The sequence below is a fragment of the Brevibacillus agri genome (genome assembly GCF_004117055.1).
In the GTDB taxonomy this organism is placed as follows: Bacteria; Bacillota; Bacilli; order Brevibacillales; family Brevibacillaceae; genus Brevibacillus; species Brevibacillus agri.
Genome location: NZ_CP026363.1, coordinates 1,727,501 through 1,842,843, shown reverse-complemented (window position 1 = coordinate 1,842,843; position 115,343 = coordinate 1,727,501). Strand labels below are relative to the sequence as shown.

The window sequence follows — 115,343 nt, the reverse complement described above, 5'->3', positions numbered from 1 at the left end:
GCTTGGCCCGCGCCCGATACAAGTCCAGCCACTCTCTGGAGTACGGGCCGTTTTGGAGCCTTTGGGCAAGCCCTTTGACCAGTTCGTTGGCCCAGCCTCGGCTTTCGCTCTCCTCCTTTTCGTCCAAAAACGGCCGGAGCGCGCAAGCCTGCCCGACCAGCCAGTCCAGCGAGTATGGCCCTTCTTCCAGATGCACGTGAAAGTCGACCTTCATCCTATTCCTCCCGCGGTTTGTCCACCCGTTTTCTACTGTTTGTATGCGAAAGGCGGCTGCGATATGTCTTGGGGAGAGGGAAAGCTCGACACGCGCCGTCTTTTGTTTGTACAATAGGAATATACTGATTTTTCGCACGAAAAGTCTTGCCCCTTTTGAGAGTCCAGCCTGTTCGGCAAAAGGAGAATGCCCATGACGCTTTTGGCAGCGTGGACAAAAGAATGGGAACGTACAGATAGCCTGGCTCGCGATATTTGCAGCCTCTTTCGCTTGCACGGATGCACCGAAACAGCGCGGCACTCCGTACTGGTTGCCCAGGAGGCAGAACGGCTGGCGATCCGCTTCGGCGTGGATCGGCAAGCCGCCGTCACGGCAGGGCTTTTGCACGACAGCAGCGCGATTTTTCCGAACAGCCAGAGGATCGAGGTAGCGAGGCTGGCAGGGGTGGACGTGCTGCCAGAGGAAGAACAATTTCCGATGATCGTGCACCAAAAGCTGTCCGTCGTCATAGCCCGCGAGCTTTTTGCGGTTTCGGATGCAGACATTTTATCTGCTATCGGCTGCCACACGACATTGAAGGCCGGCGCGAAGCCGTTGGACCTCGTCCTTTTTGTGGCCGACAAAATCAAGTGGGATCAGCCGGGCACGCCCCCCTATCTCCAGCCGTTGCTCGCGGCGCTGGACGATTCGCTGGAGTGCGCCGCGCTCGTCTATCTGGCGTATTTGTGGGAGCGGCGCGACAAGCTCCGCGTCGTGCATCCGTGGCTGCGTGACGCCTATCTGGAGCTATCTGAACGCGCCGCCAAACCAAAAATGCCTCCTGACTGACAGGAGGCATTTTTTCTATATGATCGCCGATCATCTATTTTTTGCGCTCGTACACGTAAAATGTATGCGGATGCGCGTTTTTCTCGTCCACTACGCCCTCGCGCTTGTCCACCAGCACAAACGCGTCGCGGTCCCAGGCCGGAAAAAACGTGTCGCCTTCCGTCTCCAGATCAATTTCCGTAATGTACATCCGATCCACGACATCCAGAAACTGGCGGTAAATCTCGGCACCGCCAAAAATGATGACGTCGCCCAGCGCGAGCACCTCTTCTTTTGTGTGCACGACGTCGACGCCCTCCGGGTGAAAGGCCCGGCTGCGGGTCAACACGACGTTTCGCCTGTTCGGAAGCGGCTTGCCGATCGACTCAAACGTCTTCCTGCCCATGACAATCGTTTTGCCGGTCGTGATCTCCTTGACGTTTTTCAAGTCGGCTGGCAGGCTCCACGGCATGTCGCCGTCTTTGCCGATCACCTGATTTTTCGCGTAGGCCACAATCAGGCTAATCATACCGCCACCTCGCCCTTGATGTGCGGATGCGCCTCGTAATCGACAATTTCGATATCGTCATACGTGAAGTCAAAAATGGACGTGACCGTCGGATTGAGCTTCAGCTTGGGCAGCGGCTTCGGCTCGCGCGTGAGCTGGAGCTTCACCTGCTCGATATGGTTCACATACAGGTGCGCGTCGCCCAGCGTGTGGACAAAATCGCCGACCTTGAGCCCGGTGACGTGTGCCACCATGTGCGTCAACAGCGCGTAGGAAGCAATGTTGAACGGCACGCCCAAAAACGTGTCGGCACTGCGCTGATACAGTTGGCACGACAGCTTGCCGTCCGCCACGTAAAACTGGAACAGCAAATGGCACGGCGGCAGCGCCATCTCGTCCAAGTCCGCCGGATTCCACGCGCTCACGACCAGACGGCGGGAGTCCGGATTTTTTTTGATTTCCTCCACCACCCATTGAATTTGGTCCACGGTCTTGCCGTCGCGCCCGGTAAAGGAACGCCACTGCTTGCCGTACACCGGGCCTAAATCGCCGTTCTCGTCTGCCCACTCATTCCAGATTCGCACCCCGTTTTCCTGGAGGTAGCGAATGTTGGTGTCTCCAGACAAAAACCACAACAGCTCGTGAATGATTGATTTCATATGCAGCTTTTTCGTCGTGACCAACGGAAAGCCCTCGCTCAAATCAAAACGCATCTGATGCCCGAAAACGCTCATCGTACCTGTGCCTGTCCGGTCTTCTTTCGTGACGCCTTCAGCCAAAATGCGTCGGCACAAGTCTAAATATTGTTTCAACCCCATCAACTCCTTCGTCCTCTATACTAAACAAACCGTGTCAAAATTGAAAGCCAAGATTCGATCAATGGTATAATGAGCTGGATGATTTTAACTTCTGCCACGGAATTTGAACACGCACAGAAAGCAGGATGGACATGGACGACAAGACGACAGGGACAAAAACAAAGCCATTATACAAGCAAATTGCCGAGCAGATCGAGCAGCGCATCAGCAGCGGCGAGTTCGGCCCGGGCAGCAGCCTGCCCTCAGAGCGCTCGCTGGCAAAAGAGCTGGGCGTCAACCGTTCGACGATTGTCGCCGCCTACGACGAGCTGCAAGCGGCCGGGATCGTGGAGCGCAGGCAAGGGAGCGGAACGCTCGTCAGCCAGGACATTTGGGGCTTGGCTCGCACGCGGGTCCCGAACTGGCGGCATTTGACCGAGACCGGATCGTTTCGCCCCAATCTGCCGCTCATCCGGAAAATCCGCAGAGAAACGCAGGAAAACGAACTGATCGACCTGGCGAGCGGCGAGCTTTCGCCTGATCTCGTTCCCCGCGATACGCTGCGACAGTTGATAAGCCCGGATGACTTTCCCGCTCACCTCGGCTACGAGCATCCGCAAGGCAACTGGTCGCTGCGCGAGACGCTGGGCCGCCATATGCAAGAATGGCGCAGCATCGAAGCGCCCGCCACCTCGATCATGATTACTTCCGGGGCGCAGCAAGCCTTGCACCTCGTCGTGCAATGCCTGCTCAAACCAGGCGACGCCGTAGCGATCGAGACGCCTTCGTACTGCCATTCCTTGCCGCTGTTTCACTCGGCTGGCTTGCGCACCTTTTCGCTTCCCGTCGAGCGGCATGGCATCGACCCGAACCAGCTCGCCGAACTGCACCGCAAGCATCGGATCAAAATGGTGTTTCTCAACCCGAACTTCCAAAATCCGACCGGGACGCTCCTGTCGCTTGCCCGCCGGAAGCAACTGCTCGCTTTTTCCGCTGAAAACGGCATTCCGATCATCGAGGACGATCCTTACAGCCTGACCGCTTTTTCCAAAGAACCGATCCCTACGCTCAAATCATTGGACAAGCACGGCACAGTCCTGTACATCAGCTCGCTGACCAAAATCGTCGCGTCCGGCCTGCGCATCGGCTGGATTGTCGGCCCGCAGACCGTCATCGAGCGGCTGGCGGACGCGAAGCAGCAGTTTGACTTCGGGCACAGCATTTTCCCGCAATGGCTGGCCGACCGCTTTTTGGCTTCCGCCGAGTTTGCCCGGCACGTCGATCGGCTGCGCACGCAGCTTGCCCTCCGTCACGACCAGCTATTTTTTTCGCTGCAAGAAACATTCGGCGAACAGGTCGACATGGCGGGAGCACAAGGCGGCATCCATCTCTGGTGCCGCTTTGCCGGAACATGGAGCGAGCAGCAGCTCCTGACCGAAGCCGTCAAGCGGGGCGTCGTCTTCGTGCCCGGCCATTTGTTCGGAGCAGCGCCGGGGCATGTGCGCTTTACGTTCGGAAGAGCCTCTCTCGGACAAATTCCTGCCGCAGTCGAGCGTTTTGCAGAAGCATTTACCGCAAGTGGATGAGCAAAAAAACCGCAAAGTGGATGGCCACTTTTTGCATAGGACGGTATATGATCGAAGCAGATACCTTACCAACCATCTGCATCCTTGTGTGTGCCTCACAGGATGACTGTGTGATACAGAAAGGACGATTGGTCCGTCATGACTATTTTTCCCTTTATTGTTGCCGTCATCATCCTCGTTGTCTTTGCGTTCGTCGGGACGTTTCTCATCGGTCTGAAGCCTGTGGAAGCCAAGCAGCGCAGCTTCAAGCAGCGTTCGCGCAACCTGCTGCTCATATACGGGTGTATTACGTCGATGCTCGTCATCGCCTTGGCCGTCTTTCTCTACAACCTGTAGGACTTGCACTCCCTGCGGGGGAACCCCCCCTGGAAGAACGGTCTGCCAACAATAAGACGCCGTCTGCCCTTACGGGTGTGACGGCGTCTGGAATCAAAAGATGACGGATCGGTCATCTGCTGTTTTTACAGGCTACAGTATAAGCTCTGTTCTTGCCTAGACGATTTTGCGCGCGACATTTGCCGCTTGCAATCCCCGCTGTCCATTCACAATCTCAAACACGACCTGCTCGCCTTCCTCCAAATTCCGGTAGCCTGTGCCCGTGATCGCCGAATAGTGCACGAACACGTCAGGGCCTCCATCCCGCTCGATGAATCCATATCCTTTTTCCTTGCTGAACCATTTTACTTTCCCTTGAATCATTGCGCTTCCTCCCTGTAATCAGTGCAGCTCTTACGCTTACCTCATCATATGCGGATGCGCCGAAAGTGGATATACAGTAAAATAAATCAAGTACGATTCAAGAGTGCAAGGAAGGGGTGGAGCACGAACATGAAAAAAGCATGGATTCTCGGCTGCGCGCTGCTCTTGACAGCCTGCTCGGAAATTTCCGAAGGCGTACAGACAGCGCAACAGGCAGTAGAAACGGGCAAACAGGCCATCGAGGTAGGCAAGCAGGCGGTGGAAGCGGGCAAGCAGCTCGCAGAATCGGAAATCGCCCAGCAATTGAAGACTTATCTCCAGCAAAAATACGAATCCTCTGAGCCTCTGCGCAACGCCATGTTCAGCGGTGACGGACAGTTGCTCGTCGACCAGTTGCAGCAGACTGAGCTGGCCAACTTCAGTTTTTACAAGTCCGAACTGTTCGGAGTGGAATACACAGGCAAGCTCGCTGGCGACGGGTCTTTTCAAGTGCTGAAACACGATTTGAACAACCCGGGTGCAGAGCCTACTGTCGTGAAGGAGTTCAAGGTGACTCTTGACGGCAATGGACAGATTCAAGTGCAGTAAAAAAAGGATAAAATAGAAAATTGAACCTGCGATGGTAAAATCGCGGGTTTTTTTAATTCGATTAAAAACTTTTTATTGTTTTTCTACTAAATTTTCTGTGTTTTTTTTGTAGATTTTCATATCTGGGCATGATATTGTGTAAGACGTCACTATTACTTTTAACAATATTGAACTGAACAAGAGGTGCTATCCATGAATATGCTGCTCACGTCCATCATTGTGTACATGGTAGGCATGCTGCTCATCGGCTATTATGCCTACAAGCGTACCTCCAACTTGAGTGACTACATGCTCGGCGGCAGGTCACTCGGACCAACTGTAACCGCTCTCAGCGCTGGCGCATCCGACATGAGCGGCTGGCTGATGATGGGATTGCCCGGTGCGATATACGCCACAGGCCTTAGCGCCTCCTGGATCGCCATCGGTCTGACACTCGGTGCGTATGCCAACTGGCTGTACGTGGCTCCGCGTCTGCGCACGTACACGGAGGTAGCCAACAACTCCATTACGATCCCGGCTTACCTGGAAAACCGCTTCGGTGATGGCTCCCGGATGCTGCGCCTTGTCTCGGCACTCGTTATCATGATCTTCTTCACGTTTTACGTCTCGTCTGGCCTTGTATCCGGCGGTGTCCTGTTTGAAAACACGTTTGACATGGACTACCGTACAGGCTTGTGGGTAGTTGGCCTGGTTACCATCGCGTACACGCTGTTTGGCGGCTTCCTCGCCGTAAGCTGGACCGATGCCGTGCAAGGGCTGATTATGGTCATTGCCCTCATCATGGTGCCGCTCGTCACGATCTTGACCGTTGGCGGCGTGGGCGAAACGTTTACGACCATTCGCTCGGTCGATCCGTCCCTGCTCGATATTTTCAAAGATACAAGTCTGCTCGGAATTATTTCCTTGTTCGCCTGGGGGCTCGGCTACTTCGGACAGCCGCACATCATCGTCCGCTTTATGGCGATTACTTCAACAAAAGAAATTAAGAAAGCGCGTTCAATCGGAATGGGCTGGATGATTTTCTCCGTAGCTGGCGCCATGTTTACCGGACTGATCGGGATTGCGCTGTTCGCGAAGCAAGGCTGGACGATTGCCGACCCGGAAACGATCTTTATCCAGCTCGGTACTGTGTTGTTCCATCCGCTCATCACCGGCTTTTTGCTCGCTGCGATTTTGGCTGCGATCATGAGCACGATTTCTTCCCAGTTGCTCGTAACCTCCAGCTCGCTGACGGAAGACATTTTCAAAACGTTTCTCAAGCGCTCGGCTTCGGATAAAGAGCTGGTCGCCGTCGGCCGCCTCTCCGTCCTGATCGTCGCCGTCATCGCCTTTTTGCTGGCGCTGAACAAAAACGATACGATCCTCGACCTCGTCGGCTACGCCTGGGCCGGATTCGGCGCTTCGTTCGGTCCTGTCATCCTGCTGTCCCTCTACTGGAAGCGGATGAACAAATGGGGCGCGCTCGCTGGCATGATCGCCGGAGCCGTCACCGTCATCGTCTGGACGCGCTTCGATGTGCTGAAAGACTTCCTGTACGAAATGGTTCCGGGCTTCGCCGCAAGCTTGCTCGCCATCCTTATCGTCAGCAAGCTGACCAGCGAACCGTCCAAGGAAGTGGCTGCCCAGTTTGACCAGTACAAAAAAGCAAGCGAATAAAACTGGCCCAAGCAAAAAACGCCCACGCTTTGCCTCCCGTGCAAATGCTTGGGCGTTTTTTTCGTTGCGGTTAAAGCTTTGGCCGCTATTTGTCAGGCCCTCGCACGAGCAACCGTTGCTGTGCGCCAAGCTTGCTTACCCGCCCGCAGCGGTTCTTGTTCCGACAGATTCGGACCGCATGACAAAATTTGGCTGCGCCAAGCCGCTGGCGCCGTCTTAGCTGCACGTAAAAAAAGGCAGCCACGCCCGTCCCTTGCCTGACGAAAAGCGTGCGCTGCCTTCTTTTTTCTATCGCTTCACAAGCCGTTACTCCAGTTCCGCGGCCACGCGGTTTACCTTCGCTCCCAGCTCTTCGAGATCCACGGTCATATCCAGCGCGGCAAACAGCCCTGTGAAGTATTCGTTAATCTGCTCGACAACCCGGTTCCGCTCTGTCGCGACCATCTCGCTGAACAGCGCGCTGAACTGCTCGCCAAGCTGCTCGCTTCCGGTCGCGACGTAAGCCGCTACCGGCTCTTGCATGCGCTTTTCCAGCTCTTCGCGCAGCTTCAGCTTGCCGTCCTGCTCAAAAAAGTCTTTCGTGTTTTTGAACAGCCCAAGCGCTGGCTGGAATGCCTCAACAGACACCGGCAGCTCCTCGGCAAAGGCGAGCGTCTCGACCTGGCGCTGCTGGTACGGCGCCAGCGTCAAACCTGCTGCGTAGGCGTGCACGTCTTTTTGCCACGCGGAAACGAGCGCGGCTCCCTGCTTGCTCAGGAACTTTTCCAGGCGCAGTGTGGTGGCGCGCAGCTCCTGTGCCAGATCGTAGCTGATCGAGCGCAGCAGATCGGTCAGGCAGCCCTGGAGCGCCTGCTTCATGCTGCGCCCGTCTTCCTTGAGAACCGCCGGGTTAAAGGCGAAGTTGAACAGCTCGTTGAAGCGGAAAAACAGCCGCTGCTTGACGTAGTAGAGCAGTTCCTCGCGCTCTTTTGTCAGGTCGCGCTCGTACGAAGCGGTAGACAGAGCCGCTACGGCAGCCAACGCATCCGACTGGGCCTTGCTCGCCGCTTCCTTGCGGGCGAGCCGCTCGTCTTCACCCGACTGGGCCATGCGCATGAACTCGGTCAACGTGTCGTAAGCGCGGCGAATTTCGCCCATCGCTGCGTTCACGGCAATCTGTGTCAGCTCGTCGATCGTGAACCGGAGAAACGCTGTTTCAAAAGCGGCCATGCCTGACAGCTTGAACGCTTCCTCTGCCGGCATGAGCGGAGCGCCTTCTGCCGTTTGCGTGCGCTGACGGTATACTTTTTCCGCCGAAGCCGCCAGCTTGCCTTTTTCATGCATGCGCGCCAAAAGCGCCGTCTGGCTGGATACCGGATAAATGCGCGGCAGGCGGATGCCGCAGGTGAGCAAGTTTTTCTCTACGTGCGCAATGACACCCTGCAGCTCCTCTTCCGAAGCGGCGAGGTCAGCCGCATTGACGATGAAAAACATCTTGTCCATCTCGAACGTGTCCTTGACCCGGCCCATTTGCAGCAAAAACTCGCGGTCAGCCTGGGAAAACGCGTGATTGTAATACGTGACGAACAGGACAGCGTCCGCGTTTTTCATGTATTCAAACGCCACACCCGTATGGCGGGCATTGATGGAATCCGCCCCTGGCGTGTCGACCAGCACGATGCCCTGATCGGTGAGCGGGCAAGAGTAGAAAAGCTCGATGTATTCGGCAAAGCAAGCCTTTTCTTCTTTGGCGACGAAGCTTTTAAATGCTTGCATGTCCACGATCAGCTCTCCGCCCAGATGCGTGTCCATCTCGGGAAGACCTTTCGTGACGGCTTTCAAAAACGTGTAGTGCGGCTTCGCTGTCGGCGGAATTTGCGCCACGTCAATTTTGTTCAGTTCGGACAGCGCGCCTTCCAGGCTTGCGGCATGCAGTCCAAAAACGGCGAGCGAGCGCAGCACGTCCTGCTCCACCGCGTCTCTTTGTTTCAGCACCACGCGCACCGTGCCGTGCGGGTGCTCCGCGCTTGGCGGCATGATTTTGTTGATCGCCGCCGTCGTCGGGTTCGGCGATACAGGCAGGACGAGATCGCCCATCAACGCATTGGCAAAAGAAGATTTTCCGGCGCTGAATGCGCCGAACAAGGCGACCGTGAAGCGGTTGGCGGTCAGGCGCTCTGCCCGCTCCTGCATCGCCTGCGCCTGTTGTTGCATCCCTGGTACGGAAACGATTTCATGGCTTGCGCGGCGCAGCCGTTCTGCGGCCGCCACAAGTTTGTCTCGAAGCTGATTCATGATTCCTATTCTCCTTCACGCATGATTGCCTGCAATCTTTCTCTCGTGTTTTCTTCGCTCGCGGTGAGGCTTGCAAGCTGTTCATGCAGCGAAGCCATCTCGCGCAGGACGCCAAGGCGTTCGAGCTGTGCCGCGCTCTCCTGCTCGCTTTGGCTCTCCAGGCGTCCGACGACTTCCTCTATGAACAGAAGACCCGCGCGTCTGTACTCCAGCTTGATCGCGTTCGCGACGTCTGTACAGTAGTTCATCACATACTCGCGGGAAGCCGCCCCATCCTTGATGTGCTTGGCCAGGAACTCGCCCGTAATTGCGATCTCGGTCGCATGGACACGCGCGTGGTACTCCTCGTCGCGGATGTCATGCGCTTGAAGCTGCTTGCTCATCAGTTCCTTGAAATGGAAGTCGAGATTGCCCGCCACTTTTTCGCGGAACTCGGCCAACAGCGCTTCCTCGCGGCGCTGGCGCTCTTCCTCGGTCTTTTTCCCCGCAAACAAAAAGCCCACCTTGAAGCCAGGCTTGCGGCTCTCCAGGTAGCTTTGCGCCGCTTCGTTCGTGCTGTAGTACGTCAACCGGGCATTGTCGAGCAGCGAGCCCAAGTCTTTTTCCATCTGGGCGCGCGCTTCTGCTGTGCGGTTTTTCAGCGACGCCATGAGCGCCTCTGCCTGGGCAAGCGCGGCGGACACCCCTTGGGCATCGCGGCTATCTACGTCTGCCAGCTCCAGGCTGTCCAGCTTGCTTTCCAGCTCCTGACGCTTGGAGGCATGGCTGGCCTTTACCGCCTGGACGTGTTCCTCGATCAAATGCTCGGCAGCGCTGCGAACGCTTTTGCCTACCAGCTCCTCGCGTCCAGCGATCAGCGCCAGCAGCTTTTGCCGAAACTCCGCGTACTGGTTTTCCGGATGGTCCGGCTCCGCGAGCGAGGTGTAAAAAATGCCGTCGGGATGAATGTTCCAGGTCGCGAACGCTTCCTCCACACTTTCCTTGTAGCTCTCAAAATCAAGCTCAAAGTCAATGTGCTTGTCAATCATGTTCACAACCAGATAGACTGGCTTGCCGCGATCTTTCAAGGTTTTCGTAAAGTTGAAGTTTTCCTCTGCCTGGACGTGGTTGTAATCCATCATGTAAATGACGACGTCAGCCAGGTGCAGCGCGGATTCCGTCGCGATTTTGTGCGCGGCGTCGGTCGAGTCGATCCCTGGCGTGTCGAGCAGGCTGGAATGCTCGTCGAGAAGCGTTCCCGGATAGGAGACTTCTACAGACTCCACGGTATCTCCATCAACGGCAAACTGCTTGAGCTTCTCCATCTCCGTATCCGGATCAAACGTCACGACGTCGCCGTTCATTGTATAGACGCGAGCAGCTTTTTCGCCACCGCGGATCTTCACGACATTGGCGCTGGTCGGAATCGGATTGGAGGGCAGCAGGCTGACCCCCAGCAGCGTATTAATCATCGTGGACTTCCCTGCGGAAAAGTGTCCACAGAAAGCGATGTTCAGCTCGGCTTTCCGCGTTTTTTTTGCAAGCTGCTTCAGCTTGGCAGGAGTCGCTTGATCTCCCTGCCCGGCCATCGCTTGCGCCAGCTCTTCCCATGTATGCGCGAGTTTCGCAAAGTCTGTCTCCCGAACCAAAACTTGACTGTCAAGCACTACGATTCCACCCTTCTCCGTCTTTCCTACTCTCTCTACTACTCTCTATTCTACCATGCCGAATGTATCATACCTCATAGGGTTGTTCAATTCTTTGTGCGAAAGTTTGTCGTGGAACTTTCATCCGCATAAATTCCCTTTGTTCTGGAAAAAATCGCACTAACATGCTATTCGCATTTTGAACGGGAGGGACTTCCATGATGCGAAAATTTTTCGCCCAGCGACGCAAAAAGAAAACCTCTCCCCTCATGCAGCACATGCAGCAGTCACAGCCACAGCTTGCCGGCAAAAAGCTGTCCAGCAGCCTGCAGGAAAACATGGACCTGTTTCGCTCCTTGCTTGGCAACCCTCACGATCTGCTGATCCGCAGCTTTCTCATCGGCAACAGCAACCATCCGTGCGCCGTCATTGCGATTGATGGTCTGGCCAATGCGGATATGCTCCATGCGCAAGTGCTGGGCCATATCCAGTTGATGATCTCTACCGCGGAAAAAACCGTTCCTACTGAACCAGATGCGATCCTCAACCTGCTTTTTGATGAGGTCTTGTCCGTTGTCGAAATAAAAAAAGAAACGTCTCTCGCAGCCACCATCGACTGTATTTTGTCCGGAGATACCGCCATTTTTGTCGACGGCACGAGCGAGATCATCCTCATTGACAGCAAAGGCTGGAAGTCCCGGGCCATCGAGGAGCCCGTCTCCGAAGGGCTTGTGCGCGGTCCACGCGACGGCTTCACTGAAAGCATCCGGGACAACACGGTGCTGATCCGCAGAAGAGTAAAGGACCCGAGCCTGCGCTTTGATAGCACCCTGGTAGGAACGCGCAGCAAAACCGAGCTGATCGTCGCCTACATCGACAATATTGTGGATCACAATTTGGTCAAGGAAGTTCACCGCAGAATCGCCACCATCGACATTGATGAAGTAGAAGAGTCAGGGTTTATCGAGCAGTGGATCGAGGACGATTTTCTCTCGCCCTTCCCCCAGGTGCACAATACGGAGCGCCCGGACAAGGTGAGTGCCGCCCTGTTTCAAGGGCGGGTCGCGATCATGCTGGACGGCACGCCGATGGTACTGATTCTCCCCGTCACGCTCGGTCTGCTCATGCACTCTCCCGAGGACTACTACGAGCGTTGGATCGTCGGCACACTGACCCGGCTGTTGCGTTATTTGGCCGCTTTTTTCGCTGTATTTTCGCCGTCGCTCTACATCGCCCTGGTCACGTTTCACCCTGGCCTGATTCCGTCCGATCTCGCCTTCTCCATTGCCGCCACACGGGACGGCGTTCCATTTCCGGCTTTCGTGGAGTCGATCATGATGATTACGACGATGGAGCTGTTGCAGGAGGCGGGGCTGCGTCTGCCCAAACCGATTGGCCAGACGGTCGGCATCGTCGGCGGTCTCGTCATCGGCGACGCCGCGGTATCAGCCGGGATCGTCAGCCCGGTCATGGTCATCGTCGTAGCGCTGACAGCGATTTCGTCCTTTGCCATTCCGTCGTACCACCTGGCGATCGCGTTTCGCATGATCCGGTTTTTCGCCATGTTTGCCGCCGCCATCTTCGGGGTGTACGGCGTCGTGCTAAGCCTGATTACGATCATCATCCACCTGTCCAATCTGACGAGCATCGGCCATCCGTACCTGGCTCCGTTTGCCCCGCAAATGCCCAGAGACTGGAAAGACTTGATTTTGCGCGCGCCTGTCACCTTTTTAAAAGACCGTCCCGAAGTCCTGCACCCAGAAGATGAAATCCGAATGAGAACAGGGGACTCCAAATGAGTGCACAAACCTTGCCAGATAAAATGCTCACCAAAAATCATATGGGTATCAACATCGCCGCGGTTACGATCGGTGTCGGCATCCTGACCTTCCCGCGCGGGCTCGCCAAAGCGACCAGCGGATTCGACGGCTGGATTTCCGTCGTCATCAGCGGCCTGATCGCCTTTCTGATCGGCTGGCTGCTCGCCAAGCTCGCCGCCCGCTTCCCCAGGCAAACTTTTTTCGAGTACACCTCGATGATCGCAAGCAAGCCGGTCGGCTACGTCCTGACCTTGCTCGTCTGTCTGTACACGATGCTGTTCGTGTCCTTCGAGATTCGCGCGATCGGCAACATCGCCAAGCAGTATTTGTTTTACAACACCCCAGTCGAAATGATTACGTTGAGCTTTCTGTTGATCGTCCAGTATGCCGTGGCGGGATCGCGCATCTCCATGCTGCGGCTCAACCTGTTGTTTTTGCCAGTCGTCCTGGTCGTGATGTTTTTCGTCTTGCTGTTCACCTCGCAATTGATCGAAGTCGAAAACGTTCGCCCCTTTTTCTCATCCGACTGGCGCTCCTTGCTGGACGGCTCGCAAGCGGTGGGGCTTTCCTACTCCGGGTTCGAAATCATTCTCTTCTATACGATGCTGATGAAACGGCCAAAAGACGGAACAAAGGCCATGGCGCTCGGGCTGTTCATCCCGGTGGCCCTCTACTTGACGATCTACATTTTCGTCATCGGCGTCTTTTCGGCCGAGGTCGCCAAAAACTTGACGTACCCGACGATTGATCTTGCGAAAGAAGTGGAAATTCCCGGCGGTTTTTTCGAGCGGGTCGAATCGATCTTTTTTGCGATCTGGATCATGACGATTTTCGATACGTGCATGATATGGCTCGATATCACGATCCTCAATTTAGCGTCGATGTTCCGCAACGTAAAAAAAATGGTCTGGATCCTGCTCTTGTCGCCGATTATTTACTTCGTCGCGATGCTCCCGCAAAATCTGGTCGACTTCTTTACGTTTGCCGACTATGTGACGTATTTCGGAATGATTATCGTCTACCTGTGCCCCATCCTGCTACTGCTGCTCGCCATCATCCGCGGGGTGAGGGGCCATGAATAGGCGTCTTACTCTGGCCTGCATGGTCGTTCTCCTGTGCACGCTGGTCACGGGCTGCTGGGACCAGGTGCAGATCGAGGAACGCGGCTTTGTCGTCGGTGTCGCCATTGATGCCCCCCGCTCCAACGAGGCCGAAAAACGGGCTGCGAAAGAATCGCCGGGAAAACCACGGGTCAAGCAGCGCTTCCTCGTCACCCACCAGCTCGTCATCCCTGGCGGACTGATCGCAGGCAACCAGGGCGGCGGTGGCGGACAAAACACGACGAACGAAGCGTTTCTCAACCTCTCCTCGGAGGGGGATTCGCTTTTCGAGGTTTCCCGCGAGCTGGCTACCCGAACCAGTCGCGCTCCGTTTTACCAGCACCTCAAGATTCTCGTCATCTCGGAAGAAGTGGCCCGCTCCGAAAACGGCTTTGCCAACGCCATGGATTTTTTGCTGAGCGATCCCGATTCCAGGCGAAGCAGCAAAGTCTTTATCTCCAATGGCCCGGCCAAAAGCATTATCGAGGTCAAGCCGAAAACGGAAAAGCTGCCCGCGCTCTACATCAACTCGATTGGTGAAAACATCGATCGAAATGCGCGCATGCTTCCCGAGGTCAGAGTGGGAGATGTTCACGAGGAGCTGCTCAACCCGTTCAGCTTCGTCATTCCGAGAGTGCGGGCGGAAAAAAACGAAATCAAAATGGCGGGCAGCGCTGTGTTTTCCAATCGCAACCAAATGGTCGGCTTTCTTGGCGAAGAAGAAACCGAGGGCTTGAATTTCTTGACGGGGAATATTAACGGGGGACTGTTAAAAGCCAAGGTCAAAAACGATTTGGTCGTCCTGAACATCCAGGGGACGAAGCATTCTATCGTACAAGATTTGCGCGACAAGCAGCACTTTATTTTCACGATCCAAATCGAGTGCGAGGGCATTTTGGCAGAAGCCTACGCGCTGATGGATTTTCTCAGCAAGGAAGAGACGAAGAAGCTGGAGCAAGCGTTCGCAAAAGAAATCGAGCGGATGTGCCGGGATACGATCCAGAAAGTGCACAAGGAAATGAAAGCCGATGTCATCAAGCTGGGCAGCAATATCCGCCAAAAAGACTACTCGCTCTGGAAGCAGATCCAGCACGATTGGGAAAAAGGGCAGCGCCTGTACGAAAAGAGCGAAATCCACGTCGAAGCCAAGGTGTACTTGCGAAATGTCGGCTCCATCAACCGTTCGGAAAAAGTAGAAGGAAGGTGACCAGCATGATGAAATATTTGGGCTCGCTGCCCCCGTTTCTCACCTTTGGCGGCGCGCTGCTCGCTTTTTTGATCCCGTTTTTGTTTTACACGGCCAGCAACAAAATCCACGAGTGGGGGGACCCGCCCTGGAAGAACACCAAGAGGCCAAGCTCATAAAAAAAGGCACGCCTGGCGTTTTGTCAACGAGCGTGCCTTTTTTTGTTGCAACTGCGCTGCTTGTCCTTAGTTTTCAGCCAACAAATCCGCGAAAGCCTTCGCGTACGCCGGCAAATCAGGCGGACGGCGGGAACCGACGATGTGCCCATCGACGACCACCTCTTCGTCGACCCACACTGCCCCTGCGTTCTCCATGTCATCCTTGATGCCAGGCGTAGAGGTCGTCTTCACTCCGGCCAAAATTTTTGCCGAGGCGAGCACCCAGCCCGCGTGGCAAATGTGGCCGATCGGCTTTTTCGCCTCGTGCATGGCACGGACAAACGAAAGCACCTCCGGATAGCGGCGAAGCTTGTCCGGCGCCCAGCCACCCGGCACGAGCACGCCGTCGTACTGCGCCGGATCAAGCTCGCTCAATGCCTTGTCCACCTCGCACGGCACGCCGTATTTTCCGATGTAGGCGTGTCCCGCCTGCGGCCCCGCCAAATGGACAGTCGCCCCTTCCTCGCGCAGCCTCAGCACCGGGTACCACAGCTCCAAATCTTCAAATTCGCTTTCTACAAAGCAGACTACACGTTTTCCCGCAAGTCTCACGATATCCGCCTCCTTTTTCTCTTTGCATAGAAGAAGCTTGTCTCAAATTCATAATAAAGAACAGCAGTGACATTGTTAAGCAAAGACTATTTCAAGTGCGCAAAGTCGTACTTAGTCAGTCGCAATCCCCTTTTTCCTGCAAAAGAATGTCTATTACATTCCCGCCAACAGGTCCATTCCATATATTCACTCTCCGTCAAATATTATCCTCAAGCGCTTCGTGCGTCAAAGATGAAAACATGCGAAAGAGCGAGAAAAACGAAGAAAACATTAATGTATTGAGGAAGGGATGATATTGCTATATTTTTTTGCTTTTTTTACACTGTTGTTTTTTGTGGGGGCAATGAAAAGTTTTTTTAGTTCTATTGAGTCATTAAAGAACTCTAATATTGCTCGATTTAATAAAGCAGCAAACACCTCTATAGTGTTTGGGGTTTTGTTTGTCCTCTTCCTGCTGGTTACAATAGCTTTTATCTTTATGACACTTCAGTAGAAGATATATGGTTCCTAAAGTCAACTCTCATCGTTGACTTTTTCTTTGTCCATTTTCACTAATTTGTATCTCAAAGCGGCGCCCGAAAATGAAAAAAGTGAGAAACAGGATTTGCTCGCTGTTCCCCACCTTATAACAAAAACCATATGTATGGATTGCTGGTGCCGGTAGAGGGACTTGAACCCCCACGGTTTCCCTCACGATTTTGAGTCGCGCGCGTCTGCCAATTCCGCCATACCGGCCCGTTCGTGTGCATCATGGTCGGGAAGACAGGATTCGAACCTGCGACCCCTTGGTCCCAAGCCAAGTACTCTACCAAGCTGAGCTACTTCCCGATTTGCTCACACGACGTTGCTCCACTTTGTTCGACAAAATCTGCAAAGTGCCGCAACACTTACGTATTTTACAGGCAAGTCGTCCCAAAATCAAGACCGGATTTTAAAAAAATGTGGCTACCAGTTCCATACGGCAATCCTGCCCAACTGAAAGCGGTGCAGCTCAGGCTCGGCACGCAGCTTCTCCAACTCGCGAATCGGTCCTGTGACGACGGCGCCATAGACGGCGATTCCGTTTTCGCGCAAATAGGCGAGACGCTTGTCGTCATACACATCGAACTCATCAGGCGCATAGGACTGCATCCATTCCAAATCAGGAATGAGCTGATTGGTCGCCTCCTCCACCGATTCGGGCAAATCCATCGTCGTCTCGTAGCTCATGCTTCCTCCCTCGCTGTAGTGAACTGCCGGCCTCAGCACCAGGTGCGGGACGCGGATGGTACTGCCGCTTCGCGTATGCGTCGGCTGAAAGGTTTTCAGCTCGCCTCCGTACACGGCCATCTGCAGCACAGACAGATCGTACTTTTCCAGCAGCTTGAAGAGTTGCAGCGGCTCGTACGGCTGCAGCGTGGAAAACGCCATCTCCGCTACGTAGCCGTCCTCCATATGGGCGAGCTGCTCCCACAGCTCGTTCTGCTCCTCGCGCACTTCCAGAGGCTTTTTGCCGAGCAGCGACAGCGGCAGGGCAAAACGAAACGTTCCGTCCCGGTCGTCGAGCTGCTTTTGCTGATAGTGGATGTCGTACGCAAGCTTGCCCCAGAGCGGCTTTTTGACCGTCACCGTGCCGACGACCTCCTCCCACTTGCCAAGCTGCTTGTACAGGAGAAGCGTCGTCTCTTGCGTCAGCCAGGGAGACAGCGACACCGGCGTGTGCCCCGACTTGTTCACCTTCAAGCCCGGGTAATGCGTCTCGACCAAGGTCGCGGCGTAGCGGACCAGGTCGTCCTCCTTGCCCAGCTTCGCATAGCCGATCTGAATCACCAGCATGTAGAGCATGTACAAAAACCATATGGCGAGCAATACTTGCGCCATATTTCTCCACAGCGCAAACCGCGACCGCCAGATCAGGCGTCGCGCCCTTTTTTCGTCCCAGACTATCTCGGACACATCAAGCCTTTCGCGCAGCTTGTCATCCTCCATCGTCCATTCCTCCTTCCACTCGCTTCTCCCACTCGCGAAATTTTTTTCGCGCCCGGTGCAGCGTGACTTTTACCTGATCGAGGCTCATCGCAAGCGTCTCCGCCAGCTCCTGATAGGAAAATTCCTCGATCTCGCGCAGGTAGAGGATCGTCCTCATCCGCTCGGGCAGTTGCTGCAAAATCCACTCTGCCCGCTGCTTGTCCTCTTTTTGGCGATACATCGTTTCCGGCTCATACGTGCGCGAGGACGCGCTGAACAGACGGCGGATGTTTTCCAGCATGCTTTTTTCCGACGTTTGTTTGCGCAGCCAGTCGATGTACAAATGCCGCGCCACTTTGTAGAGCCACGCCCGCGCCTGTCGGGCATCCTGAATCGAGAGGGAGAGCATGGCACGGTAAAACGTCTCCTGCAACAGCTCCTCGGCCACCTCGCGCGAACCGCACATCCGGTACAAATAGCGGTACAGCGGCTGCTGGTATTCGGCGAACCATTCGCTCCATAGTTGTGCCTTCATCTCCCACCTCCCTTTCATACAAACGAAGTCAGGCGCAAAATGTTACCACTTCTCTCCAAAAATTTGTTTTCCCTCCCCCACGCTCACCTTCGCCGGACCCTCCTTCTCACCCGCTTGCATCCCCGCACACAAGGCTTGCAACAGCCAGGCACTATCCGGAAAAGCTGTCCAGGCCGATTGAACGGATAGTCCAGCGGATGGCGGCCTACCACGATCCAGCGCCCATCCGGCTGCTTTTTCAACTGGTAGACAAGAAAAAAGCGGTCGCTCGGGTCAAATTGAAACCAGACAGCGAGCGTCACGCACCTCTCGCTTTTCTTCAAAATTTGTGATTTGACAATCGGCGCCGCACCGATTCCATCTCCTACCGGAACGGCCAGCCGTCCCTTGATCCGTCTCAGATCGAGGTTGCCGATCACGCGATTCGCGAGGCAAGGCGTCATGAACCGGGTCAAAAACCGACGAATTTTGTTTTTCGAATTAAACCGCTTGGGCAAAATTCTGCCCCGTTCCCCGACTCGCCGCTGTGCCGAAAACACAATGGTCCAAAAAGCCTGCTCCGCCTGCCGGACAACCCCTACCCACTTTTTCTTCATCACCCATTCCTCCCCTCCTACAAAGGTATGCAGCCTGCGCTGCAAACGGTTGGGCACGTGCCTTTTCATACATAATCGCGGCCAAACGGGAGAAATTATAACGGTGTGCCAAACCAATCTTCTGCCCAAGGAGGAACTGACATGCCAACGCAAATCAACACTGATTCGCTGAAAAAAGCCGAAGTGGCGACCACTCTCGCGAAAAATATGATTACGCAAGCCATCGAGCAATCCGCTGCCAATCCGCAGCTCGCCGAGGAAGCGCTGAAACAGGCTTCGCAGGAAATTGCCCAGGCGCAAACAATGGTGTCGCAGGTTCAGTCCACGCTGCAAACACAGGGGCAAGCGCAGCAAGGCCAATCCCAGTCGTAAGCATACTGCTTCGCAAAAAGGCAAAACAGGCAGACCGGATGCTATCGGGCTGCCTGTTTTGCTGCCAATCAAGGGCAGCCTATTGCTCGTCGGCCCTGCTGTTCTGCCATGGCAAACAGTCGTCTCGCTGACGTACAATGATCTCATCACGATCAAGAAGGTACATTCAAAAAAGCGAAAGAGGCGATGTCATGCAGCCATTGACCGGAATCAACCATTTCCTGTTTTCTGTTTCCGACCTGGAGCGTTCTTTTTGTTTTTACCGCGATGTACTCGGCGCCAAGCCGCTCGTTCGCGGCAGAAAACTGGCCTACTTCGACTGGAACGGCTATTGGCTGGCGTTGAACGAAGAGCGCGACATCCCCCGCAACGAAATTGCCCTGTCCTACACCCATATCGCCTTCTCCGTTGCCGAAGAAGCCTTTGCAGACTGGAAGCGCCATCTGGAGCAGCACGGTGTCCACATTCTCCCCGGCAGAGAGCGCGATGAGCGGGACAAGCGCTCCCTCTATTTCACAGACCCCGACGGGCACAAGTTCGAGCTGCACACAGGCAACTTGCAGGATCGTCTCGCCTATTACCGGGAAGCAAAGCCGCATATGACGTTTTTCGATTGATAACGCTTTCGATCTTTTTCATAACTTACATAAACATTTCACAAATTCCCAGTAGTTCCACAGGTTCAATTCTTCCTTAAATGGTATAATCAGGTAGGCAGTTTGACCTATTTCCATTACAGCAACTGGCCTCTTCTGCGTCAAGAATCGGTCAGTTTTTCATAAAAAAGCGGAGGGATTCTATGTTTGGGAAGCGTTGGGCGCGATCACAGACTGCCCCGATTCAGGAAAGCGATATTCAGATGACCGAGCAGTTGCGAGCAAAGGTGAACTTTTTGCAAATGAACAGCGAGGATCTCAAACGACTCGCACAAATCGAACCGCTCATTACCGAGCATCTCGATGCCATTACTGAGCGTCATTACCAGATGCTCGGCCACTATGCGAATTTGATGAAAATCATTGAAGCGAATACGACAGTGGGCCGTCTTGCAGGTTCTTTTCGCCATTACCTGCAATCGCTTCCCGACGCCCAACTGAACGAAGCCTATGTAGCAGGACGGGAAAAAATCGGGGAAGTCCACAGCAAAATCGGACTTGCCCCGGAATGGTACACCGGCTCTTACATGCGGCTGTACGAATTTTTGATTCCCGCCATCGTAGACACGTATGCCAGAAAGCCGGACGAGTTGTCCTCGACTTTGCTGGCTTTAATCAAGCTGCTCACTCTCGATTCCCAGATCGTTCTGGAAGCGTACCAGGAGGATAACGATTATAAAATCATTGACCGGCTGGGGAATGTCCTGGAGCTGGTCATGCAAATCGACAAAATCAAGCATGTGCTGGATACTCTCGACACAACCACGATGGAGGCGGGTAATGTCAGACAGGCGGCCGAGCAATTGTCAGAATCGGTGCAAAAAGTGGCCCAATCCGCTGTCCAGGTAGCAGAAAATGCCTCTACGACCATGGAGCAGGCTACTGCGGGCCAACAAATCATTCAGACGTCGCTGACAAGCTTCCTGTCCATGGCGGAGGAATTTGCGGAGATGCAGACAAAAATCTCCTCCCTGATGAGTTCCATCGAAGCCGTCTCCCAGGTGGTGCAGGTGATCCGCAGCGTCGCCGATCAGACGAATCTGCTCGCCTTAAACGCGTCGATTGAAGCCGCTCGGGCAGGCGAGCACGGGCGAGGTTTTTCCATCGTCGCAGAAGAAGTGCGCAAGCTCGCCGAACAAACCAAGCAATCCGTGCAAAGCATCTCCGGCACGATGGAAGCCGTCCGGCAAGATGCCAATCAGGTGAAGGAAACAGCCGCGCTGCTCGGCGTCCACTTCACCGACAAAGCGACGCAAACACGCGAAGCTATCGAGCTGTTGGGAGAGATTGTGCAAAATGTCGAGCAAGTGGGGCATGCGACCGGACATATCGCTTCTTTGACAGAAGAACAGTCGGCCTCTACCGAAGATATTTACATGCGCATATCCCAGGTTGAGAGCAATATGGAGCAGATTTTCAACCACGTCTCCCACGCCGGAAAAAACATCTACGAAATCGGGGCAGGCATCAACAGCCTGCACAAAGGCAGCATCAGCCAGGTGGCCCGTCTAAAAACGAAGCACAGCCTGCGCATCGTCAAGACCGATCATCTCCTGTGGAAATGGTGGGTGTACAACTTCCTGCTCGGCTATCATACGATCGAGGAAAAGGATCTCGTCGACCATCACCGCTGCCGCCTGGGCGTCTGGTACGACGAAGCGAAACAAAACCAGGCGATCAGCTCGCTTGCTTCCTTCCGCCGACTGGCAGAGCCACACAAACGGTTTCACGAAGCTATCCGCCACATTTACACGCTCGCTTCCTCCGGCAAGCAAAAGGAAGCGGAGATGGCCTTTGCCGTCCTCGAAGCGCGTTCGGACGAAGTGCTCGCCTGTCTGGATGATCTCGCTTCCGAGCTGCAGGTCACTTCCTGACGTTTCGCCGTCTGCGGCGCTTGCCCCGTTTTCTGGACGGAGCCGTCGTTGGCTGCGCTACACGCACCCCAAAGGCGCGCATCGCCCTGTGGATCGGAAACGTGATCGACAGTCTGCCATCGGCGGAGCCTGCGAAGTTGACCGCGGCCGCGTAATTGTTTGCCGTCAGCCAGACCGAACCGGAGTCTCCCGGCAACGAAATCGGCGCCGCGCTTCTGATGACCGTCTGGTTGCGGAAGCGGATCGTTCCCAGACCGCCGTAGTCGCCGTAATCGACGTTGATGTCCGTGTGGGTGGATTCCACGATGCCACTGACAAAGCCTGTCGAGCGGCCGACCTTTTTCAAGCGGCTCCCTATAGCGTAAGAGTGGACGTAGCCCGGAACGGTGCCGATTTTCGCATAGCGCGGAGCGAGCAGGTCGTTCGAAGTGGGAATGCTCAGTGCCGCATCCATCTCATTCACTGCATTTTTCCGCAGCCGGACGAAGCGGTACAGTTGTCCAATCCGATCGCGCCCGGAACGCCCGCCATCCGCCCCTCCCGGCTGGATCGTCTCGGAATAGCCGCCCGAGTTGTTCCGGTTCAAAACGTGGTTGTTGCTCAGCAAAAAACGCTGGGCGCGGCGGATCGCTCCTGTCACGATCAAGCCCGCAGTCCCCGAAGCCCCGGGATATCCGACGCTTGCGCCCGCTATCACCGGACGGATTCTCCGGCGATAGTTGGCAGTCGAGCGCAGCTTTTGATGGCTAGTGCATCTGCCGGAGGTAACCGTCCGCACGGGAACCGCGACGTGCGACGTAATTCTCGGACTTTTCCCGCCCTTTTTCCGTTTGACGGCGACACAGCTCGGGCAGCCTTTTTTCACCGCCGCGCTCGCGTCCAGCGTGTACAGTACGACGCAAGCTCCTTTTTTGCTGTTCTTGCCGTTTACATATCCGACGCCGATCCCCATGACACCAGGCATCCGCTTCCACCTCTTCACCAGGTGATTCTTGGCTCTCAACGCTTCTCGAAAGGTAGCCATACACTCATCTGTCCTTCCCAAGTGATTTCGTACATAGCCATCCTATGTCCGACTTGGCCAAGACCGTTGGACGCTTGCCAACCTCGCGAGAGCCTTTTTTATGAGCTGGCTAGTGGATGCGTTGCTGCGTTGCTGCCTTGCTACTGCCTTGCTACTGTCTTGCTACTGCCTTGCTACTGCCTTGCTACTGCCTTGCTACTGCCTTGCTACTGCCTTGCTACTGCCTTGCTACTGCCTTGCTACTGCCTTGCTACTGCCTTGCTACTGCCTTGCTATCCTGCTTTCCCCGCCTCCCATTTCCACAAAACCTCACTTCCCCGACAAACATGTCCCATGCGACCTGCCCCTTATCGTTCGGTTGCAATTTTTCGGATGCCATCGTCACTTTGTAGAAGCGAAAAAACCGCCATCCTCTGCACGCAAGCGAGAGAATGGCGGTTCATGTATGAGTGAAGCTGTCGAAGCTTTGGTTAAGCCGATCAGGACGCTTCCGAGATCGTGCTTGGCACGGCAGCCTGGTTGACTTTTTTATTCGTATGCACCAGCAAAATGTTCAACACAACCGCTGTCAGCGAGCCTGTCACGATACCGTTTTGCAGCATCATTTTCACCATGGTCGGCAGTTGGTCAAACATGCTCGGCACAGCGGCGGAGCCGAGGCCGACCGCGATACTGCAAGCGGCGATCAGCAGATTTTCATTTTGGCGAAGATCTACGTGCGACAAAATGTTGATTCCGGATGCGACTACCATCCCGAACATCGCGATCATCGCGCCGCCCAATACGGCATTGGGGACGACCGTCGTCAGCGCAGCCAGCTTTGGCAAAAGCCCCAGCACAACCAGCAATCCGCCAGCCCCGATCATGACGTCGCGGGTTTTGATCCCCGTCAAGGAAACGAGCCCTACGTTTTGCGAGAAGGCAGTGTATGGGAACGCGTTGAAAATGCCGCCCAGAACAATCGCGATTCCTTCGCCGCGCAAGCCTTTGACGACGTCCTTGTCCGTTACTTTCGTCTCGGTTACTTTTCCGAGCGCAAAATAAACGCCAGTCGACTCTGCCATACTAATGATGTTGACCAAGATCATCGTCACAATCGCCACAATCGAAAATTGCGGCGCGCCGAAGTAAAACGGCTCGACTACGCTGAACCAGGACGCTTCCGCCACGCTGGCGAAGCTGACCATGCCCATCATGTACGCGACGACTGTCCCGACGACAAGGCCGAGCAAGACGGAAATCGCGCGAATAAATCCGGTAAAGAAGCGATTAATAAACAAAATAATAGCCAATGTTCCGAGCGCGAGCAGCAGGTTGCGCGGAGAGCCGAAGTCCGGCATGCCTTGTCCACCGGCGGCGTTGTTCATCGCCACAGGAATGAGCGACAGACCGATAATGGTCACGACAGAGCCTTGCACCACGGTCGGGAAAAACCGCAGCAGCTTGCCAAATAACGGAGCAGCCAAGACGACGAACAGACCGGAGACGATTATCGCTCCATAAGCCGTGGCCAGATTGCTCGTAGAGGCAATCGCGATAATCGGACCTACGGCAGTAAACGTACAGCCAAGCACAACCGGGAGACGAATCCCTGTGTAGCGCGTCCCGATGACTTGCAGCAACGTAGCGATCCCGCACGTGAACAAATCGGCGGCGATCAAGTAAGCAATCTGCGCAGGAGTCAGGTTCAGGGCCCCGCCAATGATAAGCGGTACGACGACAGCACCCGCATACATCGCAAGTACGTGCTGCAGACCTAAAGTAACTATCTTCTGTTTGGATAGCATGAGGTATTCTACTCTCCTCTAGTAATAGGATTTAGACACGGACAGTTTCCGCTTGAATGAACTGAATGCCCTCTGGAGACATGGACGCGATGCGCGCCAAAGACTCAATGCGGACACCCGCTTGCTCCAGCAATCTACGGCCTTCCTGGAAGCTTTTCTCGATCACGGCTCCGATGCCGACCAGGTGAGCGTTGGCGTCTTTAATAATCTGGGTCAACCCGATCAGCGCAGCCCCGGTCGCGAGAAAATCGTCCACGATCAGCACGCGGTCATCCGGCGACAAATACTGCTTGGACACGCTGATCTGATACGTTTCCTGGCGGGTAAAGGAGTGGACAGGAGCCGAGTACACCTCTTCTGTCAGCGTCACTGCCTTTTTCTTTTTCGCGTACACAAAAGGCACACCCAAAGCGAACGACGTCGCCAGCGCAAAATGAATGCCGCTCGCCTCGATCGTCAAGACTTTCGTAATTTTCTCGTCGGCAAAAAGCTGGGCGAAACGCTCGCCGATCTTCATCGTCAATTGGGGGTCTACCTGATGGTTCAAAAACGCATCCACCTTCAACACGGATGCGGACAGCACCTTGCCGTCTTGTACGATGCGTTCTTGCAATTCTTTCATGTTTTCTTCCTCCTCCATCAACTCTAGCGTGCCAGCAAACGACGCTAGTCCAACCAAATGAGAACACTTCGCTTCGCCGAGTTGTTCGGGCGAACGGCGCTTGTCCTTTTTGTCGATATCCACTTTTCTGGATTCCATCGACGAAAAAAAAATAAAGCCCCGAACGGACAGGTCACAGGCAGGCTCAGGTGATAAAACCAACGCCAAGTGAAACTGTCCCTCGGGGCTTTTCTCCCTCAGGTATAACACGCCACAAAAAAGCGTGTCAGCGTCCTTTCGACCAGACGACCCACTTTCTCCTGTCACATGGAACAGGAAACAGCGATAAGCGCAGTCGATGGAACGCGATTTCACTCGTAGTCAGGTGATTTACGGTCACCCGGTAGAAACTGTTGGGCCTTATTCCCAAAATTATACGAGCACTTCGTATGCGGTTTATCCAGCACGATTGCTGGGTCTTGCCCCAATCTATCACAACTGGCTTGCTGGAATCAAGCGTAAATTTCTGAAAGTCGAGCCGCGCGCTTGCCCTGTCTCCAAACGAAAAGAGCCCCCGGTTGTCCGAGGACTCTTGCGTTTTATCGCTTCGGCTTTTTGCTTCGCGCTTGCATGGTGATTTTTTTCCACTTGTCCTTCTCTGCTGCTGCCAGCCTTGCATCTTCCTTGCGAGCCAGATGGGCCAGTTCGCGCTGAAGCTTCAAATAGCTGTCGAAGCGAGCTTTTTCCAGCGAACCGTCCTCAATCGCCGCCCGAACGGCGCACCCTGGCTCCCGCCCGTGCTGGCAATCGTTGAATCGGCACGCTTCCGCCAGTTGCTCGATATCGTCAAATGCTCCGCGGAACCCCTCATCCGCTTCCCATAGCTGCAGCTCGCGCATGCCCGGTGTGTCGATCATGAGAGCGCCGTCCGGAAGCTGGAACAGCTCGCGGTGAGTAGTCGTATGGCGGCCGCGATCGTCTCCCTCGCGCACTTTGTTTACTTTTTGCTGCTCTGCTCCGCTCAGCTTGTTGATTAAGGTAGACTTGCCGACACCAGAGGACCCCATGAGCGCCACTGTCTGGCCACACCCCAGGTACGGGGCAAGCTGTTCCAGCCCTTCTCCCCGCTCTGCGCTGACTACGTGCACAGGCACGCCAATCGCGACGCTTTCTACGTCCGCGATGCGCTGCTCCAGATCGTCGCACAAGTCGGCTTTTGAAAGCACGATCACCGGATTGGCTCCGCTTTCCCAGGCGAGGATGAGATAGCGCTCCATCCTGCGTATATTAAAATCGTTGTTTAAGGCATTCACTAAAAATACGGTATCGACGTTGGCAGCCACGATCTGCTCTTCGACGCTGTCTCCCGCAGCTTTGCGGGAAAACTTGCTCTTGCGCGGCAGCACTGCATGAATCGAGGCTTTCTTTTCCTCGGGACGCGCCGTGATGACGACCCAGTCTCCTACCGCCGGATAATCCTCGCGGCCAGTCGCCTCATAGCGCAACTTGCCCGTGACTTCGCCCAAAAGCTCGCCGTGCTCGCTCAACAGACGATAAATGCGTTTATGTTCCAGCGTGATTCTGCCCACGCTGTAGCCTTGCTCGGCATAAGGGGCGAACAGATTGGCAAAATGCTCATTCCAGCCCAAAGTTTGCAAAACAGATTGATTGGTTGTGTGATTCAAAACGGATTCCCCCTGCAAATGGTTGTATGATTGGCCCTACGCCAAAACCAGTCGCAGTCGAATCCTCATTTTTTTGAACGGTGCTACTGTTCGCTTGAAAGGAGGATTCCTGCGACGGACGTTCCTACACTCTGTACGAATTTGATGTTTGCCATAATACATCTCTCCTTTTTCAAGCCCGCACCATTCATGGTTTGGAATCAACTTTTTCCCAATCATTGTAACACATCAGGAGGCATGGAAAAAGCCTCAGTCTCCACCTCCACCGCCGCCTCCGCCTCCGCTGTCTCCACCGCCACTGTCGTGGCTGCATCCATATCCATCCGAGTCGTGGTGGCGATGATGGTGATGATGGCCGCTGTCCACATAAAAGGCTCCGCCACTGTCTGAGGACGACGAATACGAGCGTCTCCTTCCGCTCTTTGCGACGGCTCTGATCGAAAAGAGAGTCACTGCGATTACGAGAAAAACGACGATGAGAATAACGTACTCCATCAGCGTCCACGCCCTCTCCGCCCCTAAGGGGAATACTGTGTTCACTTTCATTATACCACAAGCTGGCTAACACTTTTGGAACAGGATGGGTGAAAAGGATGGCGTTGGTGGGGAGGGGAGCTGACTGCCTCGGGGTCGGGGTGTCAGAGGGGCAGCTTTTCTGGCTGTCTGGCTGTTCGGTTGCACGGCTTTCCGGCTTTCCGGCTTCACGGCTTTCCAACTGTCCGGCTGCACGACTTTCCGACTGTCCAACTGCACGGCTTTCCGACTCCCCGGCCGTTATGACTTCCGCTTCCGGCCGCCCGACTTTCCGACTTCCTGACTGTCCAGCCATCTAACCATTTGGCTGACTTCCCTGCCCTTCCTGACCCTCGCGACCTCCCGTGACCTGCCACCTCACCCCACAAACTGCCCGGCAACTGGCGCGAGCGCCAAAATGCCGGCAATCGCGAACACCCGACAAGCCTTTCTCGTATAGCAATACGCCTTGAGCTGCCCCTTATCCTCATCCAGCAAAAGAATCCGGATGATTCGCCTGCTCGTCTGGCCCCGCTTGTTCAAATAAATGATCTCAACCGCTTGCTGTCTGTCTCTGTACTTTTTCAAATCCGCCAACACCAAAGCTGTCACCGCCTCATGAAAAGACATGATTGATTGGACGCGCAGCCGTCGCCCCATGCCTAGCTGCTGTTGAAAACATCCTAACACAAGAGAACGCATGTTCGCAAATTGATTTTTTTCCCTGCTTGCTACCGGGATCGTTATGGCTGCGTCCTCTTCGGCTCGCGACAATTGGATGAGCCTCTTTTCAAAAGAGACGGTGCGGTATTGCACAAAAAAGCCCGGCCACCTTTAGTGGCCAGGCTGCTATTTCACTTTTTCCTTCGAATTTAGAACCAACTTTTTTAACAACGCATCGCTTTCTTTACGTTCAGCCTCGGTTACAGACGGTATGGCAAGGATACCTTTTGCGACATCTTCAAGCTTCTCCATTCGAAGATCGATTAAAAACTTGTTTCCCATATTGCCATCCTCCTATCCAAAGCCTGAACCAATTCAAAAGCTGACGGCGGCGGTATTACAATTCTGTGACCGATACTCTGTGCACGTAAAGATTGAACTTGAGACTCCCACGGCTAAAGCCGCAAGCCTTCCACCTTGCGGTGTACGGGTGGGATTCTTGAATGACTAAGCGTTCGCAGTCCATTTCTGTTTTGAACAGCCTTCAAGATGAGGACATCTCATTGCCCCTCCTAAGACAGTGCATATAGCATCTTAGGCTGATTGACTGTTACCATCAATCACAGGTGCATATCGAATGTTCATAGCACCGACTAAATCACGATGTTTTTCGAATCCACATTTGCATTTATACTTACGGTCTCGTGCCTTATTCTTCTCAGAGCATTTAGGGCATGTCTGACTTGTGTATGCAGGATTCACATGCTCAACTCTAATACCAACTAAATTCGCTTTATATTCAATGAACTGAGACAGGCGATAAAATGACCAAGTATGCAGATTCTTTTCGTTTTTACGGCTTGTTCTTGCCGTCTGTCTAATATTCGCCAGTTGTTCCAAGCGAATGACAGAAATTTTATTGTCTTTTGCAAAATTTACGATAGCACGACTAACCTTATGGTCTTGGTCTTTCATCCAACGTTGTTCTTTATCTTTTGAACTACGAATCGCATTTACCTTTTTCTTTTTGCCTAATGCTTTGCGTTCAGAACGAAACTTACGCTTCATGTACTTATTTTGTCTGCCATTCCCAAAGAAACGTACCTTTTCATCATCTGTTACAGCAACGGCAGGAACTTTTAAACCCAAATCAACCCCCATGACTTTTACTCCTGTTCCTTCCATAGTAGGTATGGTGACAGAAATTTGGGCAATCCATTTATTTGCTTTCTGTGTGATTCGAAGCGTACCTAATTTGTGTTTTAGCAAAGCAAAGTTACGGTTGTCTTTATCAACTAACAAAGCACGGATAGGTGTTTTAGTTACCTTGCCGTCAATCATAATCGGCATGGAAATGTGCGTGAAATCAAACGAATAGTTTTGATTGTTCCAAATGCAGACAGGTTTCTTCAAAACAGGAACAGTAGTGAATTTGCTTTTCTTCGCTTTCTTAAACACACTTTTCGCGTCCTTGATAGCTTGATTTTTAACGGCACTTGGCAAAGAAGCAGAAATATCCTTACTCGACTTCTTTGTGCTTTTCTTTTCAGCAACCATTTCGGAAACGAGAGTATTGATAGTGGAGAGGTACGTTTGACTCATCTCACGCAAAATAGAAGCCTGTTCTTTTGTTGGAAGCAATTTCACTTTGACTGTGATGGTCTGCGACATGATTTTCACCCCCTTGTTTTCTGTTGTTCGACATATCGCTTTATCGTTTCACTTGCGGTAGAAACGAAGTATGAGCGTGTCCACAAACTCGGCAAATGCCGAAGATGTGGAAACCACTCCTTTCATTTTTGCCATCATATCCGCAGGGCTTAATGATGGGAGTGCGTTGAGAAACATATGCGTATGGTCTTTGTCGCATTCAAGAGCAACAATCACAATTTGCAGTTCCTCACACCCTTCATGTACCAACTCTTTGAAGCGTTGTTCTACATCTGCTTGCAGAAAAATCTTTCTTCTGTACCGAGGGCAGAACACAAAATGGTAGTTTAATAATGAAAGGGTTGTGCTTGTTCTTCTGTATTCGTTCATACACCTATCGTATCAGTTCATTTTATATACTACAACAGATGAACAACAAAAAAGAGTGGAATTTTCAAATACTTGAAGTACCACAAACCTTCGATTTATTCGTGGTACTCCGTATTTGACCTCACTCTCATCCCGCCCCTAAAGGGGGTGCTATCGCACCGTAGCGGGCTTTCTTGTTCGGAAAATCTGTAATGTTCAATGAGATTCGTCTTTGCAAAAAATGCTACCCAGCCACCGAATCCTAAATCAAAACTTTTTTTGCACGCAATGGCAAAAAGATGAGGGCCAACACCAACAAACTCTTTTTTTGCGCTACCTATGTTCCATAGGGCGCTTTCTGCCACATATACATCTACCCACAGTTCGTTTGGCTCCAAGGATATTAAACCTTGAACCGTAAGCTTATATACATCGCGCGAACTACTCTGAAACTCTTTGCGCCAGTTAACGCCTGCGCAGCACCCGCCCGAACACCGCCAGGATCGGCAGCAGTAGCAGCGCCGCCGTCAGCAAGGATGCGCGGATCGACAGGCGGTTTCCGATCCAGCCGACTGCTGGTCCTCCTGCCGTCTGTCCAAACGCGTTGGACTGGCTCATCATCGACAGGACGGTCGCCCGCACGCTGCTTTCGATGTTCAGGTTCAGCCACGTGTCGTACAGCGGGTTGATAAGTGACTCGATGGCTCCGATCAGCAGCAAGGTGGCCAGCGCCCAGCCAAAATCAGGAGCCATGGCGAAGGAGATCAACGCCGCAATTTTCAGCGCGGTCAAAACGAACATGCCGACAATGACGACACGCCCGTTGTTGACATCCAGCCGCTTCTCGGCAAAGCTGACCGCGAACAGCCCGAGCAGGCTCGACAGGGCGGCAATGATGCCGAACCACATCGCCATCGAAATGCCCGCAAGCTGCGGGAAGCCAATCTCGGAAATCAAGTGCGCTTCCCGCAGGCGGTCGTATCCCTCGGAAGCTGCGCCCGTAAACAGCGTCACAAGCAAAATCAACAGCAAGATCGGCTGCCTGCGAATGACGTGTGCGCCAGACAGCCACGTCTGGGCCATTTCCCGCCAGTGGGAAGCGCCTCGCTCGCGCTCCCTGGGCGTAAAGCCCGTCTCCTGCATGAACAGGATCAAAAACACGCCAAGCCCCAAATAGATCAAGCCCCCGACCAGATAGGGCAAGTTTGGAGCCAGCGTGGACAGCCAAACGCTCAGCCCGATTCCGAGCATATTCGCCAGCAAAGAGTAGCGCTTCGCCCGCATGAAGATGCTCCCGAGCTTTTCTTCCCCCACCTCGTCCGCAATCCAGGCCGTATCGGCCCCGCTGACGAACGTGTCTCCCACGCCGAAAAACACTTGGGCAACCAACACCCACATAAACGCGGAGACAAACGGCAAAACACCATCAATGGCAGGCAAAATACCTTGCAGAACAAAAGCCGTCCCCAGCAAAAACATCCCGATAATGACAGACAGACGGCGGCTGTACGTATCCGCCACCACGCCCGTCACGCCCTCGAACAAGAGCACGGACAGCTCCAGCACCATGCCGACCAGCAAAAGCTCAAACGGATTCAGTCCCAGCGCAGCAATGTAGTAGAGCGCGTAGGTCGTAAACATCGTCGCGTTGGCGAGCGACGTCGCAAATCGTTTCGTCATATATACATGCGTTGCATTCATAACCATGGAAACAGTCTCCACCTCTTTGGGCAGATGACACGTTCCGTCTTTCCAGCCGTGATGCCGCTAGATTACTGCTCGTTATCGCGGAGAAAATCCGCACGTGCCACACTGCCACTCGTATTGTTTTCCTACTCTTGTGTTCGCTTGCGCCAATTTGATTGTGATTGACATTATTTAACACCTCCGAAAGTAATTAGCCTTCATTATAAAGTGATTCCGGAAAAATAGGTAGAGAAAAAATGAAAAATGCCGTGCAGCATATCGACTAGCTGCACGGCATTTCCGCCGTTTGGTTTTACGCTTTTTTTCTAAACAGGCTCACAATGGAGAGCAGAAGCGCCAGTCCGGAGAGCACCAGTGGCAATGTGTTGCTGCCGCCTGCACTTGCCGCCGCCTGATCTTGGGCTGGGCTTGCCGCCGGTGCAGCAGCGTCGTGCCCGTGATCGTGTCCGGCTTCCCCAACGCCCGCTTTCACTGTAGTCACGGACGCAGGCGTCTTGGAATCCTTGTCTCCGGTCCACTCCACTACTTCGCCATCCGCGTAAGTCTGATACGCTTTCCATGCGAGTGCACCTTCCTCTTTCGGGTTCGCGCCCACGAAAGCGAACTCCATGAACTCATGCGCCTTGATGCCGCCGTCTGTCGCGGTCCAGACGAGTGCTGTGTTCACGCCGTCCTTGTCTTTTTCAAACTCGTAGCTCCAGCCCGGAACTGGCTGTACGGTGTTCACTTTCACTCCAGCCGGAAATTCCAGCTTCACTTTTACTGTGTTGACGTCCTTTTCCACAGGTACGCGAACGGTATATTTTTCATAAGAGCCGGTAGTGGTTTCTTTCGGATAGACGTTGACGTGCGCTTGCGCCGCAGTCGCGAGCGTCAAAACTGCTCCTGCCACCAATACACTGCTCAGCCATTTTTTCATCTTCATGCAAAAAAACCTCCTAGTTTGTCGCCGTTTGTTTTGCGGCTTGTGTGTTTGTCGTATCATTCATGTCAGTCGGATAGTTGGTCTGGCTCATCCAAAGCCCTGCCAGCACAGCGACGATACCGAAAATGATTTCCCAGCGCAGCCATTTCATGCGCAGACTGCCGTTCGCCCGCCAGCGCTTCGTTTGCCGATAGGCGAGCGCGAGCATGATGCAGACGCTGACGATTTTGGCGTAGAGCAAATAGCTCCAGGCAAGCGAGCTTTGCCAAATGAGCGCCACATCGGTCTGCACGATCAGCATGAGCACTCCCGTCACGACGGCAAGTACGGCCGCCGCGGCAACCAGGCGCAAGAAGAAGGCCTTGAACGGCGCATTGCCCCGCTCTGTTTCTTTTGCCACCAGCAGCAGGTAGACGAGCGCGCCAAGCCATAGCGCCACTGTCAGGACGTGCAACAGCCGCAGCACGATCGACAGCCAGACAGGAGCAATCCCCCAGGCATGGCCGCCAAAAGCTTGCGCGCCAATCAGCAGTACCCAAATTCCCGCGTACCAGCCAGATACCATGTTCGGAATAGCCAATAGCAGCAGGAGCAGAAAGGAGACGATCAGCATGACGGCAAACGGAGACTGCGCGAGCAAATGGCTGTCAAACTGCCACAGGGCTTGCGTCAAGGAAACGGCCGTCAACGATTCGTCGTACAAAAACCAGAGAAAAACAAGTCCCACGAGCGCAAGCGCCCAGCCGATCTGCCTGCCAATCCCGATCAGCGCCCGAAGCGTCGGCAAACCGTAGCGCTGTCCTCGATCGGCAATCAGATACAAACCGCCGCCGAGCAAAATAATCCCTTGCGCAAGGTAACGATAGACGATCAAATAATTCGTATCCGTCTGCTTTGCCCCGGGCGGCACCACGACCGCGCTTTTTTGCCCGATGGAAAAGGTCAGGCGCTCCTCAACCGGATGGCCGTCTTCGGATACGACCGCCACGATCACCGAGTACGTCCCTTCCGCCAAATCCGCCGGCAACTGCGCATTCACCTGCGAAGCATCTCCCGGCTGCAAGGTCGGTCGCTGCATTTGTATTTCCTTGCCGTCCCAGTCAAACAGGCGTACGGTGACGAGATCCGGCTCCAGCGTCTCGGTAAAGCGCATGGAAATTTGTCCCGGATTCGCCTGCAGCACCTCGCCGTCTTTCGGAGTGCTGCCCATCATGCCTGCATGGGCATAGGCCGAATTGGTTCCAATCGCAAGCACAAGAAAAAAGGCCAGCGAAAGCACGGTCCATAGTCGCTTCATGCTGTGCATCAGCCAATCACCTACTTCCTTCGCCTTTTCGTCACTAATCCTATCAAAATCGTCTGTGAATCTGTATGGCTACATCGGGCTATCTGCTGTGACGATTTTTTGAAGCAGCCGAATATACCAGCAAAAAAAGACACCTACGAGTAGTTTTTCCCGCGTGGTGTCTTCTTTTGCTGCACGTCTATGCATTACTCGTCGCTTTGCTGCTTGAGGAAGCGCAGAATGAGCTCGTTTACCACTTCTGGCTGGTCCATCGGCGGGATGTGGGCCGAATCTGTCAAAATGACCTTTTCAGCCCGCTCGATCCGCTCAGCCAGCTCGTCAGCGATTTGCAAAAAGTCGATGTAATCGCGTGCTCCCGCAATGACCAGCGTGGGGGCCTTGATTTCCTCCAGACGCTCTTTTGGAGGGGGAGTGAGTCCCACGAGTCCTTCTCCAAAAGCAGGCAAAGAAAAGGCGTTTCGACTCATGCTTGCAAACAGCTCACGCGCTTTTGCCCGCTTGGTATTCGCCGCACAGCCAGGTCCGTCAAACCACATCCGGGTATTCTGCTCCAGCGCTTCCTCTGTCTTTTTGGCTTCCAGCAGTTGATGAAACTGTTCCATATCCCGCAATCTCTGCTCGCTTCTCGAATGGCCAAACAGCCCCGACGAGATCAAAACCAGACTTTTCACCATTTGCGGGTACACAAGCGCAAACTCCTGGGCTACCATTCCCCCAAAGGAAAGACCCGCCACGTGTGCTTTTTCGATGCCCAATCCCGCCAATACAGCACGTACATCATCGTATAGCGTAAAAGGCAAATTCGTCGCAGGTGTTTTGCCAAAGCCGCGGAGGTCAAAACGAATCACCTTGTACGATTCCGCCAAAGCCGCTACCTGCTCATCCCACATCCTGTTGTCCAGATTGAACCCGTGAATCAACAGAAGCGGCTCGCCTTCCCCAGCCATTTCGTAGTAAAACCGCGTTCCATTCGCTTCCAGAAAGCCTGAATCGACTGCTTGTCCAGTTTCCATATTTTTCACCTCTCCTTCCGTCTACTATCTCATCTCTGCTTCTTGTTTGTCCAACCAACGCTGCACAAGCAGAGCTTTCGCAAGCAACCGCTTGCTGCTTTACAGTAGAAACAAAAAAACCGAGACGGGATTTCTCCCAGCCTCGGTCTTCGTTGTTACCTGCCGCTCTTCATCTCTGTCCAGTAGCGGTCGTATTCTTGCAGCGTATCGCCGACGTCGACCAGCCACTCGGCGCGGTCGATGTCCGCTTTGTCCAGGAAGATCATCTTGTTGGAACGGTATTCTTCGCTGTGCAGCGGGTATGCTTGCTCGTTCGGGTTGCTGTAGCCGATGGATTCGTAGTTTTTCACGCTGACCTCAGGGTCCATCAGGTAGTTGATGAACTTCTCGGCCAAGTCTTTGTGCTTGGCTCCTTTTGGAATCGCCAGCGTGTCCGCCCAGATCGTTGCGCCCTCTTTTGGAATGACGTACTCCACATCCGGGTTTTGGCCGTTGATGATCGCAGCGTCGCCAGACCAGACCGTACCGATCCACGCTTCCTCCGCGATCATTTTTTGCTTGATGTTGTCCGTATCAAAAGCCATGACGCCCGGCAACATTTTTTTCAGGTCCGCGAACGATTTTTCCAACTCGTCCTTGTTTGTTGTGCTGTTGGAAAAGCCGTTTTTAATCAAAGCCATCCCCATGACTTCACGCGGGTCGTTCAGCATGATGACGCGGCCTTTGTACGCTTCGTTCCACAGATCGCTCCAGCTTGTCGGGGTTTCTTTGACGTACTTCTTGTTATAGGCAATCCCGGTAATGCCCCACGTGTAGACGAGCGAGTACTTGTTCTCCTTGTCAAAAGGAGGCGTCTTGAACGTGGACACGATGTTTTTCATGTTCGGGATGTTCTCTTTGTTCAGCTCTTCCAACAGGCCGAGCTGAATCATGGTCGCGACCATGTAATCGGACGGCTGGATCAGGTCGTAGCCCGAGGCGCCCGCCTGGATTTTCGCCAGCATTTCCTCGTTGCTGCCGTAGATGTCGTAGTTGACCTTGACGTTGTACTTCTGCTCAAAATCTTTAATGACGTCGAGGTCGAAGTTGTCGGCCCAGGAGTAGATGTTCAATACTTGCTGTTCTTGCTCGGACGATGAGCAGCCGACTGCTGTCACCGCGAGGACGGCGGTCAGGGCGCCGATCATCATGGACTTGAAACGTTTCATTTTTTCTTCTCAACCTCCAAATCGGTATGGGATGTTTTTTTCGGTCGACTAAAAATGAATCTGACCGTTTTTGGAATCCTTGCGGCGGAACAGCTCGGCGATGATGACCAAAAGCACTGTGCTTACGATCAGCAGCGTCGAAAGCGCATTGACTTCCGGCGACACGCCTCGCTTCACCAAACCGTAAATGTATAGCGGCAAGGTGGTCGAATTCGGACCAGCCACGAAGAACGAAATAATGAAATCATCCAGCGATAGCGTAAACGACATTAAAAAGCCGGCGACGATCCCAGGCATAATCAAGGGCAGCGTCACATGGCGCAGCGTCTCCCACGGGGTCGCGCCCAAATCTTGTGCGGCCTCCTCCAGCTCCTTGCCCATATCGGCGAGGCGGGCGGAGATGATGACCATCACGTACGGCATGGAAAACGTCACGTGCGCCATAATCAGGGTCCATTTGCCAAGCTCGATGTGCGCTTGGCTGAACAAAACCAATAGGGCCAGTCCCATCATGATCTCGGGAATGACGATCGGCAAGTAAATCAGCCCGTTGACGATGTTGCGCCAGCGCAAGGAATAATGCTTGATCGCAAGCGATGCGGCCGTGCCGAGAACAGTCGCCAGCACGCTGCTGATGACGCCGATCGACAGGCTGTTCGTCAAGGCCTGCATCACCTGCCGGTTGTCAAACAACGATACATACCACTTCCAGGTGAATCCGTTCCACGTCGCATTGATGCGCGAATCGTTGAACGAGTAGAGCACGAGAATGGCAATCGGCAAGTACAAAAAGACGAGCATCAGCCAGGAGTAGCCGGTCAGCGTATGTCTGCGCCATGTTTTCATGCTGCTCCCTCCTTCGCTTCGCCCGCTTTGGCCGCGCGGAAGTAGAGAAGAATGAGAAGCATCGACAGAAGCATCAGCACGATGGACAGCGCCGAGCCAAACGGCCAGTCACGCGCCGAGAGAAACTGGTTCTGGATGACGTTTCCGATCAGGGCTGACTTCGCTCCGCCCATCACATCCGGGACGACGAACATCCCGATGGAGGAGACGAACACGAGAATTGATCCGGTGACGACGCCTGTTTTGGTCATCGGCAACGTCACATGCCAGAACGCTTTCCACGGAGTCGCCCCGAGGTCGTAAGCGGCTTCCAGCTTGCGGCGGTCCATCTGCTCCAGCGACACGTAAATCGGCAGCACCATGAACGGCAAAAGCGTGTACACCATGCCGAGCAGCACCGAGCCGGAATTGTACAACAGCGGCAACGGTTCCGTGATAAGCCCCAGCGACTGCAAAATCGTATTGACGACGCCTTGCGAGCGCAGGATGATGACCCAGGCGTAGGACCGGACGAGGAAGTTGATCCAGAACGGAATCATCACCAAGAGCAGCCAAATTTGCTGCGAAGACTTTTCCAGCCGGGAGATGTAGTACGCGAGCGGATAGCCGCAGACGATCGACAAAAACGTCGTCAGGATGGCGACCACCAGCGTGTCCGCGAAAATTTGCCCGTACAAAGGGTCCAGGATGCGAATGTAATTGTTCAGCGTAAACTCATAGACAACTTGCCCGTATGTGCCTCTTTTTAAAAACGATAACAGCGCAATCAGGAGCATGGGCAGGACGAAAAGCACACCCATCCACAAAAGGGCGGGTGCCGCGAGCAGTTTTACCGGCTTTTTGTTCAACAAGTCAGGATCACCTCGTCCGTCTGCGCCCAACCAAGAGCTACCCGATCTCCCACCTTCCAGTCCAGGCCGTCGCCCGCATACTGATGCGCCATTACCGTCATGTCCTGGCTGTCCAGGCGGATAAACACTTTGCGCAGGTTGCCGAGGAATACCGCGTCGGTAATCGTCCCCTGCTTCTTGTGCTTCTCAGGCTCCGTATGCGGCTGATACAGCTTGATCTTTTCCGGACGGACCGCTGTGTTCGTGCCGTTTTCGCGGAAAATGTTGTTCTCGCCGATAAACGTAGCGACAAACAGCGTTTGCGGATGGTTGTAAATCTCTGCCGGGGAAGCAATCTGCTCGATCCGTCCCTTGTTCATGACCGCGATCCGGTCTGACATCGCCATCGCTTCTTCCTGGTCATGGGTGACGTAGATGAACGTGATCCCGAGGTTTTTTTGCAGGTTTTTCAGCTCCAACTGCAAGCTTTTGCGCAACTGGTAGTCCAAGGCGCCAAGTGGCTCGTCCAACAACAGGACGCGCGGATTGTTGATAATCGCCCGGGCGATCGCTACCCGCTGCTGCTGTCCGCCAGAGAGCTGCTTCGGCGTGCGCTTTCTCAGCTCGGTCAGTTGCACGTACTGCAACACTTCCTCCAGGCGCTTCTTTTGCTCACTGGCACTTACCTTTTTCATTTTCAATCCGAACAAAATGTTTTGCTCGACAGTCATGTGCGGAAACAAGGCGTATTGCTGGAACACCATGTTCATGTCCCGTTGGTAAGGAGGCACATGGGTGAGCGGCTTCTCGTCGAGAAAAATCTCCCCGGAGGTCGGCTCCTCAAATCCAGCAATCATCCGCAAAAGCGTCGTCTTGCCACAGCCGCTCGGGCCGAGCAACGTCAAAAACTCCCCTTCTTCAATGGAGAGAGAAAAAGAGGGGACGACGATGGAACCGTGAAAGCTTTTTTCAATTGAATCCAGATGAATAATCGTTTTCATTCTGTCATCTCACCATATGTCATTATACTCATAGCAATCTAGGTAACTATATCGTGTTAGCTGGTTTTTGTAAACAGTTTCACCCGCATTGGCCCCTGATTTTTTTTGCAGATCGTCCTCCAGACAAAACCGAACAAAAACAAGACGGAGCAGCACCAATGTTCTCTGCTCCGTCGCCTGTTCGGACTGCCCGCTGCCCGCTACAGCGAAGGCGATTTTGGCGTGCGCCCAACCTGTGCTGCGCGCTGTTTGTTCCCTAGGAAATTGGTCCCGACTACGCCCAAAATAATCATGAGAGCGCCGAGCAGGTGGTAGTAGGCGAGCTGTTCTTGCAGGAAAAGCGCGCCAGCCGCAATCGTCACGATCGTAGATAGGTTGTTGAATACACTCATTTTTGACGCTTCCATTTTCGAGAGGGCAAAATTCGTCATGAACGACGTCACCAACGAAGACAGCACCCCCAAGTACAAGATTGCGATGACGAACGGCGAATGGCTGAACGGCACGAAAAAGGCGGACAGCGTTCCTTCCGAGCCGTGCCGGATCAAAGCCAGCGCATTAAATGACACAAAACCGATAACCGAAACCATATACGTTACGTCTATATAATGGAAGGCTTTTGTCATCTTCTTGGCGAGCACGCTATACCCGGCCAGCGAAAGAGCCGACAGCAGGATCAAAACCGTCCCGATGCTGTCGCCCATCCCCACCCCCGCTCCTTTCATCGCGAAAATGAACACGACGCCCGCGACAGACAGGAGCGTGGACAGCTTTTGCAGCCAGGTCGACGTCTCTTTCAGAAACAAGGCGGCCATTATCATCGTGAAGATCGGCACTGTCGCCGTAATAATGCCCGCCTCCGACGATGTCGTGTAGACCAGCCCGAACGTCTGCAGCCCGAAAAAGAGCGCCGGATAGAGCAAGGCAAGCGGCAGAATGGACAACATATCCCGCGGCTTGATCGACAGCCGAATCCAGCCGCACACAAGCGGAATCGAAGCTGCGACAAGCGCCACCGTAAAGCGGTGCGCCATCGTATCAAGCGGACTTGCTGCCGTGAGCGCCATTTTGACGAATAGAAAAGACAGGCCGACGATCAGGGCATTCAGCAGGGCAGCCAGTATCGCTTTTGGTTGATCTTTCAAACAAATCTCTCCTCAATCGTTGCATATGCAACTGTTCTTCTTGCTTTCATAGTAATGTGGCGCCAATCGTGCTACAATGCAAAAAAAGCCGATCTGTACCGATACACAATCTCGCAAGCCTCGCCTACCAGGACGGAGACAAGCTGCCCTCCATCCGCGAGCTGTCTGCCCGGTATCAATGCAGCAAAAGCACTGTCATTTCGGCTTTGAACGAACTGGAAAAGCGTCACCTCATCTACTCGGTAGACCGCAGCGGCTTTTACGTCGTGAAATAAGAGCGGGAAGCCGAGCAAAAGGATACAGACATCATCGACTTTGCCACCTCTGCCCCTGATCCGGACGTGTTTCCCTATCTCGACTTCCAGCACTGTATCAATAAAGCGATTGAGACGTACCGCAACGATCTGTTTCTGTACGGCACTCCCAAAGGCTTGCCGACGCTGATCCCCGTGATCGCCAGGCACCTCGCGAACCATCAGGTGTTTGCCAAGCCTGCGAACATGTTCATCACGGCAGGCGTTCAGCAGGCGCTGTCCATCTTGTGTACGATCCCGTTTCCGAACGGCCGGGAAACCGTGCTGATCGAGCAGCCAAGCTACCACCTGTTTATCGAATATGTGCAGTTGCACAAGCTTCCGGTAAAAGGCATCCGGCGAACGGCGCAAGGGATTGATCTGGACGAGTTGGAACGACTGTTTCGTACAGAAAAGATCAAATTTTTTTACACGATGCCGCGCTTCCACAGCCCGCTCGGAACGACGTACAGCCGCAAAGAAAAACAGCGGATTGCCGAGCTGGCGCAGCAATACGACGTCTACATCGTGGAAGACGACCATATGGCGGATCTGGAGCACGACAGCAAGGCAGACCCGCTGTTCGCCTACGACCGCTTCGGCCGCACGATTTATTTGAAAAGCTATTCCAAGATTCCCAGAGAAAATATATTGAAGCTAGACGTATCCAACGTCAAGGAAGAAGCGGTTGAAAAAGGAATCAATCAGTTGATGGCGGTATTGCATGCGATGCGGTTATAATGAAGAAAGGTAAAAATCCGGCGCGAGCTTGATTGGCGGTTCGCAACATGACTCTACCCATTTTTTCCGCCGCAGCAGGCGGATTTTGAGAGATGGACAAAGGAGAATGAAATGGTTCAGAACGTTTTAGATTTTTTGATGGAATACGGCATTTGGGGAGTCGTCATCCATTCTTTTGCAGACGCCATCATCTTCCCCGTTCCCGTGTTCTTTCTGCAGGTTTCATTAAGCCTGATCGATCCATCCTCGGCTTTATGGATTGCTACGGCAGGATATATCGCCTGTCTGCTTGGAACACCAGTCGGTTACTATCTCGGCAAACTCTTGGGTCACTCTGTCCTGTACAAACTGCTCAAAAAAGAATGGATTGACTCGGCGACGGAGATGTTTCAAAAACGGGGCGAAGTCGCCATTTTTGTCGGCTCGTTTACGCCGATCCCGTTCAAAGTGTTTACGATCTTGTCCGGCTGTCTGAACTACCCGCTCTGGAAGCTGATTGGCTACGCGGCCATCGGAAGGGCTGTCAAATTTTACGTCGTCGGCTTCCTGTTTTATTATTATGGGCGGATGGCGGAAAACATGGTCGGTCATGTCTCCTTGTACGTGTTTTTGCTGATGATCCCGATTTTGTTGATAGGACTCCTGGTGCGAAAAATTCGGGCAAAAAGACAACTGCTGCATACGGTGAACAAGCAAGCGGGAAATGACTGAATCGTCCGCAAGCAAAAAAGAACCCCCCGGCAAAAGAGGCCACTGAAAAAGTCTTTACTTACAAAGAAGGTACAGTCCCCTCATTTTTGAGGCGGCTGTACCTTTTTCTATGTATACTTAAAGCATCACGGCGAAAGGGTTGAAGCCCCATGTTCCAGCCACAGATCTCATTTGCGTTTAGTCCCTACACCGCACTCTATGACCTTGTTGTCCCTAAAGATAACATGTTGCGCCAAATCAATGAACTTGTGGATTTCTCCTTTATATATGACGAATAAAAGGGAAATGCAGTAACAAAAAAGCGACACCTGCCAGGAAAAACGGAACAGGTGTCGCTTATTTTTTTACAAAAATCTCAAGTCACCGGCAAAACCTAAGTTCTTCAGCGGCCTCGGCAAAAGGGGTTCTTCTCGTTTCGGGACCTGCCGTCTGGCGGGTCTTTATGCTTTTTTCACGCGAATGCGGTCTTCCTCGACATCGACTACGATCGAGCGCACATCCGCTTCCTCCATCACCAGGTCGGCGATGCCGTCCTCTACGTACTGCGAAATGACACGGCGCAGCGGACGCGCCCCGAATGCGGGGTTGTAGCCCAGCTCTGCCAGCTTTTCCTTGGCGGCGTCTGTAACGGCAAGCTCCATGCCTTGCTCTTTCAGATTTGCCATGACATCTTGCAGCAGCAGCTCGACGATTTTGACCAGATCGTGTTTTTCCAGATGAGCGAAAGAAATGATCGAGTCGAAGCGGTTCAAAAATTCCGGCTTGAAGTACGCGCCCAGCGAGTCGAGCACGGTGCCAGGCTTAGGCGACTCTGCTCCGAAGCCGACGGAGATTTTGCGCTCGGTCACACCCGCGTTGCTCGTCGCGATAATGACGGTTTCCTTGAAGTTCACGGTGCGGCCCTGGCTGTCTGTCAAGCGGCCGTCCTCCAAAATTTGCAGGAACATGTGCATGACGTCAGGGTGTGCCTTTTCAATCTCATCGAGCAAAATGATGCTGTACGGGTTGCGGCGCACGCGCTCGGTCAACTGCCCTGCTTCCTCGTGGCCCACATACCCTGGTGGCGAACCGATCAGCTTGGAGACGGAATGCTTCTCCATGTACTCGCTCATGTCGAGACGGATCATCGAATCGCGCGTACCGAACAGCTCCTCGGCGAGCGCCTTGGACAGCTCGGTTTTCCCTACGCCAGTCGGCCCGACGAACAGGAAGGAGGCAATCGGTCTGTTTTTCGGCTTCAGTCCGGCGCGGCTGCGGCGAATCGCCTTGGCGACCTGTTTGACGGCTTCGGACTGACCGATCACTTTGGCTTCGAGATGCGCCGCCAAATTTTTCATCCGCTCTTGCTCGTCGCTTTGCAGCTTGCGGACCGGAATGCCTGTCTTTTGCTCGATCATCTCCTGAATGTCTGCCACTTCGACCTGCACGCGATTGGCCGCTCCATCCAGTTGATCGAGCTTGGCGAGAATTTCTGCTTCCTCGTCGCGCAGGCGGGCTGCTTGCTCGTAGTTTTCTTGCTCGGTCGCGGCTTTTTTCTCCTGGTTGATTTGCGCCAGCCGCTCATGCAGGTGGGCGGTGTCTGCCCCGGACGAACGCAGGTTCAGGCGCGAGCCCGCTTCATCCATCAGGTCAATCGCCTTGTCAGGCAGGAAACGGTCCTGAATGTAGCGGTGCGAGTATTCCACGCAAGCCCGGATCACGTCGTCGGAGTAGGAGACTTGGTGGAACGCCTCGTACTTCGGACGCAGCCCTTGCAAAATTTCGATGGCGGCTTCCACTGTTGGCTCTTTGACCATCACTGGCTGCAGGCGGCGCTCCAGCGCAGCGTCTTTTTCGATGATGCGGTACTCTTTCAATGTGGTAGCCCCGATCAACTGCAGCTCGCCGCGCGCCAGGGCAGGCTTGAGGATGTTGCCTGCGTCCATGGAGCCTTCCGCAGAGCCAGCGCCTACCAGCAGGTGAATTTCATCGACGAACAAAATGACGTTTTTACGCGCTTGCAGCTCGGCGATGACTTGCTTCATCTTTTCCTCGAACTGCCCGCGAATCCCTGTGCCCGCTACCAGCGAAGCGACGTCCAGCACGTACACCTGCTTGTTTTTCAGCTTGGCAGGCACTTGCCCTTCGGTAATGCGCAGCGCCAGTCCTTCCGCAATCGCCGTCTTCCCTACCCCTGGCTCCCCGATCAGAACCGGGTTGTTTTTGTTGCGGCGGTTCAAAATCTCGATGACGCGCTCGATTTCCTGGTCGCGTCCGATCACCGGATCGATCAGCCCGGCGCGCGCCGCATCGTTCAAATTGCGGCCCAGCTCGTCGAGAATGCCGCCGCGGTCCGGTACTTGCGGCTCTTGCGCTTTAGGCTTGCCGCCCTTCGCTTGCGCCTGGGCGAAGCCTTGCAGGAACTCGTCCAGACCGGAGAAGGAGGAAAACGGAGTGAAGCCCATGCCCATGCCGATTCCCATTTTGCTGCCCAGCTTGGCGTGGCATTCCTTGCAAAGCTGGTAGGCTTGCCGGTTGTTTTGCACTTGTATATGAACGGAAACAGTTGCTTGTCGTTGTTTGCAGATTTCGCATTGCATGTTTTCATACCCCCAAAATGTTTATTTTGGAATGTTGACGTGCACGTTTTGATTCCCGGAAGGTTCAGTGTCGTTTGACCTTCTCTGACCTTCGATGACTTTATTATAGTTTGACCTTCTTTGACTTTCAAGAGGGTTTCTTTGGATTTTGCACATAAGCTTGGGAAAAGCTAAGCAGGACGCAGGTTCGCTATTGCCTCGCCGAAAAACCCTTCCTATAATGATCTTGAGATTCGTAAAAGTCAGGAGGCTTTTCACTTGAACACACTCGCGTATGGACTCCTGGGGCTGGTCGCCCGCACGCCCAGTTCTGGCTACGATTTGATGCTCCAGCTTCAACCATTTTGGCAGGCCAAGCACAGCCAGATTTACCCGCTGCTGGCCAAGCTGGAACAGGAGGGCTACCTGGAGTTCACTCGCATCCACCAGACGGATCGTCCTGATAAAAAAGTGTATTCGATTACAGAAAAAGGGCAGATCGCGCTGCAAGTCTGGCTCAGTGAGCCGGCAGCAGAGCCTGTCGTCCGGGACGAGCTGGTCCTGAAAACGTACTGCCTCGGGCTCGCTGATGAAAATGCCGCTGCGACGATGTTTGTCGAGCGCATCCAGCAATGCCGCGAGCATCTGGACATGTACGAGCACTACATTCAGGAGTACCAGGCTGATGCTGTCGACCATCCCCACCCGCCCGACCACCCGGACCATCCGGCGTTTGGCGAGTACATTTTGCTCTCGTGGGGAGCGCGGCGGATGAAAGAAGACATCGCCTGGTGCGAATGGGTTCTGGAGCTGTTGCAAAAGCGCAGATAACGAACAAGGAAAAGCAAAAAGCAAACGAGCCTTTGGAACTGTTCGCTCCAAAAACCGTTTGCTTTTTCGTTTGGTCTGCATGAATTGTGGTTTCCTTAAAACGCGTGCGCCTCTACTTCCGCAAGCGTCGGGAGGGACGGCTGCGCCCCGCGTCTGGTCACGACGATCGCCGCCACTCTGCTGGCGAATGCCGCCGCTTCTGCTTCCGGCATCCCTTTGGCGATCCCGACGGCAAAAGCCGCGGTAAACGAATCGCCAGCCGCCGTCGTGTCCACAGGCTCTACCCGGCAAGCAGGGACGTGCGTCGCCCCGTCTGGGGTCACCAGCAGAGCGCCTTTTTCGCCCAGCGTCACGATAACCCGCTTGGGCCCGCTTGCCAAGAGCTTTTTCGCCGCCGCCTCGACTTCTGAAAGCGTAGCAGTCGGCATGCCGCTCAAGCTCGCAAGCTCTGTCTCGTTTGGCGTCAACGTGTGGACGTACTGCAGCAGCTCAGGTGACAGCGCCTGCGCCGGAGCCGGATTCAAAATAACCAGCTTGCCGAGTCCGGACGCCTTTTTCACGACGTACTCCACTACGGGAAGCGGAATTTCCAGTTGCAGCAGCACGACGTCGCTCTCCACAAGAATGGACAGGTTCTGCTCGATGTGCTCCACGCTCATTTGCGCATTGGCTCCCGGGACGAGCACAATGTTGTTTTCCCCGTCATCGCTCACATTGATAAAAGCCATGCCCGTCGTCCCCGAGCGTTTGATTCCTTCCACGTGAACGCGCGCCTCTGTCAAGCTGTTCAGCATCTTGCTCCCGTTCTCGTCTTCGCCCACCATCCCGATCATGGAAACGTGTGCGCCGAGACGCGCGGCGGCCACTGCCTGATTGGCCCCTTTGCCGCCTGGAATCAGCCGGAAGTCATGACTGGAAATCGTTTCTCCTGCCTTGGGCAGATGGTGGACGTGGGAGACGAGATCCATATTGATGCTTCCTACTACTGCGATTTTCACAACGTGCTACCTCCCCTGTCTCTTCGTGCTCGCTTTTTCCCCACCCATGATAACATCACCATTTGCTGGCTTCAATAAAGACCGCCAGTAGCCCATTTACGCGCTGGTGCGTCGTTGCAAACGTTGTCGGTATCCTGGCCGCTTCTAGTGCAGCGTCGGCCACACGTTTTCGTCATGTTCGTCCAGCACCGCCTCAATCTGGTCACCCTTGAGCACGGCGATGTAGCCGCGCGGCAGCGCCAACGCCTGCAAAAGAGACGGACGGCGTTTTAGCAGTTGGAAAATGTAGTACGATTCCAGCCCGTCGCTGTCCACCTCGCCCTGTACAGGCCCGAGATACCAGCCGGAGTCGCCTGCTTCTGCTTGTTCGGCGCGCTGCAAATAGACGTGCTCCTCTTCTAGCGCCCCTTTTGCCACCACGATCTTGTCCTGGAACAGCGCGGTTTCTCCTGCGAGCTGCAACGTTTGCAGACAGTGGTTTTGCGCCATCTGGACGTAGAGGGACACGGACAAGTCGCGGTTTGTTTCTGTAAACGGATTCGTGTCGTAGTCCGGTGCGACAATTTCCATTTGTCCTTCGTGTCCCTCTCGTTCATTGACAATTAAAATTGTCCAGCCTACTTGAATTTTCGCGCCGTTTCGCAGCGGCCCGCTCTCGTTTTCCACATCCGCAAACAGATCGAGCAAAAAATCGGCCTGCTTTGCCAGAAACTCCCGGCAGGTCACGACGAAGGTTCTGTTGCCGATCTGTTTGGTGCGTTGACAGAGGGGCGACTGCTCTTTGATCGGGGAGTCGCTATGGCTCATCGGTACCATCCTTTCTCATTCGCCCGCTTGGGCCGACAAAATCGTTGCTGGAGCGGAATTGGTTGACTCGTTGGCAATAGGGTACCACGAATGCCCAGGCAGCGCAGCCTTTTCCCCCTGGGACCAAAGCAGAAAAAAAGCTGCCCGGTAGCGTCTGCCTTCCGAAAAAAAGAAGAGGGATGCTCCCTGCTGTCCTGCTTTTTTTAGCACGCACAGCGGAGCCATCCCTCTCAAGACGCATTGTCGCTCTTCATTTCCTGAGGTTGCGGGCATTTATTTTTGCGTGAACGGCGCTGCCAGCAGTTGCGCCAGCTTGCTTGCATTCGGCTCGACCATGCAACTGAAGTGGTTTCCTGCGATCGTCGTCACTTCCAGCTCGCCCAGGCACACATCTTGCCAGAACGCAAGAGTCGTATCATCCGTGCGCGGCAGGAACAAGAACGGCTCGCTCGCCAACAGGAAGCGGATGTCGCCCATGTACGGCAGCGGCGTATAACGGGCGGCCTTGAAGCTTTGGCGGAACACCTGGCACAAGCCTTCCGCCATCTCGATCGGCATCTCTTCCCCGGTTGCCTTGGCTTTCGCGCAGACGTAAGCCGCGAAGCGCTCCCGTTTGCTGACAGCCGCCATGTTGCGGAACAGCTCTCCGACCCGATCCAGCCCCGCGTCTCCGCCGATGGTCACGGCGGCGCCTTGCGGGATGCAGTCCCCATGCTGTTCAACCAGCTTCATGACGCCGCGCGCCAGGTCATTTTCATCGACCTGCCCAAAGCCTGCCTGCGCCAGCGTGATGTTCAGGTTGGGCACAAACAGCGTTTCGACGAGCAGATCGTCATCCACTTCGGTGAAGATCGGCGGAATGTCGATCAGCACGAGATCGACGACCTGAATCCCTCGCTCCATCAGTCGTCTGGCGACCTCGACGGCAATCAGGCCGCCGAGGGAGTAGCCGATCAACTGCATTTCGCTGTGGCCGCCTGCCATCAGGCATTCGGCGTAGTCGTCAGCCACAGTCTCGATCAGCTCGGACGGCTCCAGTGAGCAGTATTTTTCCATATCGGCAATTGCCACCCCTACGATGCTGCCCGTTTTTTGCGCTTGGAGGTGCAAAAGCAGAGGCCGGAAAATGTCCATCGTGCCCAAAACGGCGTGGAACACGACGCGGAGCGGCCCTTCCTGCGCGCTGCCGTACGGAATCAGTACGGCATTGCTGGAGCCGTCCTGCTTGCCGGGCCACACAGCTACGCTCTCGCGCTCCGTAACTTGTCTGCGCGAGCGGATGAACTCGGCCAGATCGGCGACGGTCGGGTAGTTCAGCATTTGCCGCAGCAGGGCGTCGAACGGAATCGCTTCGTGCTCCGGGTCCTCCGCCAGCTTGTCGCGCAGCTTTCCTGCCACCTGCGCCATGATGAGCGAGTCGGCGCCATGTTCGTAAAAGCTTTGCGACTTGCCGATGCCAGCCAGGCCGAGCGCTTCCGCCCACAGCCGGGCAAGCTCTGTTTCCAGCGCGTCCAGTCCTTCCTCGACGAAAGCCGCCGCCACCTGTGTCCCGTTGGCAGCAGGACGCCATTTTGCCAAGGTGCGCCGGTCTACCTTGCCGTTTCCGGTCAACGGCAGCGCATCGACTACTTGCAAGTGCTGAGGCAGCATGTAGGCAGGCACCTGTCCGGCCAAAAACGCTTCCAGCTCCGTCGCCTCCACTGCCAGGCGCTCCTGCTTCATCCGTTTGGCAAACAGGTGGAACCCGAGCGCGGTCAGCTTGTCGTCCTCTTGCGGCAGCAGCAGCAGCGGCTCGTTTTCCTCTTCCTGAAGCTGGCGCAGCCAGTCGTGGCGATCGAGGTAGGACGTCTCCAGGCGCAGCTCGTCTCCCGGCTCCATCATCATGAACGCCTGCGAGGCCAAAATCCACAAATGCTCGATAGTCGGCTCGGTGAAGACGAACCAGCCGCCCGGGCGAATCAGCTCCCGCAGCCTGCGCATGCTCGCCGGGATGTCGCGGGCATTTTCCAGTACCCCGGCTGCCAGCACGACGTCGAAGCTGTTCGGCGCAAAGCCTTGGGCGCGGTAGTCCTGGTCGACGTCAAAGACGCCGAAGCTTACGTGCGGATACTGGGCAAAGCGCTGTTTGGCGCCCGGAATGAAAAACGTGGCCACATCGGTAAAGACGTATTCGATCGGGTAGCCTTCGAGCGCCTTGAGGACATGTCCTGTCGTCGCTCCGGTTCCGGCTCCGACCTCCAAAATCCGCAGCGGATTGCTCCCTTGCTTTTCGGCGATGCGCTGTAAAAGCAGGCACATGCATTTGTTCAGGTAGTTCGCCATGATGTGCTCGATATACAGCGTATGGACGTGGTCGAATTTGCCCTCCGGGAACAGGAGCGCTACCGGGTCCTCCTGGCCGCCGAGCAGCTCCGGCAGCTTCTCGGCGTTTTTGCGGACGTAGGCGGTAAATCCTGCCGTCCCCAGCATGTTCGTCCAGATCGCCTCTGCCTCTGTCCAGTTCTCGCGGACAAGCTCGTCATCTACGGCAAGCTCGCTGCGGTACTGCCCTTTCGCCTGCTCGGTCAGCATGCCCGCTTCGGCGAGCTTCGCCACCCAGCGCCGCGCCAGCCAGTGGTATTTCGGCAGGATGCTCCCCGCTTGCAGCACTTCTTCCAGCGATTGCGCCTGGCCTTTTGCAAAAAATCCGAGCGTTTGCAGCGCGCGCAGCATCGAATGGAGCACGGCCCGATCCAGGCTGGCCATCGCTTCTTCGATTTGCCGGGCGCTGATGTGCGCCGCGATCTCCCCTGCCGCCTCGCCGATACCGCTCGTCAGTTGCGCAAATTCGGCCGCTTCGGCTGTGCGGTCACGGTCCTTTTTGCGGGCCGTCTCCACGATTCCGAGCAAAGCCGGCTCGTCGCTCGCCTCATCCAGCACGACGCCTGCTGCGGCTACTGCCGGATGCTTGAGTAGCGCTGATTCGATTTCCCCCAGCTCGATGCGGTGGCCGCGAATTTTGACCTGGTTGTCTTCGCGGCCCAAAAACTCGATTTCGCCGCCCGGCGTATAGCGGCCCAAATCTCCTGTGCGATAGAGCCGCTGTCCATCTGCCGGATGCAGGAAAAAGCGCTCTGCCGACAGCTTCTCGTCGCCCACGTACCCTTGGGCCAGGCCGTGTCCGGTAATGTACAGCTCGCCCGTTACCCACACGGGGCAATCGCGCAGTTGCGAGTCGAGCACCCGGAAGCCCTGGTTGGCGAGAGGACGTCCGTACGGGATGCTGCGCCAGTTTGGCAAAAGTCCTTTGTACAGATGGTAAATAGACCAGATCGCCGCTTCCGTGGCACCGCCCATGCTGACCGTCTGGGCAAACGGCAGACGTTTTGCCATCTGATCGGGCAGCGTCAGCGGAATCCAGTCGCCGGAGAGCAGCGCCAGACGCAAGCTGGACAGGCACACTTCCGGGATGCCGTCCAAATAGGTGACGAGCATCTCCTCGATCCGGTCGTGGCCGATGTACTGCGCAAGCGTCGTATCCAGGTGCGAGTAGGCTCCGGCTACAAACAGGTTGCCGAGCAGCAAGTTGAGGAACACTTTGTCGGTGAAGACGATCCGCGCCATTTCGCGCATCGTTACAGAGGTCGAACGCTCGCGCAGCTCTTGCTTGAACAGGAGCATGAACACGACCAGGACGGCCGCGTACACCGCTTCCCCATTCCTGTTTTTGGTCTGTCGTGTTATCTTCAGTATATTGATCCGACAGAGGGTAAAAAGGGTAAGCTTTGCGTGAGTTCTGTCACCTTTTTGCACAGGAAGGGGGGCTTTGTACGTTACCGTTCTTTATTTTTTAAAGCTGCGCCAGTTTTTTCAACAAGAAGCAACGGCAAAGCCGTTCCCCGTCACGATTGAAAAGCTGAGCGGGCTTTGGCACTGCACGCCTCGCAACGCCAAGCTGATCGTGCGCAAGCTGGCTGAATTAAACTGGATCGAGTGGCAGTCCGGCCGCGGCCGTGGCCATGCCTCCGTCCTGACGTTTGTCGCCGATGCCGATGCGATTTTGCTGCAGGAAGGGAAGCAGCGCATGGAGCAAGGCGACGTCAAGGAAGCGATGGAACTATTGAACCGCTTCGGCAAGCCTGCCGTCAAAGAACAGTTCATGGAATGGCTGTCAGCAGGACTCGGGTATTGCACGTTGAACGAGGCGAACCGCTATCAGGACGTGTTGCGCTTCCCCGTCTACCGCACGATTGTCACGCTGGACCCCGGAAAGCTGTATTACCACTTCGACGCGCATTTGGTCGGACAGTTGTTCAATACGCTCGTTCAGTACGACGCGGACAGCCGTGCGATTCATCCGAGCACTCGCCCATTCCTGGGAGCACAGCGCCGACCACCGGGAATGGACGTTTCACTTGAAGAAAAACATCCTTTTTCATCACGGCCGGGAGCTGTCCGCGCGCGATGTCGTGTTTTCCCTGGAACGGCTGCGCGCAAACCCGGACTTGTACGAAGCGAGCTGGATGTTCCGGGGAATCGAACAGATCGGGGCGGTCGATGCCAGAACGGTGCGGATCGTGCTGCAGGAGCCGAATTACTTGTTTTTGCGCCTGCTTGCGGCCCCTCCTGCCAGCATCGTTCCAGAGGAGATCGTCCAGGAGGCGGCGGAGACGTTTGGGAAAAATCCGGTTGGCACCGGCCCGTTCCAACTGGTCCGCCTCGACGAAGGGATTTGTATTTTGGAGGCGTTCCCGGCTCATTTTCAGGGCAGACCGCAGCTCGACCGCGTGGAAATTCTGCTGTTCCCCGACCTGGAAACAGGCAGCCTGCGGGAGCCGGACTGGACCGCTGTCATGATGTCGCACGAAGCGGCGGCGAAGGCGGAGGCATTGCGGGAGGCAGCCGTTCGCGCCAGCAGCGACTGGTGTGATCTGGAGACGCTGTTTTCCTGCTGCAACCTGCTCATCTTCAACCAGCGGCTGACAGGCCCGCAAAACCACCCGAAGTTTCGCCAGGCGCTCGATCTGTTGATTGATCGCGAGCTGATAGTGGCGGAATTGGGCGGAGATCGCATCTATCCGGCCAAAGGCTTTCGCCCGTACTCCCCCGCTCTGGCGACTTTGGCTGCGGACAGCGCTCCCCGTCAAAATCGCGCGGACATTGCCGCATTGCTGGCAGAAAGCGGTTATCAGGGAGAGACTTTGCGGCTCGTGACGACATCCTACCATGAGCCGGACGCCCGCTGGATTCAGGCGCGCTGCCAGTCCTGCGGCATCCCGGTCGAAGTCGCCATCCGCGAACCGTTCGATTTGCGGACCACGGGACTCTGCCCGCGCATGACTGTCTGCTTTTCGGAAATGCTTTAAGCCAGGATGAAATCAGTGAACTAGAAATGTACATGCAAAAAAACTACTTCCTGCCCGCCTTCGATGCCGCCCTGGCCGAGACGATCGACAAAGAGCTGTCTGCCCTCTTCCGGGAGGCTGACGAGTCTGTGCGGCGGCAACAGCCCGCACGAGTGGAAGCGCTCATCAAGGAACACCATGCCGTGCTGTATCTCGTGCAGAAAAAAACGCAAACCTCCTATCACAAATCGGTTCGCGGCGTCTCCATCCATCCGTCCGGCTGGCTCGACTTTCAAAAAATCTGGTTTGGCCCCAATGCCTTGCAGCCAACAAAAGCGTAAGCGTCGTCCCCCAAGCAAAAAGCAGTCCGAGCTGTGAAGCTGACAGCTCGAACTGCTTTTTTTCACCCTTGCCTTTTCAATTGGAGCGCGCGTACACGTTCTTTCCGGCAACGAATGTCATCACCACGTCAAAATTTTCATCCAGCACCGCAATGTCCGCATCGTAGCCGGCTGCCAGGCGGCCTTTTCGCTCGCCGTAGCCGAGAATCGAGGCAGGCGTATGGGAGGCCATCTCTACCGCTTCCGGCAGCGGCACGCCGCTGAGCGTCACCATGTTGCCGACTGCCCTGTTCAACGTCAGGATGCTTCCAGCGAGCGTCCCGTCGGCCAGCTTGGCCTGATTTTCACGGACGCGCACCTCTTGCCCACCGAGATCGTACGTTCCTTCGCCCAGCGCCGCCGCCCGCATGGAGTCGCTGACCAGCGCGAGCCGCTCTGCCGTTTTCACCCGGTACAAAATGCGCATCACCGCCGGATGAACGTGAATGCCGTCTGCAATCAGCTCGGTGCTCAGATGCTCGTGATACATCGCCGCTCCGACGACGCCCGGCTCCCGGTGATGCAGTCCGGTCATGGCGTTGAAGCAGTGCGTGAAATGGCGCACGCCTGCGTCGACCGCTTCAGCCGCCTGGGCAAACGTCGCTCCGGTATGCCCTGCCGAGACGATCACGCCCTGTTCCTTCAGCCAGGCAATCGCTTCGAGCGCCTCCGGCTGCTCCGGCGCGATCGTCACGACCTTCATCAGACCTTGCGCCAGTTCGTACAGCCGCTGTACGGCTTCCAGCTTGGGCAGCGCGATGTTTTCTTCCTTTTGTGCCCCTTTGTAGCGCGGGTTGATCCACGGCCCTTCCAGATGAATGCCGATCACCTGCGCCCCCAAAAGCCCCTGCCTGCTGACCTGCGCGATGTTTTCCAGCACAGGCTCCAGTTCCTCGTAAGGCGCTGTCATCGTCGTCGCCAAAAACGAGGTCACGCCATACCGCGCCAGCGCCGTGGAAATCGCCTGCAAAGATTCAGGCGTGCCGTCCATCGTATCGTGTCCGTCAATGCCGTGCATGTGCATATCTACGAAGCCAGGGCAAATCCAGCCTGTCCCTGTTGCCACCACCTCTGTCGGCAACGGCTTGGCGTAGCCCGCTGCGTCCCCGGCATACACAATCGTTCCGTCCGCCACTACGACCAAGCCGTCTGCGATTGCTTGCCCCTCTGCGATGATTTTCCCTTTGAGAGCGTACTCCTGTTTCATGTTGCTTTCCTCCGTCACGGCACTGCCGTAGTCTGTTGATCGGGCTGCTCTACACGAGGCTGCCGCATACCCGCTTCGTTTCCTCCACCAACTGCAAGACGAGCTCGCCCGCTCCCAGCTCTCTACCAAGTGGCGCTGCCTGCCCGGCCCACATCGACATGTACGCTGTTTGCTGCTGTTTGCCGGAAGCGGCGCGAATGTCCTTGGTCAGCGCATTTTGCACCGGATAGGTCGGCAGTTCGTGCTCCAGCGGCGCCATTTTTCGCATGAAGTCGTTCTGGATGCCTCTCGCCCATTTTCCGGAAAAGGCACGCGTCAACACGAGGCTCTCGTCGCTCGTCTCCCGGATGGCTTGCTTGTGCAAAGGATGCGCTCCGCTTTCCGCACACGTCAAAAACGCCGTTCCGAGCTGTGCCGCCTGCGCTCCCAGCGCGAAAGCGGCGGCGATGCCCCGTCCGTCCATGATCCCGCCTGCCGCGATGACAGGAATTTTCACCCGATCCACAATCTGCGGCACCAATGCCATCGTGCCGATCAGATTGTTGGGAGCGTCCGGCAAAAACGAGCCGCGATGCCCGCCCGCTTCACTGCCCTGCGCTGCAATCATGTCCACTCCGCAAGCTTCGAGAGCTACTGCCTCGCGCACCGTCGTAGCCGTCCCGATGACCGTCACCCCTTTTTGCTTCAACGCCTGGAGCGAGCGCGCATCGAGCATGCCAAACGTAAAGCTGAAGACCGCAGGCACTTCTTCCAGCACGACGGCCAACTGCTCGGCAAAATTTTCGGCGAAGCTCGTGACCTCAGGATTTTCCGGGATGTCCAGCTCGCGCCGCACCTCGTTGAGCGCCGCAGCCACATTCGCCGCGATCGGCTGCTCCTGGTCGAAGTCTTCCGGGATGAACAGATTGACACCAAAAGGCTTGTCTGTCCGCTCGCGAATGGCGTGTATCGCTTCGCGGATTTGCTGCGGACTCATGTAGGCCGCTCCGAGCGTGCCCAGTCCGCCTGCTTCCGAGACGGCTGCGACCAGTGCCGGCGTAGTTGCTCCCCCCGCCATCGGCGCCTGGATGATCGGCCATTTGATTTGCAGACGTGACGTAACCGGATTTCCTTTCCACATGCTTCATCCACTCCCTTTGTCTGTTGCTTTTTTACTTGCGAGACCAGCCCTCGCTTTGCAGCCGTTCGAGAAAATGCGCCAGCACACGGGCAGTCAGTCCCCAGATGACTCGTCCGTCCAGCTCGTAAAACAGATGCTCGACCGTGCCTGTGCGCCACGGATACCGTTTGCCGCCGGGAATCAGATGGTAAGGAAAGTCTTCCTCCGGCTCGGTGACAAGCGCTGAGGTGTACGTGGAAGGCTCGGCGGCAGCCAGCCGCTCAAGCGCGATGACGAACACCTCGCCGACCTCGTCGGGATTCGGCTTCATGTCCGCGATCCCCTCCACGTAGCCTACAAACGGGTAAATAGCGGCATGTCCCGGCCCGATCAGCCGATCCAGCTCGCCGACGTAGTGAATCTTCTCTAACGGCACGCCCAGCTCCTCGCTCGTCTCCCGGCGCGCCGTCGCCCACCTCGACGCGTCGCCTTCCTCTGCGCGGCCGCCGGGAAAACAAATTTCGTTCGCCTGTCTGCGCATCGTGCTGGCCCGCTTTTCAAACAAGACCCCGAGCTTGCCGTCGTCCATTTTCACCAACGGGAGCAAAATGCCAAACACCCCTGCTTGCTGTGCGCCCATGATCCCCGGCTCGCGCTGCTTGAGCACGTCGGAAATTGCCTGGACGGCCGCTTCCTTCGCCAACAGATCAGCAGCTTGCGCATACTCCGCCACTTCAATGAGGTTTTGATCCGGGTCGCGCACGTAGACAGAGCGAATCGGTCCGGTAGCCCCCGTCCGCTGTACAGGCCCCGCCTCGATCTCGACTCCACATGCGGTTATTTTCTCGATGACTTGTTCCAGTGGCACTGCTGCGATCAGGCATATGTCGGCAGAGCCAGGTTGCGGGTGCCGCGCTTTCGGCTCAAATTCGCGTCCTGCCAGATGAAGGTTGATTTTTTGCTGTCCAAAGTGCAATGCCCGCCTGCCATTGTCAAAAGTTACAACCTGCATACCAAGCACGCGCTCGTAAAACTGGCAGGTTGCTTCCAGATCACGGACAGTCAAAACCAGATGGTCCAGTCGGTCGATCACGCTCATCACTCCTTCCTGTCCTGTCCCGTCCCTGAACGATTGCTGGCTCCCCTCTTCTTGCCGTTAGCCAAGCTGTCTGAAAACCCTTTCTGCTACCACCATTATACAACCAAACTGCGCATTACCAACCGCGAAAGGAGAGACTGGCGGTTTCTTTTGCACAGAACAGCCCGGCGTAACTGGCCGAAACGCTTGTCCTACCAGGCGGGGCCGACCGACTGGACACAGCGCAGTCGCCCATCAAAAAAGCGAGCGCACCTCCCGAAACCACTGGTTCGAAAGATACGCTCGCCACTTTTTTGGCCTTATTCGTTTTCGCTCGTTTTCGCTGGAGAGCGAAGCTTCCGCGCCCAGGTGTACGCAGTTGCCCGCTTACGAGCCGAACTGCGCCTGGTGCAGCCTGCTGTACACGCCTTTCGTCTGCAAAAGCTCGTCGTGATGCCCTTGCTCGACAATTCCCTGGTCGGCGACGACAATGATCCGGTCTGCGTTTTTGATCGTCGCCAGGCGGTGAGCGATCACGAGCGTTGTACGCCCTTGGGAAAGCTCCGCCAAAGCCTGCTGAATCGCCGCTTCCGTCTCGGTGTCGAGAGCGGAGGTCGCTTCATCGAGAATGAGTATCGGAGGCTTTTTCAAAAACATCCGCGCGATGGACAGACGCTGCTTTTGACCGCCGGACAGCTTGACTCCCCGCTCCCCGATCAGCGTGTCCAGCCCGTCCGGCATGGAACGGATCATCTCTTCCAACTGCGCTCGTCTGGCCACCTCCCACAGTTCCTCATATCTCTCCCCCCGCAGTGACAGACTCTCTCTTTTCTCTACGCCTTCGAACGGGCAAGCAAGTACAAGAAGTACGGAGCCCCGATGACAGCGACCACGATCCCGGTCGGAATCTCGGACGGCTGCAAAATCCAGCGTCCGATCGTGTCGGCGACGATGACCAGAAGCGCCCCTGTCAACGCAGAAGTAGGCAGCAGCATCTCGTGCTTCGGCCCGACAAGCCTGCGGGCGAGGTGCGGGCCAATCAGGCCGACGAAGCCGATACCGCCGCTGACCGCTACGCACGATGCGGCAAGTCCGACCGAAGCGGCCAACAGCTTGAGCTGCTCTCTCGCCACCGGAGCGCCAAGGCCGATCGACAGCTCCTCTCCCAGATTGAGGACGTTCATCACCCGCGCCTTGTAAAAGACGAAAGGCAGCAGGACGACGATCCACGGCAAGAGCGACAGGACGAACTTCCAGTTGGTCCCCCAGATGCTTCCGGCAAGCCAGGTGGCTACGAACTGGTATTTGTCCGGGCTCAGCTTGAGCGTCAGCACGATCATCGCCGCGCTCATGCCCGCAGCGACCGCGATCCCGGTCAGCAAGATGCGAATCGGCGACAAGCCTTTGTGCCGCTGATAGGAAAGAACGAAAATCAGTGCCGCCGTCAGGCTCGCGCCCACCAAAGCCAATACCGGCAGCAAAAATACAGGCGCGGCAGCCGTCGACGGATAGAACGAAATGAACAGCATGACCATCAAGCCCGCGCCGGAGTTGATCCCCAAAATCCCCGGGTCGGCCAAAGCGTTGCGGGAAATCCCTTGAATGATGCAGCCGGAAACCGCCAGACCAGCGCCGATCAAAATCGAAATGACGATGCGCGGCAAACGGAAATCAAACAAAATCAGGTTTTGCTTCTCTGTCCCCGCCCCGAACAAGGTCATGAGCAGATCCATAGGCGACAGACGGATGTATCCCGTGTTCATGCTGATGATGAAAGCGATCAGGATGAGCACGGACAAAATGGTCATGACGAGGATGCCCCTGCTGCGCTTGCGGGCATCGAAATGAGCCGTAGCTGGTTGCATATCTACATCTCCCTTCTTTCTTTACGTGCGAGGTAAAGGAAGAACGGAACGCCAATCAGCGCAATAAGTGCTCCCAGAGGTGTTTCGTACGGCGGATTCACCATTCGCGCGGCCAGGTCGGCAAAGACGACGAGCAAGGCGCCCAAAACGGCCGAGCATGGAATAATCCAGCGATAGTCGACCCCGACGAGATAGCGGGTCAAGTGAGGAATAATCAGGCCGACAAAGCCAACCGCGCCTACAACCGCAACGGCCGAGCCTGCCAAAATCAAAACGATGACGGTACCCGCCAGCTTGACAAGCGCCGTTCGCTGCCCCAGCCCTTTGGCGATCTCCTCGCCGAGACTGAGCATCGTAATCGAACGGGACAAAACAATCGCCCCCAGGATGGCAGCCGCAATCCAGGGGAACATCACTTTCAACTGGAACCATTTCGTTCCGGCTACCCCGCCTGCGTACCAGAAAGCCAGGTCTTGGCCGATTTTAAAGTACAGCGCAATCCCTTCGCTGAGCGCGGACAAAAGCGCGCTGAGCGCCGCCCCGGCAAGCACGAGCCGCACAGGGGTCAGCCCGCCTTTGGCCATCGAGCCGATCCCGTAAACCAATCCTGCGCCGACGCCTGCGCCCAAAAAGCCGTACAAAATCAAGTACATGAACGGCAATCCCGGAAAAAACGCGAAGCAGAGCGCAATCACGAAGCCCGCCCCGGCATTTAGCCCGAGCAAGCCGGAGTCTGCCAGCGGGTTGCGCGTCATCCCTTGCATGATCGCGCCAGCAACAGCGAAGCTGGCTCCGACCATCGCGCCCCCGAGTAAGCGGGGAAGACGTATCTCCTGAATAATCTGGTGCTGAGTAATATCTGGATTAAAATGAAAAATGGCATCCCAAACGACAGAAAACCGGATGTCTGCTGCCCCGAATGATACGGACAGAAACATGCCGAATATCAATGCAAAGACCCCGCCCGTCAGGATCAGCGTTGCTGCCCACGGACGCGAACGAAACTGTTCCGCTTTCGATTGGGCTCCTTGTTTCAGAGATTGTACCTGTTGACCCATGCTAGCCACCTTTTCCATTCATTATGTAAATGCACTGAACGACGCTTTCTCCTTCCCTTCCGGCAAAAATCTGAAATTGATTCTTATTATCATAGTAGGATTTTAGGCGATTGACGAAAAAGGTGTCAATGGACAAAAGAGAGGTCTTTTTTGTACGATTGAAACATTTCCCAACTCTCTAGGCCAACACGCTGAGAATCTCGTCAATTTTTTTCCCGTTGGCAATGATTCCGTGATTCATCCAGGTGATGAAATCGACCTCGTACGCACAGTTGTTGCGTACGGCTCGCAGAGACTGCCAGACAGGTTGGTCGATCAGCCGCTTTTCCGCGCCTTCGTCCGCTTCGTGCCACTTGTCGAACGAGTAAAAAATGTGGTCGGCGTCAAGCGAGGCGAGCCACTCCCGCGACACCCCTGCCCTTGCTTCGGCGATTGAAAGCGCTTTGACCAGCGGGTGCGGCTGCATGCGCAAATCCTCAAACATCACGGGAGCCGTGTACGTCTTCTCCACGATGATCTTGTCTGGCAAAATGCGCAAAAACGCCACCGTCTGTCCTTTCAGACTGCGGGACAGCTTGTTTTGGGCGGCAAACGATAGTATTCGAGTTCCCGCTCAGCGGCGCAAATTTGCACACGCTGGCCCGGCGCGGCGATCCAGCAGCTTTCTTTTCCAAGACGTAAGCGGGATTGGTCGACTTGCAGGACGCCTAGTCCATCCGTGGTCACGATCATGGTAAAATCATTCGATTCCGTGCTGTCCTGGCAAGAATGCGATGCAAGAACCCCTCGTTCCATGCCCGTCAGCACGCAAATCGCTGATGGGTACAGTTGTTTCTTCGTCCCGTTAGTGTGCATATCCTCACCCATCACATGAGAATGATTATCATTATATATTATACGGGGACAAACGGGATTTGCCAAGCAAAAGAGCAGGTTCGGCTACGGCGAATGCCGCTTGTGGAAAATGGAAAAAAGCGAAGAAGGCGGCCCGAGACGCAGTTTCATCTGCCCCGGGCCACCCTCTTTCTGCCTGGCTCCCAGCTCGCCTAGACAACGGCTGGCTTTACTTGACGAACGTGTTGATAAGATCGTCTGCTTTCATCATATTGGCAATGATCGCGCCAGATTGCCAGTGCGTCCGGTTCATCTGGTACACATGCCCTTTTTTCACCGCCGGGACGGATTGCCAGAGCGGGTCCTGGAGAATTTTCAGCGCCTCTTTGTTTTCCGGGGAATCCTTTTTCCGGGATGCCCAACAGGTCGGCGATCTTTTTCAGGCGGCCAATCGTGTCGTTGCGCAGCTCGTCCGGCAGTTTATAGGTAGGCGCTACCTTGCTGTACTGCTCGTATTTCTCTTTATCCGCGCCTCCGTCGACGATAATCAGGTCAGGGTTGGCGGCAATCAGCGCCTCCATGCTGCCTGTAATGTCAAACGGCGGCACATCCAGGCCAAGGTAATCTTGTTTGCCCCATGCCGGGTGGTACCATTGGACGATCGGCGTCACGCCCAGGGCCAGCAAAAAGTCTTCCTGATAAATGGCCGCCACTCGCTGCGGATGAGCCGGAATCGTGACGTCACCGTACGCATCTTGGACGACTCTCGTTTCTGCCGATGCTTCCTTGCTGGCCGCTGGCTGTTGCTCGGCTGGCTGCTGCCCGCTCTCTGTGCCTGTGCCTGCAGCCTGCTGTTCCGGCGCTTTTTCCCCGCACGCGGCGAGTCCTGCCATTGCGATCAGCAAAACTGCCAGCCACGCGAATACGATTTTCCGACGATTTCTCCCCATGTTTTACCCTCTCTTCTTTTGCTGCTGATGAGCTTATGATGATTATCATTCTCACAAGCTTTTTCATCATCTTATGTGCTTCCATGAGGACAAACAATGCACGTTCTCCACTATTTTTTGTCCAAACTCGCGACAGCGCCCCGGCTTTCGCGCCTCTTTTTGGACAAAACGCAAAAAGCCGGATTCCCCCACGGAGCAATCCGGCCTGTTCGTGTTTCATTCGTTTTTTCGCTGGTGCCCGCCTACAGCTCTTTTGCCACCAGCCAAGTGACACCCTTCGCCTGCAACTCTTCGTTCCATTCCTCCGGGGCGGCCGCATCGCTAATGACCATGTCAATTTCCTTGAGGTCCGCCACTTTGCACAAAGTGCTGATCCCGACTTTGGAATGGTCGGCCAGCACGATGCTCTCATTGGCATTTTCGATAAAATGCTTGGCCAGCTCAGCCCGCTCTGGGTCATAGCAGGTCAGGCCCTTGTGCAGCAGCACGCCATCCATGGAAAGAAACGCTTTGTCGACGTAAAACGACTTCATCATCTTCTCGGCAAACGGACCGCCAACGCGGTAATGTTTGGCGTTCACCCTGCCGCCCAAAAAGTAGACCTCTGCGCTGAGCAGGCCGTTCAGCCCCCGCCGCCTCCAGACCCTGCGCCGCCTGCGCCATGCGCTCGCCCGCTTCTGCCCAGCGTCCTTCGCGCTGCATTTCCTCGATCTCGGCAAAATCGACGGAGTAGAGGATCGTTTTGGCGGAGTGCAGCCCGCCCAGCTTTGGTATTATCCCCTCATGGTAGACAGTGAAAAAAGACCTCATGGTATGATGAGATCAACACTGTTGACCGGAGGGGATTTTCTTATGCCGCCACGTAAAGGGCAAAAACAGCAGCAATATGACGAAGCAACGAAGAGCGAAGCAGTACGTTTGCGGGTTGAGGAGCATTGGAGCTACCCAATGATAATGGAGAAATTAGGCATTAAAAGTAAGACGCAGATTCGGGAGTGGGTACAGAAACGGCAAAACGGTGAAACGTTTGAAGACTATAGAGGGCGATGGATCAAGAAGTATTTCAGCAGTCTAGAGGAAGAGAACAACTACTTGAAAGCGCAGGTCGAATACCTAAAAAAGCTCAATCCAAATCTACACGGGGAGGGAAGTTGGATAAGCAAACCCGGTTTAGGACGATCGAAGAAATGAGTCGCAAGTACGCTGTGGTCATGCTATGCGAAATAGCGGAGGTCTCCCGGGCGGGCTACTACAAGTGGAAGTCGACGGAGAAGGTTCGTAAGGTACGTGTGGAGCAGGATGCCGACCTAAAGGAACATATACTGGCAATTCACCGCATTCGCCCATACTTTGGGTATAAACGAATGCGCACGGCTCTACGCAAAGAGGGACTACAAGTAAATACGAAGAAAGTTCGCCGACTGATGCGAGAATTGGGCATCCGCTCAGTGATCCGCAAAAAGCGTCCATTTGCCGGCCGCAAGCCCTCCATCGTGTTCAACAATGTCCTTAATCGCCAGTTCGCTGCGGACGAGGCTAGAAAGAAATATGTAACCGATATTACCTATATTCGAGTCGTCGATGACTTCATTTATCTGTCCGTGGTCCTGGATCTGTATAATAACGAAACGGTTGCTTGGGAAGTGTCGGAGAGAAACGATCTTGATCTTGTGCTGTCTACGGTGAAGCAACTGGGTAATGGAGATGCGATCCTGCACTCCGACCAAGGATTCCAGTACACTACCAAGACATACGCAAATCTGTTGCAAGAACAAGGGCTAACCGGAAGCCATTCCAGACGGGGGAACTGCTTCGACAACGCTTGTGTTGAATCGTTTTTTTCACACCTGAAGACGGAAAAGTTGTATCTGGAGAAACCAAGAGATATAGCTCACGCTCGCAAACTGATCGCTGAATACATCGAATTCTACAATACAGAACGGTTCCAGAAAAAACTCGGCGACCTCTCCCCAGTCCAATACCGGGAATCGATCGCCGCTTAAGATAGCGTCTTTTTTTAGTGTCTACTTGACGGGGCTATGACCAGCTTTTCCTTGACCGTTTCGTTCAGCAGACGGTAGTAAACGAGCGACGACTCCCAACTCATGCCGCCGATCAGTCCGATAGTTTTCATAGCGCTACCTCCTTGTGGGCTTGGTTTATACTGGTTTCGCGAATTACGGAAACAGCTACGCATACCGATTGGTTGCGCTCGAGCAAAACCGACTACTGCTATCATCTGGTTATGTTGCAAAAGGAATTGACGAATAGCGAGCATCGGTTTGGCGGCGTTCATTTTGAGGAAATTCCGTAGCGAGTTATTTTTCCGGACGACTGCCCATAAGAAAACCGAGGTTCAACGAACAGCCCCTTCTCCCCGCAGCGGCATCCCGCTCGCCGTCCCTTCTGCGCCCACCTGCCGAAAACGCGTGTGCAAAATCTCCCGCGCCCTGCTCGTATCCAGCGAAGTGTCCAGCGGAATGCCTTTTGCCCTTGCTTCTGTATCGTCCAGGCGATCTTCTTTTACGGCAGCGGCATCAAGCCCCAGCGCGGCAGCCATTTTACGCGCAAACGAATAATAGCTTTCTTTTTGCGCAGGGCCGAGATGCAATGTCCCGACGTACGGGTTGCCCGCCAATTCCGCAATCGCTCGGCCCGCGTCCTGCACGTGGAGAAACGTCTTGTACAAATTGCCCGTGCGCACGACTTCACGGCCAGCCTCCAGCTCCTGGCGAATCGCCGCGATTCTTTTGTCCCACCTGCCACGGGAATTGCAGCCGTAGATCGGCCCAATGCGGGCGATGACGTGCTGATCGTGCCGCTCGCGGATGAGCGTCTCTCCGAACCATTTTGCATGCGAATAGCCTGCCAGCGGATTTCGCTCGTCCAATAGCACAGGCTGATCGTCCTCCGCAAAAGAGCCTGTCCCTTGCCCGAAAACGCCGTCTGTGGATAGGTAAATCAGCCTGCTCTTTGCCGGCAAACGGCCGAGCAAGGTCTCCATGCCTGCTGCGATCATGGCCTGCTCATCGGCGGTACTCATCAGCGCCCAGATGGCGACATCCGGCGCAAACTCATCGAGCAATGCCGCAAACGCCGCGGAATCGGTCACATCCATCTGCACCAGGCCAGCATCTGAAGCTGGCGAGGAACAGTACGTCCCGACGATCTCGTACGTGCCAATCCGCCGCAGCTCCTGCCAAATCTGCGCCCCCAAATAACCGCTTGCCCCCAGCAGCAAGACGCGGTGCTTGTTCATGCCAGCGCCCCTCTCTTCCTTTTCCAGTATGATCCAAGTCTACTATACTTTTGCTGGCCGCGTGAACAAAAAAAGCCAGCCGCGTTGCGTACCATAGCACACGCCAAATCGCCCCCTCGTCCGCAAAAATGGTCAAGCTCCCTACGCCACTTGTCCAAGCACCTCGCTGTCGCTCGCATAAAGTATGGTAACGAAAGAGCAAGGGGGGATTTCCAATGAGCAGCAAAAGACGGCACAAGGCCAGACAACGCCGCAGGCGGACTTTCCGGCTCACGCTTCGTCCCGGCGACCGACTGATTGTAACGGTTCGCGGCGGCCGCGACGACTGATCCACTGCAAAAAAGAAAGCCATGATCTAGTTGTTTCAGATCATGGCTTTCTTCGCTTTTCGGACGGGACGGTCAAGCTTTTGCGTCTGTTTGTTGCAGTTGGGCGTGCGGCGCGTTTTTGTCCATCATGTACTTGCCGACGAAAATAGCGGCGACCATCAGGTACGAGTAGACGAACTGCATGGACGGCTCCAGCGCGAAGCCGACAGTCGGGGAGTGGATGATGCCGAACACGGACAAAATCGCCCCCGCAGCACCAGCGACAGCGCCGCGCAACGGCCTGTCCGTAATCGCAAAAATCGCGATGCAACCCCAGACCATGCTGCTGATCGGCGCGCCGTTGCCGAGGTGAACCAGGCCGTTGTAGTACACGCCTTTGTTCGCCATGACGGCAGCCCCGACCTGTGCGCCTGTCGTTCCGGCGGCAGACAGCACGTTGTTGGTCAAGGTCAGCGCCCAGTTTGCGATCCACGGGAACATGCAAGTGAAAATGACCGGAACTTCCAGCTTCGGCGTCTCGCGCACGACCTGATTCGCCGTGACGATTCCGATGTAGACGAGAATCGGCACGATCGCCGCCACCGGGATGACCGCGAGCAAAAAGGCGCCGATCCCGAACAGGGAAATAAGGAACATCGACAAGCCTGTCGCGACCGTGTAGCCGATTCCTGCGCCGAGCGACTTCCAGCCGGCATGTCCGACGTAGACCGTGACCGGGTACGGGTTGCCGCAGAAGCAGCCGATGATCGAGGAAATGCCGTTGGCGAGCATGACCTGTCTCGTCTTGTACTCGTCCCCTGCGGCATGCGCACTCTCGATGTTTTCCAGGTCAAAAATATAGTTGGCCAGCCCGAGCGGCACAGCAGAAGCCAAGTACGGCAGCGCGTGCGGAATCCCTTGAATCAGGCTGTCAATGTGCACCGTCGGCGGATTGAAGCCAAACGACTGCATGGAAGCAGCAATCGCGGCCCGATCTTGCAGGCCGAATGCCCAGGCGAGCACAGTGCCTGTCGCAAGCAAAAGGAAGCCTGTAGCTGCCTGTGGCCTTATGCATGGATCGTTTCTGTTGCCGCATGTTTTCCGGTGTATTTTACATCTTTTACAGCCAGGTCGTCTTGTCTTCCGCAGCGACGCGGCTTGTCACAGGCGCATCCGCTTCCGGATAGCCGATGAACAGCGTGCCTACGACCTTTTTGTTTTCTGGCGAGCCGAGGAATTGCATCAGGCGCTCGTCACGCACCAGTCCTACGCCTCGCGTGCGCCACACCATGCCCAGCCCGAGCTCCCGGGCAGCGAGCCACATGGAATGAATCGCGCAGCACACCGCGTACTCGTTGTCTTCCGACGAAGCTTCGTCGCCCGGAATCACATCGGCTGTCACGACGATAACGAGCGGCGTTTTTTCCAAAACGGCCAAAGAATCCTGAACGAGATTCGGCTTGGTTGGAAAGCGCTCCAGCAAAAACTCCTTGGCGATCGCCTCAAACCGTTGCTTCGCCTCTCCGCGGATGACGTAAAAATGCCACGGCTGACGCAAGCGGTCATTCGGCGCCAATACGGCGCAATCCAGCAAGGCCTTGATTTTTTCAGTCTCGACTTCTTTTGGAATATAGTTGCGGACGGCTCTTCTCTCTTTGAGTGCTTCTACTACGGACACGTCTGTTTCCTCCTCGCTCTCTTTCGCTTGCACAAATTTCCCATTTCATTATATATAATGGCTCGCCGATTCGTATAGAAAGCGGGGCGAGTTGCGCCGGAAGACCTGGGCGCCTCACCTTGCATGGATTGCCCGCTCGGCCTTAGCTTCGAACTCGTCTAGCGAGCGCGGCTGGGGAGCCATCAGAACGGACGCCTCACCTTGCATGAATCGCCTGATGAGCCTTGGCCACGTCTTCTTTTTTGACGTAAATATCGTACTGCGTCCGATTGTCGCGGGGAAGCATGCCCGCACTGTCACCGAAATAATTGCTTCCATATGAATGCGAACGGGTCCGAAACCGCACTCCGTGGGCAGACAGCTTGTGCACGATTTGCAAATATTGCTCGTGGCCAAACGCCGTATAGATCAGGCATTTGTATTTGGAAAAGAGAGTGAGGAAAAAATTCATCGCTGCCGCTCCTTTCTTGGGTCAAGCCCGTTGCTGCCATACTGCGAGCTTGTATAGACCGGGTTTGTCTTTTTTTCCAGTCCTGCACGTTTTTCGCTGGGCACCTTGCTGACATAGCTGCCGGAGCCGAGACGCATGACGATATACCTGTCTTCCTGAAGCAGCAAAAGCGCCTGCCGCAAAGTCATCCGGCTGATGCCACGCATGTGGGACAATTCTGATTCGGACGGAAGTTTGCTGTTTTCAGGATAAAGGCCGTTTTCGATCATGTTCAAAATTTCCCTGTACGCCTTGATATATCTCAGAACTTTTTTGTCTTTTTGCCCTTTTGTCGGATTCGCGATAAGAAGCCACCTCTTCTCTTCATCAGGCGCTCAAGCAAAATAACCTTTTCTCTCCTCATTATATGCCCGATGAAAGCAGTCTATCAAATGGCTGAGCTAGATTCGCCGTCACATGTACGGTTGAAAAAAGCGGCTGCTTCCGCCCAATGACGGAAAACAGCCGCTGGATAAACAGACATGTTCTTGCGGATTGCGGGACGAGCGGGCAAAGCCGCTCTACAGCTCCATTACCGGAATGCCATTCGTCCCCCGGACTGGCTCGATTCGCTGGCCCGCCGAGCGGACGAGCGTGTAATACTCGTAGCAGCCGATGACCGAAAAATCGCCGTCGATGACGCCCGGATAGGCGCGGTTGACGGAATAGACCTGGCTTTGGTGGGCGCGCAGCGCTTCCCCTTTTTGCGTCCGGTAGTCGGTGATGTCTACTTTGCCGGTGATGGGAACAGCAGGCTCGGGGCCGCGATCCGGGCAATGGTCGTAGTAATGCGGGATCGAGACGTAGTACAAATCCGGATATTCCCCGCAAGCAAGCTGCTCCTCTGCCTGCGCGACAGCCAGCGTCGTCGCTTTGCAGGTGACAATGTGATCGGGGTGGCCTGTCACGCCGTCTGGCGGAAACGTGATGACGACGTTAGGCTTCCACTCCACGATTGCGTCGCGAATTTTGGCGGTCAGCTCGTGCAGATCGGCATGTTGCAGGGAGCCGTCTGCATAGCGGAGCAAATCAAGGCGCTTGATGCCGAGCACTTCCGCGGCCTTTGCCAGCTCCTGCTCCCGGTGACGGGCCAGCTTTTCCCTGCATTCAATCGCAAACGGTCCGGAGCGCCCCTTGCAGCCGGACGTAATGCACAATAGGCGCGTCTCCTGGCCTTTTGCCTTGCATTTGGCCAGTGTTCCCCCGCAGGCGAACGATTCGTCATCCGGGTGGGGAAAAACGACCATCACTTTTTTCATTTCAGGCACCTCACTTGCTGCCGGATTGACGCTCCAAATACGCCAATCCTTTTGCTATGACACCGTAGATCGGTTCGTTTTGCGCGTTTTCGATGACGACCTGGGCAGCGTAGCGCTGGACGTGCTCCACGACGATTTTGCGGACGCGATCGTCGTTTTGCAGGACGCCGCCCTGCATAATCATCTGAAACGGCTTCGTCTTCATGTCCAGCGCCTCAATGACAGCGCGAGCCGCAGCAAACAACTCTTCGCCCGCCACCTGCAAAATGTGCGCTGCCACCTGATCTCCCGCGAGCGCCGCCTGGCTGACCAAAGGAGACAGCTCGCCTACTTTTTCTACGGAATAGTGCTCGCTGTAGGTCCAATTGAACAGCTCGTCGACGCGCGCAAGCCCTACGTGCGGGAGTAGCAGCTCCTTCAAAAGCGTCGGCTCGCCGCGGCCGTCTGCTGCCCGCAGCACAGCCATGATCGCCTGCTTGCCGATCCAGTAGCCGCTTCCCTCGTCGCCGACCCGATGGCCCCAGCCTCCGGCGCGTGCCGTTTCCTGCGCCTCGTTGACGCCAAAGGCGATGGAACCTGTCCCGGCGATGACGAGGATGCCCGGCTTGCCGCCAGTTGCGCCGAGCAAGGCGGCAAACCCGTCGTTTTCCACGATGAGTTGGTGGACGCGAATGCCGAGCTGATCGAGCACTTTACTCACCATTTGCGAGATCACCCGCCGATCGTGCTCCGTGTCCAGACCTGCGATCCCGAAAACGGCGCAGTCCACTTCCCATTCCAGCTCGCCTGCGCCCTGTCCCGAGACAAACGGGGGCAAGGTGCCGCGCCCTGCCGCATCCTCCATCGCCTGGCGAATCGCTGCGACCAGCTCGCGAGCAGCCGCTTCTTCTCCGATTCCTTGATAATTGCAAGAGCCAGAACGGCCTTGGCCGACTTCTCTTGCCGCTCGGTCCGCGAGCACCGCCAAGCATTTGGTGCCCCCTCCGTCCACTGCCAGAAGAGGTATTCGCACCACTGCCATTACCCCACACTCCATTCGGCTGTCATCTGGTCGAGCCTGTTCATTACATCTGTGCAGGCTTGTTTTTTCGCGACAAGCCATGCGTTTTCCTGCTGGAGAACGGCTCTGCGCTCAGCGATTTGCCGCTTGATTTCTTCCGGATTCGGGCCGCCCGGCAGCTTGCGGATCATGACAAAGTGCACCGGATCGAGTGCCAGTCGCAGCTCTTCTGCCGTAATCGACAGCTCTCGTCCAATCACGTCCACCGCCGCACGGTTGACCAGCGCAAGGCTGATCTGGTTGGCCAAAAGGTTGGCGCTGGTCGCTTCCTTGACCACGCGGCTCACGATGTGATGCGCCTTGCGGAACGAGAGGCGATCTGTGCGCACCAGTGTATCCGCAAGCTCCGTCACGGTTGCGAAGCTGCCTTTGGCTCGTTCCAGCAAAACGTCCTTGTTGACTTCCATCGTCCCGACGACGCACGCCATCAGGCGGTACATCTGCTCCAGCACGGCCATGCTTTTCCAGGCGTACGGCTGCATGTCGTCTTCGGTGTCGACGATGTCGCCAAACGGCGTGTTGTGCATCATCGTCAACACAGTCGTTGCATTTCCGGCGCTGCTGGACAACAGCGAGCGCATATGTTCAAACGAAACCGGATTGCGTTTTTGCGGCATGATCGAGCTGATCTGCACGTACGGGCTTGCGACTTTCAGCGCGCCAAACTCCTGCGTGCACCAGAGCAGCATATCCTGGACTGTGCGCCCCAGGTTGATCGCAGCCAGTTGTACCGCCGTCGCCACCTCGCCCAAGTAATCCGCGCCGCAGACGGCGTCATACGAATTTTCCACCAGTTCGTCAAAGCCGAGCAGTTCGCGCATCCGCTCGCGGCTGATGGCAAAGCCGGAGGTCGTCAGGGCGGCGGCCCCCATCGGGGAACGGTTGACTGTCTGATACGCCTGGATCAGCCGCTTGATATCGCGGCCAAGCAGGTCTGTCGCCGCCATGATGTAATGCGCCATGGTCGTTGGCTGCGCCTGCTGGGTATGCGTATAACCGATCATGACCGTCTCGGCGTGTTCTTGCGCAAAAAGGAGCAAATGCTCTTTCAGATAGAGGGCAGAAGCGATCGTCACCAGCAATTTTTCGCGCAGCACCATGCGGTAGATCGTGATCCCCATGTCATTGCGGCTGCGGGCCAGGTGCAGGTTGCCAGCCACATCGGGGGCCAGCTCCAGCAAACGGCTCTCTACCTGAAAGAACAAATCTTCAAACTGCCCGGTATAGGCCGAGCGACGCAACTCTTCCGGCTCGATCCCGCAGAGCGCGCGGGCAATCTGCTTGGCCTCGTCGTCTGTAATCAATTCCGTCTCGCGCAGCATGATTAGATGCGCCTTGTTGATCGCCATCATCGGCTGCAACAGGTGGTGTTTGGCCTCGTTGAATGCCGGCTCCAAAACCGCCTCTACGTACGTCTTCCCCGGGAAACTGGCTCCCTCCTGCAAAAATATGCGTTCTCTGTAATCCATCCTACTCGCATCTCCTTCCCTGCCGATTGTTCAGCTACTCATTTTTCTGCGACGGATTCGTGTCTCTCTGCTTGATTTCGTGTGCCTCTCGCCCTCGGCAGAGCCCATTTTTCACCTCGGGCCTAGGAGACGACCGCTCCCGGTCGTCTCGCTCTTCCCAGGCAAAGCGCTATTATTTTGGCAAAGCGGCGCGCAGCTACTGCTGCAAGCTGACCATGTTGACGAACATGCGGATCGCTCCCGGCACGAGCGAAGGAATTTCGCGGTACCAGACCAGCGAGCTGTACGTGTACGTTCCTTTTCCGTACTTGGCGGTGAGGAATGTGCCCGTAAACTCTTTTTCTCCCGGATCGCCGTTTGCGATCAGCTCGGTGTATTCCTTGCCCCACTCGGACGGGTTGTAGGCCGAGCGGTCCTGAATCCAGTTGTTCCAGTCTTCTTCGGTTATTTTATTCGGCGTGTTGAACAAGGCGTGATCCGGTGCGAGCATCGTCACCGGCGAATTTTCGTCCGTGACGCGCCACTGGATCAGCGGCGTGCCGATCTTGATCGGATACGGCGCCAGCTCCGGCTTCCACTTGTCTTCCGGCTTGTGGTATTGCACGACGAGGTTGCCGCCGTTTTCCACGTATTTCAGCAAACGGGCGTTGCTCGGAATCAGCTCTGGCCGGAAGCCGTAGGCGCGGATGCCCAGCACAATCGTGTCGTACTGGCCGAGGTCGCCGGATTCGATGTCTTTGGCCGTCAGGTTCGTCACATCGACGCCCAACTGGGACAAATACTGATCGATGTTGTCAAAGCCGCTGGAAACATACCCGACCTTGAGTCCCGCTGGAACTTTCAGGTCAAACGCCTGAACGTTGAGTGTCGCTGGCTGTACGAAATACGTCGTGCCGATGTGCGGGTAACGGATGACTTGCGCCCCGTGACGGCTTTCTTTGCCGCCGCCTGCCGCCACCGCCGTAATCGTGTAAGGAGCCGGCTTGACGGAAGCGGACGCTTTGATTGTAAAGGCTACCGACTTCGTTTCTCCTTTGGCGTCAAAGGCGAGCGGCGCCGCTTTCGGCTCAACGCTCCACCCCTCTGGCGCTTCCAGCGAAATGCTCGTCTGGGCCGCACCCGGATTGTAGTTTTTCACTGTCACTTTCACCGGAATCGGATCTTGCGGCTTCAGCGTGTTCAGCACGGTTGCGTTCGGATCGAGCGTCATGGCGAATGCCGGGAGCACCGCGACCGCATCGGCTGGCAGCACATGGCTGTTTGCTGTCGAGCCTGCAAAGCTGTAGCTGACATCCGCCGTGATGGCCGGAGCTGCGTACGGCTGGAACAACTCCGCATGGCCAGGCACCGTTACTTCATAGGTCGTTTTCACCGTCTGGTTGTAGCCGAGCGACGGGAAGCTGGTGGCGGAAAGCGCCCTCGCCTGCCAGCCTTTCGGTACGTTCAGCGCCAACTTCACGTTGTTCACCTTGGCCTGGCCGCCGTTGTACGCGCTCACTGTGACTTTTGTCGTTTGGCCTGCGACCAGCTCATTCGTCTCCGGCTTCACTTTTGTCACGAGCGAGAGCGCTTCTGCACTCGCCTTGTTCAGTTGCGCCTGCTTTACGCCCAGACGGTGGAGCAAATCCGTTTTGGCAGCGGCGGGAAGCGAGGACGACTCGACATCGCGCAGCGCTTTTTGCACGTCAGCGAGCATTTCGTGCGCTTCCTTGGCTACCGCGGCAAAGCTCGGGTAGGCGGCAATGACTTCTTCTGCGTCTGTTTGCAGCTTTTTCAATTCATTGGCGACTTTTTCGCCGCCGGACTGACTGGCCGTTTCTTTGGCCAAATCGTCGAAGGTGTAGGCGATGCCTGCGAAAAAGTCGGCTTCCTTGGCCTTCGTCTCGACGATGGACTGATCCAGCTTGTAGTAGCTGAAGCTCGGCCCTTCGTCATAGTGGCGGCCCATGCCCTGGCTCTTGTGCATGAAGCGGGACTCTTCGCCCAGTTGTACGTAGGAAGCGCCGTAAATCTCGTCGTAGGCTCCGACAGGGACACTCACGGAGTAGTCTTTTTCCTGGGCGGGCACATACAGCTTTTTCACCTGCCACGGGGACAGACCTTCTTTCAACTGCTCGGGGAAAACGTTTGGATCTGCGGCATCCTTGAATGCCCGAACGGTAATGACGTTAATCGCGCGATGATGGCCGTGAGTCGAAGGTTCGTTCAAAAATGCGGGAATCACGACATCGGGTCTCAGGGTGCGGATTTTGCGGATCAGCCTTTCGTAAGCGACATCCTCGCCCCACTTTTCCAACGTTTCGTCAGGGCTTTTGGAAAAGCCGAAGTCGAAAATGGGGTCGTCAATCTTCTCGCTGAGGTTCTCCAGATGGATGTTCGTGATTTTGGAAGCTTCCTGCAATTCGCGGGTACGAATGATCCCCAGCGCGTTGCCCAGCTCGCTGCCAATCTCGTTTTGTCCTCCTTCACCACGGTTGGCGATGACACTGGATGTGTCTACCCCTTTGCCGAGCGACAAATAGGCGAGCATGGCACTGTGCTCGTCGTCCGGATGGGCTCCGGTATTCATCGCGCTGGCAATCGTGGTGAGCGGCTTGATCGCTTTCCACAGGTCGACGACTCCCCGATCGGCGTGCGCAGTCTGCGGCGCCAGCGGGATGACCAGACTGGTGGCAAGCGCGGCCGCGGCCGCAATCGTGTAAAGCTTGGCAAGTTTCCCCTTCCTCAATGAACTCTCCTCCATTCCCTTTTACGATTGATGTCTATATCAATCATGGCGGTCTGTACGCGAGTGCTTCGTTGCTGCTGCCATGGATCGACCCACGATAGATTGGAGCTGTTCAGACGAATGGCCTTTTGGGCTTACTGCTTCTGGCTAATCATGTTGCGAACAGGCGGAACGCCCCTGGCACAAGCTGCAGAATCTCGCGGAACCAGGCGAGAGAGCTGTAGGTGTAGATGCCTTTACCATAGCGGGCGGTCAAAAAAATGCCGCGAAACTCCGGCTCGCCCGGATCGCTGGTGGCGATCAGCTCCGTGTATTCGCTGCCCCAGCGCGAAGGATTGTATGCACCCAGCCGTCCCAGTCTGCCTGGGTGATCCGATTCGGCTCGCAAAACATCGGGTGTTCGGGCGCGAGCATGCGGACGTCTGACTGTTCATTGGTGACCCGCCAGTCGATCAGCGATTCGCCGATGAAGATCGGGTACGGCGCGAGGCTGGGCTTCCACTTGTCCTCGGGCTTGTGGTACTGCACGACGAGATTGCCGCCGTTTTCTACATATTGCAAGAGACGATGATTGTTCTCGATCAGCTCCCTGCGGAAGCCGTAAGCGCGAATGCCGAGCACAATCGTGTCGTAGCGGGACAAATCGCCCGACTGGATCTCGTCTGCGTCGAGGTTGAGACAATGCACGCCGACTGCGCGCAAATATTTGTCCATGCTGTCAAAGCCGCTTGCGACGTAGCCAATCCGCCGATTTTCGGGGATCGCCAAGTCGAAAGCCTGGACGGTAAGCTTCGTCGGGCGAATAAAATACGTCCGGCCGACATGCGGATACTCGATCACCTGGACGTCCCGGGCACTCTCTGCCGCGCCGTCCGGCCGGGTTACTTGCGCGAAAACTTCGTACTTGCCGTTTTCGACCTGTGGTCCCGTCTGCACCGTAAACGCAATCGTCCTCGTTTCGCCGCGAAAAGCAAACGGCACGTCGATACACTCCGGTTCTGCCGTCCAGCCTTCCGGTACGACAAGCGAGACTTTTGCCGTCGTGCTACCTGGCCGATACTGCTTCAATGTTACTTTTACCGGAATAGGCTGCTCCGTATGCAGCGTGTTGCGCACGACGGCTGAAAGAGTCAGCGTCAAGGAATACGGCGGGAGCACGGTAATTGTAGGTCGGGCCTTGATTCGCTGCACTCCACGTGAAGCGCCTCCTTTTTCGCCAGGTAGAGTGTGATGCCACGAGACTTGCCACAAAAGCCGTTTGCGCACAGCGCTTTTCGCTAGATCGCTGTACCGGCCTTGTCTTTGGTCAGCTTGCTAGAGATGAACAGCACGAGGATGATGACGACGATTTGCAAAACGCCATAGGCGCAGGCAGTGCCGAATTCGAAGCTGTACATGCGCTGGAAAATGGCGACGGATAGCGGCGTCGTCCGCGGGGTAAAGATCAGGATCGAGGCGACAAATTCCCCGATACACTGCACGAACGCCAGCAGCGTTCCGGCGAGGATTCCGCCCAACGCCATCGGAAACACGACCCGCCTGAAGCTGTACCACCACGATGCGCCCAGGTTGCGCGCCGCTTCCTCGACGGACGGGTCCATCTGCATCAAGGTCGCCGAGGTGGACCGGAAGACGAGCGGCAGGTGGCGGACAAAATAAGCGAGCGGAATAATCCAGAATGTTCCGATCAAAACTTGCCCAAAGCTGAACACGGTCGGCTCGCTGAACGCCGCGATCAGGTTCACCGCGACAACTGTGCCCGGCAAAGCCCACGGCAGCATAATCAGCACATCCAGCAGCGTCTTTCCGCGGAACTTCAGGCGCACCATGGCGTAAGCCGCCGCCACGCCGAACAGGACAATCCCGATCGACGCAATCGCCGACAACTGCAAGCTGTTGACAATCGGACGCCACGTCTTGCTGTCGGTAAACAAGTCTACGTAATGCTCCAGCGTGTACTGCGGAGGCAATATTTGCACCGTCCAGGTTCCATCCACCGAAAAGGAGATGAGCACCAGCACGAGAATCGGCAGCATCAAAATGACCGTGCCGATGAAGGACAGCACAATCGTGGCGTAACGCCCGGCTTTGCTCTTGATTTCCGTCCGGTGCACGCTGACGCCTTTGCTCAAGTTTTGATAGTTGCGCGCGCCCTGATACCAGCGCATGATTAACAGAAACGCGATCGAGACGATCGACAAAATCGTCGACTGCGCCGCAGCCATGTCGAGGTCGCCATTGGTGCGGGACAAATAGATTTGCATCGTCATCGTCCGGTCGATGCCGAAGATGAGCGGTGCGGTGTACGAAGCCATGGAAATCATGAACACGAGTAGCGAAGAGGCAACCATCGCCGGCGTGAGCATCGGCAAAATGATGCGGCGCCATACGGTAAAGCGGTTGGCGCCCAGACTCGCGGCCGCTTCCTCCAAAGACGGGTCAAGCCCTTTGATCGCGGCGGTCGCGGTCATGAAAAAGTACGTGTACATCGTGAACGTATGAACGACGACGACGCCCCAGATGCCTTTGAGCGAAAACGGCACCTGGGCCAGCCCGAACAGCTCCTTGATCGCGCGCGGGAAGATGCCGCTCTCGCCGTACAAAAAAGTAAAAGACAGAACGCCGATCAACGGGGGCAAAGCCATCGGGACGAGCGCCAGCACCGAAAGAATTTTTCGCCCTGGAAACTCGTAGCGCTCCAGCAAAAACGCCATCGTCACGCCGACGATTCCGCAAGTGATGACGCTGAGCACGGAGATGTACACACTCGTCCACAGCGCCTCCAGATTGGCGGTATGCTCCAGGCTGAAGAAGCGCGTGTAGTTTTTCCACGTAATCTGCTCGTCGACATGGATGCTGGCGACGAACGTTTCAAACAACGGATAGATGACATAAGCCAGCAAAATCAAAAAGAGTGGCGAGACCAGCACATAGACGAAGGCGGGTGAAGCGGTGATCGACTTTCGTCTGACCGATGCCGGCGCTTGCTGCAATTGTGCTCTCAAAAGCTTTTTCCCCCTTATCCCGCGAAGTAGATGCTCTCCTTCGGTATGTGCAGTCCGATGGTATCGCCGCGCTGCTTGATGGGGCGTCCCAGGTTGATGGACATGCTGCGCAACTGCTCCTGCCCGACTGCCGTGACGTAATTGACGCACGCCCCGGTAAACTCAGACAGGACGACAGTGCCTGCGACGATGTTCGTCCCTTCCCGCTCGCTGCTCTCCTGAACCGATTCGGGGCGGATGGATAGCGTGACCTGCTCCCCGACAGCCAGCTTGGCGCGCGGCGAAGCATTTTTTACAAGCCCGCTGAGCACTTGGCCCGAGGAAATTCGCACGTGCACTTCCTCCTGGTCGAGGCCGACCACGGTTCCTTCCCACAGATTCGTCTCCCCGATAAACGAAGCGACAAAGCGGTTCACAGGGCGGTGGTAGATTTCGTGCGGAGTGCCGACTTGCTGCACTTCCCCGCCTTGCATGACCATGATCCGGTCGGACATCGACATCGCTTCGGCCTGGTCGTGCGTGACGTAGATCGTCGTAATTCCCAGTTCCAACTGAAGCCGTTTGATCTCAAAGCGCGTCTCTTCCCTCAGCTTGGCATCCAGATTGGACAGCGGCTCATCCAACAGCAGAATCTGCGGCTCGATGACCAGCGCCCGCGCCAGTGCCACCCGTTGCTGCTGTCCGCCGGAAAGCTGGTCGATGCGCCGCTCGCCGTAGCCCTCCAGTCGAACGAGCTTCATGATTCGCTCTACGCGCTCCTTTGTCTCTGTCTTGCTGACGGATCTTACCTGCAAGCCGAACGCGATATTTTCGAACACGGTCATGTGCGGGAACAGCGCATAGTTTTGAAAAACCATGCCTGTGTTGCGCTTGTGCGGAGGAACGGACGTAACCTCCTGGGACCCGAAGCGAATTTGTCCTTCTGTCGGGTAGTAAAAGCCGGCAATCATCCGCAAGGTCGTCGTTTTGCCGCAACCACTCGGACCGAGGAACGTAAAAAATTCACCTGACTCGATGTGAATGTGGACGTCTTCTACTCCTTTTGCATTGCCAAACCTTTTGTGGACGTGATCGAGTGTTACGCTGCTCATCCGGTTTTGTTTCCTCCTTCGTGGCAAATCATTCTTGCTTGGCATAAGCAGCTAGACGGAAAGGAACGCTCCTTCCCGTCTAGCCGACTGCCGCTTACTTCTTGCCTTTGCCCTTGATGTTTTCGTCCCAGTGCTGCATCCACTCTTTCTCTTTGGCGGCCATGACGCCCCAATCGAGCTCCAGCGGCTTCAGCTCCAGGTTTTTCATGAAGTCTGGCAGATCGTCCTTGCTGATATCAGTGCGGGCAGGGAACTGGAAGCGCTCCTTCGCCAACTGGGAAGCAATCTCAGGACTCATCAAAAATTCCATAAAGTTTTTCGCTGCATCCAGGTTTTTCGCGCCTTTGACAAGCGCGATTCCGTCTACGAGAATCGGTGCTCCGCTCTTCGGATAGATGAAGTCGTACGGATGGTTGTTCTTTTTGCTCTGAATCAGGACGTCTTGCAAGTTCCACAAGGAGATGACGCCCTCTTGACGGTCAAGCTTCAGGTAGAGGTTTGTCGGGTCTTGCGTGTACTCTTTTGTGTTGGCGTCCAGCTTCAGCAGCCAGTCGTAGCCTTTTTCCGGCGTGTCTGGGCCTTGGCGGTAGATCATCGCGGAGTAGATCGTGCGCATCGTGCCGGACGGCAGGACGTTGCGGATGACGATTTTGTCCTTGAACTTCGGATCGAGCAGCTCATCCCAATCTTGGGGCGCTTCCTCTGGCTTGAGCGCCTGCGAGTTGTACATGATGACCTCTGGCAGCAGCATCTCGCCGTACCAGCGATCTTGCGGGTCTTTGTACAAGTCCGGAATCTTGTCGGCAAACGTCGGCTTGTACGGCGCAAGCAATCCTTCGTCAGCGGCCGTGCTCAGAGCGGATTGCGTGCCGCCCCACCAGAAGTCTGCTTGCGGATTGGCTTTTTCGGCGCGAACGCGCTCCAAAATTTGCTGCGCGCCCATCTCCAGCGTCTCCACTTCGATGTTCGGGTACTTTTCCTTGAACTTCGGCAACACGATTTCGAAAATGTTTTTATCCCGTCCGGTGTAAATGACCAGCTTTTGCGGCTCGCCGGATGGAGCCGGCGTTTCGGCCGCTGGCTGTGTGCCCGCTTGGCCGCCTGCGCCGTTGTCGGCAGGCTTTGCTTCCTGTCCTCCACCTGAGCACGCGGCCACCGTCAGCGCCAAGGAGCTGACGAATACACCTTTCATCCAAGTTTTCAGCTTGTGATTGACCTTTTTCAAAACTGACTCCCCCTTTTGTTTTCTCACTCTTTGTCAAGCAGTCGTGTGAACGGAAACGCTTCCAAGACACTGTGGACGGCGCCAATCAGACCTGCTCTCTCCCCCAGACTGGCTTTTTCGAGGCAAGGCACTTCCGGCACCCACTCGGTCAGCCACTCGTGAATCTGCTTCACCCCTTCATCATCGACGTGGACCATCTCTCCGCTCAGGATCAAAATTTCCGGGTTCAAGATGCTGATGATATTCGCCATCCCGTACGCCCAATGCCGGTACACATCCAGAAGAAGCTGCCTGGCTTCGCTGTTTTGTTTGGCGTGGAAAATGAGCTCTTCTATGACACTCGACCCTTCCTGAAGGTCAGAGAGAAATCCCTTGGCCTGGCCCTGCTGCCAAATGCCCGGTATGGAATAATGCGTCTCGAACACCCCTGACGCGCCATTCGGGCGGTTATGTACCGGGCCGATTATCATGAAGCCGATCTCGCCTGCCGCTTCCCGGCTCCCCCGGTAAAACTGTCCATCCAAAATGATGCCCGCACCGATGCCTGTACCGACGTACATGTAGACGACGTTGGAGTGGCCGACGCCTGCCCCGCGAACGTATTCGCCCAGCGTCATCATGTTGACATCGTTGTCGATAATGACAGGCACGCCCAGACGCGCCTCGATGGTTTGCAAAATCGGCGACCCCATCCATCCGGTGCTCGGCGAAAAGCTGACCGTACCGCTTCCCCGCTGTGTAACCCCCTGCAAGCCGACACCCATCCCGAGCAGTCGCTCTCGCGGGATTCCGCTCTCGGCGAGCAGCCGCTCCAGACCCGCTGCCAAATCCTCAATGACGGTCTCGCCATTCGCCGGCTGCGCCAGCCGCTTGCGATGCCGGGCGAGAAACTCCCCCTTCATGTCCGCAATCGCCATGTCCAGCGTCGAGCCTTCGAAGATCGCTCCGGCAATGGCGTAAGCCTGGTAGTTGTACTCCAGCAAAATCGGCTTGCGGCCGCCTTTGGAATCGCCCATGCCCACTTCCTGCAGCAGTCCTTCCTGGATCATTTCATCGACCAGGGCAGAGACACACGGGCGGCTGAGCATGGTCTGCTTGGCAATATCGGCGCGGGAAATCTGACCGTGCTGAATGACCTGCTGTAAAACTTCTTCCTTGTTCAGTTTCTTGACGAGTTTACTGTTGCCTGTTTTTCTCGGAGCTCGCACGCCTATACAATCACCACCACAGCAGTTAGTTAAGTTTACTAACAAAGATAAGCAAATTATACCTACACCCTTCGGAATAGTCAAATAATTTGCTCTTGTCTTTCAGATATTTTCTGGATGTTTGCTTATTACTTTTACTTTTGTGTATGTATTTTCAATTAAAGTAAAAAATAAAGCTACTAAAATGAGCTCTTCTATGACACTCGCCCCTTCCTGAAGGTCAGAGAGAAATCCCTTGACTTGACCTGGCCCTGCTGCCAAACTCTGACACGCCATTCGGGCAGTTATGTACCGGGCCGATCATCATGCTGCCAATCTCGCCTGCCGCTTCCCCGCTCCACGGGTAAAACTGTCCATCCAAAATGATGCCCATTAAAAAAAGACACTTCTGCCTCATGAAGTGTCTCGTTGCGCACGGCTTATTCCCATTTCGCTTTCCTTTCCCGTATCAAAACGCGCTCCCGCTACTCTTCTCGCACCGACAGCCACACGTCCTTCACCAGTTCCATGAAAGTTTCAATCGCCGGCTCGTCCCGGCGGCGCTCCAGGCAGACGAGCGATGTTTCCGCCTTTTTGGAAAAACGGTACAACTGGACCAGCTCGCCCGTGCGCAGCTCTTTTTCCACCAATGCCGTGCTGAGCAGGGCGATCCCCGTCTGATTGAGCACGGAGCGCTTGATCGTTTCCTCGCTGCTGCACTTGATGACGGAGGGCGGAACGTAGCCGATCTCCAGCAAGCATTGGGTAATAAACCCGTCCAGATTGCAGCCCTCCTGGTAGGACAAAAACGGAAATACGGCCAGCGCTTCTGCCATCGAGCGTCCTTTTACCATTTCCGGCGCGGCAACCAGGGCGAATTCCTCCAAATCGACCACCATCGAATAAATCCCCGGCTGCGAGCTGACTCCGGCAATGATCCCGATATCCGCCTCGTGCGCCTGAATTTTTTTCAGCGCTTCCTGGCTCGTGCACGAGATGACCTGCAAATTCACCTGCGGATGTGTCTCGACGTACGCCTTGAGCATTTGCGGCATGTACTGGGTACAGTAAAATTCGGGAGCGGCCACGACGAGCGGCCCCACAGGCAAATCCAGGTGGTTCAGCCCTTCCTCCATATGCTGCAGCACAGAGAAAAGCTGGTCGGTATGCTGCTTCACCGTTTTCCCTGCCGGGGTCAAAAACGTGCGCTTGCCCACCCGGTTCAACAGCGGATGGCCCAGCTCCCGCTCCAGCGCCTGAATCTGCAGCGTAATCGTCGGCTGGCTGTAGCCGAGCAGCTCGGCCGCCTTCGTCAAGTTCAGATGCTCGGCTACGACCTGAAACGTTTTCAAATTGCGCAACTCCATGTTCGCTATCACCCTCCCGCCGTTTCTGCCTCTCTAGGGAAAAGTGTAGCCGAGAGTGGACATGAAGTTCAACCTGCGGGCTGCACGCTGCGTGCTAGGAGTAGCGGGCCACGATCCCCGCCAGCTTGGCGGCGTCCACATTGCTGCCGCTCACGATGGTCAGCACCTTTTTTCCGGCCAGCTCGCCCACGACGCCTTGCATCAGCGCAGCGACTCCGACAACTCCTGAGCCTTCGACCATCAGATGGTGCTCTTTTGCCAGCCAGTACATCGCCTGGGCGACATGCTCCTCCTCGACGAGCACGAAGTCGTCGACGATCTCAAGCGCCAGGTCGAGATTGCCCTGGGAAATGCCGCCGTGCAGACCGTCTGCCAGCGAGTCGTTGTACACGACGTCTGCCAGCCGCTTTTCCCGAAACGAGTAGTACCACGGCGGCGAAGCGTGCGTCTGGACTCCGATCACCTGCACCTGCGGGTTGATCGCCTTTGCCGCCAGTGCCACTCCGCAAATCAGCCCGCCTCCGCCCGCAGGCACGAGAATCGCGTCAAAGTCCGGCTCCGCAAGCATGGCCTCCAACCCTGCGGTTCCTTGTCCCGCAATGATGTGGTCGTCTTCAAAAGCGTGCACGAATGTACGGCCCGTTGCTTTTGCCAGCTCGTAGGCGTAGCTCTCCGCCTCGTCATAGCTGTTGCCATGCTCGACCAGCTCTGCGCCGTAGCGTCTGATTCCCGCTTTTTTCGTCTCCGGCGCTGTGCTTGGTACAACAATCAGGGCGGACACTCCCCGCAGTGCCGCCGCATAGGCCACCCCTTGCGCGTGATTGCCCGCAGACGCCGTAATGACGCCTCGCGCCAGCTCCTCCGCTGTAAGCGAAGCGATCTTGTTCAAGGCGCCGCGCACCTTGAACGAACCTGTCTTTTGCTGGCACTCCAGCTTCAGCCAAACGTCAGCCCCAGCCAGGGCGGACAGGGCCGCGGATGAAATCAACGGGGTGTGGAGCACCTGCCCCTGCAACTTTTTGTGTGCTTTGACAATATCCAGAAACGATACAGTTAACAACTTCATTCCCTCCTCAGGAAAAATGCTTCACCAATTGAACAAACAGCTCGATGCCCACCGGAATGGCCTCTTCGTCGAGATCAAAGCGGGGGTGATGGTGCGGATACTTGCTGTTTTCGCCTCCCATCCCTACGAACAGGAAGGCACCGGGCTTTTCCTGCAAGTAATAGGAAAAATCTTAGCCCCCCATGACAGGTTTGACATAGGCAACACTTTCCCTGCCAAACTGCCGGACGGCGACTTCTGCGGCGTAGCGGCTCATCCGCTCATCGTTGACCACGGGCGGCGTCCCCCAGTCCACGACGACTTCTCCGTTCGCTCCCCACGCCGCGCACAATGCCTCGACCGTCTGCTTCAGCTCACGGGCCAGCAACTGTCTGGTCTGCTCGGACTGGGCACGCAGCGTCCCGTAGAGCACAGCCTGGTTCGGAATGATGTTGTAGGTCGTGCCCGCCTCCAGCCGACAAATGGAGATGACGGCAGGCTCGACCGGATTGATCCGCCGGGAGACGATCCCTTGCACAGCCGCGATCACCTGGCCCGCGACATAGATCGGATCAATCGTCTCGTGCGGCATCGAGCCGTGCCGGCCCCGGCCCGTGATGACGATTCGCACATCGTCGGATGAAGCCATCATCGCCCCGTTGCTGATCCCGATTTTGCCCTTTTCCAAAGGCTGCCAGAGGTGCAGGCCGAATACCGCGTCCACCTGTTCCAGCACGCCATGCCGGACCGCAGACGTGCGCGATGCCGGGATGCTTCGACAAATACGGCTTGTCCCCCTCTTCGTTGACGGGCAACGCGTCTATGTCTGCGCGCAAGGCAATCGTCTTTTTCCCGTCGGTCCCGCGCAGCAGTCCGACGACGCTGGGAGCCGGACAAGTAAGCAGCTCGAGCTGCCACTCCTGCAACCGGCTTCGGATATGGGCAGCCGTCTGGTATTCCTGCCCCGACAATTCCGGGTACTGGTGCAAATAGCGGCGTTCATGGACGGCCCACTCGGCGAGCGTTTTTGTGTCTGCTGTCATGTCGTTTCCTCCCCTCGATCAAAACGGTCCGTACCCGATCAGATGAGCGCCGATGACCGCTACCGCCGCGATTGCATACTGCAGCAAAATCAGCGGCAAAATCCACTTCATCCAGCGAATCCACGGAATGCCTGCAAGAGCAAGCCCTGCCATGAAATACCCCGAGGTCGGAATAAAAATGTTGGAGATGCCGTCCCCGAACTGCAATATAGGGATCGTCTCCTCCGCCATCCCCATGAGGGAGCCTCCCGCGGCAAAAAACAGCATCATGATCGGAATCAGCCATTTTTCCTGGTTCCGAAGCAGCCTGGAAAGCGTGACGATCAGCGCTTCAATCGCCCCTGTCGCCGCCAAAATACCGAATGTTCCGCCAATTATAAGTACAAAAAAGATAATGCCCGAAGCTTCACCAAGCCTGTATGCACGCTGTTCACAAGCCCAAGCGGCTTGACTGGCGCGGATTCCAGCCATTGAAACGACTGAGGATCAATGACGCTCCGCCCGTTCACTTCCACCCGCCCGTACTCTCCGGCAGGCTACACATACGTCAAAACGACCGCCACGGCAATGACGGCAAAAAGCAGGGCAAACACGTTGATTTCCCGCAGCTTTTTCGGTTTTTTCGGCTGCGCTTCTGCATGTGGCTGACTCATGATATCCCCCCCTGTTCGATAGCAAATCCAAGTCCTGTAACCCCAGAAGCGCAAGCGCGAGGCAGGCGAGTCTCCCTCACTCCGCTGGCAAAAGAGACTCTCCCCGCTTTTTCCCGCCGCTTACTTTTGCGCCTGCAAAAACTTCGAAACCTGCGCCAGACCAGCCTTGAGCACCTCTGTATCGCAAGCGTACCCGATCCGCACCCAGCCTTCCATGTCGAAGCAGCTTCCTGGCGTCAAAAAGGCTCCCGTCGATTTGAACAAGTCGATGCAAAACGTTTCCGATGGCATATCCAGCTCGTATTTCAGCATCGCAGTCGTGCCTGCCTGCGGCTTGACGTAGGAGATGAGCGGCTCGCTCGCCACCCAGTCGTCGAGAATTTGCAGGTTGTCCCGCACGATTTTCAGGTTGCGCTCCATGATCTTGTCCCGGTTTTTCAACGCGTGCACAGCCAGCATGTCGTCGAGCATCCCGCAACTGATCGTCGTGTAGTCGCGGTGCGAGATGCAGTTTTTGATGACGTCGAGCGGCGCTGCGATCCAGCCCAGACGCAGCCCGGCGAGCGAAAACACTTTGGACATGCTGCTCGTCGCGATCCCTTTTTCATACAAATCCACAATGGACGGCACGACGATCTCCGGGTCCTGGTGCAAGTGGCGGTACACCTCGTCACACAGCAAATAGGCGTCAACCGAACGGGCAATCTCCACAATCTCCCGCAGCAAAGCTTCGTCCATCAAGGCCCCGGACGGATTGTTCGGGTTGTTGATGCAGATCAGCTTGGTCTTGTCGGTGACCAGCGCGCGCAGCTCGTCCAGGTCAGGCAAAAACTGCTTTTCCGGCACCAGGCGCAAATGCTTCACCTCTGCTCCGAAAGCCGCAGGCACCTCGTAAATTTGCTGGTAGGTCGGGTGGACGGCAACGACCTCATCGCCGGGGTTTACGAGCGAAAACAAGGTCAAAAAGTTGGCGCCGATCGCTCCGTTCATCGCCAAAATGTTTTCCGGCTTCATCGTCTCGTACATCCCCGCAACAAGGCTGCGGAACTCCGGCGAGCCTTCGATGTGGCCGTACGTCAGCTTCTTTTGCGCCATCTCGCGAAAAAAGTCTTCCGGTTCCGCAGAGAGCCGGATCAGTTCTTCCACGGTGAGCGAATCGACGCACGTTTCCGCGATATTGTACACGGCCTCCAGCTCGTAGGCGTTCATCCATTCTTCCACTTTAAAAGGGGCAATTCTCATTGCTGTTCCTCTCCTTTGTTCATCCAGTCCAAGTCCAGTACCGCTTCTGACTCTCTACAGGTCGACGATGGCTCCTGCGCCGCGGCTTTCGGCCATCCGCAAAATATGTTGCGCCGTCAGCAAATCTTGAATGGCAATCCCTGTGCTGTCAAAAATCGTGATTTCTTCCGCAGACTGTCGCCCGGCGGCATGCCCGGAAATAACACTCCCGATCTCCGCCGCGATGTCTGCTTCTGTTATCAGTCCTTTTTTCAGCGGAATCTCGGTTTCGCCCACGCGTACAGCCTGCCCGATATCGTCGGTAAAGACGCGTCCGACAGCGAAAAGGCGCTCGTCAATTTCCTGCTTGCCTTCCATGTCGGCGCCGATGCACGTAATGTGCGTGCCAGGCCGGACCCATTCGCGGCGGATGAACGGCTCCCGCGCTGGTGTCGCGGTAATGATGACGTCCGCTTGTCCTGTTGCCGCTTCGAGGTCGTCTACCGCCACAAATTCTACTTCGCATTTTTGTGCGTACCGCTCGTATTCGTCGCCCTTGTACTTCGAGACGAACTTGGCGAGCAGCTTGTCTTTGATCTCTGCTGCGAACTTCTCTGCTTTTGCATGGGAACGCGGGTTGCTGATGGAGACTCGCTTGATGTTTGGAATCGCCATCAATGTTGCCATGATCTGAAAAGGCGCCTGGTGCCCCGTCCCGATCATCAGCAAATGCTCCGATTCCGGGCGGGCCAAATACTTCGCTCCGATCCCCCCTGCCGCGCCTGTCCGCATGCAGGTGATGTGTTCGCCGCTCAAAATCCCCTGCGGGACGCCTGTGCGGCTGTCCAGCACCATCACAGTCCCGAGCAGTTGCGGCAAGCCTTTCTGATCGTTGTCCCCAAACCAGGAGACGAGCTTCAGTCCAAACACGTCCGCCTGGGGCAAATGACCGGATTTGATGTCCATGTCTGCTTTCCCCGGTTCAAATTCGTGAAAGATCATCGGAAACAGCGTCGCTTGCTGCGCCGACTTCATCTGGTAGGCTTGCTCGACCACTTCGATCACGCTGGCCATATCCAGTAAGTCTTCCGTGGTTTCCTGATTGATGACGCGAAATGGAAACATGTCTTGTGTGCCTCCTCTCGATTCCCTTCACACTACCACAACTTTTTGAGGCAAAAAAATTGAAAGTTCCAATAGTAAACATTAGAAAAAATAAAACCTCCATCCGTTCATCCGGAAATGGAGGTTTGATCTAGGCTCCGCCGATTCTTGCCGAAATCGCGGTGGCCTTCTCTTTTACTTTTTCAATGAGCTGCGGCAGCCTTTCCTCCGGGACCCGGAAGATCGGCGCATTGATCGACAAGGCTGCCACGAGCTGGTTGCCGTAGCCGAAGACCGGGGCTGCGACTGCCATCGTCCCTTCCGTTTTCTCCCCGTAGCTGATGGCATAGCCGCTCTGCTTCGCTGCTGCCAGTTGCTCTACAAATGCCTGCTGCCGCTGCTCGGGCAGTTGCGCGGAGACGACCTTGGCGATTTCAGCCGCCTTGGCATGAGCGAGAATCATTTTGCTGGGAGCGCCAATCGTGAGAGGAATGCGCTCCCCCAAATTCTCGTCGATGCGGATTTTCAGCGGGCTTTCGACCTTTTCGATCGGCATCGAATCTGTCCCCGCCGGCACGTTGAGGAAAATGCTCTCCTCGACCTCGTTTGCCAGCTCCTCCATGAACGGCCGCGCCACGGCGCGCAAATTCAGCTTTTCATGCAGAATAAAGCCGATTTCCATCCAGGTATATCCCGGCTTGTAATGCTTGGTCGCAGGCTCCTGCTCAACCAGGCCGAACTGGATCATCGAGTCGAGAAAACGATGGAGCGTGCTGATGGGCAGGCCAGTTGCGTCAGCTAGCTCCGAAATCGGCCAGGCAGGTTTTTCGTCAGATATCAGCACTCTGATAATTTTCATCGTCCGCTCGATAGATTGAACCATAATTGCTTCGTCCTCCGTAAAAGTGCGTTACGCTGCAACACTCGTCCCTTTGTCTTGCTTTTTCGGCGCCCTTCCCCGGGCCAGCCTGGCTTCCAATCGGTTGACAAAATAAGTGAACAGCATAATCAGCACGAGATAGTACAAGCCGACAACCATGTACGTTTCCAACTGCTTGTAGTTGGAAGCCGCCTCGCCGAGACCGGTCCCCCACAAATCTTGCATTCCTACGTACGCGACCAGCGACGAGTCTTTCAGCCCGATGATGAACTGGTTGCCTAGCGCCGGAATCGCCCTGCGGAACGCCTGCGGCAAAATAATCCGGCGCATCGCCAGCGGATACGACATCCCGAGCGAGCGCGACGCTTCCATCTGTCCGCGGTCAATCGACTGGATCGAGCCGCGGAAAATTTCGGCGATGTACGCGCCGTTGTGGACCGCAAGCGCGATAGCCCCCGCCCAGAACTGGGAGAGCGTCACCATGTTCGCCAGCCCGAAGTACAAAATACAAATTTGCACGATCAGCGGCGTACCGCGAATGACGGTAATGTACACGTGCGCGAAGTAGTTGAGCGGCTTGGAATCGGATATGCGGAAAAAGGCAATGACCAGACCGACGATGCACCCGAGCAAGAGGGCGACTGCCGTAAGCTGCACGGTCAGCCATGTCGCTTTAAGGAAAAGGGGATAACTGGATAGGAAAATATCAATAATCATTGGAGATCCTCCTCACATGAAGCGGAAAAAGGGGGGCGTCCAGACCGGACACCCCGTTGCCCACTTTATTGTTTTTGCAGGATATTGCGGCCAAACCATTTTTGGCTGATTGTTTCATAGGTGCCGTCTTTAATGATTTCGTCCAGTGCCTTGTTGATCCGGTCGACTGCCTCCTGGTCGCCCAGTCGCACGGCAATCGCCTGTTCATCGTAGCTGAGCGGTTCGCCGACGTCGATCACTTTGCCGCCGCCCTCTTTAATAAAGCGCAAGCCTACTACCTGGTCGGTAATGACCGCATCGAGGCGTCCTGTCGGCAAGTCGAGCAACGCCGTAATATCGCTGTCGTACTGCGTGATCTTGTCTTCATCCGTCAGCTTTCTCGCCCAGTCGAGGTAGTTGGAAGCCTTCACGACGCCGATCTTTTTGCCTTTCAGGTCTTCCTTGCTCTTGATCGTCGTATTGCCCTCCTGGACGAAAATTTGCGAGCCGGAGCGATAGTACGGGTTCGTGAAGGAAACTACCTTTTGCCGCTCTGGCGTCACCGTCAAGCTGCCGATGATCGTATCGTATTTTTTCGCTTCCAGACCAGGGATGATCGTCTCAAACGGGTTTGTGATCGGCACCGGATTCATGCCCATTTTTTCCGCCAAAGCCTTGCCGATTTCCACGTCAAAGCCTGTCAGTTCTCCGTTTTCTTTAAAGCTGAACGGCTTGTACACTCCGCTCATCGCGTACGTAAAATCTTTTTTGCCTTCGCCGCCCGCTGCCTGTCCGCCGCCTGCTGGCGCGCTGCTCTCCTGCGAGCCGCATGCCGCGAGCAAAAGCGAGCCCAACAGTACGGTCGACAACAAAACTCCTGACCATTTTGCACGTTTTTTCATCTGAAATTCCCCCTGTTTCTCTTTTTTAGCGGATACTGCCCAAAAACTGTTTTGTTCTCTCATGCTGCGGGTTTTCAAAGAACGCACTAGGCGGCCCTTGCTCCAAAATTTGACCATCGTGCATGAACACCGCCCGGTCGGCAACCTCGCGGGCGAAGCCCATCTCATGGGTCACGACGATCATGGTCATTCCTTCTTTTGCCAACTGCTTCATTACCTGCAACACTTCGCCGACCAGCTCAGGGTCAAGTGCGGAGGTAGGTTCATCGAAAAGCATGATTTTCGGCTTCATCGCAAGCGCCCGCGCAATCGCCACGCGCTGCTTCTGTCCGCCCGAGAGCATGTCCGGGTAGACATCCGCCTTATCCTGCATGTTTACTTTTTTCAGCAGTTCGTACGCCAGCTCTTTCGCTTCCGCCGCCTTCATTCCTTTGACGTGCACCGGCGCTTCGATCACGTTTTCCAGTACCGTCTTGTGCGGGAACAGGTTGAAGTGCTGGAAGACCATGCCCACATTCTCGCGAAAATGGTTCAGGTTGGTCTTGTGCGGGTCAATCTTCTGCCCGCTGATCCAGATTTCGCCGCCATCGTGAAACTCCAGAAAATTCAGGCAACGCAGCAACGTACTTTTGCCTGAACCGCTGGCCCCGAGCAAGACGACGACTTCTTTCTCCTCGACCTTGAGCGTTACCCCTTTCAGTACCGTGAGCGAGCCGAAAGATTTGACAAGCTGCTTAACCTCAATCATCCTGCTATCCCCCTATCTATCTGCTGCCGGATGGATTGCCCCTTATACTTTTTCCGAATATCGGAAATGATTTCTGATTTAAATTATAATTGTATATTTTCAGATATTCAAGAAAAATTTAATTTGCTGAATAAATATGCATGAACGCCAAAAAAAGCGGCTTCCTCCGGCTCTTCAACCAGAGGAAGCCACTGTCGCTGTGCCAGGCTTTACGCGCCTGGCTTCGCCTTGTTTACGGCTGCTGTCTTCTTGTCGTCACTGTTCTTGCCCAGCTCATGCTTGATGAATAAATAGTTTTCGATCTCGCGCAACAAGTAAAACAGCGACGCCCGCGTCTCGAACTCCTCGCGCGTGCGCGGCAGCTCCGACTCTTTGATCTCCTCGCGCATCTGGCGAAGTTGGTCGATAAAGCGGTACGCCGTATTGCCCGGATGCACCGATGCGCTGATTTGTTCGAGAAAGTCCGCGATGCGGTGGCTCTGCGGCACCTGCGTGTCCAGCGACGACACGATCGGCATCATCCGCTCCAGCAGCTCAAACTGCTTTTCGCGCATGACAAAATACTGGTAGTACGAATCATCCCGGCGTCCCAGCCGGTTGTCGATGTCGCGCGACGCCAGCCGAATCGCTTTTTCCAGCAGACCGGGCGCCTCGATCATCTCTTTTCCGTCCCACTCGCTCTCGCCGTGTCGCAAATAGTAGCTGAACTCCCGCAAAATTTGCCGGAACAACTGCTCCACCTGCTTTTGCATCGCGCGCAAATCTTTGTCCAGGCTCGGCATGTACAAGTTCACGAGCAGCGCGACGCCCACGCCGATCACCAACAGCCCCGCTTCGTTCAAGAGCAGCGGGAGATCCATTCGCTCGGACGAGTACAGATGCATGAGCACGACCATGCTGCTGACGAAGCCTTCCTGAATCCCGAAGCGCACGGCCAGCGGCAAAAACAAAAGAATCGCAAGCAAGATAGCCAACGGCGAGTAGCCCAAAAAATAAAACAGCGCCATCCCGATCCCCAGCCCGAGAAAGCTGGCCATGATCCGGTTCCACGCCGTGCGAAACGACTGCTTGACCGTCACCTGGATGCAAAGAATCGTAATGATTCCCGCCGATGCCGGATACATCAGATCAAGCTGCTGGGCCAAAAAGATCGAGATCGCCGTCCCAATCGCCGTTTTTAATGTACGATAGCCGATTTTCAGTTTGAGAAAGCTCAGTCTTGTTCCCCTCCGCTCTGATGTCGCTTCCCTTTTCCTTTACTGTACCAAAAAGCGCCCGCGAACCAAAGACAAGACTTTGTTAAAAAAAGTAAACGTTGCATGAAGCGAAGCGGCTTGCAAGCGTAGTGCACAGTCGGCAAAAGGCTGTCGCCGTCACACTTTTTTCCCGCAGCCTGGACAGTATTGGTAGTCGGCCTGCACGCGCTGTCCGCAGTACGGGCAAAACGCTTTTTCGCCCGCTGCTTCTGTCCTTGTCGGCTTCCCTGCTGCGCGCTCGCCGCCGTACTTGCGGTTCAGCGGATCGCCTTCTTCGCTCGCATCGGTAATATCGTAGAGCGACATCCGTTCTTTTCCGGTGGCGTTTTTATAGTGATAGACACCTTGCGCAATGCCTATAATGACGAACACGACGCCAAACAGCGGAAAAATGGTCCCGACCATAGGAAACGGCGAATCTTGTGTAATCACAAACGCCATGATCGTCCAAAAAATGCCGAAAACAACGGCTGCGATGCTTCCGGCCGCCCCCATTGCCGACGGCCCTCTTCCTGGCTTGATACTTTTCATCCGCACCCTCTCCCTCGCCTCCCGGACGTTTTTGCCGGAAGCGTTTCTCTTGTTCCACGCATTTCTCCCATCCTATTACAAGTACGTTTTGATGACAAATCGGTTTCCAAGAAAAAAGACACCATCGTCTCCATGATGGTGTCCGCTTGTCCTGCCTACCGGGCGATTGCTCGGGCGGCTACTGCTTTGTCTTTTTCAGCTCGTAAAGGGCTTGCATTACCTCCGCAACGTCTCCCCGCGATACGGTTCCCTCAGGCGCGAACGAGGCTGCCGACTTTCCTTTCAACAGGCCGTGAGCCGTCGCCAACGCCACTGCCGGCACCTGCTTTTTCGGCACGTCCTGATACGGCACTGTAAAAAACTCCGGCTTGTCCAGCACATCCCCGTAGCCGAGCAGGCGGGCGACGATATCTGCTGCATCGGCGCGCGTCGCCGTCCGGTCTGGCGCAAACGTCTGGCCCGTTTTCGGAATCAGTCCGTATTGCAGCCCTTTCTGGATCGCGGCGTAATTCGGGTGTTTGACATCCACGTCGGCAAACGGGTAAGGCTTCTGTTGTTCGTCGCTGGAGAAACGCGGCCGGAGGTAGTTGAACTCGATCCGGTTCGTCAAACGGCCGATCATCTGGATCAGCTCGCCGCGCGTCACGGCTTTATCCGGCTCCAATTTTCCGTCTTCAGCGCTCAGCCAATTCATGCGCAGCGCCAGTTCCAGTGCCGCCTGCTGCGGATGGCCTTCGATGTCGCTCGGCTTCTGCTGTTTTTTCGCCTCGGCAAAGCTGAGCCATTCGCCCGTCTCTGCCAGGACAACTCCCGCATCGCCTACGTAGCGATACACGAGAATCGGCTCGCGCGGCTGCGGCGGCACCGGAAATGGTTCTTCCTGCGGCAAATAATAGGTCAACTGTAGCGTTTTTTGCTTCTGCTCGGCCTTTTTCGCAGCAGCGCGGTCCACGATGTCCTTGCCCACTGCCCCGACAAACGGCGTCCCGTCCCAACGGCTGCGGTTGTCCAGTGTCTCGGCTACCCCGGTCTCGGGATTGACCTCTACCGCGAACTGCGCATATTCAATCGGGATGCCGTCTTGCAGCCAGCCAAACGTAATCTCGTACGGCAGACCCTTCTCCTGCATGCTCTGGAGCGTCTCCTTTGACGGGGATTGTTTGACCAGGTAAATGTCGCCGAGCCTGTCCGCATACAAGGTACGCACCAGCTTGAGCGCGGATGCCTCTGCTTGCTCCCAGGTGACTGCCTTTTCCCATTTTTGTCCTGATCTCTGGAATCGCGCATTCTCGTTGACACTGTATTCCACCAGCTCGCCGCGGTCGTTGATACTGAGTTCTGTCTGCTCCTCACCCGAACCGTTTCCTTGAAGCGGCGTGAAGCTGAAACTCCATCTGCGCACCTCGACCCCATCCACGCCGGAGCTGGTGCCGCCCCCGTTGCTGCCCTCAGAGCGGTATGACCCCGGCAGCTTCTTGATGTATTGCTCGGCAATTCGCTGCGCCTCTTCTTTTGAAATCAGCGGTTTTTCCTCTGCTTTGGCATGCGTATTTCCCAACGGCTCGATGTTTTTCGCGCTCGCCTCTTTGCCAAGCGCATTGAGCAGTTGTCCGGTTGCTGCATCCACGAATTGCGGATCGTCCGCTTCGTATTTGTACGCAAGCTGGAAGGGAGCCAGACGCTGCGATCGTCCGAACACGGACATGTCGCTGAACAGCAAAGTAGGAGCAGCCTGCTCGTCCCACTTTTTCGCGGCTTCGGCGCTGTCGATCACCTTTGCGGCATCAGGCAGCTTGCCTTCGTACCACTCCCGGCTGAAGCTCATCACTTCCCCGTTGTGGTCCACGATGAACCGAAAACCGTTTTCCAAAAAAGGAATCTCGTTTTCCACGCGGGTAAAGGTGACAAATTCCCGCTGTTCGCCGCGGAACATAGGCTGATTAGGGGGCACATACTCATTTGCTTTGGACAGGCGTGCCCGCTCGTCTGCTGTCGTTACCCGCTCGAGAAATGCGGTGGCCGCTTTTTCCGCTTGCTCTCTGGAAATTTGCGCTGAGCCTCCGCCGCTCTCGTTTTCTCCATACTTGGAATAGTCCAACAATTTTCCCGATACCGCATCAATTGTTACAGAAAGACTTGCTTCGTTTGCTTTTTCCCAGACCACCCGCCAGATCGGCGCGGTTGAATACGCTTCGTTTGCGCCGACATAGCGCGCCCGCAAAAGCCTGTAGTCCGCCGGAACCGCCACCCATTTTTGCGCCTGCTTGAGCGCTTCTTCCTGCGTCAACGTCTTCGCTGTCGGCTGCTCGGCCGCGTAAACCAACGGCGCTCCCCCGATTGTCCCCGCATTTGCAAACAGCGTGGTCAGCAGCAAAGACGACGACATGGCCATTGCCAGCCCCCACGATTTTGTGCCTCGTAGCAAAACTACCCTCTCCTCTCTTTCTTTGGACGTCCCTCCTTATTCTACCATCTTATCTGGAAAATGCAGTAAAAAAAGACCCGCCGATGCGACAGGCCGCACAGCAGGTCTTTTGGACGGATTGCTAGACTTCCAGTTTTTTCGCGAGCGTCTCTTTGTTCAGCACGTTTCCAACCAGGAAGTTGCCGAACTCGCCAAAGCGCGCACTCACTTCGTCAAAGCGCATTTCGTAGACGATATGCTTGAACTCCAGCGGATCGTTGGCGAACAAGGTGACGCCCCACTCCCAATCGTCGAAGCCGATGGAGCCGCCGATAATTTGCTTCACGCGGCCAGCGTAGGAGCGGCCGATCATGCCGTGGGAGCGCATCATTTCCTGGCGCTCCTGCATGCTCAGCATGTACCAGTTGTCTTGCAGGTCGCGCTTTTTGTTCATCGGATAGAAGCAGATGTGCTCCCATTTTGGCAGGATCGGATACAGGCGGTCGCGGACATGCGGGTTCGCTTTTGGATCTTCTCCCGGGTTATGTACGTAGTTGCTCAGCTCGACGACAGATACATACGAGTAAGGAGCTTCTGTATAGGAAGCAAAGCGGGTTTTATTGAAAGCAGTCTTGATCTCGTCGAGTTCTTGCATGGTCGGACGCAGGAACATGAACACGAGGTCTGCCTTGTGTCCGAGGATGGAGTAAAAAGCGGTGCTGCCCTGGTTCTCGGCTTCGTTGGCTTCCCATGTTTGGATCAGGCCGTTCAGCTCGTCCAGCGCTGCTTGACGCTCTTCAGCCGAAGCCGCTCTCCACTTTTCCCAATTGATGGTGCGGAAATTATGATACGTGTACCAACCTTCTAATGTAAGCAACGCTTCGTTTGCGCTCATCGAAAATCAGCTCCTCTAGAAAAATCTGGTCAACCTCATGGCAACACTCCCAGTATAGCATAAGGGACGAGCATATATTCGGAACAGATTGGTGAACAACAAAGAAACAAGCGGCGCCCGGCGGCTACCGCTTGTCTTCGCTGCTCGCTGCGGCCACGCCAAGCTGGCTCGCCGCAGCCTCGTCTACGATCACTGTCACATCCGGGTGAAGCTGGAGCAAGGAAGCGGGCACATCCGCTGTCGGCTCGCCTTCCAGCATCAGCCGCACAGCTTCTGCCTTCGCCTCGCCGCTCGCCAAAAGCACGACTTTTTTCGCGCCGAGAATCGTCTTGATCCCCATTGAGACAGCTTGCGTAGGCACTTCCTCGACGCTTGCAAAATAACGGGCATTCGCTTCGATCGTGCTCTGCGTCAGTTGGACCACGCGCGTCGTCGACTCGGCGGATGAGCCTGGCTCATTAAAGCCGATGTGCCCGTTGTTGCCGATCCCGAGCACCTGAATGTCGATTCCGCCCGCTTCGCGAATCGCTTCCTCGTAGCGCGCGCATTCTTTCGCCAAATCTTTCGCATCGCCTGCCGGAACGTGCGTTTTTTCCTGCGGCAGATTGATATGGCGGAACAAGTTTTCCTGCATGTAGGCGCGATAGCTTTGCGGATGGGCAGAGGACAGGCCGACGTATTCATCCAGGTTAAAGCTGCTCGCCTGGGAAAAATCAATCCCCTCCTCCTGATGCAGCTTCACCAGCTCCCGGTACATGCCTACGGGAGTGCCGCCCGTCGCCAGCCCCAGGACGGTCTGCGGGTGGTTTTTCACTTCCCGAGCGAGCAGTTCCGCCGCTTTGCGGCTCATCTCCTGATAGTCTTTGACAATTACGAGCTTCAACTCATCTCACCTCAGTCAATATTTTCTCTCCAGCACGGCCTTGGCCGTCCGTTCCTTGTACGTGAGCGCTTTTTCCTTGTTGCGCAAGGCAATCGTCGTGCAGATGACGTCCAGCACGTGCAACTGGGCGATTTTCGCCGCCAGCGAGCCGCCTTGCAGCGGGCCTTCCTGTGCGGCGGTCAAAAGCGTAATATCGGCCACGTTCGTAATCGGCGAGCGGCGGTAATGCGTGATGCAAATGATCGTCGCGCCGGCTTCCTTGGCGACTTTCAGCGAGTCGATCGTGTCCTTGGTGCTGCCTGACACGGACAGCCCGACCGCCACGTCTCCCGGTCCCAATGTCGCCGCCGCCATCGCCTGCAGGTGCGACTCGCTCATCGCATCGACCCGCAGTCCGATCCGCAAAAACGCGTACTTGGCGTCCTGTGCCGTCACAGCGGATGTTCCCACTCCGTAAAAGTGAATCGTGTCCGCCTGTTGCAACAGCTCCACGCAGCGCTCCACCTGCTCCGGATCAAACAAGGCCGCCGTATCGGCAATCGCCTGCTGATTCGTCGCCGTTACTTTTTGCGCCATCGTCTCCAGCGAATCGTCCTCGCCTACTTCGCCGTGCAAGTTTTTCACCGGCGCAACCAGCTCCTGCGCCAGCGCCAGCTTGAACTCCTGATAGCCGCGAAAACCGATCTTCCGGCAAAAGCGCAGCACGGTCGTCTCGCCCACGCCCGCCTTTTCCGCGAGGTCGATCACGGATGAGTAGATGACGCTGTCTGTCTGCTGCAAGACGATGCTCGCGACTTTTTGCTCCGATTTCGTAAAGGAAGGCAGAAGACTTTGGATATGCAAAAGCGTATTGTTTTTCAGCCCCGGATTGGACAGCTCCTCGGTGTGTCCTGCCATGTCGCTCCCCCCTTGGGTCATAAGCCCGGTCTCGTTCGTATGATTGCCGAATTTTTCGGATCGAAGCTTGCTTTCTACCGCCATTATATCAAAAATGGAGTTATCCGCCATTGTATTTTCTAAAAGTGGAGTATTTCTCCAAAACCAAAACAGTCCTCTTTTCTAACACCGGCTATTCTGACCAAAAAGAGCAGTTGCCTGTTGACAAAAACATTCCTACATAACCATCTATCTTGAATTCTTAGTCAGTGAAAGTGCTTTTGTAACAGAATTACTTGAAATAGGAAAACATTTGTAATTAAATGACGATAGGAACAATTTGGTAAGAAAAAAGTGATCGTATTGTATACTCCTGTTCTAATGAAGAGGAGCATGAAGTATGGAAGTAATTATTGGGAGCAATTCGGCCCGAAAATAGGACGAAACGTCCGGCTTTTTAGTGATCTTGAACACGACCACTGGATTCTTGTAGAAACAAACTCCGATATTGTGGACTTTTGTGAGCAACCACTAGAAACTTCTGTACTGGTAGATGGTTCACATGTCAAATCTGTTCCGGATATGTGGGTTCGCTACAAGAATGGCAACGAGTGTGTTCGGCAATCGAAAAGTGCCGAATTTTGCTGCGATAATTTTTATCAATATGCAGCAATAAGTAGCTTTTATGCATGGGTTTGACATGGAGCCTCTATGGGTATGATTTGTTACGAAGGGCGCTACCAAAGGATTCGTAACGGCTGACAAGCCTATCATACCCACCTCTCCATGTCAAACCCAGTTACTTTAACATGCATAAGTAATTGCTGCAAAATTAAGCACTTTTACTATGCAATTTACAAACGAGTCATTTTTTGAGGTTAAGTATGAGAAGTAACTCTATGGGACAAGCTCCAAGTACCTTCGAACGAAACGTCAGATCGAGGCACAAAAATTGTGGTGCGAATTGAATGGATATCATCACAAAGTGATAACAGATCGTACTGTCCGTGGTAATGCTGTGTTTCTCTCCAATATGAAACAAATGGTTTCCTATCTACAACCAAAGAGAAACCTGACAGAAATCGATGATCTCTACTTGTTTAGTATTATTGGAGCGAACCGTATCTCAGTTCAGGATATCTATCGTTGTCTTCAGCATTTAGGAAAATCAAGAATCAATGAGACCTTGTTTCGGTTGATTTATGAAAACCAAATACACGCTGATCTAAGTTCTACTCCTTTTGATTTGGATACGGAAGTGTGGCCGTATGTCCAGAAGGAAAATCACTGAAAGTGACCTCATCGCTTCTTCCAACAAAAATCTGTGTAATTGGCCCACCGTAAACCCAGATGCATTACAAGGTGAAGCAAAAGAACTGCTTCTAAAGAGGAAGACAGCCGTCGAACTATACATGAATGAGTAATGAAAAGATATGCAACAGATTGAGGCTTTAACTGGTATAGAAAGAACGCAGATCTGGCGGCTGGTAAAACGATGTCTCACCGAAGATGGTCAGGGGGGAGGAAGTGAATAACGTACTTACAAATGAAACTCTCACCATAAGGGAACGTATACAGAAAAATAGAAGAATCGTTAGGAGGTATTAACAAATGAAAACTTTTGCATTCGAAAAGGAATTATCTGTTCAGCATCAGAAAGTCATTTCATCATTACCGGAACTTATTAAAAGAGCAAAAAATGAAAAAAACCCTGAATTTCCAATCGCGGATAACGATATGATAATAGCCGTTGCTGCAATAAATGCTAGTTTAAGTGCTTTCATAAATGTTTTAAACAGCTATGACAGGCATATAAAAGAAAAGTTATTAGAATTAGAAACCCAAATTAATAAACAAGAATAATCTTGCTTAAGACACAACCTATAAACTATTTCTACTCGCTCAATATTGTCAAAATAATCATAGACCAGTCCTAACACTTTCAGTGTTTTGGGGCTGGTTTTTATTATCGAGAGTTATCTACACGGTTAAAATATTTCTCAGATTGTTATAGGTTAAAAGTGTGATCAGTAGAATTATCAGTTGCCTGTGCGCCAAGAATAATTTAGTATCGGAGGTCGAATCATGGCATAATATACCATTTATGGAAATAGGAAAATAATAATTGAACTATCGATTTAGAAGTTTTAGTTAATCCATAAATATGTGGGTCTATATACTTATTTCCAATTTAAACCGAAATTTTCCGTTTACATCCAATTTAGGTTGATATATTTTACATATGTAAGTTATTACAAGAAAAGGGAGAGAAACAAATGAAAAAGCAAATTCTTGGATTTATCCCCTGCCTCGCATTAGTAGCATCCCTAGGAGTCCCGGTTTCGTTTGCGACGGAATCAAACAAGGACATTGTCGACATCAGTATTGCTGAAGCTGTTGAAACAATCAATGTTGATGAACTTCCTAGTCAAGTTGAGTTTGGACGAGCACCTTCTGAGAATGATGGGGCAGTTTCTACGCTAAGCTTCGATACAATGGCCACTGCAGCAACTAACTATGGATCTGTAAAGGTTGACAATTTAATTTACAACTATTACTCGGAGGGAACTACAGATCCAGACAGTGTACTGTATTCAGTGACAGCACTTACATCAATTTTCAAATACGAAGGGGGGAAATGGGTAGAAAAGGATGCTGGAAAGAAAGATTTTAGAATTGGGCAAACTGCTAAATCTAACGCAGATGCCTTTGATGGATTAGCTCAAACATATCGTGGCGTTTCTCAGCACTCTGTTGCATATGCAGGTGAAGTTTTTCTTGTATACACCATGGATGACCAACTATAACATAACTAATAGCTAGGAAAAATATATCAGAGAGAAATTCCTCTCTCTGATATATTTATTGAATGTCGATAGTGCGTCAACTCAACGCAAATTGCGGTTGAAATCTGACGTTTTATTTTTTAACACTGGATGGGCATTATTTTACATACTACGATCGACTTATAAGTGTTTAAGAAAACATTCAATAAACAAGGGAGAGAATAATGATTACTAATGTAAAAACTAGACTAGCCATGTTGATTGTTCTTATGTGTGTTTTGTGTATTTCCTGTAACCAAAAAACAGATCAAGTATTGCATTTAGAAAAAAGTGCATTAAAGGAAATACAAAATATACCTAATAAACTCACTGAGAATTACAACTTTATGTTTAGATTTGAATTAGATGATAACGATGTAATTAAACTGAACGAGATTAAATATCCTTATTACAAGCTTAACGGCAACAAGACAAAAATTAAGGTACAACTTTTTTTGGAAAATGATATTACTGATACGAATGTAAGCATTATAGCTTTACAAGGAAATAAACGATTAAATGTAAGTGTTGATGGAGATACTTGGTATTCAGCAGCAGTATTACCAATACCAAACAAATCAAAGGGTGTATTAGAATTTTATGTTAATTGGGATAGAAATGGAGAAGAAGAACTGATTTTATTCCCTATAATAGATAAAATTGGAACTTACTACTCAGGGGTAAGTGCCGGAATTGTTCGGCTATTTATTGCACAAGATAAAGAATATAACTTTACAACCGCAGATATAATGAAACACAAAATAGTTGAAAACAAAAATACAAAATATGTGCCTGTATTAGAATGGTTGAACTCTAATAATTCAAAAATCAAAATCAATATGACTGAAGATGGAATGGCATATACTACCGATGATTATCAAAAGTTAGAAATAAGCGCAATTTCTTATGAAACAAAAATTGACCTAATGTACATTAATGATCAAGGAGAAACAGAATTATTAGCTGAAAACATAACTTTACAACCGAATACAAAGAAAATTATCGAATTCAAAAATGATAAGATTAAAAAGCTCTTAAAGAAAAACTCTAGGCATTTCGTTTTAGTGCTGAACAATAGAAATGAAGAAATGTTATCAGATTATTTAGCCGTTAATAGTAAATTTAAAAATGTATCGACCAACTTTCAGCAAGTGATAGAAATATATCCTACAATAACTCCTTGAATAGAATCGCACGTCAATGGAGAATCGATCAGAAAGAGAACAGGGATGTCTCCGAGATCGGATTCAAAATTAACAGATATCTTGGCTTTTCGACAGGTATCGTTTCTGTAAGAATTGAAGTCTGAGGAGATCCTTAGTCGGATATGCGCGAAGGTTTCGTATTAATCCTATAAACTTCAGTTCATGAAAACAACATTTCATGAGCTGAAGTTCATTTGAATTGAATGAAATTACCTGTGCACTTACAGATAGGACTTTGGGATCCCAAATAATTGTGAGGACAGGTAAAATCTATACCCTTGGTCTTATCTAATCCAGTATTAAACAACAAGAGTATATTTTCTTAAGTTGTTGCCATAAACCGGGCGTTAAAGTAAAGTTGCAATAATGTTGTAATGTTTTTGTCAACAGACAGCAGTTCGCTCCCCCTGAAAACATACTGTTCTCCACAAAAAACGCCGTTCGCCTCCTGAAGCTGCGATATTGCTAAAGCTTCCATTGCCAACAAAAAAGCTTTCCCCCGCAAGCGCCGCCTGCAAGAGAAAGCTTTGTCGAACATCCGTTTTGTTTTTTACGAGAACACGCGGTAGCCAAGCATGATGACGACTACCAGCACGACCAAACAGCCGATGAAAAAGCCAATGCTGCCTTCCTGTCTCTTCGCCCGGCCGAGCGACATTTCGATCAAGCCGAAGGCGATGATCGCGAGCAAGCCTTTCACGTAAAAATAAACTTCGCTGGCATGGACGGTGAACAGCATCCACGCGCCGGATACGAGAATGATGACCATCATGAGTCTGAGCAGCATATGTACGATTTTTCCGGCCTTTTCCTTGCCCGCGCGGTACAGGAAGTAGGCTACGATCAACAGCACAATCGCGACTTCCCAGCCACCTACGTGGGACTCGAGCAACGCTTTATACGGCACAGCATTCAACCCCTTTTTCCCTCATTTATACTTGTCCCAGCCATTATAACAGAAGTGTCGGTAAAAAGCAGATGCCCCGATGCGTGGCAGTATTGTGACACGGTTATATGCCGGGCTGACTGGAAACCGTCGCGCCGCTGGAACACGTGTAGTGTAGCCCCCACATAAACAAACCGCGTGCAAAAGAGGCCGCCACAGCGTGCAGCCTCTTTGCCTCTGCCTATCTTTATCTATCTTCGCCTCTCGTCACCGCAGCAGGAAGCCGTCTTTCAGCGGATCGCTCGGGTCCACGACAAACTGGTGCAAGCCGGTAATGAAAGCCCGGCCTGCGATGGACGGAATGACCGCCGGGTAGTCGCCAACCTGCGTCGTTTCCAGCACAGTGCCGACGAACTGGCTGCCGACGATCCCTTCGTGCACAAACCGTTCCCCGACCACGAGCTTCCCTCTGGCATAGAGCGTCGCTACCCGCGCCGCCGTACCTGTGCCGCACGGAGAGCGGTCGATCTGCTTGTCGGCGAAAACGGTCACGTTGCGCAGGTCGGAGCCTTCCACGCGCGGATCGTCGGAAATAATTACCCCGTATATGCCCGCCAGCTCAGGTTCAAGCGGATGAACGACCGCAAGCTGCGCCTCGATCTGCTCCTTGATCCGGCTGCCCCACTCTTGCAGCGCCGCCAGTTGCTCGATTTCGACCTGGACGCCGATGTCTTTTGCCTGCACGACCGCGTAAAAAGCGCCGCCAAAGGCGATATCGACGTGGAACGTACGCCCCTCCCACTCGATCGACACGTCCTTTGCGAAGACGAAGGACGGGACGTTTTCAAATGCGACTGACTTGACGCGCGTCCCTTCTGTCTGGGCGCGTGCGACGATCTGGCCTGCGGGGCTGTCGATCACGATGCGCTCCGCCGGGTCAGCCAGCCGCAGCAGCCCGGTCTCGATCGCCGCCGTCACCACCGCGATAATTCCGTGGCCGCACATCGTGCTGTAGCCTTCGTTGTGCATGAACAGCACGCCAAAGGCCGCATCCGGGCTGACCGGGGCCGTCATGACGCAGCCGTACATGCCGTGGTGGCCGCGCGGCTCGTACATCAGCACGCGGCGGATGTGATCCAGCTCCTCGCGAAAATAACGACGCTGCTCCAAAATCGTCTCGCCCTTGAGCGGCGGGATGCCGCCCGTGATGATCCGCAGCGGCTCCCCTCCGGTGTGGGCGTCGATGGTCGTAAACAACTGCTGGATGTTCATCGTCCTCCCCCCTTTGTCTGCTCGTTTTCGCTGTTTACCACGCGTATTTGATCGCGCACGTTTTCGTCGCGCTGTAGAAGTCGAGCGCCGCCTGCCCCTGCTCGCGCGTATGCGAACTGGACTGCTTCATCCCGCCAAACGGGGCCTGGTATTCCACGCCAGCCGTCTCCTGATTGACGCGAACCATGCCTGCCTGCGCCACGTCCAAAAAGCGGTGGGCACTCGCCAGATCGCGGGTGAACAGCGATGCGCTCAGCCCGTACACCGACTGGTTGCACAGCTCGATGGCCTCGTCAAAGCCATCTGCGGTCAAAAGCACGGCCAAAGGCCCGAACACTTCCTCCTGAACCAGCGGATGATCGGCGGCCACTCCCTCGACGATCTGCGGGCGAATGTAGTAGCCCCGCTCCGCCTCTGCATAGGCCGGGCTTTCTGCCACCAGCCTCGCTTCGGCTGCCGCGAGAGACACGTACCGCCCGACTGTCTCGTACTGGGCCGCGGAAGATACAGGTCCCAGGTAGGCGTCCAGATCGGAGGCATCCCCGACCTTGCAAAGCGAGATCGCAGCCTGCAAGCGCTCGACCAGCGGCTCGTAGATTGCTTTTTCTACAATGATCCGGCTCGTCGCCGTGCATTTTTGCCCGGCCGAGCGAAAGGCGCCGCTGAGCAGAATCGGCACGGTTTTGTCCAGATCGGCGTCGGCCAGCACGACCGCCGCATTTTTTCCGCCCATCTCGGTCTGGTATTTGATGTTGCGGCCCGCGCAGGCGATGGCGATCTGTCTGCCTGTCGCAGACGAGCCTGTGAAGCTGACAGCGTCCACCGCCGCTTCCTCCGTCAGAGCCGCCCCGATTTCCCTGCCTTTGCCGATCACCAGATTGAGCACCCCTGCTGGCAGCTTCGTCTCGGCAAAAATCTCCGCCAGCCGCGTCGCGGTCAAAGAGCCGTTTTCAGCCGGCTTCCAGATCACGGCGTTGCCGCAGATCAGCGCCGGAGCGATTTTCCAGAGCGGGATCGCGACGGGAAAATTCCATGGCGTAATGACAGCCACGACACCGAGCGGTACGCGGCGGCTGTACTGCAAAACATCCGTATCCGCAGACGGAATCAGGCTGCCATGAGCGCGCATGCCTTCCCCGGCGTAGTAGCGCAGCAGACTGATGCCGCGCGCCACCTCTCCGCGCATTTCGCCAAGCTGCTTGCCCATCTCCCGGCTGGCGAGTCGCGCCAGGCTGTCTGCGTGAGCCTCCAGGGCGCTAGCCATCTGATACAGCACTTCCCCGCGAAAAGCGCCTGTTTGCCGTGCCCACTTGCCTTGCGCCGCGCGGGCTGCGTCAGCCGCCGCGAACGCATGCGAGCGGTCGGACAAGTGCAAGACTCCCACTTCTTCTGCGAAACGCGACGGGTTTTTCACCGTCGCCTCTGCTCCTTTCGGCGTCATCCATTCGCCGCCGATCCAGTTTTTGCTATGCATGCCTGACCTGCCTCCTTATCGTCCGCTGGCTGCGCCGACTGCGTAGTCAAACGCCTTTTTGATGCCCGCATAGTAGTCGTCTGCGAGCGGGAGGCGCGGCGGACGAGTCGGTCCGACAGGGAATCCGGCCAGCTCCATCATGTACTTGATCGACTGAACGAGCTGCGGGCTCGCATCGTAGTGGAACAGCGGCAGCAGCCTGCGGTACAGCGTTTGCGCCTCCGCGAGCTTGCCTGCCCGCGCCAGGCGGAACAGCTCCACGCCTTCTTTTGGCAAGGCATTCGGCACGCCCGCGATCCAGCCTGTCGCCCCGATCAGCCCGCCTTCCATGACCAGATCGTCCACGCCGACCATCACTTCCAGGTCCGTCTGGGCGAGAATGTCCTGCATGCGGCGCACGTCCCCGGAAAACTCTTTGACGGCCACGATGTTTTCCAGCTTCGCGAGCCGGGCCAATATATCCGGGGTCAGGTCGATCTTGTAGTCGTGCGGGTTGTTGTAGGCGATGATCGGCAAGCCGACGGTGTTCAGCGCCTCGTAGTGGGCAAACACTTCGTTTTCCAGCGGCTTGTAGTTGATCGGCGGCAGCGCCATGACGCCCTCTGCTCCCGCATCTTTGGAAAATTGCACCCACTCCACCGCCTGGCGGGTCGAAGGCGCCGCCGAGCCGACTACGACCGGGACGCGGTTTTTTGCGGCGGCGATGACTGTATGGATGACTTTCGCCCGCTCTTCGCCTGTCATCGTGGCGTATTCGCCCAAGGAACCGGATGGCACGAGGCCGTTTACGCCTTCCTGGATCAACCAGTCGCACAACTCTGTCAGGCGCTTGTAATCTACCTCGTAATCGTGCGTAAATGGCGTGACGATCGCTACATATACCCCTTCAAATCTGCCCATCGTTCATTCTCCTCTCAACTCTCGGTTTCAATGGTCCGTGGCGGCCGGAATCAGCAAAAAGCCGTGTGCCAGCTCGTCTTCGGGATGGTAAAAAATCGTGTGCTTGCCCGTCAGCCAGGCGCTGCCCGCGATCCGCGTCACGACAGCTTGCAGGCCGCCTTCCTCGGCAGTCGCAAGTACAGTCCCGGTAAACAGCGAGCCGACAATGCTCTCGTGGACAAACGGCTCGCCTATGCCGATCTGCCCCTTGGCAAACAGCGTCGCCAGCTTGGCGGACGTGCCTGTGCCGCACGGCGAACGGTCGATTCCGCCCGGCGGCACGACGACTGTATTTTTCACATCCGCCCCTTGCGTGCTCGGGTTTGTGTAAAACTCCACATGGGTCAGCCCGCGGATAAACGGCTTCGCCGGATGGACGACTTCTACCGCCTGATTGATCGCTTTGCGGATGCGTACAGCCGTGTCGACAATCGTAGCGGCATTGGCTGGCACCAGCTCAAGCCCGAGCGCCCGCGCGTCCGTGATGGCGTAAAAATTTCCGCCGTAGGCGAGATCGCACGTAACCGGACCGATGCCCTCCACTGTGACGGTCACGTCCTGCTTGTACAGAAAAGCGGGGATGTTCGTAAACGAAACTTCTTTCGCCTTGCCCTGCTCGACCTCGATATCCACCTCGACCAACCCTGCCGGGGTATCGAGCTTGAGCCTCGTCAGCGGCTCGCTCACGGGGATCATCCCGGTCTCCACCAAGGCTGTGCACAGCCCGATCGTGTCGTGGCCGCACATCGGCAAATAGCCGCCGGTTTCGATGTAGATCACGCCTACGTCGGCCTCGGGATGGCACGGCTCCACCACGAGAGCGCCTGACATGACGTCATGGCCGCGCGGCTCGTACATCAGCAGGGTGCGAATCCAGTCGTATTCCTTTTGCATGTGCAGCATCTTCTCTGCCATCGTCTCCCCTTGGAGCTTCGGCAGGCCGCTGATGACGGTGCGGGTCGGGTTGCCCCCGGTGTGCGTGTCCACCGTCGTAAACACTCTCGCTGCTTTCATCGCTGCAGCACCTCTTTTCTCGTGAATCGGTCGTAGCGCAGCGGCTCGGTGGGGATAATCGTGTCCGTCTGCTCCTGAAGCAGCTCGGACATCAGCTTGCCCGTGACCGCCGCCAGGCTGATGCCGTCCCCTTCATGCCCCGCCGCAATGAAAAAGCCGGGAACTTCCTCGACGCGGGAGATGATCGGCAAATGGTCCTCTGTCCACGGACGCAAGCCGCAATAAGTGCGAATCATCGCAAAGTCGGCGATCTTCGGATAAAAGCGGAGCGCCCTTCTCGCCATGCACCGCACGACATTCAGATCAATGCGCGTGTCGAAGCCGACGAACTGGCGGCTGGAGCCGATCAAAAAGTTTTGGCTTTCCGTCGGTTCAAACACCAGCGCCACCCCGTACTTTTCCGTCTCGGCGTCGACCTGCCGCACCCCGCCGAACTTGGAAATCAAATAGCCAAACTCCATCACCTTGCGAAGCCCGACCGGAAGCTGGCGGGAGGCGACGAGCAGATGTCCTTTTCGCGGCACGATCGGAATATCGACGCCGACCATCTGCCCGATGACAGGCGCCCACACGCCCGCCGCATTTACCACCTGCCGCGCCGTCATGCTGCCTGTGCTCAGTTCAAGCTGAAACGCTCCCGTCGCCTCGTCGCGGCGAAGCGCTTTGACCTCGGTGCGCCGCATAATTTTGGCCCCGTGCTTTTTCGCCCCTTCAAACAGGGCAAAGGTCAGCATGTACGGATTAACCGTCGAGTCTGTGGCGCACTCCAATCCGCCGGGCAAATCGTCGGCGAAGTAGGGCGACTCCTGCCTGATGTCTGCGCGGTCGAGCATCCGAAACGGCAGGCCCGCTTCCTTTTGCCGCCGCACCCATTCGTTCGCCGCCTCCATCTCCGCCTCCGACTCGCACACGAGAATACTGCCCAACGCCCGGTATTCAAACGAATGCTCCAGCTCCCGGGTCAGTTGGGCGACGAGCATCTGGCTTTGCAGGGACATCTGGCTGTCAAAGCCGGGGTCCTTGTCAATCGCCAAAATGTTCCCGTCGCAGCGCGAGGACGTGCCTGACGCCAGCTCGCCTTTTTCGAGAACGACCACATCCAGTCCGGCCTTGGCCGTGTAGTAGGCAATCGCCGCGCCGATGATGCCGCCGCCGATTACCGCAATCTGCGCATGGGTTTGTCGTGTCATGGCTGATTCTCCTCAACAGCTTTTTGCTCAACAGCTTCTCATCAAATCGTTTCACCTGTTCCTTTTTGCAAATGCCGTGCCAAACCCGTATAGCGAAGATTCGCAAAATTTCTGTCTAAATTGTTTTACAACCTGATGAGCAACTGTATAATTACTGAGAATGTGTTTACATTTTTATACACTCCCTGCAAAGGACTGATCGGAATGAACCACAAGCTGCCAGCCTTGACAGAGCTGATGCAGACGAATATGCAGATTTGCCGCGAGCACAACCAAGCCTTTCGTTTTCGGCAAGCAGCAAAAGACATTCCCGTGTTTGCTCTGTTGCCTGCAGGCTGGCACGTCGCCTGTCCCGCGCACGCAAACGCGGATGATGCTGCCGGCTCACCCGGCGACAGCACGCCGCTCCATTGGGCAAAGACGGTCGTGGTCGCCTGCGACAGCACGCTCCCCCAAGCCATCCGCCTGCTCGACACATACAGCTACCTTCTCGTTGCCGATGCAGCGGGCGAGCCTGTCGGCTATCTTGAACGCGCTTCTGTCCTGCAAGCGGTTTTCACCGCTTACGAAGTGCTGGAGGCGTACTTCGATACGATGATCCAGACGATGGACGCCTCGATATCCGTCATCGACGAACAGGCGCGGGTCATGGTCTGGACCGAGGGGGCCGAGCGCATTTTTTCGTTGAAGGCAAAAGACATCCTCGGCCGCCCGATCACCGACTTTTTCCCGCGCGACATGCTGGAGACGCTCCGGTCGCTGCAAAACGGCCAGGCGCTGTACCGTCACCAGCACCAGCCGCGCGAGGACCTCGTCGTGCTCATCAACACCAAGCCGATCTACCTGCATGAGAAAATCATCGGCGCCGTCGCAGCCGAAACCGATATCACCAGCCAGGTTCGGCTGAACCAGGAGCTGTTGAACGCGAACAAAAAAGTGAACCATTTGCAGCAGGAAGTGGCCAAGCTCAGCTCCGCGCCCGATCCGTTCCGGCAAATCAAAGGCACGAGCCTCGCCATTCGCCAGATCAAAGCAATGATTCAAAAGCTCGGCGCCACCCAGGCGACCGTCCTGATTATCGGGGAAAGCGGCGTCGGCAAGGAGCTGTTCGCCAAGGCGGTGCACGACGTGCGGGAAGGCGCAAACGCCCCGTTTATCGCCATCAACTGCGGCGCGATCTCTCCCACTCTGTTTGAGAGCGAGCTGTTCGGCTACGAAAAAGGAGCCTTTTCCGGCGCCGATCAAAAAGGGAAAAAAGGAATGATCGAGCTGGCCCGGGGTGGGACGCTGTTTCTCGACGAAGTAGGCGAAATGCCGCTCGAGATGCAGGTGAAGCTGCTGCGCGTGCTGCAAGAGAAAAAGTATTATCCGGTCGGCGGCACGAAGCAGATCGAAGCCGATTTTCGCGTGGTCGCGGCCACGAACAAAAACCTGGAAGAAATGATCCGCGAAGGGAAGTTTCGCGAGGACTTGTATTATCGGCTCAACGTCGTCACTCTCGCCATCCCGCCTCTCCGCCACCGGATCGAGGACACGGTCGAGCTTGCCCATTTTTTCCTCTACGAGTTTTCCTTGCGCTACAATCGGCCCATCCACGCGATCTCGCAAAACGTCATGCAAAACCTTTTGCAATACGACTGGCCGGGCAACATTCGCGAGCTGCGCAACGCCATCGAACGGCTGGTCGTCTTCGCGACGGACGGGATCATCAAGGAAGAGGATTTGCCGTACTCGCTGCAAACGAAGGCCAAACAGTCGCCCGTCCAACTCCCGGACGATCTCTTCTCTTTGCAGGAGGAGCTGGAAGCCCACGAACGCCGCGTCATCCAGCGGGCCATCGAGCTGGAAAACGGCAACAAGCAGGCGGCAGCCAAACGGCTCGGCATCTCAAGGGCGACTTTGTATAACAAGTTGAATAAGCAGTCTTGAGCCTGGCTTGGATACAAAAGCAACGCGCAAGGGGAGCCAGGGGGCCTCTTTCACTCGATTACGCTCACGAAGCTGAACGCAGTCTGTATGCTGACTCTGCTGAAGCGGCACCAAGCAGGGAACAAGCACGTATCAACTGCCAAGCAGCTCGGCCTCTCCAGCCTCCTTATACACCAACGCTGTGCAAGCATGAAATATCCCGTCTCACCCTCGGACCGCGAAACGGGACGTTTTGGCTCGGCAGCAGCGCCGTCATGCCAGCCTCGCCTCTGTTCACTCGAAGCTGCTGTCCCCTAACGGCGGCGCCTGCTCGTGTTTTTCCGGAGAAAAAAGCTGCAAAAGCGCAGGCGCAGCTCCCGGCAGCTTCGCCCCTTTTTGGGCGGCAACACCTCAGACAAAATGCGAATCAATTCCACGGTTGATTCCTCCTTTGTCGTTGTGGCACAGCTTTGTCCGCAGCTTCGGGACGCGCCAGCGTCTGCGTGCGGCAGATCACAGGCGCGCGCTTGCTACCCGTACCCGTCGCCGCGACTGCATACGATTGCCGCTACTCGCAAAAAAAGCCCCCCGACCACGCTGCCTCCCTCTATCCGCAAAAAGCATCCATCACACCTGTGCGGCTACGACAATCTTCCCGATCTGCACGATCTCGCCCCGTTCGCCCGTTACTCGACAGACGTCCATTTCCAGTCGATGGCGCCCAAGCCGTCCTGGAAGACGCCTTTTACTTTGTCGTTTTTCACCCACGTATGCGTGTAAAAGTAAATCGGCACGATCGGCATTTCATCCATCATGATTTGCTCGGCTTCCCGCAAGATCGCCTTGCGCTTTTCCGGATCTTTCTCTGTCGCGGACTGGTTCAAAAGCTCCTTGAACTTCGGATTTTCCCAGCGCGTGTCGTTGTTTCCGCCGTCCTTTTCCTTGAACAGCTCCAGGAAGTTGATCGGGTCGTTGAAGTCGCCGGACCAGCCGAGACGTCCCACCTGGTAATTCCCTTCGTGCATCGTTTCCAGGTAAACTTTCCACTCCTGATTTTCCAGCTTCACTTCGACGCCGAGATATTTGCGCCACTGGTCCTGAATCGCCTCGGCAATTTTTTTATGTCCTTCCGACGTGTTGTACACGAGCGTAATCGGCGGCAGCTTGGAGAGGCCGAGCTCTTTCATGCCTTCTTCCAGCAGCTTTTTGGCGGCTTCCTGATCGTTGTCCTTGAAGTAACCATCCGGGTTCAATGCCATCGTGGGAGGAACAGCGCCCATGGCAGGCTGCTGATTGGCTTGGAGAACGTTGTCAATCAGCGTTTGGCGGTTGATCGAGTAGGCAAAAGCTTTGCGGATTTTTACATTGTTAAACGGGGGTTTTTCTGTGTTGAACTTGTACCAGTAGGTCGCACCGACTGGCTTTACTTGCAGTTTCCCGCTGTCTTTCAAAACAGGCATGGCATCAATCGGCAGCGAACTGAGCGGCGCACCAGCCCAGTCGATCTCGCCATTTTCAAACATCGACAGCTCTGTATTTTCGTCCTCTACCATGGAAAATTCGATTTTGTCCAGCTTGACGCTGTCTTTGTCCCAGTAGTGGTCGTTTTTGACCAATACCATCTTGTTCTTGTGCTCCCAGCTCTCCATTTTGAACGGACCGTTTCCGATATGCGTCTTGGCGTCGCCAGCCCAGTTGTCCGCTGACTCGACCACTTTTTTATTTACCGGGAAATAAGTCTGGAAAGCTGTCAGCTCCAAAAAGAACGGAGTCGGATTGGCCAGCTCTACTTGCAAAGTTTTGTCGTCAAGCGCTTTGACTCCGACTTCGTCCAGGCTGCCGTTTCCTTTGTTCGCTTTCTCGGCGTTTTTGATGTAGTAGAGCTGGTAGGCGTAGTTGGAAGCGGTCTTAGGGTCCAGGGCACGCTTCCAGGCGTATTCAAAATCGTGGGCGGTGACCGGATCGCCGTTGCTCCAGTGCGAGTCGCGCAGCTTGAAGGTGTACGTTTTCAGATCGGGAGACACCTCGATTTTTTCCGCAACTGCCTCCTCCGGCTTCCCGGAAGGCCCAATCCGTGTCAGCCCGTCAAAAAGAGCCTTCACGATTGCCGCAGAAGTCGTGTCCTCCGCCAGTCCCGGATCGCCTGTCGGCGGCTCAGAGTGCAGGTTCCAGCGCAACACTTGTGACCCTGAAGATTTTTCCGCTGGGGCTGGCTGAGCGTTTCCTTGTGCTTGTCCAGAAGCCGCTGGCTCGCTCGTTGTCTGTGCTGCCTGCTGTCCCCCTCCACATCCTGCCAGCGCCGTCCCTAGTACCGCGATACTGCTGATTAATGCGAACATACTTTTTTTCACGCGATCAACCCCTTGTCTCGAAAATGATTAACATTTCACAAAATACTGAATTTGCAAAATGTGTGCCAACAGGAAAAAGCGGAAAACTTCGACACGCGCCAACTGACTGTACATATTTTTATACACCTGATAAAAAGACTGTTTCAGCTATTAGACACACACGCTGGAACTGGCAGCGTTCGCGCATACAAAAAGACCCTCGACTTTTTGCCGCAGTCAAGGGTCCTGGTTCTTTTCTACAAAATGATGAGTTCGCGCGGCGAATGGGTCAGCACATCGTTGCCTGTTTCGGTCACAACGAGATCGTCCTCGATGCGGACGCCGCCCAGCCCCGGGATGTAAATGCCCGGCTCGACGGTCAGGACCATGCCTGGTGCGAGAATTGCCTCGCAGCGTACAGACATGAATGGCTCCTCATGAATGTCCAGTCCGACGCCATGCCCCATCCCGTGGCCGAAACGCTCGCCATATCCGTGCTGCGCAATATAGTCCCGGGCGAGGGCGTCTGCTGCTTTTCCCGAGATTCCGGGGCGAATGCCCGCCACTGCGCGGTTGCGCGCCTCCAGGACGATGGCGTAAATTTCTTTGAGCTGTTCATTCGGCTCTCCGACCGCCACTGTACGGGTAATGTCCGAACGATACCCTTGATACAGCGCGCCGAAATCCATCGTTACCATGTCGCCAGCTTCGATCTTTTTGTCGCTTGCTACCCCGTGAGGCAGAGCGGAACGATGACCGGAGGCGATAATGATGTCAAAAGCAGAGCCTGTCGCTCCTTCCTTGCGCATGAACATTTCCAGCTCATTAGACACATCGAGCTCGGTGATGCCTGGACGCAAAACAGTTAAAATATGTGCGAAAGCGGCGTCCGCAATCTGCGCCGCCGTCTTGATTTTTCCCAGCTCGTCCGGGGTCTTTCTCATGCGAATGCCCTCGATCACCCCCGCGGTAGGCAGCAGGCGTGCCTTGACGACGTCGGCGTATTTGCGGTGCAGGGCAAACGTCATGTTCTCCTCTTCAAAGCCCAATGTGTGGATGCCCAGCTCCTGGGCCTGGCGGGCGATTTCTCCGTAAACAGCGTCTTTCGTCGGCAAAAACACGATCTCGAAGTCCGTTGCCTGGGCTTTTGCCTGCTCGGTATAGCGAAAATCCGTAAACAGCTTGGCCTCATCCCGGGAAATGAGTACGACGCCGTACGTTCCGGTAAAGTTGGTCAAATAGCGGCGATTTTGCCCGTTTGTTATGAGTATTCCGTCTATTCCCCATGCATCGAATTGTGCGCGCAGTCGCGTCAATTTGTCCATTCTGGTCATCCCTTTCAGCCTCTGTGTCATTTTCGTTCTTTTATGCAAGCAATCCTCGTGCCAAGCGCGCAGGCCACCCTCTGTTTGCTTCTGTGCCTCGTCTTTATTTTAGCATTCTGCGGGCAAATATGGCACGACACTTGCATTTTGCTAACCGTACCAACGAAAAGGAGGCTTTCAGCATGGACACACAGCAGTTGATCGTTTGCCGCTGCGAGGAAGTATCTCTGGAAGAACTGCTCACGACTGCCCGTGAGTACCAATGCACGGCGCGCGAGTTGAAATTGCGGACCAGAGCCGGCATGGGCTGCTGCGGCGGAAGAACGTGCCGGATTCTCGTCGACCAAATTGTCGCGCAAGCCACAGGCCAAGTGCCTACTCATACAATCCCGCTTGGCTACCAGCCGCCTGTGCGGCCGATCTCGTTTCAAGCGCTTGGAGGGAGAAGCTCATGAGCCAGCGCATCCTCCATCACCCTGTGCTTGGTTCCTTGGAAGAGAGGCATTCCGTCCAGTTTGAATTTAACGGTTCTGTCTACACGGCTTACGAAGGGGAAACGATTGCCGGAGCGCTTTTGGCCGCTGGCGTGCGCACGCTTCGAGTGCATGAAGAAACGGGCAGCCCGCGCGGAATTTACTGCAACATCGGCCACTGCTACGAATGTCGCGTGCACGTGGACGGAGTTCCCACGGTGCGGGCGTGCATGACGCTCGTGCAGGAAGGCATGCGGGTGACAGCAGGTTCCGTTTTGCCGACCCCGTTGAAAAAAGGAGGGCATGCGAATTGATCGACGCTCTCATCATCGGCGCAGGTCCCGCTGGCTTGGCCGCTGCAATCGCCAGCGCCCGGCAAGGACTTTCTGTTCGAGTCGTAGACGAATTTTATCGGCCTGGCGGCAGGCTGCTGGGACAGTTGCACGAGGAACCGGACGGAGTGTGGTGGAACGGGCTGGCCGAAGCCGCACGTCTCGATCAGGAGGCAAAAGAGCTTGGCGTCCAAATGTGCTGTGGGGTCTCCGTCTACGACATTGCCCGCTGTGAAGATCGCTGGCGTATTTCTACGACAGAAGGCGAATGGGAAGCTCCCCTGCTTCTGATCGCTACCGGGGCGTCAGAGACTGCCGTTCCCGTCCCCGGCTGGACGCTGCCCGGCGTGATGTCGATCGGAGCGGCCCAGGTGATGACGAACGTGCAGCGCGTTCGCGTAGGCAAAAAAGGCATCGTGATCGGCGTCAACATTTTGTCCGTCGCCATCGCGCGAGAGCTGCAGCTCGCTGGCGTACACGTCGAGCAAATGATTCTGCCTCTCCAGTCTGCTGTAAGCGGCAATGCCGGTCACCCGCACGAAATCATGCGGTCTTTGCTGCGCGTTGCCCATCTCGCCCCCTCGCCGTTGATTCGCTGGGGCAGCAAGCTGATGGGCAGCGCGTGGATGCAGCGGCTGGCCGTTTCGCTCTATCCTGCACAGGGCGTGCCCATGTGGGATATACCGATTCATCTGCGGACGGCTGCCTTGGAGATCGTGGGCACCTCACAGGTCGAAGGGGTCCGGGCTGCGCGCATCTCGCCAGACGGCACGCCCGTTCCTGGCAGCGAGCGATTCCTTTCTGCCGATTTCGTCTGCATCGCAGGCGGGTTAAGCCCGCTGGCGGAGCTGGCCGCGATTGCCGGGTGCCCGTTCGCTTACATCCCGGCATTGGGCGGGCACGTTCCGTTGCACAACGAATGCATGCAATCGCCTTTGCCCGGACTGTACGTCGCAGGCAATATTACCGGAATCGAGAGCGCCAAAGTCGCCATGAGCCAGGGAACCGTCGCAGGCCTGGCGATGGCGAAAGCGGCCGGGCTGCTCGCCGACGATTCTTTGCTCACGCAGGCGCTCCACCATGTCAACCATGTGCGCAAAAACGCCACGATCCAGTTCCACCCGGATATTGCGGCTGGACGCGCGCAGGTCGGGAAAATGGCCGCTGCGTGGGCTGGGCGGTAAGGGTTTTGGCATCATGCCTCGGTGCCGAAACGAAAAGAGCAGCCCATTCGCTTACCGTTGCGGATGGGTCTGCTCTTTTTTGCTGCTCATTGTGCTGCAGCAGGGTTGGACTGGCCCATTTCCCCATCGGAAGGGGAAATGGTGTCTTCTGCCATGCTTATGTAATGGTCGACAAGCTCTGGATAAGCTGCCAGCTCCTTCTCTCCTGTAGGGGTGAGAGCGTACACGCCTCGCTTGATCCGCGTGAACCAGCCGTAATAATTTTTGCTGAGGATGGATGACGCTTTGTCTGTCGCTCCTTTTTCTTTCAACGCCTTGGGCGCGAGTGGGCCATAGTGCTGAAGCAGTGCGGCGATCTGAATGCAGCCTTGTTTGTACGCCGTCATGATCTTTGTCTGGTTGCTGCCCCCCACATTGTAATCGCCGTATCTCCCCCGCATCTCCTGAATAATGCGTGCCCGTTTTCTTTTGTTGAACTGCTTGCTTCTTTCCCGATCAAACGGCGCAGGAGCAATGCTCAGCTCCATGACAGCGCCTTTTTTGGGAAAAGAGACGAGGATCAAGCCAAGCTCCAGTCTTCTGATGAGATAAACGACGTCTTGCCACTTTTTCGAAAACAATTTGTATTTAGGCTTCGGAATGGCGACGTACACATGGTCGGTAAAGCGCTGCCGCTTGGCGGCCTGGATGAGCAGCTCTACACTCAAGTTGCGCTTGAACTCGACGATAATCAGCTCGTCTTCCTTGATCGCTGTCAAATCGCAATGATTGACCTCTCCAAAGACCTCATAACCCTGCCCGACAAAATAGTCGCGAATGGGCGCGTACATGTCTGCTTCATATCGTTTGACCGGCTTTTGCTTCATGGGCTTCTCCTTTTTCGCGACTGTTTTGTTCTTCATCTAGCATAGCTATAAATCCAGACGAGTTTGGGCGGCTATATGCAAAAAAAGCCACGCAATAGTATCTGCACGGCTTTTTACGCAATTATTTCGTTCATTCCCTGAAAACTGGATCTGCATGCTTGCTAAGAGATGTGTGGATAAGTCCTCGACCGATTAGTATTCGTCAGCTCCACGCGTTGCCGCGCTTCCACACCGAACCTA

Annotated in this window: 105 protein-coding genes, 2 tRNA genes, 1 rRNA gene, 8 pseudogenes and 1 riboswitch (2 of these 117 running past the window's edge); of the genes and pseudogenes, 28 read left to right on the top strand and 88 right to left on the bottom strand. The window is 55.1% G+C overall.

Going from position 1 to position 115,343, the window contains the following annotated elements; all coding sequences use genetic code 11:
- A protein-coding gene (locus tag BA6348_RS09210; RefSeq protein ID WP_122953303.1) for a PHP domain-containing protein crosses the window boundary here: on the bottom strand, positions 1 to 214 show its beginning. The gene continues 785 nt to the left of window position 1, outside the view; only the first 214 of its 999 coding nucleotides appear in the window; the start codon lies at positions 212 to 214; its stop codon lies off the left edge, out of view.
- A gap of 192 nt (positions 215 to 406) precedes the next feature.
- On the opposite strand from BA6348_RS09210, the gene yqeK reads away from it, so the two are divergent.
- Positions 407 to 1,042 (top strand): bis(5'-nucleosyl)-tetraphosphatase (symmetrical) YqeK, encoded by a 636-nt coding sequence (gene yqeK / locus BA6348_RS09205; RefSeq protein WP_005831627.1) that lies wholly within the window; start codon positions 407 to 409, stop codon positions 1,040 to 1,042.
- 34 nt (positions 1,043 to 1,076) lie between these two features.
- On the opposite strand, the gene BA6348_RS09200 is transcribed toward yqeK, so the two are convergent.
- Entirely contained in the window at positions 1,077 to 1,550 is a 474-nt protein-coding gene (locus BA6348_RS09200; RefSeq protein WP_005831629.1) for a dihydrofolate reductase, read from the bottom strand.
- Positions 1,547 to 2,341: a thymidylate synthase gene (locus tag BA6348_RS09195; RefSeq protein ID WP_122953304.1), complete on the bottom strand. Its 795-nt coding sequence runs from the start codon at positions 2,339 to 2,341 to the stop codon at positions 1,547 to 1,549. Before BA6348_RS09195 ends, BA6348_RS09200 begins: the two co-directional genes overlap by 4 nt.
- A gap of 137 nt (positions 2,342 to 2,478) precedes the next feature.
- On the opposite strand from BA6348_RS09195, the gene pdxR reads away from it, so the two are divergent.
- Both pdxR and BA6348_RS09185 read left to right on the top strand, forming a co-directional pair.
- Positions 2,479 to 3,912, top strand: coding sequence for a MocR-like pyridoxine biosynthesis transcription factor PdxR (pdxR, locus tag BA6348_RS09190; protein ID WP_005831633.1), 1,434 nt, complete (start codon positions 2,479 to 2,481; stop codon positions 3,910 to 3,912).
- A gap of 138 nt (positions 3,913 to 4,050) precedes the next feature.
- Positions 4,051 to 4,248 (top strand): hypothetical protein, encoded by a 198-nt coding sequence (locus BA6348_RS09185; protein WP_005831636.1) that lies wholly within the window; start codon positions 4,051 to 4,053, stop codon positions 4,246 to 4,248.
- A 156-nt stretch (positions 4,249 to 4,404) separates the two neighbouring features.
- Here BA6348_RS09185 and BA6348_RS09180 read toward each other — a convergent pair whose 3' ends face one another.
- Positions 4,405 to 4,611 (bottom strand): cold-shock protein, encoded by a 207-nt coding sequence (locus BA6348_RS09180; protein WP_005831638.1) that lies wholly within the window; start codon positions 4,609 to 4,611, stop codon positions 4,405 to 4,407.
- A 129-nt stretch (positions 4,612 to 4,740) separates the two neighbouring features.
- Here BA6348_RS09180 and BA6348_RS09175 point away from each other — a divergent pair, with 129 nt between their 5' ends.
- Complete coding sequence (locus BA6348_RS09175; protein ID WP_005831639.1) at positions 4,741 to 5,199, top strand: hypothetical protein; 459 nt, start codon at positions 4,741 to 4,743, stop codon at positions 5,197 to 5,199.
- A 192-nt stretch (positions 5,200 to 5,391) separates the two neighbouring features.
- Entirely contained in the window at positions 5,392 to 6,855 is a 1,464-nt protein-coding gene (putP, locus tag BA6348_RS09170; RefSeq protein ID WP_007780793.1) for a sodium/proline symporter PutP, read from the top strand.
- A gap of 306 nt (positions 6,856 to 7,161) precedes the next feature.
- On the opposite strand, the gene BA6348_RS09165 is transcribed toward putP, so the two are convergent.
- Positions 7,162 to 9,129, bottom strand: coding sequence for a dynamin family protein (locus BA6348_RS09165; RefSeq protein WP_026557817.1), 1,968 nt, complete (start codon positions 9,127 to 9,129; stop codon positions 7,162 to 7,164).
- Between the two features lie 5 nt (positions 9,130 to 9,134).
- Positions 9,135 to 10,775 carry a dynamin family protein gene (locus tag BA6348_RS09160; protein ID WP_026557816.1) on the bottom strand — a complete coding sequence of 547 codons (1,641 nt, stop codon included), beginning with the start codon at positions 10,773 to 10,775 and terminating at the stop codon, positions 9,135 to 9,137.
- A gap of 197 nt (positions 10,776 to 10,972) precedes the next feature.
- On the opposite strand from BA6348_RS09160, the gene BA6348_RS09155 reads away from it, so the two are divergent.
- The 4 genes from BA6348_RS09155 to BA6348_RS26580 are packed head-to-tail and all read left to right on the top strand — an operon-like array spanning position 10,973 to position 15,039.
- Positions 10,973 to 12,553 (top strand): spore germination protein, encoded by a 1,581-nt coding sequence (locus tag BA6348_RS09155; protein WP_025844430.1) that lies wholly within the window; start codon positions 10,973 to 10,975, stop codon positions 12,551 to 12,553.
- On the top strand, positions 12,550 to 13,656 hold the full coding sequence (locus tag BA6348_RS09150) for a GerAB/ArcD/ProY family transporter (RefSeq protein ID WP_122953305.1): 1,107 nt from the start codon (positions 12,550 to 12,552) through the stop codon (positions 13,654 to 13,656). The genes BA6348_RS09155 and BA6348_RS09150 overlap by 4 nt, the downstream gene beginning before the upstream one ends.
- Positions 13,649 to 14,881, top strand: a complete 1,233-nt coding sequence (locus tag BA6348_RS09145) for a Ger(x)C family spore germination protein (protein WP_122953306.1) — start codon at positions 13,649 to 13,651, stop codon at positions 14,879 to 14,881. Before BA6348_RS09150 ends, BA6348_RS09145 begins: the two co-directional genes overlap by 8 nt.
- A 5-nt stretch (positions 14,882 to 14,886) precedes the next feature.
- Positions 14,887 to 15,039, top strand: coding sequence for a hypothetical protein (locus BA6348_RS26580; RefSeq protein WP_005831649.1), 153 nt, complete (start codon positions 14,887 to 14,889; stop codon positions 15,037 to 15,039).
- 66 nt (positions 15,040 to 15,105) lie between these two features.
- Here the strand turns inward: BA6348_RS26580 and BA6348_RS09140 are convergent, their stop codons facing one another.
- From BA6348_RS09140 to BA6348_RS09115, 6 genes are all read right to left on the bottom strand, one after another.
- Entirely contained in the window at positions 15,106 to 15,630 is a 525-nt protein-coding gene (locus tag BA6348_RS09140; protein ID WP_007780806.1) for a type 1 glutamine amidotransferase domain-containing protein, read from the bottom strand.
- A gap of 652 nt (positions 15,631 to 16,282) precedes the next feature.
- Positions 16,283 to 16,365: transfer RNA gene (locus BA6348_RS09135), tRNA-Leu, on the bottom strand.
- A gap of 16 nt (positions 16,366 to 16,381) precedes the next feature.
- Positions 16,382 to 16,458 (bottom strand) — tRNA-Pro (locus tag BA6348_RS09130).
- Positions 16,459 to 16,575: 117 nt separating this feature from the next.
- Positions 16,576 to 17,598 (bottom strand): anti sigma factor C-terminal domain-containing protein, encoded by a 1,023-nt coding sequence (locus tag BA6348_RS09125; RefSeq protein ID WP_007786014.1) that lies wholly within the window; start codon positions 17,596 to 17,598, stop codon positions 16,576 to 16,578.
- Positions 17,588 to 18,112 carry an RNA polymerase sigma factor gene (locus BA6348_RS09120; protein ID WP_005836621.1) on the bottom strand — a complete coding sequence of 175 codons (525 nt, stop codon included), beginning with the start codon at positions 18,110 to 18,112 and terminating at the stop codon, positions 17,588 to 17,590. Before BA6348_RS09120 ends, BA6348_RS09125 begins: the two co-directional genes overlap by 11 nt.
- A gap of 83 nt (positions 18,113 to 18,195) precedes the next feature.
- Positions 18,196 to 18,708, bottom strand: coding sequence for a DL-endopeptidase inhibitor IseA family protein (locus BA6348_RS09115; protein WP_005836623.1), 513 nt, complete (start codon positions 18,706 to 18,708; stop codon positions 18,196 to 18,198).
- Positions 18,709 to 18,849: 141 nt separating this feature from the next.
- Here BA6348_RS09115 and BA6348_RS09110 point away from each other — a divergent pair, with 141 nt between their 5' ends.
- The 3 genes from BA6348_RS09110 to BA6348_RS09100 all read left to right on the top strand — a co-directional run bounded on the left by BA6348_RS09110 (position 18,850) and on the right by BA6348_RS09100 (position 21,610).
- The gene (locus tag BA6348_RS09110; protein WP_007786017.1) at positions 18,850 to 19,080 is read left to right on the top strand and encodes a hypothetical protein; all 231 of its coding nucleotides are present in this window, start codon (positions 18,850 to 18,852) and stop codon (positions 19,078 to 19,080) included.
- 191 nt (positions 19,081 to 19,271) lie between these two features.
- A complete protein-coding gene (fosB, locus tag BA6348_RS09105; protein ID WP_007786020.1) occupies positions 19,272 to 19,697 on the top strand; it encodes a metallothiol transferase FosB in 426 nt (141 codons plus the stop codon).
- 182 nt (positions 19,698 to 19,879) lie between these two features.
- Entirely contained in the window at positions 19,880 to 21,610 is a 1,731-nt protein-coding gene (locus BA6348_RS09100; protein ID WP_122953308.1) for a protoglobin domain-containing protein, read from the top strand.
- On the opposite strand, the gene BA6348_RS09095 is transcribed toward BA6348_RS09100, so the two are convergent.
- The 4 genes from BA6348_RS09095 to rsgA all read right to left on the bottom strand — a co-directional run bounded on the left by BA6348_RS09095 (position 21,600) and on the right by rsgA (position 26,707).
- Entirely contained in the window at positions 21,600 to 22,634 is a 1,035-nt protein-coding gene (locus tag BA6348_RS09095; RefSeq protein WP_025844444.1) for a chymotrypsin family serine protease, read from the bottom strand. The two genes, BA6348_RS09100 and BA6348_RS09095, sit on opposite strands and share 11 nt — an antisense overlap.
- A gap of 479 nt (positions 22,635 to 23,113) precedes the next feature.
- Positions 23,114 to 24,421 (bottom strand): nucleobase:cation symporter-2 family protein, encoded by a 1,308-nt coding sequence (locus BA6348_RS09090; protein ID WP_005835584.1) that lies wholly within the window; start codon positions 24,419 to 24,421, stop codon positions 23,114 to 23,116.
- Positions 24,422 to 24,452: 31 nt separating this feature from the next.
- The gene (locus BA6348_RS09085; protein WP_007786027.1) at positions 24,453 to 25,043 is read right to left on the bottom strand and encodes a xanthine phosphoribosyltransferase; all 591 of its coding nucleotides are present in this window, start codon (positions 25,041 to 25,043) and stop codon (positions 24,453 to 24,455) included.
- A 337-nt stretch (positions 25,044 to 25,380) separates the two neighbouring features.
- Positions 25,381 to 25,482: riboswitch (purine riboswitch) on the bottom strand.
- A 139-nt stretch (positions 25,483 to 25,621) separates the two neighbouring features.
- A complete protein-coding gene (gene rsgA / locus BA6348_RS09080) occupies positions 25,622 to 26,707 on the bottom strand; it encodes a ribosome small subunit-dependent GTPase A (RefSeq protein ID WP_122953309.1) in 1,086 nt (361 codons plus the stop codon).
- Positions 26,708 to 26,944: 237 nt separating this feature from the next.
- Between rsgA and BA6348_RS26575 the strand changes: the two genes are divergently transcribed.
- The gene (locus BA6348_RS26575) at positions 26,945 to 27,097 is read left to right on the top strand and encodes a hypothetical protein (protein ID WP_155808555.1); all 153 of its coding nucleotides are present in this window, start codon (positions 26,945 to 26,947) and stop codon (positions 27,095 to 27,097) included.
- 501 nt (positions 27,098 to 27,598) lie between these two features.
- Here BA6348_RS26575 and BA6348_RS27260 read toward each other — a convergent pair.
- The 13 genes and pseudogenes from BA6348_RS27260 to BA6348_RS09015 form a co-directional block, all read right to left on the bottom strand.
- A complete protein-coding gene (locus BA6348_RS27260; RefSeq protein WP_235694640.1) occupies positions 27,599 to 27,880 on the bottom strand; it encodes a WYL domain-containing protein in 282 nt (93 codons plus the stop codon).
- Between the two features lie 189 nt (positions 27,881 to 28,069).
- Complete coding sequence (locus tag BA6348_RS26570; RefSeq protein WP_165328982.1) at positions 28,070 to 28,225, bottom strand: hypothetical protein; 156 nt, start codon at positions 28,223 to 28,225, stop codon at positions 28,070 to 28,072.
- A gap of 252 nt (positions 28,226 to 28,477) precedes the next feature.
- Positions 28,478 to 29,554 carry an RNA-guided endonuclease InsQ/TnpB family protein gene (locus BA6348_RS09065; RefSeq protein WP_129552185.1) on the bottom strand — a complete coding sequence of 359 codons (1,077 nt, stop codon included), beginning with the start codon at positions 29,552 to 29,554 and terminating at the stop codon, positions 28,478 to 28,480.
- Between the two features lie 5 nt (positions 29,555 to 29,559).
- Positions 29,560 to 29,923 (bottom strand): annotated as a pseudogene (gene tnpA / locus BA6348_RS09060) (IS200/IS605 family transposase).
- A gap of 444 nt (positions 29,924 to 30,367) precedes the next feature.
- The gene (locus BA6348_RS09055; protein ID WP_005831556.1) at positions 30,368 to 31,609 is read right to left on the bottom strand and encodes an MFS transporter; all 1,242 of its coding nucleotides are present in this window, start codon (positions 31,607 to 31,609) and stop codon (positions 30,368 to 30,370) included.
- A gap of 292 nt (positions 31,610 to 31,901) precedes the next feature.
- Positions 31,902 to 32,534 carry a YcnI family copper-binding membrane protein gene (locus tag BA6348_RS09050; protein WP_025844452.1) on the bottom strand — a complete coding sequence of 211 codons (633 nt, stop codon included), beginning with the start codon at positions 32,532 to 32,534 and terminating at the stop codon, positions 31,902 to 31,904.
- Between the two features lie 13 nt (positions 32,535 to 32,547).
- Positions 32,548 to 33,831, bottom strand: coding sequence for a copper resistance CopC/CopD family protein (locus BA6348_RS09045; RefSeq protein WP_241752718.1), 1,284 nt, complete (start codon positions 33,829 to 33,831; stop codon positions 32,548 to 32,550).
- Between the two features lie 194 nt (positions 33,832 to 34,025).
- The gene (locus BA6348_RS09040; RefSeq protein WP_007785927.1) at positions 34,026 to 34,853 is read right to left on the bottom strand and encodes an alpha/beta fold hydrolase; all 828 of its coding nucleotides are present in this window, start codon (positions 34,851 to 34,853) and stop codon (positions 34,026 to 34,028) included.
- 155 nt (positions 34,854 to 35,008) lie between these two features.
- Entirely contained in the window at positions 35,009 to 36,061 is a 1,053-nt protein-coding gene (locus tag BA6348_RS09035) for an ABC transporter substrate-binding protein (RefSeq protein ID WP_005831550.1), read from the bottom strand.
- 48 nt (positions 36,062 to 36,109) lie between these two features.
- The gene (locus BA6348_RS09030; protein ID WP_005831548.1) at positions 36,110 to 36,907 is read right to left on the bottom strand and encodes an ABC transporter permease; all 798 of its coding nucleotides are present in this window, start codon (positions 36,905 to 36,907) and stop codon (positions 36,110 to 36,112) included.
- Positions 36,904 to 37,707, bottom strand: a complete 804-nt coding sequence (locus BA6348_RS09025; protein ID WP_051353939.1) for an ABC transporter permease — start codon at positions 37,705 to 37,707, stop codon at positions 36,904 to 36,906. The genes BA6348_RS09030 and BA6348_RS09025 overlap by 4 nt, the downstream gene beginning before the upstream one ends.
- A gap of 44 nt (positions 37,708 to 37,751) precedes the next feature.
- Complete coding sequence (locus BA6348_RS09020; protein WP_005831545.1) at positions 37,752 to 38,738, bottom strand: ABC transporter ATP-binding protein; 987 nt, start codon at positions 38,736 to 38,738, stop codon at positions 37,752 to 37,754.
- A 200-nt stretch (positions 38,739 to 38,938) separates the two neighbouring features.
- The gene (locus tag BA6348_RS09015) at positions 38,939 to 39,883 is read right to left on the bottom strand and encodes a DMT family transporter (protein WP_026557808.1); all 945 of its coding nucleotides are present in this window, start codon (positions 39,881 to 39,883) and stop codon (positions 38,939 to 38,941) included.
- 68 nt (positions 39,884 to 39,951) lie between these two features.
- Between BA6348_RS09015 and BA6348_RS09005 the strand changes: the two are divergent.
- Positions 39,952 to 40,812, top strand: a pseudogene (locus tag BA6348_RS09005) (aminotransferase-like domain-containing protein); the annotation flags it as partial.
- Between the two features lie 216 nt (positions 40,813 to 41,028).
- Positions 41,029 to 41,628, top strand: a complete 600-nt coding sequence (locus BA6348_RS09000; protein ID WP_007785911.1) for a YqaA family protein — start codon at positions 41,029 to 41,031, stop codon at positions 41,626 to 41,628.
- Positions 41,629 to 42,068: 440 nt separating this feature from the next.
- Here the strand turns inward: BA6348_RS09000 and BA6348_RS08995 are convergent, their stop codons facing one another.
- Positions 42,069 to 44,207 (bottom strand): ATP-dependent Clp protease ATP-binding subunit, encoded by a 2,139-nt coding sequence (locus tag BA6348_RS08995; RefSeq protein ID WP_122953341.1) that lies wholly within the window; start codon positions 44,205 to 44,207, stop codon positions 42,069 to 42,071.
- A gap of 258 nt (positions 44,208 to 44,465) precedes the next feature.
- On the opposite strand from BA6348_RS08995, the gene BA6348_RS08990 reads away from it, so the two are divergent.
- Entirely contained in the window at positions 44,466 to 45,017 is a 552-nt protein-coding gene (locus BA6348_RS08990) for a PadR family transcriptional regulator (RefSeq protein WP_122953342.1), read from the top strand.
- 95 nt (positions 45,018 to 45,112) lie between these two features.
- Here BA6348_RS08990 and rbsK read toward each other — a convergent pair whose 3' ends face one another.
- The 3 genes from rbsK to BA6348_RS27670 all read right to left on the bottom strand — a co-directional run bounded on the left by rbsK (position 45,113) and on the right by BA6348_RS27670 (position 50,509).
- Positions 45,113 to 46,015 carry a ribokinase gene (gene rbsK / locus BA6348_RS08985; protein WP_005831532.1) on the bottom strand — a complete coding sequence of 301 codons (903 nt, stop codon included), beginning with the start codon at positions 46,013 to 46,015 and terminating at the stop codon, positions 45,113 to 45,115.
- Between the two features lie 144 nt (positions 46,016 to 46,159).
- On the bottom strand, positions 46,160 to 46,822 hold the full coding sequence (locus BA6348_RS08980; protein ID WP_122953343.1) for an immunity protein Imm33 domain-containing protein: 663 nt from the start codon (positions 46,820 to 46,822) through the stop codon (positions 46,160 to 46,162).
- A gap of 273 nt (positions 46,823 to 47,095) precedes the next feature.
- Complete coding sequence (locus BA6348_RS27670; protein ID WP_277986654.1) at positions 47,096 to 50,509, bottom strand: non-ribosomal peptide synthetase; 3,414 nt, start codon at positions 50,507 to 50,509, stop codon at positions 47,096 to 47,098.
- 118 nt (positions 50,510 to 50,627) lie between these two features.
- Here BA6348_RS27670 and BA6348_RS27825 point away from each other — a divergent pair.
- Positions 50,628 to 50,891 (top strand): annotated as a pseudogene (locus BA6348_RS27825) (SgrR family transcriptional regulator); the annotation flags it as partial.
- 81 nt (positions 50,892 to 50,972) lie between these two features.
- Here the strand turns inward: BA6348_RS27825 and BA6348_RS27820 are convergent.
- Entirely contained in the window at positions 50,973 to 51,158 is a 186-nt protein-coding gene (locus BA6348_RS27820) for a hypothetical protein (RefSeq protein ID WP_307723513.1), read from the bottom strand.
- On the opposite strand from BA6348_RS27820, the gene BA6348_RS27815 reads away from it, so the two are divergent.
- Positions 51,148 to 52,167 carry an ABC transporter substrate-binding protein gene (locus BA6348_RS27815; protein WP_307723514.1) on the top strand — a complete coding sequence of 340 codons (1,020 nt, stop codon included), beginning with the start codon at positions 51,148 to 51,150 and terminating at the stop codon, positions 52,165 to 52,167. The two genes, BA6348_RS27820 and BA6348_RS27815, sit on opposite strands and share 11 nt — an antisense overlap.
- A gap of 26 nt (positions 52,168 to 52,193) precedes the next feature.
- A complete protein-coding gene (locus tag BA6348_RS27810) occupies positions 52,194 to 52,487 on the top strand; it encodes a hypothetical protein (protein WP_307723515.1) in 294 nt (97 codons plus the stop codon).
- A gap of 76 nt (positions 52,488 to 52,563) precedes the next feature.
- Here the strand turns inward: BA6348_RS27810 and nagA are convergent, their stop codons facing one another.
- The 11 genes and pseudogenes from nagA to BA6348_RS27980 all read right to left on the bottom strand — a co-directional run.
- A complete protein-coding gene (gene nagA / locus BA6348_RS08965) occupies positions 52,564 to 53,733 on the bottom strand; it encodes an N-acetylglucosamine-6-phosphate deacetylase (RefSeq protein WP_122953345.1) in 1,170 nt (389 codons plus the stop codon).
- Between the two features lie 49 nt (positions 53,734 to 53,782).
- Positions 53,783 to 54,853: an NAD(P)H-dependent flavin oxidoreductase gene (locus tag BA6348_RS08960; protein WP_005831521.1), complete on the bottom strand. Its 1,071-nt coding sequence runs from the start codon at positions 54,851 to 54,853 to the stop codon at positions 53,783 to 53,785.
- Between the two features lie 31 nt (positions 54,854 to 54,884).
- Positions 54,885 to 55,925, bottom strand: coding sequence for a VOC family protein (locus tag BA6348_RS08955; RefSeq protein ID WP_025844532.1), 1,041 nt, complete (start codon positions 55,923 to 55,925; stop codon positions 54,885 to 54,887).
- A gap of 372 nt (positions 55,926 to 56,297) precedes the next feature.
- A pseudogene (locus BA6348_RS08950) lies at positions 56,298 to 56,705 on the bottom strand (ATP-binding cassette domain-containing protein); the annotation flags it as partial.
- 38 nt (positions 56,706 to 56,743) lie between these two features.
- Positions 56,744 to 57,775 (bottom strand): FecCD family ABC transporter permease, encoded by a 1,032-nt coding sequence (locus BA6348_RS08945; RefSeq protein WP_005831516.1) that lies wholly within the window; start codon positions 57,773 to 57,775, stop codon positions 56,744 to 56,746.
- 2 nt (positions 57,776 to 57,777) lie between these two features.
- Positions 57,778 to 58,833 (bottom strand): FecCD family ABC transporter permease, encoded by a 1,056-nt coding sequence (locus tag BA6348_RS08940; protein ID WP_007785882.1) that lies wholly within the window; start codon positions 58,831 to 58,833, stop codon positions 57,778 to 57,780.
- A gap of 178 nt (positions 58,834 to 59,011) precedes the next feature.
- On the bottom strand, positions 59,012 to 59,380 hold the full coding sequence (locus BA6348_RS08935) for an ABC transporter substrate-binding protein (RefSeq protein WP_007785880.1): 369 nt from the start codon (positions 59,378 to 59,380) through the stop codon (positions 59,012 to 59,014).
- Positions 59,381 to 59,391: 11 nt separating this feature from the next.
- Positions 59,392 to 59,688 (bottom strand): hypothetical protein, encoded by a 297-nt coding sequence (locus BA6348_RS08930; RefSeq protein ID WP_129552184.1) that lies wholly within the window; start codon positions 59,686 to 59,688, stop codon positions 59,392 to 59,394.
- 208 nt (positions 59,689 to 59,896) lie between these two features.
- A pseudogene (locus tag BA6348_RS08925) lies at positions 59,897 to 60,617 on the bottom strand (ABC transporter substrate-binding protein).
- Positions 60,618 to 60,859: 242 nt separating this feature from the next.
- Positions 60,860 to 61,198 (bottom strand): DeoR/GlpR family DNA-binding transcription regulator, encoded by a 339-nt coding sequence (locus tag BA6348_RS08920; protein WP_237716684.1) that lies wholly within the window; start codon positions 61,196 to 61,198, stop codon positions 60,860 to 60,862.
- Positions 61,199 to 61,238: 40 nt separating this feature from the next.
- Positions 61,239 to 61,385, bottom strand: a pseudogene (locus BA6348_RS27980) (aspartate racemase); the annotation flags it as partial.
- An 84-nt stretch (positions 61,386 to 61,469) separates the two neighbouring features.
- On the opposite strand from BA6348_RS27980, the gene BA6348_RS08910 reads away from it, so the two are divergent.
- A protein-coding gene (locus tag BA6348_RS08910; protein WP_423734672.1) for an IS3 family transposase occupies positions 61,470 to 62,620 on the top strand; the annotation gives its coding sequence in 2 pieces (ribosomal slippage) (positions 61,470 to 61,728 and positions 61,728 to 62,620; 1,152 coding nt in all).
- A gap of 41 nt (positions 62,621 to 62,661) precedes the next feature.
- Here the strand turns inward: BA6348_RS08910 and BA6348_RS08905 are convergent.
- The 33 genes and pseudogenes from BA6348_RS08905 to BA6348_RS08750 form a co-directional block, all read right to left on the bottom strand.
- Positions 62,662 to 62,751: pseudogene (locus tag BA6348_RS08905) on the bottom strand (aspartate racemase); the annotation flags it as partial.
- 222 nt (positions 62,752 to 62,973) lie between these two features.
- Positions 62,974 to 63,876, bottom strand: coding sequence for a sugar nucleotide-binding protein (locus BA6348_RS08900; protein WP_005828541.1), 903 nt, complete (start codon positions 63,874 to 63,876; stop codon positions 62,974 to 62,976).
- Between the two features lie 401 nt (positions 63,877 to 64,277).
- Positions 64,278 to 65,225, bottom strand: coding sequence for a hypothetical protein (locus tag BA6348_RS08895; RefSeq protein ID WP_122953368.1), 948 nt, complete (start codon positions 65,223 to 65,225; stop codon positions 64,278 to 64,280).
- A gap of 79 nt (positions 65,226 to 65,304) precedes the next feature.
- A complete protein-coding gene (locus BA6348_RS08890; protein ID WP_005828545.1) occupies positions 65,305 to 65,862 on the bottom strand; it encodes a nitroreductase family protein in 558 nt (185 codons plus the stop codon).
- Between the two features lie 196 nt (positions 65,863 to 66,058).
- Positions 66,059 to 66,313, bottom strand: coding sequence for a hypothetical protein (locus BA6348_RS08885; protein ID WP_005828547.1), 255 nt, complete (start codon positions 66,311 to 66,313; stop codon positions 66,059 to 66,061).
- Positions 66,310 to 66,582: a GntR family transcriptional regulator gene (locus BA6348_RS08880; RefSeq protein WP_242507467.1), complete on the bottom strand. Its 273-nt coding sequence runs from the start codon at positions 66,580 to 66,582 to the stop codon at positions 66,310 to 66,312. Before BA6348_RS08880 ends, BA6348_RS08885 begins: the two co-directional genes overlap by 4 nt.
- A 291-nt stretch (positions 66,583 to 66,873) precedes the next feature.
- Entirely contained in the window at positions 66,874 to 67,611 is a 738-nt protein-coding gene (locus BA6348_RS08875) for a PIG-L deacetylase family protein (RefSeq protein WP_005828552.1), read from the bottom strand.
- Between the two features lie 10 nt (positions 67,612 to 67,621).
- Entirely contained in the window at positions 67,622 to 68,632 is a 1,011-nt protein-coding gene (locus tag BA6348_RS08870) for an N-acetylglucosamine kinase (protein ID WP_122953367.1), read from the bottom strand.
- A complete protein-coding gene (argH, locus tag BA6348_RS08865) occupies positions 68,632 to 70,140 on the bottom strand; it encodes an argininosuccinate lyase (RefSeq protein ID WP_005828556.1) in 1,509 nt (502 codons plus the stop codon). Before argH ends, BA6348_RS08870 begins: the two co-directional genes overlap by 1 nt.
- A gap of 196 nt (positions 70,141 to 70,336) precedes the next feature.
- Complete coding sequence (locus tag BA6348_RS08860) at positions 70,337 to 72,868, bottom strand: NEW3 domain-containing protein (RefSeq protein ID WP_122953366.1); 2,532 nt, start codon at positions 72,866 to 72,868, stop codon at positions 70,337 to 70,339.
- A gap of 134 nt (positions 72,869 to 73,002) precedes the next feature.
- Positions 73,003 to 74,029 (bottom strand): annotated as a pseudogene (locus BA6348_RS08855) (hypothetical protein); the annotation flags it as partial.
- Positions 74,030 to 74,145: 116 nt separating this feature from the next.
- Positions 74,146 to 75,873, bottom strand: a complete 1,728-nt coding sequence (locus tag BA6348_RS08850; RefSeq protein WP_005828560.1) for an ABC transporter permease — start codon at positions 75,871 to 75,873, stop codon at positions 74,146 to 74,148.
- A 14-nt stretch (positions 75,874 to 75,887) separates the two neighbouring features.
- Positions 75,888 to 76,964, bottom strand: coding sequence for an ABC transporter ATP-binding protein (locus BA6348_RS08845; protein ID WP_005828562.1), 1,077 nt, complete (start codon positions 76,962 to 76,964; stop codon positions 75,888 to 75,890).
- A gap of 94 nt (positions 76,965 to 77,058) precedes the next feature.
- Positions 77,059 to 78,189: an extracellular solute-binding protein gene (locus BA6348_RS08840; RefSeq protein ID WP_007785871.1), complete on the bottom strand. Its 1,131-nt coding sequence runs from the start codon at positions 78,187 to 78,189 to the stop codon at positions 77,059 to 77,061.
- A gap of 23 nt (positions 78,190 to 78,212) precedes the next feature.
- Positions 78,213 to 79,397 carry an ROK family transcriptional regulator gene (locus tag BA6348_RS08835; protein ID WP_005828564.1) on the bottom strand — a complete coding sequence of 395 codons (1,185 nt, stop codon included), beginning with the start codon at positions 79,395 to 79,397 and terminating at the stop codon, positions 78,213 to 78,215.
- 220 nt (positions 79,398 to 79,617) lie between these two features.
- Positions 79,618 to 79,794, bottom strand: a complete 177-nt coding sequence (locus BA6348_RS08830) for a hypothetical protein (protein ID WP_005828566.1) — start codon at positions 79,792 to 79,794, stop codon at positions 79,618 to 79,620.
- A gap of 67 nt (positions 79,795 to 79,861) precedes the next feature.
- A complete protein-coding gene (locus tag BA6348_RS08825) occupies positions 79,862 to 80,743 on the bottom strand; it encodes a LysR family transcriptional regulator (RefSeq protein WP_005828568.1) in 882 nt (293 codons plus the stop codon).
- A gap of 94 nt (positions 80,744 to 80,837) precedes the next feature.
- Positions 80,838 to 81,809 (bottom strand): threonine ammonia-lyase, encoded by a 972-nt coding sequence (locus BA6348_RS08820; protein WP_122953365.1) that lies wholly within the window; start codon positions 81,807 to 81,809, stop codon positions 80,838 to 80,840.
- Positions 81,810 to 81,816: 7 nt separating this feature from the next.
- Entirely contained in the window at positions 81,817 to 81,966 is a 150-nt protein-coding gene (locus BA6348_RS27245; protein ID WP_005828572.1) for a hypothetical protein, read from the bottom strand.
- A gap of 15 nt (positions 81,967 to 81,981) precedes the next feature.
- The gene (locus BA6348_RS27240) at positions 81,982 to 82,512 is read right to left on the bottom strand and encodes a M20 metallopeptidase family protein (RefSeq protein ID WP_238502215.1); all 531 of its coding nucleotides are present in this window, start codon (positions 82,510 to 82,512) and stop codon (positions 81,982 to 81,984) included.
- Between the two features lie 337 nt (positions 82,513 to 82,849).
- Complete coding sequence (locus BA6348_RS27235) at positions 82,850 to 83,185, bottom strand: hypothetical protein (RefSeq protein WP_052006602.1); 336 nt, start codon at positions 83,183 to 83,185, stop codon at positions 82,850 to 82,852.
- Positions 83,186 to 83,604: 419 nt separating this feature from the next.
- Positions 83,605 to 84,726, bottom strand: a complete 1,122-nt coding sequence (locus BA6348_RS08805) for an aminotransferase (RefSeq protein ID WP_005828575.1) — start codon at positions 84,724 to 84,726, stop codon at positions 83,605 to 83,607.
- A 54-nt stretch (positions 84,727 to 84,780) separates the two neighbouring features.
- Complete coding sequence (locus BA6348_RS08800) at positions 84,781 to 85,830, bottom strand: ornithine cyclodeaminase family protein (RefSeq protein WP_122953364.1); 1,050 nt, start codon at positions 85,828 to 85,830, stop codon at positions 84,781 to 84,783.
- Positions 85,831 to 85,960: 130 nt separating this feature from the next.
- Positions 85,961 to 86,692, bottom strand: a complete 732-nt coding sequence (locus BA6348_RS08795; RefSeq protein WP_005828580.1) for an IclR family transcriptional regulator — start codon at positions 86,690 to 86,692, stop codon at positions 85,961 to 85,963.
- Positions 86,693 to 86,719: 27 nt separating this feature from the next.
- Entirely contained in the window at positions 86,720 to 87,406 is a 687-nt protein-coding gene (locus tag BA6348_RS08790) for an amino acid ABC transporter permease (RefSeq protein ID WP_005828582.1), read from the bottom strand.
- Between the two features lie 65 nt (positions 87,407 to 87,471).
- Entirely contained in the window at positions 87,472 to 88,287 is an 816-nt protein-coding gene (locus tag BA6348_RS08785) for an ABC transporter substrate-binding protein (RefSeq protein WP_005834626.1), read from the bottom strand.
- A 25-nt stretch (positions 88,288 to 88,312) separates the two neighbouring features.
- Complete coding sequence (locus BA6348_RS08780) at positions 88,313 to 89,035, bottom strand: amino acid ABC transporter ATP-binding protein (protein WP_005834628.1); 723 nt, start codon at positions 89,033 to 89,035, stop codon at positions 88,313 to 88,315.
- Positions 89,036 to 89,244: 209 nt separating this feature from the next.
- Entirely contained in the window at positions 89,245 to 90,186 is a 942-nt protein-coding gene (locus tag BA6348_RS08775) for an aromatic acid exporter family protein (RefSeq protein WP_235694623.1), read from the bottom strand.
- A 222-nt stretch (positions 90,187 to 90,408) separates the two neighbouring features.
- Positions 90,409 to 90,822: a zinc-ribbon domain-containing protein gene (locus BA6348_RS08770; protein WP_035317474.1), complete on the bottom strand. Its 414-nt coding sequence runs from the start codon at positions 90,820 to 90,822 to the stop codon at positions 90,409 to 90,411.
- Between the two features lie 178 nt (positions 90,823 to 91,000).
- Positions 91,001 to 93,247 carry an S-layer homology domain-containing protein gene (locus BA6348_RS08765; protein ID WP_242507465.1) on the bottom strand — a complete coding sequence of 749 codons (2,247 nt, stop codon included), beginning with the start codon at positions 93,245 to 93,247 and terminating at the stop codon, positions 91,001 to 91,003.
- Between the two features lie 121 nt (positions 93,248 to 93,368).
- Complete coding sequence (gene hemQ / locus BA6348_RS08760; protein ID WP_007785852.1) at positions 93,369 to 94,121, bottom strand: hydrogen peroxide-dependent heme synthase; 753 nt, start codon at positions 94,119 to 94,121, stop codon at positions 93,369 to 93,371.
- Between the two features lie 124 nt (positions 94,122 to 94,245).
- Positions 94,246 to 95,004 carry a glucosamine-6-phosphate deaminase gene (gene nagB / locus BA6348_RS08755; RefSeq protein ID WP_005834639.1) on the bottom strand — a complete coding sequence of 253 codons (759 nt, stop codon included), beginning with the start codon at positions 95,002 to 95,004 and terminating at the stop codon, positions 94,246 to 94,248.
- A 15-nt stretch (positions 95,005 to 95,019) separates the two neighbouring features.
- Entirely contained in the window at positions 95,020 to 95,901 is an 882-nt protein-coding gene (locus tag BA6348_RS08750; RefSeq protein ID WP_122953369.1) for a MurR/RpiR family transcriptional regulator, read from the bottom strand.
- 1,590 nt (positions 95,902 to 97,491) lie between these two features.
- Between BA6348_RS08750 and BA6348_RS08745 the strand changes: the two genes are divergently transcribed.
- The 3 genes from BA6348_RS08745 (at position 97,492) to BA6348_RS08735 (ending at position 99,889) form a co-directional block, all read left to right on the top strand.
- Positions 97,492 to 97,743, top strand: a complete 252-nt coding sequence (locus tag BA6348_RS08745; protein WP_007787503.1) for a hypothetical protein — start codon at positions 97,492 to 97,494, stop codon at positions 97,741 to 97,743.
- 413 nt (positions 97,744 to 98,156) lie between these two features.
- Positions 98,157 to 98,687 (top strand): hypothetical protein, encoded by a 531-nt coding sequence (locus BA6348_RS08740; protein WP_007787505.1) that lies wholly within the window; start codon positions 98,157 to 98,159, stop codon positions 98,685 to 98,687.
- A 203-nt stretch (positions 98,688 to 98,890) separates the two neighbouring features.
- Positions 98,891 to 99,889: a hypothetical protein gene (locus BA6348_RS08735; protein WP_122953362.1), complete on the top strand. Its 999-nt coding sequence runs from the start codon at positions 98,891 to 98,893 to the stop codon at positions 99,887 to 99,889.
- Positions 99,890 to 100,460: 571 nt separating this feature from the next.
- On the opposite strand, the gene BA6348_RS08725 is transcribed toward BA6348_RS08735, so the two are convergent.
- The 6 genes from BA6348_RS08725 to BA6348_RS08700 all read right to left on the bottom strand — a co-directional run bounded on the left by BA6348_RS08725 (position 100,461) and on the right by BA6348_RS08700 (position 106,685).
- Positions 100,461 to 100,826 (bottom strand): YisL family protein, encoded by a 366-nt coding sequence (locus tag BA6348_RS08725; RefSeq protein ID WP_005834642.1) that lies wholly within the window; start codon positions 100,824 to 100,826, stop codon positions 100,461 to 100,463.
- A gap of 237 nt (positions 100,827 to 101,063) precedes the next feature.
- Entirely contained in the window at positions 101,064 to 102,068 is a 1,005-nt protein-coding gene (locus BA6348_RS08720; protein WP_025844065.1) for a proline racemase family protein, read from the bottom strand.
- Positions 102,069 to 102,102: 34 nt separating this feature from the next.
- A complete protein-coding gene (locus BA6348_RS08715; protein WP_005834646.1) occupies positions 102,103 to 103,542 on the bottom strand; it encodes an aldehyde dehydrogenase family protein in 1,440 nt (479 codons plus the stop codon).
- Between the two features lie 15 nt (positions 103,543 to 103,557).
- Complete coding sequence (locus tag BA6348_RS08710; protein ID WP_122953361.1) at positions 103,558 to 104,442, bottom strand: dihydrodipicolinate synthase family protein; 885 nt, start codon at positions 104,440 to 104,442, stop codon at positions 103,558 to 103,560.
- Positions 104,443 to 104,469: 27 nt separating this feature from the next.
- The gene (locus tag BA6348_RS08705; RefSeq protein WP_122953360.1) at positions 104,470 to 105,495 is read right to left on the bottom strand and encodes a proline racemase family protein; all 1,026 of its coding nucleotides are present in this window, start codon (positions 105,493 to 105,495) and stop codon (positions 104,470 to 104,472) included.
- Entirely contained in the window at positions 105,492 to 106,685 is a 1,194-nt protein-coding gene (locus BA6348_RS08700) for an NAD(P)/FAD-dependent oxidoreductase (RefSeq protein WP_122953359.1), read from the bottom strand. Before BA6348_RS08700 ends, BA6348_RS08705 begins: the two co-directional genes overlap by 4 nt.
- A gap of 204 nt (positions 106,686 to 106,889) precedes the next feature.
- Between BA6348_RS08700 and BA6348_RS08695 the strand changes: the two genes are divergently transcribed.
- Both BA6348_RS08695 and BA6348_RS08690 read left to right on the top strand, forming a co-directional pair.
- Positions 106,890 to 108,614, top strand: a complete 1,725-nt coding sequence (locus tag BA6348_RS08695; RefSeq protein ID WP_007787518.1) for a sigma-54 interaction domain-containing protein — start codon at positions 106,890 to 106,892, stop codon at positions 108,612 to 108,614.
- A gap of 312 nt (positions 108,615 to 108,926) precedes the next feature.
- Positions 108,927 to 109,373, top strand: coding sequence for a hypothetical protein (locus tag BA6348_RS08690; RefSeq protein ID WP_129552182.1), 447 nt, complete (start codon positions 108,927 to 108,929; stop codon positions 109,371 to 109,373).
- On the opposite strand, the gene BA6348_RS08685 is transcribed toward BA6348_RS08690, so the two are convergent.
- Together BA6348_RS08685 and BA6348_RS08680 are read right to left on the bottom strand one after the other, a co-directional pair.
- Positions 109,280 to 110,944 carry a peptide ABC transporter substrate-binding protein gene (locus BA6348_RS08685; RefSeq protein WP_035317655.1) on the bottom strand — a complete coding sequence of 555 codons (1,665 nt, stop codon included), beginning with the start codon at positions 110,942 to 110,944 and terminating at the stop codon, positions 109,280 to 109,282. The genes BA6348_RS08690 and BA6348_RS08685 overlap by 94 nt on opposite strands.
- A 236-nt stretch (positions 110,945 to 111,180) precedes the next feature.
- Entirely contained in the window at positions 111,181 to 112,248 is a 1,068-nt protein-coding gene (locus tag BA6348_RS08680) for a M24 family metallopeptidase (protein ID WP_005834660.1), read from the bottom strand.
- 182 nt (positions 112,249 to 112,430) lie between these two features.
- On the opposite strand from BA6348_RS08680, the gene BA6348_RS08675 reads away from it, so the two are divergent.
- Genes BA6348_RS08675 through BA6348_RS08665 form a run of 3 tightly spaced genes read left to right on the top strand, consistent with a single transcriptional unit; the run spans position 112,431 to position 114,237 of the window.
- Positions 112,431 to 112,703, top strand: coding sequence for a (2Fe-2S)-binding protein (locus BA6348_RS08675; RefSeq protein ID WP_005834662.1), 273 nt, complete (start codon positions 112,431 to 112,433; stop codon positions 112,701 to 112,703).
- Complete coding sequence (locus BA6348_RS08670; RefSeq protein ID WP_005834664.1) at positions 112,700 to 113,035, top strand: (2Fe-2S)-binding protein; 336 nt, start codon at positions 112,700 to 112,702, stop codon at positions 113,033 to 113,035. Before BA6348_RS08675 ends, BA6348_RS08670 begins: the two co-directional genes overlap by 4 nt.
- A complete protein-coding gene (locus BA6348_RS08665) occupies positions 113,032 to 114,237 on the top strand; it encodes an NAD(P)/FAD-dependent oxidoreductase (RefSeq protein ID WP_122953358.1) in 1,206 nt (401 codons plus the stop codon). Before BA6348_RS08670 ends, BA6348_RS08665 begins: the two co-directional genes overlap by 4 nt.
- 86 nt (positions 114,238 to 114,323) lie before the next feature.
- Here the strand turns inward: BA6348_RS08665 and BA6348_RS08660 are convergent, their stop codons facing one another.
- Together BA6348_RS08660 and BA6348_RS08655 are read right to left on the bottom strand one after the other, a co-directional pair.
- On the bottom strand, positions 114,324 to 115,103 hold the full coding sequence (locus BA6348_RS08660; protein WP_007787529.1) for a DUF2161 domain-containing phosphodiesterase: 780 nt from the start codon (positions 115,101 to 115,103) through the stop codon (positions 114,324 to 114,326).
- Between the two features lie 172 nt (positions 115,104 to 115,275).
- Positions 115,276 to 115,343 (bottom strand): 23S ribosomal RNA (locus BA6348_RS08655); it runs 2,950 nt beyond the window's last position.

Excerpts from the sequence above, each read along its gene's own strand:
- yqeK (WP_005831627.1), top strand. The coding sequence starts at position 407 with ATGACGCTTTTGGCAGCGTGGACAAAAGAATGGGAACGTACAGATAGC.
- BA6348_RS09200 (WP_005831629.1), bottom strand. The coding sequence starts at position 1,550 with ATGATTAGCCTGATTGTGGCCTACGCGAAAAATCAGGTGATCGGCAAA.
- pdxR (WP_005831633.1), top strand. The coding sequence starts at position 2,479 with ATGGACGACAAGACGACAGGGACAAAAACAAAGCCATTATACAAGCAA.
- BA6348_RS09185 (WP_005831636.1), top strand. The coding sequence starts at position 4,051 with ATGACTATTTTTCCCTTTATTGTTGCCGTCATCATCCTCGTTGTCTTT.
- BA6348_RS09180 (WP_005831638.1), bottom strand. The coding sequence starts at position 4,611 with ATGATTCAAGGGAAAGTAAAATGGTTCAGCAAGGAAAAAGGATATGGA.
- BA6348_RS09175 (WP_005831639.1), top strand. The coding sequence starts at position 4,741 with ATGAAAAAAGCATGGATTCTCGGCTGCGCGCTGCTCTTGACAGCCTGC.
- putP (WP_007780793.1), top strand. The coding sequence starts at position 5,392 with ATGAATATGCTGCTCACGTCCATCATTGTGTACATGGTAGGCATGCTG.
- BA6348_RS09165 (WP_026557817.1), bottom strand. The coding sequence starts at position 9,129 with ATGAATCAGCTTCGAGACAAACTTGTGGCGGCCGCAGAACGGCTGCGC.
- BA6348_RS09155 (WP_025844430.1), top strand. The coding sequence starts at position 10,973 with ATGATGCGAAAATTTTTCGCCCAGCGACGCAAAAAGAAAACCTCTCCC.
- BA6348_RS09150 (WP_122953305.1), top strand. The coding sequence starts at position 12,550 with ATGAGTGCACAAACCTTGCCAGATAAAATGCTCACCAAAAATCATATG.
- BA6348_RS09145 (WP_122953306.1), top strand. The coding sequence starts at position 13,649 with ATGAATAGGCGTCTTACTCTGGCCTGCATGGTCGTTCTCCTGTGCACG.
- BA6348_RS26580 (WP_005831649.1), top strand. The coding sequence starts at position 14,887 with ATGATGAAATATTTGGGCTCGCTGCCCCCGTTTCTCACCTTTGGCGGC.
- BA6348_RS09125 (WP_007786014.1), bottom strand. The coding sequence starts at position 17,598 with ATGGAGGATGACAAGCTGCGCGAAAGGCTTGATGTGTCCGAGATAGTC.
- BA6348_RS09120 (WP_005836621.1), bottom strand. The coding sequence starts at position 18,112 with ATGAAGGCACAACTATGGAGCGAATGGTTCGCCGAATACCAGCAGCCG.
- BA6348_RS09115 (WP_005836623.1), bottom strand. The coding sequence starts at position 18,708 with ATGAAGAAAAAGTGGGTAGGGGTTGTCCGGCAGGCGGAGCAGGCTTTT.
- BA6348_RS09110 (WP_007786017.1), top strand. The coding sequence starts at position 18,850 with ATGCCAACGCAAATCAACACTGATTCGCTGAAAAAAGCCGAAGTGGCG.
- fosB (WP_007786020.1), top strand. The coding sequence starts at position 19,272 with ATGCAGCCATTGACCGGAATCAACCATTTCCTGTTTTCTGTTTCCGAC.
- BA6348_RS09100 (WP_122953308.1), top strand. The coding sequence starts at position 19,880 with ATGTTTGGGAAGCGTTGGGCGCGATCACAGACTGCCCCGATTCAGGAA.
- BA6348_RS09095 (WP_025844444.1), bottom strand. The coding sequence starts at position 22,634 with ATGGCTACCTTTCGAGAAGCGTTGAGAGCCAAGAATCACCTGGTGAAG.
- BA6348_RS09090 (WP_005835584.1), bottom strand. The coding sequence starts at position 24,421 with ATGCTATCCAAACAGAAGATAGTTACTTTAGGTCTGCAGCACGTACTT.
- BA6348_RS09085 (WP_007786027.1), bottom strand. The coding sequence starts at position 25,043 with ATGAAAGAATTGCAAGAACGCATCGTACAAGACGGCAAGGTGCTGTCC.
- BA6348_RS26575 (WP_155808555.1), top strand. The coding sequence starts at position 26,945 with ATGGAAAAAGCCTCAGTCTCCACCTCCACCGCCGCCTCCGCCTCCGCT.
- BA6348_RS27260 (WP_235694640.1), bottom strand. The coding sequence starts at position 27,880 with ATGGGGCGACGGCTGCGCGTCCAATCAATCATGTCTTTTCATGAGGCG.
- BA6348_RS26570 (WP_165328982.1), bottom strand. The coding sequence starts at position 28,225 with ATGGGAAACAAGTTTTTAATCGATCTTCGAATGGAGAAGCTTGAAGAT.
- BA6348_RS09065 (WP_129552185.1), bottom strand. The coding sequence starts at position 29,554 with ATGTCGCAGACCATCACAGTCAAAGTGAAATTGCTTCCAACAAAAGAA.
- BA6348_RS09055 (WP_005831556.1), bottom strand. The coding sequence starts at position 31,609 with ATGGTTATGAATGCAACGCATGTATATATGACGAAACGATTTGCGACG.
- BA6348_RS09050 (WP_025844452.1), bottom strand. The coding sequence starts at position 32,534 with ATGAAGATGAAAAAATGGCTGAGCAGTGTATTGGTGGCAGGAGCAGTT.
- BA6348_RS09045 (WP_241752718.1), bottom strand. The coding sequence starts at position 33,831 with ATGAAGCGACTATGGACCGTGCTTTCGCTGGCCTTTTTTCTTGTGCTT.
- BA6348_RS09040 (WP_007785927.1), bottom strand. The coding sequence starts at position 34,853 with ATGGAAACTGGACAAGCAGTCGATTCAGGCTTTCTGGAAGCGAATGGA.
- BA6348_RS09035 (WP_005831550.1), bottom strand. The coding sequence starts at position 36,061 with ATGAAACGTTTCAAGTCCATGATGATCGGCGCCCTGACCGCCGTCCTC.
- BA6348_RS09030 (WP_005831548.1), bottom strand. The coding sequence starts at position 36,907 with ATGAAAACATGGCGCAGACATACGCTGACCGGCTACTCCTGGCTGATG.
- BA6348_RS09025 (WP_051353939.1), bottom strand. The coding sequence starts at position 37,707 with ATGGGTGTGCTTTTCGTCCTGCCCATGCTCCTGATTGCGCTGTTATCG.
- BA6348_RS09020 (WP_005831545.1), bottom strand. The coding sequence starts at position 38,738 with ATGAAAACGATTATTCATCTGGATTCAATTGAAAAAAGCTTTCACGGT.
- BA6348_RS09000 (WP_007785911.1), top strand. The coding sequence starts at position 41,029 with ATGGTTCAGAACGTTTTAGATTTTTTGATGGAATACGGCATTTGGGGA.
- BA6348_RS08995 (WP_122953341.1), bottom strand. The coding sequence starts at position 44,207 with ATGCAATGCGAAATCTGCAAACAACGACAAGCAACTGTTTCCGTTCAT.
- BA6348_RS08980 (WP_122953343.1), bottom strand. The coding sequence starts at position 46,822 with ATGAGCCATAGCGACTCCCCGATCAAAGAGCAGTCGCCCCTCTGTCAA.
- BA6348_RS27820 (WP_307723513.1), bottom strand. The coding sequence starts at position 51,158 with ATGAATCGCACGGCTGTCCGCGTCGTACTGAACGAGCGTATTGAACAA.
- BA6348_RS27810 (WP_307723515.1), top strand. The coding sequence starts at position 52,194 with ATGTACATGCAAAAAAACTACTTCCTGCCCGCCTTCGATGCCGCCCTG.
- nagA (WP_122953345.1), bottom strand. The coding sequence starts at position 53,733 with ATGAAACAGGAGTACGCTCTCAAAGGGAAAATCATCGCAGAGGGGCAA.
- BA6348_RS08960 (WP_005831521.1), bottom strand. The coding sequence starts at position 54,853 with ATGTGGAAAGGAAATCCGGTTACGTCACGTCTGCAAATCAAATGGCCG.
- BA6348_RS08945 (WP_005831516.1), bottom strand. The coding sequence starts at position 57,775 with ATGCAACCAGCTACGGCTCATTTCGATGCCCGCAAGCGCAGCAGGGGC.
- BA6348_RS08940 (WP_007785882.1), bottom strand. The coding sequence starts at position 58,833 with ATGGGTCAACAGGTACAATCTCTGAAACAAGGAGCCCAATCGAAAGCG.
- BA6348_RS08930 (WP_129552184.1), bottom strand. The coding sequence starts at position 59,688 with ATGCACACTAACGGGACGAAGAAACAACTGTACCCATCAGCGATTTGC.
- BA6348_RS08900 (WP_005828541.1), bottom strand. The coding sequence starts at position 63,876 with ATGAACAAGCACCGCGTCTTGCTGCTGGGGGCAAGCGGTTATTTGGGG.
- BA6348_RS08885 (WP_005828547.1), bottom strand. The coding sequence starts at position 66,313 with ATGAATTTTTTCCTCACTCTCTTTTCCAAATACAAATGCCTGATCTAT.
- BA6348_RS08880 (WP_242507467.1), bottom strand. The coding sequence starts at position 66,582 with ATGATCGAAAACGGCCTTTATCCTGAAAACAGCAAACTTCCGTCCGAA.
- BA6348_RS08875 (WP_005828552.1), bottom strand. The coding sequence starts at position 67,611 with ATGAAAAAAGTGATGGTCGTTTTTCCCCACCCGGATGACGAATCGTTC.
- BA6348_RS08870 (WP_122953367.1), bottom strand. The coding sequence starts at position 68,632 with ATGGCAGTGGTGCGAATACCTCTTCTGGCAGTGGACGGAGGGGGCACC.
- argH (WP_005828556.1), bottom strand. The coding sequence starts at position 70,140 with ATGGATTACAGAGAACGCATATTTTTGCAGGAGGGAGCCAGTTTCCCG.
- BA6348_RS08845 (WP_005828562.1), bottom strand. The coding sequence starts at position 76,964 with ATGAGCAGCGTAACACTCGATCACGTCCACAAAAGGTTTGGCAATGCA.
- BA6348_RS08830 (WP_005828566.1), bottom strand. The coding sequence starts at position 79,794 with ATGAGGCAGAAGTGTCTTTTTTTAATGGGCATCATTTTGGATGGACAG.
- BA6348_RS08825 (WP_005828568.1), bottom strand. The coding sequence starts at position 80,743 with ATGGAGTTGCGCAATTTGAAAACGTTTCAGGTCGTAGCCGAGCATCTG.
- BA6348_RS08820 (WP_122953365.1), bottom strand. The coding sequence starts at position 81,809 with ATGAAGTTGTTAACTGTATCGTTTCTGGATATTGTCAAAGCACACAAA.
- BA6348_RS08805 (WP_005828575.1), bottom strand. The coding sequence starts at position 84,726 with ATGAGAATTGCCCCTTTTAAAGTGGAAGAATGGATGAACGCCTACGAG.
- BA6348_RS08800 (WP_122953364.1), bottom strand. The coding sequence starts at position 85,830 with ATGTTTCCATTTCGCGTCATCAATCAGGAAACCACGGAAGACTTACTG.
- BA6348_RS08795 (WP_005828580.1), bottom strand. The coding sequence starts at position 86,692 with ATGGTTCAATCTATCGAGCGGACGATGAAAATTATCAGAGTGCTGATA.
- BA6348_RS08790 (WP_005828582.1), bottom strand. The coding sequence starts at position 87,406 with ATGATTATTGATATTTTCCTATCCAGTTATCCCCTTTTCCTTAAAGCG.
- BA6348_RS08785 (WP_005834626.1), bottom strand. The coding sequence starts at position 88,287 with ATGAAAAAACGTGCAAAATGGTCAGGAGTTTTGTTGTCGACCGTACTG.
- BA6348_RS08780 (WP_005834628.1), bottom strand. The coding sequence starts at position 89,035 with ATGATTGAGGTTAAGCAGCTTGTCAAATCTTTCGGCTCGCTCACGGTA.
- BA6348_RS08770 (WP_035317474.1), bottom strand. The coding sequence starts at position 90,822 with ATGAAAAGTATCAAGCCAGGAAGAGGGCCGTCGGCAATGGGGGCGGCC.
- hemQ (WP_007785852.1), bottom strand. The coding sequence starts at position 94,121 with ATGAGCGCAAACGAAGCGTTGCTTACATTAGAAGGTTGGTACACGTAT.
- BA6348_RS08750 (WP_122953369.1), bottom strand. The coding sequence starts at position 95,901 with ATGGCAGGACACACCGAGGAGCTGTCCAATCCGGGGCTGAAAAACAAT.
- BA6348_RS08745 (WP_007787503.1), top strand. The coding sequence starts at position 97,492 with ATGAAAACTTTTGCATTCGAAAAGGAATTATCTGTTCAGCATCAGAAA.
- BA6348_RS08740 (WP_007787505.1), top strand. The coding sequence starts at position 98,157 with ATGAAAAAGCAAATTCTTGGATTTATCCCCTGCCTCGCATTAGTAGCA.
- BA6348_RS08735 (WP_122953362.1), top strand. The coding sequence starts at position 98,891 with ATGATTACTAATGTAAAAACTAGACTAGCCATGTTGATTGTTCTTATG.
- BA6348_RS08720 (WP_025844065.1), bottom strand. The coding sequence starts at position 102,068 with ATGAACATCCAGCAGTTGTTTACGACCATCGACGCCCACACCGGAGGG.
- BA6348_RS08715 (WP_005834646.1), bottom strand. The coding sequence starts at position 103,542 with ATGCATAGCAAAAACTGGATCGGCGGCGAATGGATGACGCCGAAAGGA.
- BA6348_RS08710 (WP_122953361.1), bottom strand. The coding sequence starts at position 104,442 with ATGGGCAGATTTGAAGGGGTATATGTAGCGATCGTCACGCCATTTACG.
- BA6348_RS08705 (WP_122953360.1), bottom strand. The coding sequence starts at position 105,495 with ATGAAAGCAGCGAGAGTGTTTACGACGGTGGACACGCACACCGGGGGC.
- BA6348_RS08700 (WP_122953359.1), bottom strand. The coding sequence starts at position 106,685 with ATGACACGACAAACCCATGCGCAGATTGCGGTAATCGGCGGCGGCATC.
- BA6348_RS08695 (WP_007787518.1), top strand. The coding sequence starts at position 106,890 with ATGAACCACAAGCTGCCAGCCTTGACAGAGCTGATGCAGACGAATATG.
- BA6348_RS08680 (WP_005834660.1), bottom strand. The coding sequence starts at position 112,248 with ATGGACAAATTGACGCGACTGCGCGCACAATTCGATGCATGGGGAATA.
- BA6348_RS08675 (WP_005834662.1), top strand. The coding sequence starts at position 112,431 with ATGGACACACAGCAGTTGATCGTTTGCCGCTGCGAGGAAGTATCTCTG.
- BA6348_RS08670 (WP_005834664.1), top strand. The coding sequence starts at position 112,700 with ATGAGCCAGCGCATCCTCCATCACCCTGTGCTTGGTTCCTTGGAAGAG.
- BA6348_RS08660 (WP_007787529.1), bottom strand. The coding sequence starts at position 115,103 with ATGAAGCAAAAGCCGGTCAAACGATATGAAGCAGACATGTACGCGCCC.